The sequence below is a fragment of the Micromonospora sp. NPDC048930 genome (assembly GCF_043197935.1).
GTDB lineage: Bacteria > Actinomycetota > Actinomycetes > Mycobacteriales > Micromonosporaceae > Micromonospora.
In genome coordinates this window covers 322595-424364 of sequence record NZ_JBICUB010000004.1, presented here as the reverse complement: position 1 = coordinate 424364, position 101770 = coordinate 322595, and the positions used below count along the sequence as shown (strand labels likewise).

102 protein-coding genes (1 of these 102 only partly in view) are annotated in these 101770 nt (G+C 74.2%); 40 read left to right on the top strand and 62 right to left on the bottom strand.

The window, feature by feature from the left end:
- Positions 1-196 precede the first annotated feature (196 nt).
- Positions 197-1111: a DNA-3-methyladenine glycosylase family protein gene (locus tag ACGFI9_RS14100; protein ID WP_393178364.1), complete on the top strand. Its 915-nt coding sequence runs from the start codon at positions 197-199 to the stop codon at positions 1109-1111.
- Here ACGFI9_RS14100 and ACGFI9_RS14095 read toward each other — a convergent pair.
- The gene (locus tag ACGFI9_RS14095) at positions 1105-1605 is read right to left on the bottom strand and encodes a DUF1990 family protein (protein WP_393178363.1); all 501 of its coding nucleotides are present in this window, start codon (positions 1603-1605) and stop codon (positions 1105-1107) included. The genes ACGFI9_RS14100 and ACGFI9_RS14095 overlap by 7 nt on opposite strands.
- 90 nt (positions 1606-1695) lie before the next feature.
- Between ACGFI9_RS14095 and ACGFI9_RS14090 the strand changes: the two genes are divergently transcribed.
- Positions 1696-2190, top strand: a complete 495-nt coding sequence (locus ACGFI9_RS14090) for a GNAT family N-acetyltransferase (protein WP_393178362.1) — start codon at positions 1696-1698, stop codon at positions 2188-2190.
- Positions 2191-2561: 371 nt separating this feature from the next.
- On the opposite strand, the gene ACGFI9_RS14085 is transcribed toward ACGFI9_RS14090, so the two are convergent.
- On the bottom strand, positions 2562-2774 hold the full coding sequence (locus tag ACGFI9_RS14085) for a hypothetical protein (RefSeq protein WP_393178361.1): 213 nt from the start codon (positions 2772-2774) through the stop codon (positions 2562-2564).
- Between the two features lie 136 nt (positions 2775-2910).
- On the opposite strand from ACGFI9_RS14085, the gene ACGFI9_RS14080 reads away from it, so the two are divergent.
- Positions 2911-4023, top strand: coding sequence for an ATP-dependent DNA ligase (locus ACGFI9_RS14080; protein WP_393178360.1), 1113 nt, complete (start codon positions 2911-2913; stop codon positions 4021-4023).
- A gap of 97 nt (positions 4024-4120) precedes the next feature.
- The gene (locus tag ACGFI9_RS14075; RefSeq protein ID WP_393178476.1) at positions 4121-5647 is read left to right on the top strand and encodes an alpha/beta hydrolase; all 1527 of its coding nucleotides are present in this window, start codon (positions 4121-4123) and stop codon (positions 5645-5647) included.
- Positions 5648-5662: 15 nt separating this feature from the next.
- On the opposite strand, the gene ACGFI9_RS14070 is transcribed toward ACGFI9_RS14075, so the two are convergent.
- Positions 5663-6922, bottom strand: coding sequence for a YncE family protein (locus ACGFI9_RS14070; RefSeq protein ID WP_393178359.1), 1260 nt, complete (start codon positions 6920-6922; stop codon positions 5663-5665).
- A gap of 171 nt (positions 6923-7093) precedes the next feature.
- On the opposite strand from ACGFI9_RS14070, the gene ACGFI9_RS14065 reads away from it, so the two are divergent.
- Positions 7094-8248 (top strand): helix-turn-helix domain-containing protein, encoded by a 1155-nt coding sequence (locus ACGFI9_RS14065; RefSeq protein ID WP_393178358.1) that lies wholly within the window; start codon positions 7094-7096, stop codon positions 8246-8248.
- A gap of 14 nt (positions 8249-8262) precedes the next feature.
- Here ACGFI9_RS14065 and ACGFI9_RS14060 read toward each other — a convergent pair whose 3' ends face one another.
- Positions 8263-8772: a potassium channel family protein gene (locus ACGFI9_RS14060; RefSeq protein ID WP_393178357.1), complete on the bottom strand. Its 510-nt coding sequence runs from the start codon at positions 8770-8772 to the stop codon at positions 8263-8265.
- Positions 8773-8844: 72 nt separating this feature from the next.
- Here ACGFI9_RS14060 and ACGFI9_RS14055 point away from each other — a divergent pair, with 72 nt between their 5' ends.
- Both ACGFI9_RS14055 and ACGFI9_RS14050 read left to right on the top strand, forming a co-directional pair.
- On the top strand, positions 8845-9297 hold the full coding sequence (locus ACGFI9_RS14055) for a GNAT family N-acetyltransferase (RefSeq protein ID WP_393178356.1): 453 nt from the start codon (positions 8845-8847) through the stop codon (positions 9295-9297).
- A gap of 99 nt (positions 9298-9396) precedes the next feature.
- Positions 9397-9927, top strand: coding sequence for a hypothetical protein (locus tag ACGFI9_RS14050; RefSeq protein WP_393178355.1), 531 nt, complete (start codon positions 9397-9399; stop codon positions 9925-9927).
- Here ACGFI9_RS14050 and ACGFI9_RS14045 read toward each other — a convergent pair.
- From ACGFI9_RS14045 to ligD, 5 genes are all read right to left on the bottom strand, one after another.
- Entirely contained in the window at positions 9917-10636 is a 720-nt protein-coding gene (locus ACGFI9_RS14045; RefSeq protein WP_393178354.1) for an ABC transporter ATP-binding protein, read from the bottom strand. The two genes, ACGFI9_RS14050 and ACGFI9_RS14045, sit on opposite strands and share 11 nt — an antisense overlap.
- Entirely contained in the window at positions 10633-11676 is a 1044-nt protein-coding gene (locus tag ACGFI9_RS14040) for an ABC transporter ATP-binding protein (protein ID WP_393178353.1), read from the bottom strand. The genes ACGFI9_RS14045 and ACGFI9_RS14040 overlap by 4 nt, the downstream gene beginning before the upstream one ends.
- Position 11677: 1 nt before the next feature.
- Complete coding sequence (locus ACGFI9_RS14035; RefSeq protein ID WP_393178352.1) at positions 11678-14407, bottom strand: FtsX-like permease family protein; 2730 nt, start codon at positions 14405-14407, stop codon at positions 11678-11680.
- Between the two features lie 76 nt (positions 14408-14483).
- Complete coding sequence (locus ACGFI9_RS14030) at positions 14484-17669, bottom strand: FtsX-like permease family protein (RefSeq protein ID WP_393178351.1); 3186 nt, start codon at positions 17667-17669, stop codon at positions 14484-14486.
- Between the two features lie 112 nt (positions 17670-17781).
- Entirely contained in the window at positions 17782-18810 is a 1029-nt protein-coding gene (gene ligD / locus ACGFI9_RS14025; protein ID WP_393178350.1) for a non-homologous end-joining DNA ligase, read from the bottom strand.
- 47 nt (positions 18811-18857) lie between these two features.
- On the opposite strand from ligD, the gene msrB reads away from it, so the two are divergent.
- Positions 18858-19268, top strand: a complete 411-nt coding sequence (gene msrB / locus ACGFI9_RS14020) for a peptide-methionine (R)-S-oxide reductase MsrB (RefSeq protein WP_393178349.1) — start codon at positions 18858-18860, stop codon at positions 19266-19268.
- Between the two features lie 40 nt (positions 19269-19308).
- Here msrB and ACGFI9_RS14015 read toward each other — a convergent pair whose 3' ends face one another.
- Complete coding sequence (locus ACGFI9_RS14015) at positions 19309-19584, bottom strand: isoamylase early set domain-containing protein (protein WP_393178348.1); 276 nt, start codon at positions 19582-19584, stop codon at positions 19309-19311.
- 156 nt (positions 19585-19740) lie between these two features.
- Here ACGFI9_RS14015 and ACGFI9_RS14010 point away from each other — a divergent pair, with 156 nt between their 5' ends.
- From ACGFI9_RS14010 to ACGFI9_RS13990, 5 genes are all read left to right on the top strand, one after another.
- Positions 19741-20001: a Prokaryotic metallothionein gene (locus tag ACGFI9_RS14010; RefSeq protein ID WP_393178347.1), complete on the top strand. Its 261-nt coding sequence runs from the start codon at positions 19741-19743 to the stop codon at positions 19999-20001.
- Positions 20002-20380: 379 nt separating this feature from the next.
- Positions 20381-20968 (top strand): redoxin domain-containing protein, encoded by a 588-nt coding sequence (locus ACGFI9_RS14005; protein ID WP_393178346.1) that lies wholly within the window; start codon positions 20381-20383, stop codon positions 20966-20968.
- A 1-nt stretch (position 20969) separates the two neighbouring features.
- Complete coding sequence (locus tag ACGFI9_RS14000) at positions 20970-21905, top strand: cytochrome c biogenesis CcdA family protein (protein WP_393178345.1); 936 nt, start codon at positions 20970-20972, stop codon at positions 21903-21905.
- Positions 21906-21914: 9 nt separating this feature from the next.
- Positions 21915-22367: a GNAT family N-acetyltransferase gene (locus ACGFI9_RS13995; protein ID WP_393178344.1), complete on the top strand. Its 453-nt coding sequence runs from the start codon at positions 21915-21917 to the stop codon at positions 22365-22367.
- A 58-nt stretch (positions 22368-22425) separates the two neighbouring features.
- Positions 22426-24723, top strand: coding sequence for a peptidoglycan recognition protein (locus tag ACGFI9_RS13990; RefSeq protein ID WP_393178343.1), 2298 nt, complete (start codon positions 22426-22428; stop codon positions 24721-24723).
- A gap of 63 nt (positions 24724-24786) precedes the next feature.
- On the opposite strand, the gene hemQ is transcribed toward ACGFI9_RS13990, so the two are convergent.
- Genes hemQ through hemE form a run of 3 tightly spaced genes read right to left on the bottom strand, consistent with a single transcriptional unit; the run spans position 24787 to position 28047 of the window.
- On the bottom strand, positions 24787-25488 hold the full coding sequence (gene hemQ / locus ACGFI9_RS13985; protein ID WP_393178342.1) for a hydrogen peroxide-dependent heme synthase: 702 nt from the start codon (positions 25486-25488) through the stop codon (positions 24787-24789).
- Positions 25485-26945 carry a protoporphyrinogen oxidase gene (gene hemG, locus ACGFI9_RS13980; protein WP_393178341.1) on the bottom strand — a complete coding sequence of 487 codons (1461 nt, stop codon included), beginning with the start codon at positions 26943-26945 and terminating at the stop codon, positions 25485-25487. Before hemG ends, hemQ begins: the two co-directional genes overlap by 4 nt.
- A 10-nt stretch (positions 26946-26955) precedes the next feature.
- Complete coding sequence (hemE, locus tag ACGFI9_RS13975) at positions 26956-28047, bottom strand: uroporphyrinogen decarboxylase (protein ID WP_393178340.1); 1092 nt, start codon at positions 28045-28047, stop codon at positions 26956-26958.
- Positions 28048-28209: 162 nt separating this feature from the next.
- On the opposite strand from hemE, the gene ACGFI9_RS13970 reads away from it, so the two are divergent.
- Positions 28210-28782, top strand: a complete 573-nt coding sequence (locus ACGFI9_RS13970) for a DUF3000 domain-containing protein (protein ID WP_393178339.1) — start codon at positions 28210-28212, stop codon at positions 28780-28782.
- A gap of 382 nt (positions 28783-29164) precedes the next feature.
- On the opposite strand, the gene ACGFI9_RS13965 is transcribed toward ACGFI9_RS13970, so the two are convergent.
- Positions 29165-29917, bottom strand: coding sequence for a hypothetical protein (locus ACGFI9_RS13965; RefSeq protein ID WP_393178338.1), 753 nt, complete (start codon positions 29915-29917; stop codon positions 29165-29167).
- Positions 29918-30046: 129 nt separating this feature from the next.
- Positions 30047-31903, bottom strand: a complete 1857-nt coding sequence (locus ACGFI9_RS13960; protein ID WP_393178337.1) for a trypsin-like peptidase domain-containing protein — start codon at positions 31901-31903, stop codon at positions 30047-30049.
- A 229-nt stretch (positions 31904-32132) separates the two neighbouring features.
- On the opposite strand from ACGFI9_RS13960, the gene ACGFI9_RS13955 reads away from it, so the two are divergent.
- The 4 genes from ACGFI9_RS13955 to ACGFI9_RS13940 all read left to right on the top strand — a co-directional run bounded on the left by ACGFI9_RS13955 (position 32133) and on the right by ACGFI9_RS13940 (position 38021).
- A complete protein-coding gene (locus ACGFI9_RS13955) occupies positions 32133-33455 on the top strand; it encodes an HRDC domain-containing protein (protein WP_393178336.1) in 1323 nt (440 codons plus the stop codon).
- A 223-nt stretch (positions 33456-33678) separates the two neighbouring features.
- On the top strand, positions 33679-34875 hold the full coding sequence (locus ACGFI9_RS13950) for a thiolase family protein (RefSeq protein ID WP_393178335.1): 1197 nt from the start codon (positions 33679-33681) through the stop codon (positions 34873-34875).
- Positions 34872-36938 carry a 3-hydroxyacyl-CoA dehydrogenase NAD-binding domain-containing protein gene (locus tag ACGFI9_RS13945; protein ID WP_393178334.1) on the top strand — a complete coding sequence of 689 codons (2067 nt, stop codon included), beginning with the start codon at positions 34872-34874 and terminating at the stop codon, positions 36936-36938. The genes ACGFI9_RS13950 and ACGFI9_RS13945 overlap by 4 nt, the downstream gene beginning before the upstream one ends.
- A gap of 285 nt (positions 36939-37223) precedes the next feature.
- Positions 37224-38021 carry a hypothetical protein gene (locus tag ACGFI9_RS13940; RefSeq protein WP_393178333.1) on the top strand — a complete coding sequence of 266 codons (798 nt, stop codon included), beginning with the start codon at positions 37224-37226 and terminating at the stop codon, positions 38019-38021.
- A 62-nt stretch (positions 38022-38083) separates the two neighbouring features.
- Here ACGFI9_RS13940 and ACGFI9_RS13935 read toward each other — a convergent pair whose 3' ends face one another.
- From ACGFI9_RS13935 to ACGFI9_RS13925, 3 genes are all read right to left on the bottom strand, one after another.
- Positions 38084-38470 carry a VOC family protein gene (locus ACGFI9_RS13935; protein ID WP_393178332.1) on the bottom strand — a complete coding sequence of 129 codons (387 nt, stop codon included), beginning with the start codon at positions 38468-38470 and terminating at the stop codon, positions 38084-38086.
- Positions 38471-38640: 170 nt separating this feature from the next.
- On the bottom strand, positions 38641-39843 hold the full coding sequence (locus tag ACGFI9_RS13930) for a sensor histidine kinase (RefSeq protein ID WP_393178331.1): 1203 nt from the start codon (positions 39841-39843) through the stop codon (positions 38641-38643).
- Positions 39840-40508: a response regulator transcription factor gene (locus ACGFI9_RS13925; RefSeq protein ID WP_393178330.1), complete on the bottom strand. Its 669-nt coding sequence runs from the start codon at positions 40506-40508 to the stop codon at positions 39840-39842. Before ACGFI9_RS13925 ends, ACGFI9_RS13930 begins: the two co-directional genes overlap by 4 nt.
- A gap of 162 nt (positions 40509-40670) precedes the next feature.
- On the opposite strand from ACGFI9_RS13925, the gene ACGFI9_RS13920 reads away from it, so the two are divergent.
- Entirely contained in the window at positions 40671-41927 is a 1257-nt protein-coding gene (locus tag ACGFI9_RS13920; RefSeq protein WP_393178329.1) for a C39 family peptidase, read from the top strand.
- 1 nt (position 41928) lies between these two features.
- Here ACGFI9_RS13920 and ACGFI9_RS13915 read toward each other — a convergent pair whose 3' ends face one another.
- Together ACGFI9_RS13915 and ACGFI9_RS13910 are read right to left on the bottom strand one after the other, a co-directional pair.
- Positions 41929-43215, bottom strand: coding sequence for a PQQ-binding-like beta-propeller repeat protein (locus tag ACGFI9_RS13915; protein ID WP_393178328.1), 1287 nt, complete (start codon positions 43213-43215; stop codon positions 41929-41931).
- A complete protein-coding gene (locus ACGFI9_RS13910) occupies positions 43212-44486 on the bottom strand; it encodes a PQQ-binding-like beta-propeller repeat protein (protein WP_393178327.1) in 1275 nt (424 codons plus the stop codon). Before ACGFI9_RS13910 ends, ACGFI9_RS13915 begins: the two co-directional genes overlap by 4 nt.
- 120 nt (positions 44487-44606) lie before the next feature.
- Here ACGFI9_RS13910 and ACGFI9_RS13905 point away from each other — a divergent pair, with 120 nt between their 5' ends.
- Positions 44607-46445 carry a hypothetical protein gene (locus tag ACGFI9_RS13905; RefSeq protein ID WP_393178475.1) on the top strand — a complete coding sequence of 613 codons (1839 nt, stop codon included), beginning with the start codon at positions 44607-44609 and terminating at the stop codon, positions 46443-46445.
- A 53-nt stretch (positions 46446-46498) separates the two neighbouring features.
- Here ACGFI9_RS13905 and ACGFI9_RS13900 read toward each other — a convergent pair whose 3' ends face one another.
- Together ACGFI9_RS13900 and ACGFI9_RS13895 are read right to left on the bottom strand one after the other, a co-directional pair.
- Positions 46499-48313 (bottom strand): hypothetical protein, encoded by a 1815-nt coding sequence (locus tag ACGFI9_RS13900; RefSeq protein ID WP_393178326.1) that lies wholly within the window; start codon positions 48311-48313, stop codon positions 46499-46501.
- Positions 48271-50256, bottom strand: a complete 1986-nt coding sequence (locus ACGFI9_RS13895; RefSeq protein ID WP_393178325.1) for a hypothetical protein — start codon at positions 50254-50256, stop codon at positions 48271-48273. Before ACGFI9_RS13895 ends, ACGFI9_RS13900 begins: the two co-directional genes overlap by 43 nt.
- Positions 50257-50418: 162 nt before the next feature.
- On the opposite strand from ACGFI9_RS13895, the gene ACGFI9_RS13890 reads away from it, so the two are divergent.
- Positions 50419-51612 carry a hypothetical protein gene (locus tag ACGFI9_RS13890; RefSeq protein ID WP_393178324.1) on the top strand — a complete coding sequence of 398 codons (1194 nt, stop codon included), beginning with the start codon at positions 50419-50421 and terminating at the stop codon, positions 51610-51612.
- Between the two features lie 168 nt (positions 51613-51780).
- On the opposite strand, the gene ACGFI9_RS13885 is transcribed toward ACGFI9_RS13890, so the two are convergent.
- The gene (locus ACGFI9_RS13885) at positions 51781-52350 is read right to left on the bottom strand and encodes a hypothetical protein (protein ID WP_393178323.1); all 570 of its coding nucleotides are present in this window, start codon (positions 52348-52350) and stop codon (positions 51781-51783) included.
- Between the two features lie 56 nt (positions 52351-52406).
- Positions 52407-52571, bottom strand: a complete 165-nt coding sequence (locus ACGFI9_RS13880; RefSeq protein ID WP_393178322.1) for a hypothetical protein — start codon at positions 52569-52571, stop codon at positions 52407-52409.
- A gap of 289 nt (positions 52572-52860) precedes the next feature.
- Here ACGFI9_RS13880 and ACGFI9_RS13875 point away from each other — a divergent pair, with 289 nt between their 5' ends.
- Entirely contained in the window at positions 52861-53073 is a 213-nt protein-coding gene (locus ACGFI9_RS13875) for a helix-turn-helix transcriptional regulator (protein WP_393178321.1), read from the top strand.
- Positions 53074-53144: 71 nt separating this feature from the next.
- On the opposite strand, the gene dxs is transcribed toward ACGFI9_RS13875, so the two are convergent.
- From dxs to ACGFI9_RS13855, 4 genes are all read right to left on the bottom strand, one after another.
- Positions 53145-55091 carry a 1-deoxy-D-xylulose-5-phosphate synthase gene (gene dxs, locus ACGFI9_RS13870; protein ID WP_393178320.1) on the bottom strand — a complete coding sequence of 649 codons (1947 nt, stop codon included), beginning with the start codon at positions 55089-55091 and terminating at the stop codon, positions 53145-53147.
- Between the two features lie 70 nt (positions 55092-55161).
- Positions 55162-56355, bottom strand: coding sequence for an anhydro-N-acetylmuramic acid kinase (locus ACGFI9_RS13865; RefSeq protein WP_393178319.1), 1194 nt, complete (start codon positions 56353-56355; stop codon positions 55162-55164).
- Positions 56356-56368: 13 nt separating this feature from the next.
- Positions 56369-57613: a class I SAM-dependent RNA methyltransferase gene (locus tag ACGFI9_RS13860; protein WP_393178318.1), complete on the bottom strand. Its 1245-nt coding sequence runs from the start codon at positions 57611-57613 to the stop codon at positions 56369-56371.
- The gene (locus ACGFI9_RS13855) at positions 57610-59679 is read right to left on the bottom strand and encodes an APC family permease (RefSeq protein WP_393178317.1); all 2070 of its coding nucleotides are present in this window, start codon (positions 59677-59679) and stop codon (positions 57610-57612) included. Before ACGFI9_RS13855 ends, ACGFI9_RS13860 begins: the two co-directional genes overlap by 4 nt.
- Before the next feature lie 152 nt (positions 59680-59831).
- Between ACGFI9_RS13855 and ACGFI9_RS13850 the strand changes: the two genes are divergently transcribed.
- Positions 59832-60497, top strand: a complete 666-nt coding sequence (locus ACGFI9_RS13850; protein WP_393178316.1) for a potassium channel family protein — start codon at positions 59832-59834, stop codon at positions 60495-60497.
- Between the two features lie 3 nt (positions 60498-60500).
- Positions 60501-61190, top strand: coding sequence for a potassium channel family protein (locus ACGFI9_RS13845; RefSeq protein WP_393178315.1), 690 nt, complete (start codon positions 60501-60503; stop codon positions 61188-61190).
- A 48-nt stretch (positions 61191-61238) separates the two neighbouring features.
- On the opposite strand, the gene ACGFI9_RS13840 is transcribed toward ACGFI9_RS13845, so the two are convergent.
- The 4 genes from ACGFI9_RS13840 to dut all read right to left on the bottom strand — a co-directional run bounded on the left by ACGFI9_RS13840 (position 61239) and on the right by dut (position 63682).
- Entirely contained in the window at positions 61239-61919 is a 681-nt protein-coding gene (locus ACGFI9_RS13840) for a DUF3159 domain-containing protein (RefSeq protein ID WP_393178314.1), read from the bottom strand.
- A complete protein-coding gene (locus ACGFI9_RS13835; RefSeq protein ID WP_393178313.1) occupies positions 61916-62296 on the bottom strand; it encodes an OB-fold nucleic acid binding domain-containing protein in 381 nt (126 codons plus the stop codon). Before ACGFI9_RS13835 ends, ACGFI9_RS13840 begins: the two co-directional genes overlap by 4 nt.
- A gap of 206 nt (positions 62297-62502) precedes the next feature.
- On the bottom strand, positions 62503-63159 hold the full coding sequence (locus tag ACGFI9_RS13830; RefSeq protein WP_393178312.1) for a DUF3710 domain-containing protein: 657 nt from the start codon (positions 63157-63159) through the stop codon (positions 62503-62505).
- Positions 63160-63184: 25 nt separating this feature from the next.
- Entirely contained in the window at positions 63185-63682 is a 498-nt protein-coding gene (gene dut / locus ACGFI9_RS13825; protein ID WP_393178311.1) for a dUTP diphosphatase, read from the bottom strand.
- A gap of 92 nt (positions 63683-63774) precedes the next feature.
- On the opposite strand from dut, the gene ACGFI9_RS13820 reads away from it, so the two are divergent.
- Positions 63775-64269, top strand: coding sequence for a DUF3093 domain-containing protein (locus tag ACGFI9_RS13820; RefSeq protein ID WP_393178474.1), 495 nt, complete (start codon positions 63775-63777; stop codon positions 64267-64269).
- Between the two features lie 520 nt (positions 64270-64789).
- Here ACGFI9_RS13820 and ACGFI9_RS13815 read toward each other — a convergent pair.
- Both ACGFI9_RS13815 and ACGFI9_RS13810 read right to left on the bottom strand, forming a co-directional pair.
- Positions 64790-65656: a hypothetical protein gene (locus ACGFI9_RS13815; RefSeq protein WP_393178310.1), complete on the bottom strand. Its 867-nt coding sequence runs from the start codon at positions 65654-65656 to the stop codon at positions 64790-64792.
- A 205-nt stretch (positions 65657-65861) separates the two neighbouring features.
- Positions 65862-66158, bottom strand: coding sequence for a DUF4193 domain-containing protein (locus tag ACGFI9_RS13810; RefSeq protein ID WP_046565779.1), 297 nt, complete (start codon positions 66156-66158; stop codon positions 65862-65864).
- 424 nt (positions 66159-66582) lie between these two features.
- On the opposite strand from ACGFI9_RS13810, the gene ACGFI9_RS13805 reads away from it, so the two are divergent.
- Positions 66583-67098, top strand: coding sequence for a LytR C-terminal domain-containing protein (locus tag ACGFI9_RS13805; protein ID WP_393178473.1), 516 nt, complete (start codon positions 66583-66585; stop codon positions 67096-67098).
- Positions 67099-67200: 102 nt separating this feature from the next.
- Here ACGFI9_RS13805 and ACGFI9_RS13800 read toward each other — a convergent pair whose 3' ends face one another.
- On the bottom strand, positions 67201-68013 hold the full coding sequence (locus ACGFI9_RS13800) for an inositol monophosphatase family protein (protein WP_393178309.1): 813 nt from the start codon (positions 68011-68013) through the stop codon (positions 67201-67203).
- 287 nt (positions 68014-68300) lie between these two features.
- On the opposite strand from ACGFI9_RS13800, the gene ACGFI9_RS13795 reads away from it, so the two are divergent.
- Positions 68301-69914: an RNA polymerase sigma factor gene (locus tag ACGFI9_RS13795; protein WP_393178308.1), complete on the top strand. Its 1614-nt coding sequence runs from the start codon at positions 68301-68303 to the stop codon at positions 69912-69914.
- 247 nt (positions 69915-70161) lie between these two features.
- The gene (locus tag ACGFI9_RS13790; RefSeq protein ID WP_073835435.1) at positions 70162-70395 is read left to right on the top strand and encodes a hypothetical protein; all 234 of its coding nucleotides are present in this window, start codon (positions 70162-70164) and stop codon (positions 70393-70395) included.
- 156 nt (positions 70396-70551) lie between these two features.
- On the opposite strand, the gene ACGFI9_RS13785 is transcribed toward ACGFI9_RS13790, so the two are convergent.
- The 3 genes from ACGFI9_RS13785 to ACGFI9_RS13775 form a co-directional block, all read right to left on the bottom strand.
- Positions 70552-72285, bottom strand: coding sequence for a DEAD/DEAH box helicase (locus ACGFI9_RS13785; protein WP_393178307.1), 1734 nt, complete (start codon positions 72283-72285; stop codon positions 70552-70554).
- Between the two features lie 297 nt (positions 72286-72582).
- Positions 72583-73233 carry a trimeric intracellular cation channel family protein gene (locus tag ACGFI9_RS13780; RefSeq protein WP_393178306.1) on the bottom strand — a complete coding sequence of 217 codons (651 nt, stop codon included), beginning with the start codon at positions 73231-73233 and terminating at the stop codon, positions 72583-72585.
- A 40-nt stretch (positions 73234-73273) separates the two neighbouring features.
- On the bottom strand, positions 73274-73492 hold the full coding sequence (locus tag ACGFI9_RS13775; protein ID WP_393178305.1) for a DUF3039 domain-containing protein: 219 nt from the start codon (positions 73490-73492) through the stop codon (positions 73274-73276).
- Positions 73493-73580: 88 nt separating this feature from the next.
- Here ACGFI9_RS13775 and ACGFI9_RS13770 point away from each other — a divergent pair, with 88 nt between their 5' ends.
- The gene (locus tag ACGFI9_RS13770) at positions 73581-74516 is read left to right on the top strand and encodes a pseudouridine-5'-phosphate glycosidase (RefSeq protein ID WP_393178304.1); all 936 of its coding nucleotides are present in this window, start codon (positions 73581-73583) and stop codon (positions 74514-74516) included.
- Between the two features lie 76 nt (positions 74517-74592).
- The gene (locus tag ACGFI9_RS13765; RefSeq protein WP_393178303.1) at positions 74593-75483 is read left to right on the top strand and encodes a carbohydrate kinase family protein; all 891 of its coding nucleotides are present in this window, start codon (positions 74593-74595) and stop codon (positions 75481-75483) included.
- Positions 75484-75555: 72 nt separating this feature from the next.
- On the opposite strand, the gene ACGFI9_RS13760 is transcribed toward ACGFI9_RS13765, so the two are convergent.
- Positions 75556-75915, bottom strand: coding sequence for a DUF3099 domain-containing protein (locus tag ACGFI9_RS13760; RefSeq protein ID WP_393178302.1), 360 nt, complete (start codon positions 75913-75915; stop codon positions 75556-75558).
- A 106-nt stretch (positions 75916-76021) separates the two neighbouring features.
- On the opposite strand from ACGFI9_RS13760, the gene ACGFI9_RS13755 reads away from it, so the two are divergent.
- Positions 76022-76333: a hypothetical protein gene (locus ACGFI9_RS13755; protein WP_231934773.1), complete on the top strand. Its 312-nt coding sequence runs from the start codon at positions 76022-76024 to the stop codon at positions 76331-76333.
- Positions 76323-76634: a hypothetical protein gene (locus tag ACGFI9_RS13750; RefSeq protein WP_393178301.1), complete on the top strand. Its 312-nt coding sequence runs from the start codon at positions 76323-76325 to the stop codon at positions 76632-76634. Before ACGFI9_RS13755 ends, ACGFI9_RS13750 begins: the two co-directional genes overlap by 11 nt.
- A gap of 10 nt (positions 76635-76644) precedes the next feature.
- Here ACGFI9_RS13750 and ACGFI9_RS13745 read toward each other — a convergent pair whose 3' ends face one another.
- The 3 genes from ACGFI9_RS13745 to ACGFI9_RS13735 form a co-directional block, all read right to left on the bottom strand.
- A complete protein-coding gene (locus tag ACGFI9_RS13745) occupies positions 76645-77844 on the bottom strand; it encodes a low temperature requirement protein A (RefSeq protein ID WP_393178300.1) in 1200 nt (399 codons plus the stop codon).
- Positions 77845-77902: 58 nt separating this feature from the next.
- Positions 77903-78478: an HhH-GPD-type base excision DNA repair protein gene (locus tag ACGFI9_RS13740; RefSeq protein ID WP_393178299.1), complete on the bottom strand. Its 576-nt coding sequence runs from the start codon at positions 78476-78478 to the stop codon at positions 77903-77905.
- A gap of 110 nt (positions 78479-78588) precedes the next feature.
- Positions 78589-79809 (bottom strand): S8 family serine peptidase, encoded by a 1221-nt coding sequence (locus tag ACGFI9_RS13735; RefSeq protein ID WP_393178298.1) that lies wholly within the window; start codon positions 79807-79809, stop codon positions 78589-78591.
- A 184-nt stretch (positions 79810-79993) separates the two neighbouring features.
- On the opposite strand from ACGFI9_RS13735, the gene ACGFI9_RS13730 reads away from it, so the two are divergent.
- Together ACGFI9_RS13730 and dtd are read left to right on the top strand one after the other, a co-directional pair.
- Entirely contained in the window at positions 79994-81478 is a 1485-nt protein-coding gene (locus tag ACGFI9_RS13730) for a methyltransferase (protein WP_393178297.1), read from the top strand.
- Positions 81478-81900, top strand: coding sequence for a D-aminoacyl-tRNA deacylase (dtd, locus tag ACGFI9_RS13725; RefSeq protein WP_393178296.1), 423 nt, complete (start codon positions 81478-81480; stop codon positions 81898-81900). Before ACGFI9_RS13730 ends, dtd begins: the two co-directional genes overlap by 1 nt.
- 82 nt (positions 81901-81982) lie before the next feature.
- Here dtd and ACGFI9_RS13720 read toward each other — a convergent pair whose 3' ends face one another.
- A complete protein-coding gene (locus ACGFI9_RS13720; RefSeq protein WP_393178295.1) occupies positions 81983-82771 on the bottom strand; it encodes a sporulation protein in 789 nt (262 codons plus the stop codon).
- Between the two features lie 226 nt (positions 82772-82997).
- On the opposite strand from ACGFI9_RS13720, the gene sigB reads away from it, so the two are divergent.
- A complete protein-coding gene (gene sigB / locus ACGFI9_RS13715; RefSeq protein ID WP_393178294.1) occupies positions 82998-84014 on the top strand; it encodes an RNA polymerase sigma factor SigB in 1017 nt (338 codons plus the stop codon).
- A 70-nt stretch (positions 84015-84084) separates the two neighbouring features.
- Here sigB and ACGFI9_RS13710 read toward each other — a convergent pair whose 3' ends face one another.
- Genes ACGFI9_RS13710 through ACGFI9_RS13700 form a run of 3 tightly spaced genes read right to left on the bottom strand, consistent with a single transcriptional unit; the run spans position 84085 to position 88756 of the window.
- Complete coding sequence (locus ACGFI9_RS13710) at positions 84085-86640, bottom strand: GNAT family N-acetyltransferase (RefSeq protein WP_393178293.1); 2556 nt, start codon at positions 86638-86640, stop codon at positions 84085-84087.
- A 25-nt stretch (positions 86641-86665) separates the two neighbouring features.
- On the bottom strand, positions 86666-87847 hold the full coding sequence (locus tag ACGFI9_RS13705) for an acetoin utilization protein AcuC (RefSeq protein WP_393178292.1): 1182 nt from the start codon (positions 87845-87847) through the stop codon (positions 86666-86668).
- Between the two features lie 48 nt (positions 87848-87895).
- A complete protein-coding gene (locus ACGFI9_RS13700) occupies positions 87896-88756 on the bottom strand; it encodes a sulfurtransferase (protein WP_393178291.1) in 861 nt (286 codons plus the stop codon).
- Between the two features lie 94 nt (positions 88757-88850).
- Here ACGFI9_RS13700 and ACGFI9_RS13695 point away from each other — a divergent pair, with 94 nt between their 5' ends.
- Complete coding sequence (locus ACGFI9_RS13695; RefSeq protein WP_393178290.1) at positions 88851-89537, top strand: metal-dependent transcriptional regulator; 687 nt, start codon at positions 88851-88853, stop codon at positions 89535-89537.
- Between the two features lie 9 nt (positions 89538-89546).
- Here the strand turns inward: ACGFI9_RS13695 and ACGFI9_RS13690 are convergent, their stop codons facing one another.
- The 3 genes from ACGFI9_RS13690 to ACGFI9_RS13680 form a co-directional block, all read right to left on the bottom strand.
- Complete coding sequence (locus ACGFI9_RS13690) at positions 89547-90095, bottom strand: hypothetical protein (protein ID WP_393178289.1); 549 nt, start codon at positions 90093-90095, stop codon at positions 89547-89549.
- A gap of 197 nt (positions 90096-90292) precedes the next feature.
- Positions 90293-90535 carry a DUF5522 domain-containing protein gene (locus tag ACGFI9_RS13685; protein ID WP_393178288.1) on the bottom strand — a complete coding sequence of 81 codons (243 nt, stop codon included), beginning with the start codon at positions 90533-90535 and terminating at the stop codon, positions 90293-90295.
- A gap of 28 nt (positions 90536-90563) precedes the next feature.
- A complete protein-coding gene (locus tag ACGFI9_RS13680) occupies positions 90564-91541 on the bottom strand; it encodes an asparaginase (protein ID WP_393178287.1) in 978 nt (325 codons plus the stop codon).
- Between the two features lie 331 nt (positions 91542-91872).
- Between ACGFI9_RS13680 and ACGFI9_RS13675 the strand changes: the two genes are divergently transcribed.
- Both ACGFI9_RS13675 and ACGFI9_RS13670 read left to right on the top strand, forming a co-directional pair.
- The gene (locus ACGFI9_RS13675) at positions 91873-92214 is read left to right on the top strand and encodes a YciI family protein (RefSeq protein WP_393178286.1); all 342 of its coding nucleotides are present in this window, start codon (positions 91873-91875) and stop codon (positions 92212-92214) included.
- Between the two features lie 65 nt (positions 92215-92279).
- On the top strand, positions 92280-93461 hold the full coding sequence (locus tag ACGFI9_RS13670; RefSeq protein ID WP_393178472.1) for an RNA polymerase sigma factor: 1182 nt from the start codon (positions 92280-92282) through the stop codon (positions 93459-93461).
- Between the two features lie 45 nt (positions 93462-93506).
- Here the strand turns inward: ACGFI9_RS13670 and ACGFI9_RS13665 are convergent, their stop codons facing one another.
- Genes ACGFI9_RS13665 through ACGFI9_RS13635 form a run of 7 tightly spaced genes read right to left on the bottom strand, consistent with a single transcriptional unit; the run spans position 93507 to position 96585 of the window.
- The gene (locus ACGFI9_RS13665) at positions 93507-94145 is read right to left on the bottom strand and encodes a hypothetical protein (protein ID WP_393178285.1); all 639 of its coding nucleotides are present in this window, start codon (positions 94143-94145) and stop codon (positions 93507-93509) included.
- Positions 94142-95086, bottom strand: a complete 945-nt coding sequence (locus ACGFI9_RS13660; RefSeq protein ID WP_393178284.1) for a DUF2332 domain-containing protein — start codon at positions 95084-95086, stop codon at positions 94142-94144. Before ACGFI9_RS13660 ends, ACGFI9_RS13665 begins: the two co-directional genes overlap by 4 nt.
- A complete protein-coding gene (locus ACGFI9_RS13655; RefSeq protein ID WP_393178283.1) occupies positions 95083-95826 on the bottom strand; it encodes a hypothetical protein in 744 nt (247 codons plus the stop codon). Before ACGFI9_RS13655 ends, ACGFI9_RS13660 begins: the two co-directional genes overlap by 4 nt.
- A gap of 9 nt (positions 95827-95835) precedes the next feature.
- Positions 95836-96009 (bottom strand): hypothetical protein, encoded by a 174-nt coding sequence (locus ACGFI9_RS13650; protein WP_393178282.1) that lies wholly within the window; start codon positions 96007-96009, stop codon positions 95836-95838.
- Positions 96006-96224 (bottom strand): hypothetical protein, encoded by a 219-nt coding sequence (locus tag ACGFI9_RS13645; protein ID WP_393178281.1) that lies wholly within the window; start codon positions 96222-96224, stop codon positions 96006-96008. Before ACGFI9_RS13645 ends, ACGFI9_RS13650 begins: the two co-directional genes overlap by 4 nt.
- Positions 96221-96400 carry a hypothetical protein gene (locus ACGFI9_RS13640; RefSeq protein ID WP_393178280.1) on the bottom strand — a complete coding sequence of 60 codons (180 nt, stop codon included), beginning with the start codon at positions 96398-96400 and terminating at the stop codon, positions 96221-96223. The genes ACGFI9_RS13645 and ACGFI9_RS13640 overlap by 4 nt, the downstream gene beginning before the upstream one ends.
- Positions 96397-96585 (bottom strand): hypothetical protein, encoded by a 189-nt coding sequence (locus ACGFI9_RS13635; protein WP_393178279.1) that lies wholly within the window; start codon positions 96583-96585, stop codon positions 96397-96399. The genes ACGFI9_RS13640 and ACGFI9_RS13635 overlap by 4 nt, the downstream gene beginning before the upstream one ends.
- Before the next feature lie 123 nt (positions 96586-96708).
- On the opposite strand from ACGFI9_RS13635, the gene ACGFI9_RS13630 reads away from it, so the two are divergent.
- Both ACGFI9_RS13630 and ACGFI9_RS13625 read left to right on the top strand, forming a co-directional pair.
- Positions 96709-97560 carry a DUF5753 domain-containing protein gene (locus tag ACGFI9_RS13630; RefSeq protein WP_393178278.1) on the top strand — a complete coding sequence of 284 codons (852 nt, stop codon included), beginning with the start codon at positions 96709-96711 and terminating at the stop codon, positions 97558-97560.
- Positions 97561-97577: 17 nt separating this feature from the next.
- Complete coding sequence (locus ACGFI9_RS13625) at positions 97578-97778, top strand: DUF397 domain-containing protein (protein WP_393178471.1); 201 nt, start codon at positions 97578-97580, stop codon at positions 97776-97778.
- Positions 97779-98078: 300 nt separating this feature from the next.
- Here ACGFI9_RS13625 and ACGFI9_RS13620 read toward each other — a convergent pair whose 3' ends face one another.
- The 6 genes from ACGFI9_RS13620 to ACGFI9_RS13595 form a co-directional block, all read right to left on the bottom strand.
- Positions 98079-99737 carry a ThiF family adenylyltransferase gene (locus tag ACGFI9_RS13620; RefSeq protein ID WP_393178277.1) on the bottom strand — a complete coding sequence of 553 codons (1659 nt, stop codon included), beginning with the start codon at positions 99735-99737 and terminating at the stop codon, positions 98079-98081.
- On the bottom strand, positions 99734-100222 hold the full coding sequence (locus ACGFI9_RS13615; protein ID WP_393178276.1) for a hypothetical protein: 489 nt from the start codon (positions 100220-100222) through the stop codon (positions 99734-99736). Before ACGFI9_RS13615 ends, ACGFI9_RS13620 begins: the two co-directional genes overlap by 4 nt.
- Positions 100219-100977 carry a putative metal-binding protein gene (locus tag ACGFI9_RS13610; protein WP_393178275.1) on the bottom strand — a complete coding sequence of 253 codons (759 nt, stop codon included), beginning with the start codon at positions 100975-100977 and terminating at the stop codon, positions 100219-100221. Before ACGFI9_RS13610 ends, ACGFI9_RS13615 begins: the two co-directional genes overlap by 4 nt.
- A 4-nt stretch (positions 100978-100981) precedes the next feature.
- A complete protein-coding gene (locus tag ACGFI9_RS13605) occupies positions 100982-101245 on the bottom strand; it encodes a DUF2604 domain-containing protein (RefSeq protein WP_393178274.1) in 264 nt (87 codons plus the stop codon).
- A 124-nt stretch (positions 101246-101369) separates the two neighbouring features.
- Positions 101370-101591 (bottom strand): hypothetical protein, encoded by a 222-nt coding sequence (locus ACGFI9_RS13600; RefSeq protein WP_393178272.1) that lies wholly within the window; start codon positions 101589-101591, stop codon positions 101370-101372.
- Positions 101592-101720: 129 nt separating this feature from the next.
- Positions 101721-101770, bottom strand: the end of a protein-coding gene (locus tag ACGFI9_RS13595) for a sigma-70 family RNA polymerase sigma factor (RefSeq protein ID WP_393178270.1). It continues 619 nt past the right edge of the window; only the last 50 of its 669 coding nucleotides appear in the window; the start codon falls outside the window, past its right edge; the stop codon is at positions 101721-101723.

Sequence of the window (101770 nt, the reverse complement as noted above, 5' to 3'; positions counted from 1 at the left end):
GGGGGTGGGGGCGGCGGGGTGGGGGGGCGGCCCGCCCCGGCGTCTCCGGCGGGGGGGGGCCGCCCCGGCGGCCGGGGGGGGGGGGGCGGGGGCCCCCCCCCCCCGGCCGCCCCCCGCGATTCTCTGCCCGACCGGCCCCGCAGCGGCACGGCCATGCCGATGCCGGGTCGAGGGGCCGTCGTGGCAGAGTGGCGGGGTGACCTCCCCCGCCGCCCGCCGGACGCTGCGCCCGCCGGCCGGCTACCGGCTGGCCGCGTCGGTCCGCGGGCTCACCTTCAGCCCGTACGATCCGTGCGCCCGGGTCGCCGCCGGCACCTTCTGGTGGGCCACCCGCACCCCGGCCGGACCGGCCACGCTCGCGCTGCGGCCCGAGGCGGGCGAGCTGGTCGCCGAGGGGTACGGCCCCGGCGCGGACTGGGCGGTCGACCGGGCCGACGCGGTGGCCGGGCTGCGCGACGACCTCACCGGCTTCGCCGAGCTGGCGGCGGCGCACCCCCTGGTCGCCCGGCTGGCCCGGGAGCACCACGGGCTGCGGATGCCGGCCACCGGGCTGGTCTTCCCCCGGGTGCTGCGGGCCGTCTTCGAGCAGAAGGTGACCGGCAAGGAGGCGTACCGGGCGTACGCGGCGACGGTCCGGCACTTCCGGGAGCCGGCACCCGGGCCGCTGCAACCGCTGCTGCTGCCGCCGGAGGCGGCGGCCGTGGCGGCAACCCCGTACTGGGTCTTCCACCCGTTCGGCGTGGAGCAGCGCCGGGCCGACACGCTGCGCCGCGCGGCCGCCGTCGCGGACCGGCTGGAACGCTGCGCCGACGCCGCGGAGGCCACCCGCCGGCTCACCGCGATCCCCGGCATCGGGCCGTGGACCGCCGCCGAGGTGGTCCGGATCGCGTACGGGGACCCGGACGCGGTCAGCGTCGGCGACTACCACATCCCCAACACGGTGGCCTGGGCGCTCGCCGGGGAGCCGCGCGGCGACGACGCCCGGATGCTGGCGCTGCTGGAGCCGTTCCGCGGCCACCGGGGCCGGGTCTGCCTGCTGCTGGAGGCCGCCGGGATCCAGGCGCCCCGGTACGGGCCCCGGGCGAGCATCCGCTCCTTCGCCGCCTACTGACCGGCACAGAGCCGGCGCAGGGTCCGTCCCAGCCACCAGGCGTACGCGTGCTGCACGGCCCGGGCGGCCGGCGCGACCGCGCGGATCCACCGGCGGGCCGGGCGGCTGAAGGCGGTGACCTCGAACACGACGGCGTCCCCCTCGCGGAGCACCAGGAACGCCTCCTCGCCGATCTCCGGGTGCCCGGGCAGCGTGCCGTAGCCGAAGCCGGCGCGGTCCGGCTCCGCCACCGTCCAGACCACCTCGGTGGGCCCCCAGATCCGCAGCGGACCGACCCCGAGACCCGGGGTGACCCGCACGCCCGCCTCGGCGCGCGGCGCGTCGGTACGCATCACCACCCCCGCCGCCCGGTGCAGCCGCCAGCCGAGCACCGCGTCCGCCGCGACGGTGAAGCAGCCGTCCGGCAGCCGGACCCGGTGGCGCAGGTGGTCGTAGCCGGCCGGCAGGCGTCCGTCGCGGGTCGCCCCCACCTCGGGGTACGTCAACTCGGGCACGGGCCGCCTCCTCGCGCGGGATCCCGCCAGCGTACGGCGGGCGGGTGGGCCGCGCGGCCTGGGCCCGGCGGGCTGTGGTGGGCTTTCCGGGTGACCGATCAGGTGACCATCGCCCCCGCCGGTGTCGCGGACGCCGGCGAGATCCTCACCGTGCAGCGCGCCGCGTACCTGGTGGAGGCGCAACGCTACGCCGACCCGTTCCTGCCACCGCTGACCGAGACCCTGGACGAGATCCGGGCCGCCCTCGCCGGCCCGACGACCGTGCTGGCCGCCCGGCTCGGGTCGCGGCTGATCGGCTCGGTGCGTGCCTGGATCGCGGACGACACCGCGCACGTCGGGCGGCTCTCCGTCGCCCCCGACCAGCAGGGCCGGGGCGTCGGCGGGCGGCTGCTCACCGCGATCGAGGCGGCCTGCGCCGGTCGGGTGGCCCGGTTCGCGCTGTTCACCGGGGCGGACAGCGCGGAGAACCTGCGGCTGTACGCCCGCCGCGGCTACCGGGTGGTGGCGCACCGGCCGGACGAGAACGGGAACCCCCTCGCGGTGCTGGAGAAGACGCTCGACCCACCGGCCGGACCGACCGTCTGACCGCCTGGGGGTCCGGCCTCCCGGCGGTCTGGCACCCGCTGCCGGCGTTCATCGCGCGGTCGGCGGCCCGTCCACCACGCCGGCGGCCGGCGGCTCGGCACATCTCCGGAGAGCGATATGTCTCTGAGGCATATTTATGCCGCAGAGACACATCGCTCTGAAGTGGAGTCTTGCGGATGGGCGTCACGCAGGGTGAGGAAGGCCCAAGGGGAGCTTGGCTACCCCTGCCCGACCAGCCAGGCGAGCGGGTCGGGATCCAGCCGGCGGGCGGCGGTCAGCGAGGGGTCTGATCCGCTCTCCGCCGGTCGGGCGCGATCCGGAGTCAGCCGCCGGGCGCGTCCCGGGTTCAGCCGGCCGGGCACGGTCCCGGGTCAGGCGGCCTGGTGGAGGTCGGCCAGGCCGACCGGGGCGTACCGGCGGAGCAGCTCCTCCAGCTCCGCTACCGAGGCGACCTCGCCGATGACGTTGGCGCCGCCGCCGAGCTCGGCGCGGTACCGGTGCACCAGCCGGTAGCGGTACCGCCCTCGGATCAGCTCGACGCTGACCCGCCAGCGTCCGCAACACTCGCAGATCCACTCCGGCACGCCGCGAACGGTAGCGCTGACCTGCGGTTTCACCATCCGGGCGGGCGGGACGAACGGGTCGGGGCGGGGACACGCCACCCGGCACCGCCGGTGATCTGCCTCACGACTGTCGGTGGCGTCTGATTGACTGGTCGCCGTGGACCTGCCGATCAATCCGCCGGTCGAGCCGATGCTGGCCAAGAGCGTGCCCCAACTGCCCACCACGCCCGGCATGACGTACGAGCCGAAGTGGGACGGCTTCCGCTGCATCATCTTCCGCGACGGCGACGAGGTCGAGCTCGCCAGCCGCGGCGGCAAGACGATGACCCGCTACTTCCCGGAGGTGGTCGAGCAGGCGCTCCGCCAGCTGCCGCCGCGATGCGCGGTCGACGGCGAGCTGATCGTGATCCGCCGCGACGGCCCGGGTGGCCAGCCCCGGCTCGACTTCGAGCTGCTCGCCCAGCGGATCCACCCGGCCGCCTCGCGGGTGAAGCTGCTCGCCGAGACCACCCCGGCCGACTTCGTCGCCTTCGACCTGCTCGCCCTCGACGACGAGCTGCTCACCGACCGGCCCTACCCGGAGCGCCGGGCCGCGCTGGAGAAGGCGCTGGCCAAGGTCCGCCCGCCGGTGCACGTCACCCAGGTCACCACCGACCCGGAGACCGCCCGGCGCTGGTTCGAGGTCTTCGAGGGCGCCGGGCTGGACGGCCTCATCGTCAAGCCGGCCGACCTGCCGTACGAGCCGGGCAAGCGGCTGATGTTCAAGGTCAAGCACGCCCGCACCGCCGACGCGGTGGTGGCCGGCTTCCGCTGGCACAAGTCCGGCCCGGTGGTCGGCTCGCTCCTGCTCGGCCTCTACGACGACGCCGGGGTGCTGCACCACATCGGGGTCAGCTCCTCGTTCACCGCGGCCCGGCGCAAGGAGCTGCTGGACGAGTTGGCGCCGTACCGGGACATCGCCGGCGACCACCCCTGGGTGCACGGCGACCACGAACGCGGGCAGCGCATCCCCGGTGGGGTGAGCCGGTGGACCGGCACGAAGAACCTCGAGTGGGAGCCGCTGCGCCCCGAACTGGTGGTCGAGGTCGGCTACGACGCGATGGAGGGCGACCGGCTGCGGCACACCGCCCAGTTCGTCCGCTGGCGCCCCGACCGTGATCCGCGCTCCTGCACGTACGACCAGCTGGAGCGCCCGATCCGCTACGACGTGGACCAGGTGCTGCGCGGGGACCCGGCGGCGACCGTCGGCGGCGGAGCCGGCCGGGCGTAGCCTGGCCGTCGACACGATCATGGAAGGCTCCCAGGTGACCCGCTTCTCCGACCGGATCCGTCGGGCCCGGCCCGCCCTGGCCGGGTTCGCCGCGGCGATGGTGCTCACCGCCGGCTGCACCCTGCCGGTGATCGCCCCGCGGACCGAGGGCCAGGGCGAGGCCGCTCCCCCGGGCACCGCGCCGACCTGGCGCGCCTGCCCGGAGGTCCCCGACGAGCTGGTCGGCCGCGGCGCGCAGGGCATGCGTTACGAATGCGCCCGGATCGCCGTACCCCGGAACTGGGGCAACGGCGCGGCGACCGGCGCGACCGCCGGGCCCGGCACCGGGGAGACCTTCGAGATCGCGCTGATCCGGATCCGGTCGGAGACGCAGCACGACCGGATCGGCTCGCTCCTGGTCAACCCCGGCGGTCCCGGCGCCTCCGGCGTGGACACCGCGGTCTACCTCTCGTTCGGCTCCGGGTTCGGCGGGCTGCCGGCCGCGGTGACCGACCGCTTCGACATCGTCGGCTTCGACCCGCGGGGGGTGGCCCGGTCCAGCCCGGTGAAGTGCATCTCCGACGCCGACCTGGACGCCAGCTTCGGCTACGACCCGGATCCGCGGAGCCAGGCGTCGTTCGACGGCTTCGCCGACCTGAACAAGCAGGTCGGGCAGCGGTGCGGCGACAAGTACGGCGACCAGCTCCCGCTCTACGGCACCGAGCAGGCGGCCCGGGACATGGACGCGGTACGCGCGGCGGTCGGCGACGACAAGCTGACCTACCTCGGCTACTCGTACGGCACCCTGCTCGGCGCGGTGTACGCCCAGCTCTACCCGAACCAGGTCCGGGCGCTGGTGCTCGACGGCGCGGTGGACCCGCGGCAGAAGCTGATCGCCGGGTCGGAGAGCCAGGCGAAGGGCTTCGAGCGGGCGTTCGACAACTTCGCCCGCTGGTGCGGGGCGAACGCCGGCCGCTGCCCGATCGCGCCGGACGCCCGGGGCGCGGTCACCTCCGCCATCGACAAGGCGAGGGTCTCCCCCGTCCGGGGCAGGGACGGCCGGGAGGCCACCGCGGGGTGGGTGTTCTACGCGGTCATCTCCTCCCTCTACACGGAGGCGGGCTGGCAGGAGCTGGCCCGGGCGATCGACTCGTTGCAGGGCGGCGACCCGACCGGGGTGTTCAAGCTCGCCGACGCCTACGCGGGCCGCGAGGAGGACGGGCACTACTCGAACCTGTTCGACGCCAACATGGCGGTGAACTGCGCGGACGAGACGGAGAAGCCGTCGATCGCGCAGATCCGCCAGCTCCAGTCGCAGTGGCGCGACAAGTACCCGCTGTTCGGTCCGGCCCTCGCGGTCGGGATGCTCGGTTGCGTGCAGTGGCCCGGCGGTCGGGACCCGTACCCCACCGGCAAGGCGGCCGGCGCGCCGCCGATCCTGGTGGTCGGCACCACCGGCGACCCGGCGACGCCGTACGAGCAGACCGGCGCGCTCGCCTCGATGCTGGGCGTCGGCCGGGTGCTGACCTGGGAGGGCGAGGGGCACACCGCCTATCCGCAGACCACCTGCGTCACGGCCGCCGTCGACGCGTACCTGATCTCGCTCACCGTCCCCCGGGAGGGGCTGCGCTGCCCCGCCCGGTGACGGTGTGCGGGCCGCTCAGCCGGCCGGCGGCGGCGTCCAGTCGGCCGGCAGGTGCCCGATGCGGACCCGCTGGGGGTGGTCGCCGACCGGGACGCTGACCACCTTCTGCCCGGTGGCGAAGTTGATCGCGGTGACCCGGTCGGCGCCGGCCTCGGAGATCACGCAGTCCCGGCCGTCCCCGCTGACGGTGGCCCAGTACGGCTTGCTGGCCGGCACCAGGGTGCCCTCCCGCAGGGTCGCCCGGTCGACGACGGTGGCGTAGTCGTCCATGGTGCCGGCGACGCAGAGCCGGCTGCCGTCGGGGCTGACCGACAGGCCGTGGTGACGCGAGTCGTTCACCCAGGTGGTGCGGTCCTCGCTGGTGGCGGGGTTCTTCGGCAGGGTGGTGACCCGGGTGATCCGGTCGGCGGCCACGTCGTACTCGGCCAGCCCGTTGAAGAAGGAGACCTGGAAGTAGAGGGTGCGCCCGTCCGGGGTGAACACGGCCGGGCGGACGGCGTCGGAGAGGTCCCGGCGGCCGGCCGCGTCCAGCCGGGGCCGCATGTCGATCACCTTGACGACCTGGAAGGTGCTGGTGTCGGCGACGGTGATCCGCCGGTCTCCCTTGGTCCAGTCGAGCCAGGGGGCGTCGAGGTCGGTGTTCACCTCGCCGATGGACATGTTCCACAGGTACCGGCCGCCGTCGGTGAAGATGTTCTCGTGCGGCTTGTCCCCGGTGGGGAAGGAGCCGAGCTGCTGGCCGGTGCGGATGTCCAGCACGTGCACGGTGTTCGAGGTCGAGGCGGAGACGGCGACCCGGGTGCCGTCCGGTGACACGGCCATGTGGTCGGAGCGGTAGCCGGACACCGGGAAGCGCCAGCGGATCCGGCCGGTGGCCAGGTCGAGGGAGACGACGTCGGCGAAGCTGGGCCGGGACACCACCAGGGCGGTGCCGTCCGGCGTGGTGTACATGTCGTCGACGAGCTGGTCGTGGCCCTCGCCGGGGCCTTGGCGGATGCCGAGGAAGAAGGCGAGCCGGACCGGGTTGAGGTAGATCTCGTGGAGCCGCTCGTCCCGGTCCGGGACGACGTTGATCCGGCCCAGCCGGGCGTAGTCGCCGTGCGAGCGGATCACGTCGGCGGTGCCCGCCCAGTTGTTGCCGACGAACATCACCTCCTGCAGGGCGGCGGCGTCGGCGAAGGCCCGGGGCTCGGCCGCCACCGGGGCCGCCGGGACGGTGACGGCGAGGGCGGCGAGCACGGCGAGGGTACGGCGCGGGCGGGACGGGTGCGGCATGAACGCCTCCTGGGGAGCGGTCGTGGGATTGACATTCCTCTGTGGGGAAGCCGGTGTTACCTTGCGGTAACAATCAGCAGAGCAACCGGCCGGGCACCCCGGATAGGGGCCGGGCGCCAACGCCCCCGGCTCCGGTTGTGCCGCGGCGACAACGGGAGGCGGCGGGAGGCGATGGCCCGGACCGGAGGCGCCACCTCCTTCGGAGCGCTGCTGCGCGACCTGGTGTCCGACCCGGTGGCCGTCGAGGAGGTGGTCCGCGCCGCCCGCGCGCACTCGCCCGAGGTGGGCCGGCTCCCGCCGGCGGAGGTCCGCCGGCAGGTGACCCTCCTGCTCGGCTGCGGCCTGGGCGCGCTGGAACGCCGGGAGGACCCGGGCGAGCGGGAGTTCGCCGAGGCCCGCCGGCTGGGCGCCGACCGGGCGGCGCAGGGGATCTCCGTCGCCGGGCTGCTGCGTGGCGTGCAGGCCGGCCGGGACCGGGCGGTGGAGCTGGTGGTCCGGCACGGGCGGGCCGCCGGGATACCGGACGACGTGCTGCTGGAGGGCCTCGTCACGATCGGCCGGTACGCCGCCGCGGTGGAGCGTGCCGTGGTCGACGGCCACCGGGCCGCCGAGCGGGAGCTGACCGCCGCCGAAGGGCCGGACCGCGCGCGGCTGCTGCGGCGCCTGCTGCTCGGGGTGCCGGCGGGCGAGCCGGCGGCGGAGCTGACCCGGTTCGGGTTACGCCCGGACGGGCGCTACCACTGCCTGGTCGCGGAGCGCCCCGACCCGGTCCGGGCGCACGCCGTGGCGCGCCGGTTCGCCCGCTGCGGGGGCGTGCTCGGCCCGGTCGAGGACCGGCTCGCCGGCCTGCTCCCCCGGCTGCCGGCGGACGCCTCGCCCCCGCCGGACGTGCTGGTGGTGGTCGCGCCCGCGCAGCCGCTGGACCGGGCGCCGGCGATGTACGCGCTCTGCGTGGCCGCGCTGCGGACCGCGGCCCACCGCCGGCTCCGCGGCCTGCACCTGCTCACCGACCTGGCCGGGGAGACCGCGCTGGACGCCCAGCCGGCCCTGGCCGCGCTGCTCCGGGGCGCCCTGCTGGGCGGCCTCGACCCGGCCGAGGAGTTCCACCGCGAGCTGGCCTGCACCGCGCTGGCCTACCTGGACCACGGGCAGCGGCTGGACCAGGCCGCCGCCGCCCTGCACGTGCACCCGAACACCGTGCGGTACCGGCTGCGCCGGCTCCGGGAGCTCACCGGTGGGCCCCCGGTGGAGGACGGGGCACGGTGGACGGTGCGGCAGACCCTGCACTGGTGGTGGGCCCTGCGCACCTGGCTGGACCACCGCTGAGCCGAGCGGCGGCCTCACGGCCGACGGCGCCTCCTCGATCGCGCCGACCGCTGCCAGAGCGGGGCGTCGCTGCCCGGCGCGTTGAGCGGTTGGCGGGGCTCCGGCTCGGGCACCTCGATGCCCTGCCGGGCCGCCATCTCCTCCAGCAGCGCCCGCAGCCGGCGTACGTCGGCCTTCAGCTCCTCCTGCTCGTCGTGTTCGAAGGCGTCGTCGTCGACGATGAGCCGGCTGGCGAAGTGCGCGGTGATCAGCGGGATCACCAGCAGCACCATGGTGGAGATGAGCAGCGCGGCGAGGAACCGCCCCTCGAAGGTGGTCGGCGAGATGTCGCCGTAGCCGACGGTGGAGGCGGTCACCACCGCCCACCAGACCGAGTCGGCGGCACTCTTGTGCTCGGCGTGGCTGTAGAGGATGCCCGCCACCACGATCATCAGCAGGTACGACCCGATGAGGGTCCGCGGCGAGTTGGCGAACCACACGAGACCCCGGTAGATCCAGCGGAACGGCAGCAGCAGGACGTCCATGGCGACATGCTGCCCGGTACGGGCAACCCCGCCGCCGGACATCGCCGGTCACCGCTGTGTCAGGCTGCCGGCATGACCGACGTGATCTTCCGGGAGGCGGTCCGGGCGGACCTGCCGGCCGTCATCGCCCTGCTCGCCGACGACGTGCTGGGGAAGGCCCGCGACTTCACCGAGGTGGACGAGGCGTACGAGCGCGCGTTCGCCGACATCACCGCCGACCCGCGCAATCACCTGGTGGTCGCGGACCTCGGGGGTGAGCTGGTCGGCTGCATGCAGATCACGTACATCCCCGGGTTGGGCCGGCACGGCGCCGAGCGGTCGCTGATCGAGTCGGTGCGGGTCCGCTCGGACCTGCGCGGGCGGGGGCTGGGCCGGGAGATGATGACCTGGGCGATCGACCGGGCCCGGGAGCGGGGCTGCGCGCTGGTGCAGCTCACCACCGACAAGTCCCGCACCGACGCGCACCGCTTCTACCGCAACCTCGGCTTCGTGGCCAGCCACGAGGGGATGAAGCTGACGCTCTGACGCCGCGCTCCCCCGCTCCGGGGAGCCGGTTCCCCGCCGGGCGGGACGGCCGGGGCCGGCCACCGGGCCAGGCTGGACGGGCAGTCGAGGAGGAACGCCATGCCCGTCACCGCCGTACCGTCCGGCCCGCTCGTCCACCGGCCCGCCCCCGCCTGGGCGGTCCGCGTCGCCCACCTGATCCCGCTGGTCGTGCTCCCCTCCGGCCTGTGGCGGATCGCCCTGGTCGCCGGGGTGCCGATCGGCGCGGCGGCGCACGGCGCTCCCGTCCGCCCCGGCTTCGGGGAGAGCGCCTACATCGTCTCGCTGAGCCTGGTGTCGGAGGCGCTGGCGCTGCTCTCCCTGGGCCTGGTCCGCCCCTGGGGTGAGGTCTTCCCGCGGTGGCTGCCGCTGCTGCGCGGCCGGCGGGTGCCGCCGCCGTTCGCGGTCACCGTCGCCACCGCCGGCGCCGTCGCGGTCACCCTGATCTGGGGGTACGCCGCCTGGGGCGTCGTCGTCCGCGGCAACGACCTCGGCTTCACCCCGTCCGGCTTCGCCCTCCTGGTGGCCTGCTACCTCCCCCTCCTCCTCTGGGGTCCCCTCCTGTTCGCCCTGGTCCTCTCCTACCGCCACCGCCACCGGGTCAGTCGTTGACCAGGCGGCCGTCGCGCAGGGTGAGGGTACGGTCGGCCATCTCGATCAGGGCCGGGTCGTGGGTGGCCACCAGGGCGGTCATGCCCTTCGCGTGCACCACGGCACGCAGCAGGTCCATGATGGAGCGGCCGGTTTCCGAGTCGAGCTGGCCGGTCGGCTCGTCGGCGATGAGCAGGGCCGGCTCGTTGGCCAGCGCCCGGGCGACGGCCACCCGCTGCTGCTGCCCGCCGGAGAGCTCGTACGGGCGTTGCGCGGCGTGCCCGCCCAGCCCGACCAGCTCCAGCAGCACGGCGACCCGCTGCTCCCGCTCCGCCGCCGGCACCTTGGCCAGCCGCAGCGGCACCCCGACGTTCTCCGCCGCCGACAGGATCGGCACCAGGCCGAAGGTCTGGAAGACGAACCCGACGGTCCCCCGGCGCAGCGCCAGCAGCTCCCGCTCGCTCGCCGCGGTCACGTCGTGCCCGGCCACCCGGACCCGGCCGGTGTCCGGCCGGTCCAGTCCGCCGACGAGGTTCAGCAGGGTGGTCTTGCCGGCGCCGGAGCGGCCCCGGACGGCGACCAGCTCACCCCGGCCGGCGGAGAAGGAGACGTCCCGGACCGCGTGCACCGCGTGCTCGCCCTTGCCGAAGGTGCGGCTCACCCCCTCCACCCGGACCACCTCGTCGATGGTGACGGCCCGGGCCGGGGCCAGGATCGACTGCTCGCTCATCGCTCGTTCTCCTCGGTGTGCGCCCGGTCACCGGGCCGCACCTCGACGTGGTCGGGTTCCAGGTTGAGCCGGACCCGGTCGCGCAGCGACAGGGCGTCCACGAAGGACGCCGGCAGCTGCATCCGGCCGGTCCGGTCGAGCACCGCGTACTCCTCGGAGACCAGCTCCGTGCTGCCGTCGGCGCCGACCCGCGCGGTCCGGCGTACCTCGGAGGAGGTCCGGCCGTCGCGGATGGCGACGGTCCGGCGGACCTGGCTCGCCACCGCGTGGTCGTGGGTGACCACCACGATGGTGACGCCCAGCTCGGCGTTGATGGTCCGCAGCGCGGCGAAGACCTCGGCCCCGGTCGCCTCGTCCAGCTCGCCGGTCGGCTCGTCGGCGAAGAGCACCTCCGGGTCGTTGGCCACCGCCACTGCCACCGCGCAACGCTGCTGCTCGCCGCCGCTCATCTGGCCGGGGCGGCGGTCCGCGCAGTAGCCGACGCCGACCAGGTCGAGCAGTTCCCGGGCGCGGGCCCGGCGGGCCCGGCGGGACCGCCCGCCGGCGAGCTTCATGGGCAGCTCCACGTTCTCCAGCGCGGTCAGGTACGGCAGCAGGTTCCGGCCGGTCTGCTGCCAGACGAAGCCGACCACCTGGCGCCGGTACGCCAGCCGCCGCTTGTTCGACAACGCCAGCAGGTCGTAGTCGGCGACCCGGGCGATGCCGGCGGTCGGGGTGTCCAGGCCGGAGAGGATGTTGAGCAGGGTCGACTTGCCGGAGCCGGAGGCGCCCACGATCGCCAGCAGCTCGCCCCGGTCGATGACCAGGTCGAGGCCCTGGAGCGCGACCACCTCCACCCCCTCGGTCTTGAAGATGCGGACCAGGCCGTCGCAGACGATGTGCCCGCGCAACCGGTCGCGGCCGCCGGCCCGTTCGGCCGCGCGCTGCGCGGCGCGCTGCTGCAGGTCGGCCAGGTCCGGCACGGCGGACGCTGGCTGTCCGGGGTCGCGGCGCGGCGTCAGACGGGCCGAGCCCGGATGGCCATAGGCGGTCCCTGTCATCTCAGCTCTCCTCTCCGAGCCGGAGCACCTCGCCGAGGCGCATCCGGCGGTTGTTCAGGGCCTCGACGGCGACCGCGAAGCCGAGGGCCAGCACGGCGAGGCCCAGCACGCCGGCCACCAGACCGGGTTCGAAACGCACCGGCACCGCCACCCCGCCGGTGAACGCGGGCAGGCCGAGCACCGGGGTGAGGAGCAGCGGCAGCAGCGCGCCGACCACCGCACCGGTGAGCACCGAGACGAGCACCAGCGGGGTCAGCTCGACCAGCAGCAGCCCCCGCCACTGCCGGCGGGACAGCCCCATGGTGCGCAGCCGGGACAGCACCTGCCCCCGGCCGCGCGCCCCGGCGAGGACCGCGAACGCGAGCGCCAGCAGGCCCAGCAGCCCGCCGCCGACCGCGCCGATGGTGAAGCCGAACACCAGCAGCCCGTTCACCCCGCTGCCGCCCAGGTCGGCGCGGACCGCCGACCGGGTGAGCACCTCCGGCTGCCGGGGCCGTTCCCCGCCGGTGACCGTGCCGGCGCGCTGGTAGCGCTGCTGCCCCTCGTCGGCGGCCCGGGCCACCGCCGCCGGGTCCACCCGCTCCCCGGCCAGCAGGAAGCCGGTGGGGGCGAGCGGGTGCGGGGCGTCCGCCGGGAGCGCCGGCCAGGGCGCCACCAGGAAGCGCTCCACCCCCTGGTCGACCAGCGGGAACGCGTCCACCGTGGCGGCCGTCCGCACCGGCAGGCGGTTGCCCTGCACGTCCACCCAGGCCGGGCGGCGGCCGTCCCGGTCGGCCAGCCCCGCCTCGGCGAACTCCTCGGCGAGCGCCGGGGAGACCAGCACCGGCAGCGGCGTGCTGCCGGCTCCGGTGGCGGGCGCCGGGTCGGGGACGGTCACCTGGACGCCCGCGCGGCGGGCCACCTCGGCGAAGCGCGCGCCGTCGACCAGCAGGACGCGGGTGCCGCCGACCCCGCCGAACCGGCCGGCCTGGTCGGCGTACGGCCGCTGGTCGGCCTCGGCCAGCAGCGGGGTGACCGCCCGTACGCCGGGCAGGGCGGCCAGCGCCTCGGTGGTGTCCGGCGCGAACCGCTCCCCGCGGACCAGGACGTCGCCGGGGACGGCGCGGGCCGCGGCCCGGTCCCGCCCGGCCTCGATGCCGGCGGCCACCACCCCGCAGAACGCGGCGGTGGCGATGGCCAGCACCACCACGACGAGCGGGCCGGTGGCGGCGGCCCGGCCGGCGCGGGCGGTGCCGAGGAACGCGACGCTGCCCCGGGCCCGGGCGGCGGCCCGGCTGAGCAGCCGCAGCGGCCACGGATACGCGCGCAGCGCCAGCAGGGCCGCGGCGACCGCCAGCAGCACCGGCACCGACACCAACAGCGGATCCACCGAACCGTCGAGGGTGAGTCCCCGCCGGCGCAGCAGGAACGCCCCGAGCGCGGCCACCCCCAGCACGGTCGCCTCGACGGTGAGCCGGATCGTGGTGGAGCGGGCGCCGACCAGGTCGGCACGCCCGTCGCCGCCCCGGGCGGCGGTGAGCGCGGTGACCGGCGGGACCAGCGTGGCCAGCACCCCGGCGAGCAGCACCCAGCGCAGCTCGGTGCCGGCCCCGGGGAGCCGCCCGCCGAGCAGCCAGCCGGCGCCCGCGGCGAGCGGCAGCACCAGCGCCGACTCGGCGAGACCGCGCCGCAGCACCGCCCCGGTCGAGCCGCCCCGGGCCCGGAGCAGTTGGTACTCGGCGCGTCGCCGGCGGGCGGCGAGCCGGGCGGCGAGCAGGGTCAGCCCGGCGAGGGTGGCGAGCAGCCCGGCGGCGATGACGGCGAGCAACGTACGGGCCGAGGCGAGCGACTCGGCGAACCGCCGCAGCGGAATGTCGACGCCCTGGGTGAGGGTGAGCCCGGCCGGGCGGGTCCGCTCCAGCGCGGCGATCCCGTCGATCATCGCGCCGAGCTGTCCGGGGTTGAGCCGGTCCGGGGCCACCCGGTAGCGCCAGGCGAAGGTGATCGGCCAGCCGGCGGTGGCCGCCGCGTCGAAGCCGGCGTCGGCGGTGTACCCGACGGCCAGGTACGGATCGCCGTCGCCCTCGGGCGGGGTGAGCCGCAGCATCGTCGGCAGGGCGTCCCAGATCCCGTCGCCCGGATCGGTGGGCCGGAACACCCCGACCAGCTCGACCGTCCGGGTCCGCATCGGTTGGTTGTCCCGGTCCAGGATGGCCAGGCGGAACCGGTCCCCGGCGCGCACCTTGAGCGGGCCGGCCACCGTCTCGGCGAGCGCCACCTCGATCGCGCCCTCCCCGGTGACTCCCGCCTCGGGCCAGCGCCCCTCGACCAGCGTGGCCGCCGGGCGGAGCCCGGACACCGTCCGCAGGCTGAGGTCGATCAGTCCCTTGTCGGAGGTCAGCGTCGGGCCGGTCAGGCGGGCGAACGCGGTCTGCGCCTGGTACCAGCGCTCCCCGACGGCCTGCCGCACGGCCGCCGGCATCCGCGCCTCGACGGTGGCCAGCTCATCGGACCGCCCGGCGGCGATCCGGGAGGCGGTACGCGGCACGATCGTCGGCTCGGTGGTGTACGTGAGGTCGCGGCGGGCCACCGGCTGGCCGGCCACGTACTCGCGCAGCCCCTGCCCGGTGAGCCGGTCGGCGACCCGGGGCACCGCCGTGATCAGCAACGCGGTGACCAGCGTCAGCACGGCGAGCAGCAGGAAGTGCCCTCCGTACGCCCGGACCCGCCGGACCGCCGCGAACAGGCTCATGCCGCCACCTCGCTTCGCTCGGTGCCGGCCTGAGCAACCACGGCGCTGCGCCGATGAGTCGCTCGCTGACGCTCGCTCATCGCTCTCCCCCGATCCGGAGCTGGGCGGCGGCCACCCGCTGGCGGAGGCCGGTGGTGATGACGGCGGCGAAGGCCAGGGCGGCCAGCAGCAGCCCGCCGGCGGTCAGCCCGATCGGCGTCCACGCCATGGTGAAGAGGGCCTCGGGCACCGGCCGGCCGGCGGCCGGGGTGAGGATCACCAGCGGCACCATGGTGGCCGCCACGCCGGCGCCGACCAGCAACCCGACCCCGACCCCGATGCCGGCCAGGAACGCCTGCTCGGCGAGGAGGGCCCGGGCCAGCAGCCGGGTGTTCGCGCCCAGCGTGTGCAGCACGGCGAACTCGGTCAGCCGGTGCCGGGCGGTGGCCCACACGTCGACGGCCAGGCCGACCAGGGCGAGCAGCACCGCGCCGAGGGCGGCGGCGAGCAGGCCGGTGCGGGCGCCCCGCCAGTAGGGGTCCCGGTCGGCCGCCGCCGCCACCTGGCGGCGGTCCAGCAGGGTGGTGCCGGGCAGGTCGGCGAGCGCGGACGCCGCGGCGGCGTGGCCGGCGGTGTCGGTACGCAGCCACCACTCGGCCGTCGGGCGGACGTTGCCCTGCTGGCGGATCAGCAGGTTGGTGGCGCTCGGCAGGTCCAGCAGCACCCCGTCGCCGGTGGTGCCGGGCACCGCCTCGACCTGGCCGACCACCTTCACCGGCAGGGTGACGCCGGACAGGGCGAGCGAGACCGTGTCGCCGGTGCGCACGTTCAGCGCGGCGGCGACCCCGGGTGTGACCAGGGCCGGTACGGGTGGATCGTCCCCGACCGGGGCCACGGCGAAGCGGGCGATCGGCTGGCGGGCGAATTCGAGCAGGCCGTCCGGCAGTTTGATGTCGTGGGTGCCGTCCACGGTCGTCCCGGTGACCGCGGCCAGCCCGTGTGGCCCCTGCTGGGTGTCGCTGAGCCGCCAGCTCCCGTTGAGCGGCAGGGGCAGCGGGCCACCGGCGGCGTCGGTCAGCCGGAGCCCCTCGATCCGCAGGCGGTAGCTGACCCCGACAGCCGACCCACCGTCGGCCTCGAACCCGGCCAGCCGCAGCGGGGCGCCACCGGTGCCGGGCAGCGGCACCGAGAAGGGCACCGGCCGGCCGTCGCCCTCGCCCACCGCCAGCGGCAGCCGCCAGGCGCCGCCGTCGTCGGTGGTGAGCAGCGCGGACACCGCCACCTGCGGCGGGGCGAACGCCGACCGGACCGGGGTGCGCACGGTGCCGGAGAGGGTCGTCGCGCCGTCGGGCAGGACGACCCCGGCGGGGTCGGGCCGACCCGTGACCAGCCGGTCGAGCAGCGCGTCGGTCGAGGCCCCGCCGGCCGCGTCGGCGAGCCGGAGCACCCCGGTCGCGGCGGCCGCGTCGAGGCTCACCACGGTGGCCGGCCGGTCGTCGCGGCCGAGCCGAACGTCGTCCCGCCAGGCCGGCAGCGCGCGGTCCAGCCCGGGTACGGCGGCCAGCCGGGAGAACCGGTCGACGGGGGCGACGCCGTTCCGCTCGACCAGTCGCAGGTCGGCGCCGACCGTGTGCCGGGCCTGGTCCCGCTGCGACCGTTCCCAGGAGGCCACCAGGGACCAGGCGAGGGTGCTGCCACCGACGGCGAGGGCGAGCAGCAGCACCGGCCCGGCGTGCGGCCGGCGGCCGGCCTGCCACATGCCGAACATGGTGGCCGTCCACGGGCGCCGGTCGACGAACCGTTCCGCGAGCCGGGTCGCCGGGGGAAGCAGCCGCAGCGCGACGACCGCGCCGGCCAGCACGCCGAGGGTGGGCGCGGCGGCGAGCAGCGGATCGATGCCGAGGCTCCCGCCGGCCCCGGCCAGCGGCGAGGAGTACTGCCGCAGCTGGGTCCAGGCGAGCACGGCCAGCGCGACGAGTGCCAGGTCGACGCTGGCCCGCTGCACGGCGGCGCTGCGGGTCGGGCGGGACCGGGCGGCCATGTCGGCGACGTAGGTGCCGGCCCGGCGCAACGACGGCACCACCATGGCGAGCAGGCAGCCGACCGCGGCGGCGACCGCGACCGTCCAGACCCGGCCGAGACCGCCGCCGGTCAGGCCCAGGTCCGCGCCGAGCCGGTGTACGGCCTGGCCGGTCAACGGCGGGGCGAGCAGCACGGCCGGGGCCACCACCAGGGTGGCCTCCCGGACGGCGAGGCCGGCGAGCTGTCCCCGGGCGGCACCCCGGGCGCGCAGCAGCGCCGTCTGCGCCCGCCGGTCCTCGTTGAGCAGCGCGGCGACCAGCACCAGCGCGTACCCGCCGAGGACCACGATCAGCAGCAGCGGGGTGAGCAGCGCGGACCGGCCGACCAGGTCGGCCCGCCCGAGCCGGTCGGCGAGCCGGTCCAGGTGGCTGACGGCCTGGGCCGAGGAGCCGAGCCCGGTGGCGTCGGGGATCTCCTCGGTGACGGTGGTGAGCGCCGAGGTGATCCCGGCGAGCCGGCTCGGCGCGACCCCGGCCAGGTCGGGGGCGACCAGCCAGGCGGCCGACGTGGAGCCGGGGAAGGTCGGCGCGAAGTCGGCCGGGTCGAGCACGAACGGCCCGTACGAGGTGACGGTCCCGGCGCCCGGGCCGTCGCCGACGCCCGGGGCGAGCCGCCAGTACGGCGCGCCGGGGTCGCGAGGCCGCCAGGTGCCGGCGAGCACCACCGCACCGGCCTTCTCGGTGCTGCGGTCGAAGAGCGGCACCCGGTCCCCGAGACGCAGCCCGAGCTGCGCGGCGACCTTCTCGGGGAGGGTGACCTGCAGCGGCGAGGCCCCGGGGGTCGGCCAGGACCCGGCGGTGAGCTGCGCGTACGTGGGCAGGTCGGCCAGGGTGGCGAGGGTGGCGAACATCGGGTCGTCGTCGACCCGGGCCGCCCCCAGGTCCCCGGTCAGCTCCCGTCCGGTGCCGTAGCGGGCGGCGGCGACGGAGACCGGCACGCCGCCCAGGCCGTCGGCGAACTGGGCCCGGACCGCCCGGTCCCGGTCGGCGTACGCGGCGGCGTCCCGGCCGCCCGAGCCGCTGACCAGCAGGCTCCGCTCCTCGGCCGGAGCGGCGTCGAGCACCGCCCGCGCCCCGGCGTCGACGGCCCGACGGTTGTAGTCGGAGAGCCCGGTGACCAACGCGACCGCGACCAGTGCCGCGACCGCGGCGGCGAGCAGCAGACCGCGCGCCTCGACGGCCCGCCTCCACACCAGCTTCATCCGACGTCCTCCCCTGCCCCGGGTGGGGCGATGTCCAGGGAGACCGTCCGGGGGGCGGGAAAGGTTCGCGCCCGTTACATGATCGTTACCGATCCCGGTCGGCGTCGCACGGTCAGGGGCGGGGGCGGTCGCGGTCCTTGGAGGGCTGCACCCGCTTCGGCTCGCCGGGCATCTTGGGATATTCCGGCGGGTACGGCAGGTCGCCCTGCCCGGCGGCGGCGTCCCGCTCGGCCCACTCCAGCAGCGGGGTGATGTCCCACGGGGCGTCGTCGATGCCGGCGTGCGGGTCGCCCCGCTCGGCGAACCGGGCCGGCACGCTGCCCAGGTGGAAGTCGTCCGGGTCCACCTCGGTCAGCTCGTCCCAGTCGACCGGGGTGGAGACGGTGGCCCGCGCGTTGGCCCGCAGCGAGTACGCGCAGGCGATGGTCCGGTCCCGGGCCATCTGGTTGAAGTCGACGAAGACCCGGCTGCCGCGCTCCTCCTTCCACCAGGCGGTGGTGACCAACTCGGGGCGGCGGCGTTCCAGCTCCCGGGCCAGCGCGATGGTGGCCCGGCGCACCTCGACGAACGTCCAGCGCGGGTGGATGCGCAGGTAGACGTGGACGCCCCGGCCGCCGGAGGTCTTCGGCCAGCCGGTCGCGCCCAGCTCGTCGAGGACGGCGCGCAGCTCGCCCGCGGCGGTGACCGCGTCGGCGAAGTCGGTGCCGGGCTGCGGGTCGAGGTCGATCCGCAGCTCGTCGGGGCGGTCGACGTCGGCGGCGCGCACCGGCCACGGGTGGAACACCACCGTGCCCATCTGCGCCGCCCAGGCCACGTGGGCCAGGTCGGCCGGGCAGAGCTCCGCGGCCTTCCGGCCGCTGGGAAAGGCGATCTCCGCGGTCCGGATCCACGGGGGTACGCCTCGGGCCGGCACCCGCTTCTGGAAGAACATCTCCCCTTCGATGCCCTCGGGGAAGCGTTGCAGGGTGGTGGGCCGGTCCCGCAGGGCCCGCATGATGCCCTCGCCCACGGACAGGTAGTAGTGGAAGACGTCCGCCTTGGTGAAGCCGCGCTGCGGGAAGATCACCCGGTCCGGGCTGCTGAGCCGTACGGTGTGCCCGGCGACCTCGATCTCCTCGGCCGCGGCCTTGCTGCCAGCCATTGGGCGACCATATGCGATGCCACCGACGCTCGGCGTACCGTTGACGGGTGAGTCTTTCCGACAACGAACTGCCCCGTACCGAGGAAGAGTGGCGGGTCCGGCTGAGCCCCGAGGAGTTCCGGGTGCTCCGCGAGGCCGGCACCGAGCGGCCGTGGACCGGCGAGTACGTCGACACCAAGACCCCGGGCGTCTACCACTGCCGGGCCTGCGGGGCGGAGCTGTTCCGCAGCGAGGACAAGTTCGACTCGCACTGCGGCTGGCCGAGCTTCGACGACGCCATCCCGGGCGCGGTGAAGGAGATCCCGGACAACACCCTCGGGATGCGGCGTATCGAGATCCGCTGCGCCCGGTGCGACAGCCACCTGGGGCACGTCTTCGAGGGCGAGGGCTTCACCCCGAAGGACACCCGGCACTGCGTGAACTCGATCTCGATCCGGCTGGAGCCGGCACAGGGCTGACGACGCGTGCGGCGCCACCGGCGACGGTGGCGCCGGGCGGTCAGAGCAGCAGTCTGCTGCCCTGCTCGTCGACCGCGTCGGCGCTGTCGTCGTCCAGCCACACCCCACCGGAGGCCAGGTAGCGGAACCGGTACTCGCCCGGGGCCAGCCGGACGGTCACCGTCCGGGTGCCGTCCCGGCGGGTCACCAGCTCGTGCCGGCCGGGCTCCCAGTCGTTGAAGCAGCCGACCACGCTCACGACGCCGGGCGGGGTGTCCCGGGGCAGGCAGAAGGTGACCCGGGTCTGGTTGCCGAAGAGCTTGCTGCGCTTGATCACGGGGTCCTCCGGGGTTCGAGGGCGGTCACCGGGCCTAACGCGCGACACGCCGGGGGCGACTCGCCGTCGAGCCGGATCAGGTTCGCCCGTTTCGGTTGCCCTCGTGTGTCGGTTGCTCGACGCTGGGGTGACGTGTCCATATCGGGGGGATTTGTAATGGCTACCTGCGAGGTATGCGGTAACGACTACTGGGGAGCGTTCGAGGTCCGCACGGCCAGCGGCGCGACGCACACCTTCGACTGCTTCGAATGCGCCATCCACCGGATGGCACCGATCTGCGAGCACTGCCAGACCAAGATCGTCGGCCACGGCGTCGAGGTCAGCGGCCGCTTCTTCTGCTGCGCGCACTGCGCCCGCGCCGTCGAGGGCGCCCAGGGCGCCGAGGTCCGCGACGCGGTCGGCGCCCGCCCGTCCTGAGGCCGCCGCGGCTCTGGCCTGATGCGGCGAGGCCCCGGCTCCGGCCTGGGATGCGGCCTGGGATGCGGCCAGCCCACCGCGGCTCCGGCCACGCCCTGCTGACCGACCTGGCGGAGGCGGCGCTCCACCCGCAGCGCCGCGCGCGTCCCGCGCCAACCTCCGGCGTGTCGCCGTCGGGACGGCACAAGGGTGGAGAGCGGTATGACTCTGAGACATAACTATGTCGCACAGTCATACCGCTCTTCAGGGGACGGCCCCCGGGAACGGAATCACCCGCCGTAGCGAAGGTGGCACCGGCTGGGGCGCGCATTGATCCAGCGAGCCAGCGGTAAGTGAGCGGTAAGGGTCGTAGCGCGCCGGGCCTGGTTAGCATCCGGCCATGCCCGCCATCAGATCAACGCTGCTGCCGCTGACCCTGACCGCCGTCCTCGCCCTCGCCGGCTGCGCCGGGACCGACCGGCCGACCGACGAGGCCGCCCCCGCCACCTCGGCTCCGGCGGCCACCACGCCTGCCGGGACGGCCGCGGCCACGCCGACCCGGACACCCCGCGCCGGCGCCCCGGTCCCGGACACCTTGGACTTCACCGCCCGCACCATCGACGGCGGGTCGTTCCGCGGCGACAGCCTCGCCGGCAAGCCGGCCGTGCTGTGGTTCTGGGCGGCCTGGTGCACCCGGTGCCGGGGCGTCGCCGACGACGTGGCCGCGCTGCGGCGGGAGCAGGCGGACCGGGTGAACCTGGTCGGCGTGGCCGGGCTGGGCAGCGGCGCGGACGCCATGCGGCGCTTCGCCACGGACACCGGCATTGCGGCCTTCCCCAACCTGGCCGACGACGAGGGCGCGGTGTGGCGCCGGTTCGGGGTCACCAGCCAGGAGTGGTACGTGCTGCTCGACTCCACCGGGAAGGTGGTGCACTCCGGGGCGCTGTCCCAGGCGGAACTGCGCCGCCGGGTCGCCGAGCTGGCCTGACATGGCCGACGCCCCCTACGGTCTCGCCCTCGCCGCCGGCCTGCTCGCCGCGGTGAACCCGTGCGGGTTCGCGCTGCTGCCCGCGTACCTGTCGGTGCTGGTGCTGGGCGAGGGCCCTACGGCCGCCCGCGGTCCGCTCGCGCCGGTCGGCCGCGCGCTGGCCCTGACCGCCGCGATGACCGCTGGTTTCGTCGCGGTCTTCGGCACGTTCGGCCTGCTCGCCGGGCCGCTCGCGGACGCCGTCGCGAGCCGCCTGCCGTGGGTGTCGGTGCTGATCGGCGCGACGCTGATGGTGGCCGGCGGGTGGCTGCTCGCCGGCCGGCAGCTGCCGACCCTCGGCCCCCGCCCGGCGGCCGGTCCGGCGGTCCGGGCCCGGTTCGGCTCGATGGTGCTCTTCGGCGCGGCGTACGCGGTCGCCTCGCTCGGCTGCACGATCGGCCCGTTCCTGGCCGTGGTGGTGGCCGGCTTCCGGGCCGGCAGCCCGACCGCCGGGGTGGGTCTCTTCGTGGCGTACGCCCTCGGCATGGGGCTGGCGGTCGGGGCGGCGGCCCTCGCGGTGGCGCTGGCCCGGGACTCGCTGGTCCGGCGCACCCGGCGGGCCGCGCCGCTGCTCGGCCGGCTGGCCGGCCTGCTGCTCGTGCTCACCGGCGGCTACGTGGCCTGGTACGGCTGGTACGAGGTCCGGCTGTTCGCCGGCGGCGACGCCGGTGACCCGGTGATCGCCGCGGCCGGCCGGGTGCAGGGCGCGGTGAGCGAGTGGCTGGCGGGGCTGGGGCCGTGGGCGGTTGCCGGCGTGGTCGTCGCGCTGGTCGGGGCGGCTGCCGCCGGCACCCTGGCCCGCCGCCGGATGACCGCGGCCGGAACGGACGCCGAGGCCGGCCCGGCCGGGGCCACCGCCGGCCGGGCCACCCCGGGCGGTCGGGTGGACGCCACCTAACCTTGCGGGATGCCTGTCGAGTCGCACGTCGCCACCTTCGCCGAACTGGGCGCCCGCACCTTCCACGACCTGCTCCGGCTGCGCATCGACGTGTTCGTCGTCGAGCAGAGCTGCCCGTACCCCGAGCTGGACGGCCGGGACGTGGAGGCCGGCACCCGGCACCTGTGGCTGACCCGGGACGGCGCGGTGGTGGCGTACCTGCGGATCCTGGCCGACCCGGACGGGGTGGCCCGGATCGGCCGGGTGGTGGTCGCGCCGGCCGCCCGCGGCGCGGGCCTGGCCGGCCGGTTGATGGCCGAGGCCCTGGCCCTGGTCGGCGACCGGCCGTGCGTGCTGGAGGCGCAGACCCACCTGGTCGACTTCTACGCCGGCCACGGCTTCACGGTCAGCGGCCCCGGCTACGTCGAGGACGGCATCCCGCACACCCCGATGCGCCGGGCCGGGACGGCGGCCGCCGGGTAACGCCCCGTAGGATCTTCGCGCTCAGCTCTCAGTGGGACACAGCGGAGGGAACGAGAGCGTGAAAGTTACGGGGATCCGGTGGACCGGCCGGCGGGCCGGCATCCTGGCCGCCTCGGTGGCCACGGCCGTGGCCGGCACCGTCGGCCTGGTCGCGATCGGTCACGGCGGGGACGGCGCGGAGTGGAGCGCCGGGGACGGGCCGGTCAACACCGCCCTGCACACGATGGACTTCCCAGCCACGGGCGGTCGCGAGGCCACCATCCCGCGCCGGGACACCGACCGGTTCGCCATGATCGGGGTGACCTGGACCGACCCGAAGGCCGACTTCCGGGGCACGATCTCCGTTCGCACCCGGGCGATCGGCGGGGGCTGGTCCGACTGGCAGCCGCTGGAGTTGGACAGCCACCGGCCGGAGTCGGCCGCCGACGCGGCCGGGGCCCGCGGGGGCAGCGACCCGCTCTGGGTCGGCCCCTCGAACGGTGTCGAGGTACGTGCCGCGGCCGCCGGCGGAGGCACCAGCAGTCGGCTTCCCGCCGGGCTGCGGCTGGAACTGGTCGATCCGGGCCAGTCGAAGCGCCGCACGGCGGGGGCGGCCGGTCGCGCGCCGGCGCGGCTGGAGCCGGTCGCCCAGTTGGCGGCGCTGGAGCCGACCCCCACCGACCCGGCCCCGACCGACACCACCCCGGCCCCCGCGCCGACCGACACCACCACGGCCCCCGCGCCGGCGGAGACCACCACCGCCCCGACGGAGACCACCGCCCCGGCACCCACCGAGACCACCGCGCCGGCCGAGACGACCGCACCCGCCCCGACCACGACCGCGCCGGCGCCGGCCACCAGCTCTCCCACCGCCGCACCGAACCCGGTCCCCACCCCGAAGGTGGTGACCCGCGCCCAGTGGCTGGCCGACGAGTCGATCGTGACGGACCCGCCGACGTACGGGACGACGGTGAAGGCGTTCTTCGTCCACCACACGGCCGGCACCAACAGCTACAGCTGCGCCGACTCGGCGGCGATCGTCCGGGGCATCGAGGTCTACCACGTCAAGAGCAACGGCTGGAGCGACATCGGCTACAACTTCCTCGTCGACAAGTGCGGGGTGGTCTTCGAGGGCCGCAAGGGTGGCATCGACAAGCCGGTGACCGGCGCGCACACGTACGGCTTCAACACCAACACCGCGGCCATCGCCGTGCTCGGCACCTACACCACCTCCGGCGTGCCCGCGGTGGTGCAGGACGCCATCGCGCACGTCGCGGCGTACAAGCTGGGCCAGTACGGCAACGACCCGTCCGGCACCGTCACCCTGGTCTCCGGCGTGGAGGGCAAGTTCCACCTCGGCCAGTCGGTGACGTTCAACCGCGTCTCCGGGCACCGGGACGCCGTCGCCACGGAGTGCCCGGGCACCGCGCTCTACGGCCAGCTCGGCGCCATCCGCCTCAAGGCGGCGACGATCACCGGGCTGACGCTCACCGGAGTCACCGGCGGCAAGTCCGACGCCACCTGGTACACCAAGGGCGCGTCCACCGTGTCCTGGTCGGTGGGCACGCCGAGTGCGCTGGTCGCGAAGTTCGAGGTCCTGCTGGACGGGGCCGTCGTCGCCACCGCGGCGGGCACCGCCCGGTCGGCCGCGGTGACCGTCCCGGCCGGGGCGCACACCCTGCAGATCCGGGCCGCGCACCGGCTCGGGCGCACCGCGACCACCGCCGCCCAGACGGTGGTCGGCGACCCGACCGCGCCGACGTTCCCCGGCAAGCCCGAGCTCGGCCTGCGTACCGGGACGGTCAACAGCACCTCGGTGCCGGTCACGCTCTCCTGGCGGGCTGCCGACAACGCGGCGCTGCGGGCCACGTACCTGACCGCGCCGAACGCGATCACCTACGGGCCGACCGTCACCAGCGCGTCGGTGCTGGCGAAGCCGGGCGTCGCGACGACCTGGTCGATGAAGGCGGTCGACTGGGCCGGCAACGCGGCCACCGCGTCGAACAGCCGTACCACGCTGCTCTTCCCCGACTCCTCGGCCACCCGCACCGGCACCTGGTCGACCACGTACAACAGCGCCCACCTCGGCGGCAAGGCGCTCACCACGACCGCCAAGGGCGCCACCATGAAGCTGTCCTTCACCGGCCGGTCGGTGTCGTTCATCGCCACCCGGACGTCGACCTCCGGGCAGGTGTACGTCTACCTGGACGGCGTGAAGGTGGCCACGGTGGACTTGAAGGCGAGCAGCACCGCGTACCGACAGGCGGTCTGGACGAAGAGCTGGAGCACCAGCGGGACGCACACGGTCAAGATCGTGGTGGTCGGCACCAGCGGCCGGCCCCGGGTCACCACCGACGGGTTCGGCTACATCAGGTGATCTCGCCGCACGGCGACGGGCCCCGGAGCAAGCTCCGGGGCCCGTTCCGCGTGCGCGGGAGGTTCAGACCAGGCAGGTGACGATGTCGGCGATCGGGCGGCGGCGCCCGGTGTAGAAGGGGATCTCCTCGCGGACGTGCCGGCGGGCCCGGGCGGCGCGCAGGTCGCGCATCAGGTCGACGATCCGGTGCAGCTCGTCGGCCTCGAAGGCGAGCATCCACTCGTAGTCGCCGAGGGCGAACGAGGCCACCGTGTTGGCCCGCACGTCCGGGTAGCCGCGGGCCATCCGGCCGTGCTCGGCCAGCATCTCGCGCCGCTCGGCATCCGGCAGCAGGTACCACTCGTACGACCGGACGAACGGGTAGACGCAGAGGTAGGCCCGGGCCTCCTCGCCGGCCAGGAACGCCGGGATGTGGCTCTTGTTGAACTCGGCCGGCCGGTGCAGCGCCATCTGGGACCAGACCGGGGTGAGCGCCCGACCCAGCGTGGTCCGGCGGAACCGCAGGTACGCGTCCTGCAGCGCGTCGCTCGAGGAGGAGTGCCACCAGATCATCAGGTCGGCGTCGGCGCGCAGGCCGGCCACGTCGTACGTGCCCCGGATGGTGACGTCCTTGCCGGCCAGCTCCTCGAAGAGCGACTCGACCTCGTCGACGACGTTCTCGCGCAGCGACGGGAGGGGGCTGGTGGCCCGGTACACCGACCACATCGTGTACCGGATGGTCTCGTTGAGCTCCCGCAGCCGCGCCGCGTTGGTCTGCTCGGTCATGCTGCCGATCCTCCCAGTGCTGTGATGATCTCTTCGGCCGCCGTCTCGCCGGAGCGGACGCAGACCGGGATGCCGACGCCGTCGTAACCGGCCCCGGCCAGGGCCAGCGTCGGGTGGGCCGCACGCAGGGCCGCCCGCACCGCCGCCACCCGGCCCAGGTGGCCGGGGGTGTACTGCGGCAGGGCCCCGCCCCACCGCTGCACGTGCCGGGCGACCGGGGTGGGCAGCGGGTTGCCCAGCACCTTCGACAGCTCCCGGTGCACGGTGGCGACCAGGTCGTCGTCGGTGAGCTGGAGGGACGTCTCGTCGCCGTACCGGCCGACCGAGGCGCGGACCAGGGCCAGCCCGTCGGGGCGGCGCAGGTGCCCCCACTTGGTGGTGAAGAAGGTGGACGCCTTGATCAGCAGCCCCTCGGTGGCCGGCACCAGGAAGCCGGAGAGCTCCGGCAGCTCCGGCGCGGGCAGGGCCATGGTGATCAGCGCCACGCTGGCGTAGTCCAGGCCGCCGACGGTGCCGGCCACCTCGGGCGCGGGACCGGCGAGCAGCCGGGCGGCCGGGCGGGCCGGCACGGCGAGCAGCACCGCGTCGACGTCCACGTTCGACAACTCCAGCTCGGCGCGTCTGCCGCCGCGCCGCGACCTGGAGCCGTCGTCGGGCTCGCGGGTCGGGCCGACGGTGAGCCGCCACCCGGCCGGGGTGCGGCGCAGCTCGCGGACCGCGGCGTCCCGGCGGATGGTCGCGCCGCTCTCCCGCGCCGCCGCCGCCACCAGGGTGCTCAGCCCGCCGGCCAGGGTGCCGAAGACCGGCGCGCCGGCGGTGCGGGGCGCAGCGGCCTGCGCGGCGCGGACCGCGTCGACCAGGGTGTGCGCCGTCCGGGCCGCCCGGGCCAGGGCCGGCATGGTGGTGACCAGGGAGAGGTCGTCGGCGCGGCCGGCGTAGACGCCACCGAGCATCGGGTCGACCAGCCGGTCCACCACCTGGTCGCCGAGGCGGTCGCGGACCAGCGCGCCGACCGCCACGTCCTCGTCCGGCGCGAGCAGCGGGCGCCCGGCGTCGCGGTCGGCGTCCGCCGCCGGCCGGGCCACCGTCGCCACCTTGTCCAGATCCCCGGGTACGCCGACCAGCGTGCCGCCCGGGACCGGGCGCAGCCCGCCGTCGACCACCAGGGCGGCCTGCCCGACGGTCGGGTGCACGATCGCCTCGGCCAGGCCGAGCCGGCGGACCAGGGCCACCGCGGCCGAATCCTGGCCGGCCGGGTCACGCATCAGGAACGACTCGGCGCCGAACTCGACCGGACCGCCGGCCAGCTCACCGGTGTGCAGCTTGCCGCCGAGGCGACCGGACTGCTCGTACACGGTGATCTCGGTGCCGGCGGGGGCGCGGTCCCGCAACCGGACGGCGGCGGCCAGCCCGGTGATCCCCCCACCGACGATCGCCACCCGCCACGGACGCCCCACGGTCCCTCCTCTACTCGACCGGCCGCGCGCTGAGCTCGTGCACCAGCGCGACCACCCGGGTCAGCACGTCGGGGTCGGTCTCCGGCAGCACGCCGTGACCGAGGTTGAACACGTGACCGGGGGCGGCCCGCCCCTGGTCGAGGATCCGGCGCACCTCGGCCTCCACCACCGGCCAGGGGGCGAGCAGCACGCACGGGTCGAGGTTGCCCTGCACCGCCTTGTCCGGGCCGATCCGGCGGGTCGCCACGTCCAGCGGCGTACGCCAGTCCACGCCGACCACGTCGGCGCCGGCCTCGCCCATCGCGCCGAGCAGCTCGGCGGTGCCCACCCCGAAGTGGATCCGGGGCACGCCGGCGTCGGCCAGGCCGGCGAGCACGTACGTCGAGTGCGGCAGCACGTAGCGGCGGTAGTCGGCCTCGGAGAGCGCTCCGGCCCACGAGTCGAAGAGCTGCACCGCGGAGACCCCGGCGTCGACCTGGACCCGCAGGAACGCGAGCGTCACCTCGGCCAGCCGGGCGCACAGGGCGTGCCAGAGGTCGGGGTCGCCGTACATGAGTGCCTTGGTCTTCGCGTGGGTCCGCGACGGCCCGCCCTCGACCAGGTAGCTGGCCAGGGTGAACGGGGCGCCGGCGAAGCCGATCAGCGGGGTGTCGCCGAGCTCGGTGACCAGCAGCCGGACCGCCTCGTCCACGTAGGACACGTCGTCCCGGCCGATCGGGCGGATCCGGTCGACGTCGGCGGCGGTACGTACCGGCTCGGCCACCACCGGCCCGGTGCCGGGGACGATGTCCAGGTCGACGCCGGCGGCGGCCACCGGGACCACGATGTCGCTGAACAGGATCGCGGCGTCCACCCCGTGCCGGCGGACCGGCTGGAGGGTGATCTCGGCGACCAGTTCGGGGCGGCGGCACGACTCCAGCATCGGCACGTTGGCCCGGATCTCCCGGTACTCCGGCAGCGACCGGCCGGCCTGGCGCATGAACCAGACGGGGGTGTGCGGGCCCGGCTCGCGCCGGCAGGCGCGGACGAAGGGCGAGTCGGCCGGCCCGCCGTGGCGGGATTCTCCGTCTCGGGCGGCGGTGCCCGTGGTGTCGGTGGTCATCGCGGCAATCGTGCCACGCGCCCGAGCGCCCCTCGCGGTCAGCGTCACCTTTTGTGACCGGCCACCCTCCGGCCCGCGGCGGGGTCGCCGGGCGCATGATCGTGACCGCCCGCTCGGCGCGCCGTCACGCCGTGCGGGCGAGCGGCGGCATAGGCTGCCGGCATGGCCCCCCCGATCGCGCTCCCGGAAACCTTCGCTCGCGCGGTCGCGGGGTTGCGCTCGGTGACACCCCGGCCGGAGATCCTGCTGGAGGAGGTCGGCGCGCCGCAACGGCTGGCCCCGTACGCGTTCGCGCTCTCCGCCGCGGTCCTGCGGGACGAGGACGAGGTGGCCACCGGGCGGCTGATCCTGCTGCACGACCCGGCCGGCCACGAGGCGTGGCAGGGCACCCTCCGGCTGGTCACCTACGTGACCGCCGAGCTGGAGGTGGACCTGGCCAGCGACCCGCTGCTGCCCGGCGTGGGCTGGGCCTGGCTGACCGACGCCCTGGACGCGCAGGAGGCCCGGTACCGGGCCATCGGCGGGACCGTCACCCAGACCCTCTCCACCCGGTTCGGCGAGCTGGCCGGGCCACCCGCCGCCGGGGACATCGAGATCCGCGCCTCGTGGACGCCGCTCGCTGTCGACCTGGTCCCGCACCTGCTCGGCTGGTGCACCCTGCTGGCCTCGACGGCCGGGCTGCCGCCGCCCGGCGTGACCGCCCTGCCCACCCGCCGCCCCGCCGGCGCCGCCTGACCCCGGGCCGCCCGTCGCCCGTCGCTCGTCGCTCGGAGATCTTGGACGGAAATGGCCCCCTATGGGGGCCGGTTCCTACCAAGATCTATTGGACGTCCTGCTGTTCGGAGAAGCTTCCCGGGTGGTGGGAGAAGGGGAAGCGAGGCGGCCTGCCGGATCCCGGGACGGCCCCGGCCAGCGCCGGCTGCGTCCCGGATCCGACCTTGGCAGCGCCCGCCCCCATCTCGGCCCCGACCCTGGCAGCGCCCGGCTACATCCCGGGCCCGGCCCTGGCAGGGCCCGTCGCGTCCCGGGCTGCCCGCGTGACGGCCGGCCGGGCTGTCCGGGCGGAACGCGGACGGGCCGCCCCGGATGACCGGGGCGGCCCGTGCCGGGCGGCTACTCAGAGGTAGTTGTCGGCCTCGTCGCAGACCTTGTCCATGCCCTTGCTGGCCGCGTCGAAGCCGGCCTTGTCGCCCCGGGACGCCGCCCGCAGTGCGGTGGTCAGCTTGTCCAGGCAGCTGGCGATGACCTTCTTCTGCCGGGCCTGCTCGTCCCGGTCGTTCTTGGTGCCGGTCAGGTCCTGCTCGGTGTCGGCCAGCTTGTCGCGGACCGACTGGAGGTCGGCCTTCAGCTTGTCGATCTCCTGCTGATTGGCCGCGATGGTGCCGTCCCGCTGGCTGACCTGCTTCTCGGCCTTCTCCAGCTTCCCGTTCGTGGTGACGTAGAGGCCGGTCATCACGCCGCCGAGGATGAAGAGCAGCCCGGCGACGACGGCGAGGATCAGGGCGGTCCGCCCCTTGCCGGCGCCCGCGCTCGGGGCCGGGTACGGCGGGGCCGAGCCGGGCGGGGCGGACATCGGCTGGGGGCCGAAGCCGGGGCCCGAGACCGGCGGGGCGGACATCGGCGGGGCCGACATCGGCTGCGGGTACCCGGGCGCGGAGACCGGGGCGGCGCCCGGCGCGTACTGGCCGGGGACCGGCGGGGCGGGCTGCGGCGGCGCGGCCTGCGGCATGGTGGGCTGGGGCAGGGTCGGCTCCGGCTGGGCGGGCCCGTACTGGGGTGCCGGCTGGCCGGTCCCGTACGGGCTGCCGTACACGGTGCCGCCCGGCGGCTGGGGCGGGTAGCCGCCCGCGCCGGTCGGTGGCTGGGACATGTCTCTTCCTCCAGGTGTGCTGGTCCCCCCGTGGGGTGGCCCCGAGGGGCCGCGTCGGTGGATCCGGCGTGGTCGGGGCCACGCGTCGACGTACGCGTTGCGGTCAAGGGCGACCGGCGGCGGAGCCGGTCAGCAGAGCGAGAAGGTGTCGCAGGCGGTCTTGATGGGCACCGCGAGGCCGATGCCCTCGGCGTCCCGGGCCTTGGCGGTGGCGATGCCGACGACCTCCTTGGCGCCGTTGATCACCGGACCGCCCGAGTTGCCGGGGTTGATCGGCGCGTCGAACTGGATGACCGGGCCGGAGTCGCCGTCGTCCTTGCGGAAGGCGCTCACCACCCCCGTGGTCACCGTGTCCTGCAGGCCCAGCGGGGCGCCGACCACGACGATCTGCTGCCCGGACTTGACCGGCGTGGCGGCCGCGACCAGTGCCTTGAACCGGGCGCTGGTGCTCAACTGGGCGATGTCCTTGTCCTTGTCGACCCGGACGATGGTGGCCTCGAAGCGCTGGTCCGAGCGCTCCAGGAAGACCTTCCGGCCGCCACCGGCGAAGACCGACTCGACCACGTGGAAGTTGGTCAGCAGCGTGGTGCCGCCGCCGGCCGGCGGCTTGCCGACCGCGAAGGCGGTACCGGTGAAGTCGCCGGCGCGGACCCGGAACACGCTGGGCAGCACGGCGCTGGCCACGGCCTCCGGGTTGAACGCCGCCCCGGCCTGCTTCTCCAGGGCCCCCGTCCGCTGCTCCAGGCCGTCGAACCGGGTGCCGGCCGCCCCCTGCACGTCGGCCAGCCGCCGGTCGGTGGCGGCGAGCCGGTCGTCCAGCCGGTGGATCTGGTACGCCTGCACGCCGGCGACCACCGCCAGCACCCCGGCGAGGGCCAGCGCCACCACCGGCAACCGGCGCCGCCGGGCGGCCGGGTCGGCCGGGTACGCCGGACCGGACGCGGGCTGCCCCGGCAGGGCGGTGCCGCCGCCCGGCTGGCCGGGGTAGGCGGCCGCCGCGAGCGACTGCCCGGAGTGAACGGGCGCGGAGACCGGCTGCCCCGGATAGGCCGGACCCGAGGTGGGCTGCCCCGGATAGCCCGGACCGGTGGTCGGCTGCGCCGGGAAGCCCGGACCCGAGGTGGGCTGCGCCGGGTAGGCCGGCGCGGAGGTCGGCTGCCCGAAGGTCGCCGGCGACGCGGTCGGTTGCCCCGAAACCGGGGCGGCCCCGGCCGGCTGCCCGCTCGCCGGGGCGAAACCCGTCGCGTGGCCGGGGGCCAGGGAGGCACCGGTCGGCTGCCCGCTCATCGGGGCGAAACCCGTCGGCTGGCCGGGGGCCGGGGCGAGCTCGGGGGCGGCCGCCGGCGGCCAGCCGGCCTGGGCCCGCGGGGCGGCCGGTGCGCCGGCCGCCGCCTCCCACTGCCCGCTGTTCGGCGCGGGGGACCAGGTGCCCCGGGGCGCCGGCACGACCGGCTGGCCCAGGGCACCGGGCAGCGCGGCACCGGGCGGCTCCGGGGCCGGCGCAGCACCGACGTCGGGCGACGACGCCGGGTCGCGATGCGGCGGGAAGCCCGCCGAGCCGGGCTTGTCGGACGTGCCGAAGCCGCCATGCGGCGCGGGCGGCGTGCCCAAGCCGCCATCCGACACGGACGGCGTGCCGAAGCCCGCAGCCGGCGCGGGCGGCGTGCCGAGGCCGCCATCCGGCACGGACGGGGTGGTGAAGCCGCTATCCGGCAGGGACGGCGTACCGAAGCCGGCGGGCGGTGGTGCGGCGAAGCCGCCGGGCGGGGGCGGAACGCTGGCGGCGGCCGGGGCGGGAAGGCCGCCACCGGGCGGCGCCGGGAAGCCGGCCGGTCCGGGCACCGGGGCGTGGCCGGCCGGTCGGACCATGCGCGGCGGCAGCGGCCCCGGCCGGCCGCTCACCGGAGGCTCGGCGAGCCCCTGGTCGGCCGTCTCGTCCGCGCCCTGCCCCGGCACTCCGTCGCCGGCTCCGTAACCAGCCGTCATGGTCGCTGTCCTCCCCCGTGCACACCCGCCGCGACGCCCGCTGCCGGGGTGTTCGAGACCCGGCGCGGCCCGAAGGACCGTACCGGCGCGAACGGGGTTTGTCTTCCCCGTTGTCCGACCCTGCCACATCGAGGCAAGCCGAACCCGCCACGACACGTGCCGGCCATCCCGCCGACACGCGCCCGACCGGCTGCGCACACCGGATCTCCCGGCGCACTAGGGTTGTCAGGTGACCGACGAACCACCCCTGCGCCGTCGGGCCGCCGAAAGCCGTACGGGAGAGGCCTCACCGCACCCGTCGCCGGCCGCTCCGGAGCCGGCGGACGCGGGGAGCGAACCGACCGTCGGCGGGCCCGTCCCGCTGACCGCCCCGCGCGAGGGCACTCCCGCACCGGTGGCCGCGCCGGCCGAGCTCGACGAGGTCGTGGCCCGTTTCGCGGCGGGCAGCGGCCCGGTGGCCCTGGACGCCGAGCGCGCCTCGGGATACCGCTACAGCCAGCGCGCGTACCTGGTGCAGCTGCGCCGGGCTGGCGCGGGCACCGTGCTGATCGACCCGCTGCCGCTGCCCGACCTCTCCGCCCTGGACGCGGCGATCGCCGAGGCGGAGTGGGTGCTGCACGCCGCCAGCCAGGACCTCGCCTGCCTGGCCGAGCTGGGGCTGCGCCCCCGCCGGCTCTTCGACACCGAGCTGGCCGCGCGGCTGGCCGGCTTCGAGCGGGTCGGCCTGGCCGCGCTGACCGAGCAGCTCCTCGGCTACACCCTCGAGAAGCACCACTCGGCGGCGGACTGGTCCAGCCGGCCGCTGCCGGAGTCCTGGCTGACCTACGCGGCGCTGGACGTGGAGATGCTGGTGGACCTGCGGGACGCCCTCGACGAGGAGCTACGCCGGCAGGGCAAGTCGGAGTGGGCGGCGGAGGAGTTCGCCGCGCTGGTCCGCACCGGCGCCCGGCCGCCCCGGGTCCGTGCCGAGCCGTGGCGGCGTACCTCCGGCATCCACCGGGTGCGGGGCGCGCGGGCCCAGGCCCGGGTGCGCTCGCTCTGGTACGCCCGGGACCAGATCGCCGCGCGGCGGGACGCCGCCCCCGGGCGGGTGCTGCCGGACTCGGCCATCGTGGCCGCCGCCGAGCTGGACCCCAAGGACGAGAAGACGCTGCTGACCCTGCCCGGGTTCGGCGGTCGCTCGGTGCGCCGGCTGGCCCGTACCTGGCTGGCGGCGCTGGAGGACGCCCGCCAGCTCCCGGACGACGCGCTGCCGGTGACCCCGGTCGTCGAGGGGCCGCCCCCGCCGCACCGGTGGGCGGAGCGGGACCCGGTGGCGGCGGGCCGGCTGGCCCGCTGCCGGGAGGTGGTGGTCGGCAGGGCCGGCGCGCACAACCTCCCACCGGAGAACCTCATCGCGCCGGATTCGATCCGCCGCCTGGCCTGGCAGCCGCCGGAGGAGATCACCGACGAGACCGTGGCGGAGACCCTCCGCGGCTTCGGTGCCCGGGAGTGGCAGCTCGGCCTCCTCCTCCCCGCCCTCACCGAGGCCCTGCTGGCTCCCAAGCCCTGACGCCCGAACATGACGTTGGCGGCGGTGTCCGAGATCGACACCGCCGCCAACCTCGTCGACGACGGGCGCGCGGAGTGTGGGGTGGGCCACACGGGGGATGGTGACGCCGTTGGTTACTGGCGAGTAGCATCCGGGGGAAATGCCAGTGCCGGCCGACCTCATCCGGTCCGTGGCGCCGCCGGGCGGCGCGGAGACCGAATCATGGTCGAAGAGGAGGCTCCAAGTGCCCCGTGAAGTTCGGGATGTCGTCTTCGTCGACGGCGTCCGCACCCCGTTCGGCAAGGCGGGTGGCATGTACGCCAACACCCGCGCCGACGACCTGGTGATCCGCTGCATCCGCGAGCTGATGCGGCGCAACCCGCAGCTGCCGCCGGAGCGGGTCGAGGAGGTCGCGATCGCGGCCACCACCCAGATCGGCGACCAGGGCCTGACCATCGGCCGCACCGCCGCCCTGCTGGCCGGCCTGCCCAAGACGGTGCCCGGCTTCGCCATCGACCGGATGTGCGCCGGCGCGATGACCGCGGTCACCACCGTCGCCAGCGGCATCGCCATGGGCGCGTACGACGTGGCCATCGCCGGCGGCGTCGAGCACATGGGCCGCCACCCGATGGGCGAGGGCGTCGACCCCAACCCGCGGATCATCGCGGAGAAGCTGGTCGACCCGTCCGCCCTGGTGATGGGGGCCACCGCGGAGAACCTGCACGACCGGGTCCCGCACATCACCAAGGAGCGCACCGACGCGTTCGCGCTCGCCTCCCAGCAGAAGACCGCCAAGGCGTACGCCAACGGCAAGCTCCAGGGCGACCTGGTGCCGGTCGCGATCCGCGACGAGGAGAACGGCTGGGGCCTGGCCACCGTGGACGAGGCGCCCCGGGACACCTCGCTGGAGAAGCTCGCCAGCCTGAAGACCCCGTTCCGCCCGCACGGCAAGGTCACCGCGGGCAACGCGGCCGGCCTGAACGACGGCGCCACCGCGGCCCTGCTGGTCGCCGAGGAGACCGCCCGCGAGCTGGGCCTGCCGGTCGGCATGCGGCTGGTGTCGTACGGCTTCGTCGGCGTCGAGCCCGAGGTGATGGGTGTCGGCCCGATCCCGTCGACCGAGAAGGCGCTGCGCATCGCCGGCCTGACCATCGACGACATCGGCCTGTTCGAGCTGAACGAGGCGTTCGCCGTGCAGGTGCTCGCCTTCCTCGACCACTTCGGCATCGCCGACGACGACCCGCGGGTCAACCCGTGGGGCGGTGCGATCGCCATCGGTCACCCGCTCGCCTCCTCCGGCGTACGGCTGATGACCCAGCTGGCCCGGCAGTTCGCCGAGCACCCCGAGGTCCGCTACGGCCTCACCGCCATGTGCATCGGCATCGGCATGGGCGGCACCGTCATCTGGGAGAACCCGCACTGGGAGGGTGGCAACAAGTGAGCGCGCTCGCCGCACCGAACGAGGTCGTCACCAAGGCGCTGCTGCGCCAGGTGAACGTACCGGGGCTGGACCGTCCCGCCGCCCTGATCACCCTGGACAACGGCTTCGACCACACCAAGCCGAACACCTTCGGCCCGGGCGGCCTGACCAGCCTGGACGAGGCGATCACCGCGGCCCTCGCGGCGAACCCGGCGTTCATCGCGGTCACCGGCAAGCCGTACATCTTCTGCGTGGGCGCCGACATCACCGGCCTGCCGCTGCTGGCCGACCGCGCGCAGGCGCTGGAGATCGGCCGGCTCGGCCACCGGGTCTTCGCCCGGCTCAAGGACAGCGAGATCCCGACCTTCGCCTTCGTCAACGGCGCGGCGATGGGCGGCGGCCTGGAGCTGGCCCTGCACTGCCACTACCGGACCCTCTCGGCGGGCGCGGCGGCCCTCGCGCTGCCCGAGGTCTCGCTCGGCCTGGTCCCCGGCTGGGGCGGCACCCAGCTGCTGCCGAACCTGATCGGCATCCCGGCCGCGACCCAGGTGATCCTGCAGAACCCGCTGATGCAGAACAAGATGCTCAAGCCGAAGCAGGCGGCCGAGATGGGCATCGCCGACGTGCTGCTGGAGCCGGCCGACTTCCTGGAGCGGTCCCTGGAGTGGGCGGCCGGCGTGGTCCGGGGCGAGGTCACCGTGACCCGGCCCGAGGTCGACAAGGACATGTGGGCGGGCGTGCTCTACTTCGCCCGGCAGACCCTCGACCAGCGGCTGCACGGCGCGGTCCCGGCCGCGTACAAGGCGCTGGACCTGCTGGAGACCGCGAAGGACGCCGACTTCGCCACCGGCACCGCCGCCGAGGACGAGGCCCTGGCCGACCTGGTCTTCTCCGAGGAGCTGCGCAGCGGCCTGTACGCCTTCGACCTGGTGCAGCGGCGGGCCAAGCGGCCGGCCGGCGCGCCGGACAAGGGCCTGGCCCGGCCGGTCACCAAGGTGGGCATCGTCGGCGCCGGCCTGATGGCCAGCCAGCTCGCCCTGCTCTTCGCCCGCCGCCTCCAGGTGCCGGTCGTCATGACCGACCTGGACCAGGCCCGGGTGGACAAGGGCGTCGGCTACGTGCACAGCCAGATCGAGAAGTCGGTCAGCAAGGGCCGGATGGACAAGGGCACCGCCGCCAAGCTGTACGGCCTGGTCAGCGGCTCGGTGGACAAGTCCGTCTTCGCCGACGCCGACTTCGTCATCGAGGCGGTCTTCGAGGACCTGAACGTCAAGAAGCAGGTCTGGGCCGAGCTGGAGAAGATCGTCAAGCCGGAGGCGGTGCTGGCCACCAACACCTCCAGCCTGTCGGTGACCGAGATGGCCGCGGACCTGGAGCACCCGGAGCGAGTGGTCGGCTTCCACTTCTTCAACCCGGTCGCGATGATGCCGCTGCTGGAGATCGTCCGGGGCGAGCGGACCGACGACGCCACCCTCGCGACGGCGTTCGCGGTCGGCAAGCAGTTGAAGAAGTCCTCGGTGCTGGTCAAGGACGCCCCGGCGTTCGTGGTCAACCGGCTGCTGACCCGCTTCCTCGGCACCGTCTTCGCCGCCGTCGACCAGGGCACCCCGCTGGACGTGGCGAACAGCGCGCTGGACCCGCTGGGTCTGCCGATGCGCCCGCTCGCCCTGCTCCAGCTGGTCGGACCGGCCGTGGCGTACCACGTGGGCGGCACCCTGCACGCCGCCTTCCCGGACCGGTTCGGCGTCAGCGAGAACCTCAAGCGGATCGCCGACTCCGGCCAGCCGATCGTGGTCGACGACCAGGTCAACGAGGAGGTCGCCAAGCTCCTCGTGGTCGGCGACCAGCCGCTCACCGGCGAGCAGGTACGCCAGAACGCGCTGGACGCGCTGGCGCAGGAGGTCCGGCTGATGCTCGACGAGGGCGTCGTCGCCGAGGCGCAGGACATCGACCTGTGCATGATCCTCGGCGCGGGCTGGCCGTTCCACCTGGGCGGCGTCACGCCGTACCTGGACCGGACCGGCGCCGCCGAGCGGGTCACCGGCCGGCGGTTCCTGCCGCGCGGCGTGGCCAGCCTGCGCTGACCACCGCCTGATCCACCGCCGCTCCCCCGCGATCGCGGTGGCCGACCGTCCCGCCCGGACGGTTCGGCCACCGCGATCGTCTCATTCGTCCCGAACCGCCCGGCCCGCCCCGGACGGCACCGCAAGGCCATCGCCCGGCCACCCGCCGGGCAGGTTCGCGCCGCCGGACCGTCTCCTGGTCACGAGCCGGTTCCGGTTTCGTCACTCCAGCCCCAGGCGTGCAGCGCGGTGTCGGCCCGGCTGGCTACCATCACGCGTCGACTTCTCACAGGAGCTGCCACAGACATGTCCCAGCCGCCGTACAACCCTCAGCCCGGTTCCTACCCCCCGCCCCCGCAGCAGCCCGGTGGCTTCCCGCCGCCGCAGCAGCCCCAGTACGGCGGTGGGTACCCGCCGCAGCAGCCCCAGTACGGCGGCGGCTACCCGCCGCAGCAGCCCGGCCAGCCGTTCGGCGCGGAGGCCGGCCAGCCCGGCTACGGCCAGCCCGCCGAGCCGCCGAAGAAGAAGTCCAGCGTCGGCAAGATCCTGCTGATCGTCCTGGCCGTCGTGGTGCTGCTCTGCGTGGGTGGTGGCACCGCCGTCTACTTCGCCACCAAGGACACGGTGAAGGACGTCGTCGACGCCACCAAGACCCGAGTGGAGGCCCCGGCCACCCTGGGCGGCAAGCCGAAGGTGGACGACCCGAAGCTCGCGGGCGCCGCCGAGCAGATGAAGACGCAGATCAAGAGCGACGTGCCGGACGCCACCAGCACCGTCGGCGCCTTCTACGGCGACCCGGCCAAGGGCGACCTGCTCATGATCGCCGGCGCGTCCGGCCTGATCGCCGACCCGAAGAAGGAGCTGGCGGACGCCACCAAGGGCCTCTCCGCCGACATGGGGGTGGCCAACTTCAAGCCGGTCGAGCCCGGCCCGCTGGGCGGCGAGGCCGAGTGCGGCGACGGCGAGACCGAGGGCGTGAAGGTCGGTGTCTGCGTCTGGGCCGACCGGGGCAGCCTCGGCATGATCCTCATCTACGACAAGCCGGCGGCCGAGCTGGAGAAGCAGTTCGTCACCATGCGGGGCCAGATCGAGAAGCGGGTCTGACCCTTTCGCGAGCCCGGAGACCGGCCCCCGCCGTGCGGCGGGGGCCGGTCTCCTTATCAGGGTCAGGCCGAGGCGGCGCGTTCCGCCTGGCTGCGGCAGACGCAGAACTCGTTCCCCTCGGGGTCGGCCAGCACCACCCAGCCGGTGCCGTCCGGCCGCCGCCGATCGGCGACCAGGGTCGCCCCGAGGCCGCGCAGCCGCTCGACCTCGGCGTCCCGGCTGCCCTCCGCCGGGTGCAGGTCGAGGTGGAACGCGCCCTTGCCGTGCCGCTCCCCCACCCGCACGAAGAGCAGGTCGGGGCCGTGGCCGTCGGGGGCGGCCAGGACCGCCTCCGGGTCGCCGGGGTGGTCGTCGTCGTTCAGCTTGCGGTCGAGCGCCGCCGCCCACCAGCTGGCCAGGACGTACGGGTCGTCGCTCTCGACGGTGACGCAGTGGATCTGTGCACTCACGGTGCTTCCTCCTGATCGGAGTGCGCCCCGCGTGGCGTGGGTGACGTCAGCGGAGGACGGTGCGGGGCGCGGGACGGTTCACGGTGGACATCGACCACACCCCCTTCCGCGGCTCGGGCTGACCCGTTGATCATGTCAGCCGGCCGGCACCGGAGGCAAGGCCCGCGCCCTCAGGTGGCGGCCGGGGTGTCCGCGGACGGCAGCGTCACGGTCACCTCCAGACCGCCGCCCGGCTGCGCCACCGCCTTCACCGTGCCGCCGTGCGCGTCGCAGACCGCGCGGACGATGGAGAGCCCGAGGCCGGAGCCCCGGGCGCCGGTCCGCTCCTGGCCGCCCCGGCGGAACGGCTCGAACAGGCCCGGCACGTCGGCCTGGGCGACCTCGAAGCCGGTGTTCCCGACCACCAGCCAGGAGCGCTGTCCGTCGGTGCCGGTCCGGACCCAGAGCCGGCCCTGGAAGTGGTTGTAGCGGACCGCGTTCTCGACCAGGTTGCCGGCGAGCCGGTCGAGCAGGCCCGGGTCGCCGACCACCGGCGCCGGGCGCAGCGCCGTGTGCACCCGCAGGCCGATCCGTTCCACCTCGCGGGCCATCGCCGACAGCGCGTTGGCGGTGCCCACGGCGAGGTCGCACTCGGCCCGGCGGGCCAGCCGGCGGCCGGTCTGCGCCTCGCTGCGGGCCAGCACCAGCAGCGCGTCGACCAGTCCGTTGGCCCGCTCGGAGGCGTCCCGGACCACGGTGGCCATCCGGCGGTACTCGGCCATGTCGGCCTCGTCGTCACTGAGCGTCACGTCGATCTCGGTCCGCATCACGGCGAGCGGGGTACGCAGCTCGTGCGAGGCGTTGGCGACGAAGCGCTTCTGCGCCTCGAACGCGGCGGCGATCCGGTCCAGCATCGCGTCGAAGGTCTCGGCCAGCTCGGCGACCTCGTCGTCCGCGCCGGACCAGCGGATCCGCTGGTCCAGGGTGGCCTCGCCGAGCCGCCGGGCGGTGGCGGTGACCTGGTGCAGCGGGCGCAGCGCCCGGCCGGCCACCACGTACGCGCCGGCGACCCCGACCAGGCTGATCGCCAGCAGCGCCACCAGGCCCTTGACCAGCAGCTCCCGCGAGGCGGCGTCGACCAGCTGCCGCTGCCACTGCCCGGCGTCCAGGGTGCGGCCGTCGGCGAGCACCACCGTGGTGCCGGGCAGCAGCTCGTCGGTGGGGCGCAGCGCGTCCCGGACCAGCAGCCAGGCCAGCAGCACCAGGATCGCCCCGGCACCGACCAGCAGCACCCCGTTGAGCAGGGTGAGCCGCAGCCGCAGGGTGGGGCGTGGCCGCAGGGCCGGGCGCGGCAGGGGCCGGCGGTCGGCCGCCGGCGTGGACGCCGCCGTCATGCCGACACCTCGGCCATCCGGTAGCCGGCGCCGACCACCGTCTCGATCAGTGGCGGGTCGCCCAGCTTCTTGCGCAGCGTCATGACGGTGACCCGGACGATCGTCGTGAACGGGTCGGTGTTCGCGTCCCAGACCCGCTCCAGCAGCTCCTCGCTGGAGACCACCGCGCCGCGCGCCTTGAGCAGTTCCGCGAGCACGCCGAACTCCTTGTTGGTCAGGTCGACCGGCGTCCCGCCCCGGGTGACCACCCGGCGGGCCGGGTCGAGTACCAGGTCGGCGACCTCGAACACCGGCGGGGCGGCCGGGGTGGCCCGCCGGCCGAGCGCCTGGACCCGGGCCACCAGCTCGTCGAAGGCGAACGGCTTGAGCAGGTAGTCGTCGGCGCCGAGCTGCAACCCCTCGACCCGGTCGGCGACCGTGCCGCTGGCGGTGAGCATCAGCACCCGGGTCAACGCCCCGGAGGCGGCCAGGTCGGCGCAGATCTGGTCGCCGTGCACGCCGGGCAGGTCCCGGTCGAGGACCACCACGTCGTACCGGGTGACGAAGGCCGCCTCGTGCCCGGAGTCGCCGTCGTAGGCCACGTCCACGGCCATGCCGCGCTTGCGCAGCCCACGCGCGATCGCGTCGGCGAGGTTCCGCTCGTCCTCGACCACCAGTACCCGCATCCCCGGCCTCCCACCTCGTGACCTCCCGACAACCTAGTGCGGGCCGCCAACCCGGCGTCCCGCGCCGTCGTTGCAAAAATCCTTCAGGTACGCCATGCTTCCCGGCATCCGTTGACCACCGCCCGGCCACCCGGCCCGGGCACCGAACGGACGGAGCCCGCCATGCCCGCAGTCGACCCCGGGCGGGACATCGCGTACCGGCGCTTCCGGTTCCCGGCGGACCTGGAGCTGGGCACGGCCGACGGGGTGACCGTCGGGGCGGACGGCCTCGTGATCGGCGCACCCGCCGGCCGGGTCGAGCACACCGACCCGCACTCGGGCGGCACCGCCGAATACGAGCTGGCGACCTGGACCTCCCCGGCGGTGGAGCTGGGCTTCCCGGTCGACGAGGTGGTGCCGTCCTGGACCGGGGACACCCCGGCGGGCTGCTGGCTGCGCGTCGAACTGCGCGGCCGGGACGAGGGCAAGCCGTCCACGGAGTGGTTCGACCTGGGGCACTGGGCCGCCGACGACGGGACCATCCACCGCAGCTCGGTGCCGGGACAGACCCGGGACGAGGCGTGGGCGAAGGTGGACACCTTGGGCCTGCTGCGCGCGGCGGCCACCGGCTGGCAGGTCCGGGTCACCCTGTACCGGCGGGCCGGCCTGGCGGCGACCCCGGTGCTGTGCACGGTCGGCGCGGTGGCCTCCGGGGCGGTCGAGAAGCGGACCGACGCCCGGGCTGCCGCGACCGACGCCCGGGCTGCCGCGACCGACGCGCCGCCGGTCGGGACCGACGCGCCGGTCGGCGCGGCGGCCGGCGACGCGGCCGCGCGGGTACTGGACGTGCCCCGGTACTCGCAGCGGCTGCACGCCGGCGGGGAGACCCGCTGGGGCGGCGGCGGGGACTCCTGGTGCAGCCCCACCTGCGTCTCGATGGTGCTGGACTTCTGGGGCGCGGGCCCGGCCCCCGACCGGTACGCCTGGGTGAACCCGCCGGGCCACCGGCCGGTGGTCGTGCACGCCGCCCGGCACTGTTACGACCACGCGTACGCGGGGGCCGGGAACTGGCCGTTCAACACCGCGTACGCGGGCTGGCACGGGGTGGACGCCTTCGTCACCCGGCTGCGTCACCTCGCCGAGGCGGAACGGTTCGTCGCCGCCGGCATCCCACTGATCCTGTCGGCGGCCTTCCGGCGCGGGCAGGTGCCGGGGCTGGACTACGACACCAAGGGGCACCTGATGGTGCTGGTCGGCTTCACCGCCGGCGGCGACCCGGTGCTCAACGACCCGTACGCGCCGGACGACGAGGCGGTCCGCCGGACCGTGCCCCGGGGGCCGTTCGAGGCGGCCTGGCAGGACGGCAGCGGCGGGGTGGCGTACGTGGTCCGGCCGGAGTCGGTGCCGCTGCCCCCGCCGCCCGCGCAGGCCAACTGGTGACTCACGGGACCACCGGCCAGACCACCAGCCCGCCGGACGGCCGCAGGCAGACCAGCGCACTGCCGGCGTCGGCGCACTCGTCCCAGGAGCCCGGCAGCACCGCCCGGATCCGGGCCTGGCCGGCGAGGACGTCCAGCTCCCCGACGAGCGTCCGGTCGCCGGGCAGCCGGCGGAACCCGAGCTGCCGGGGCGCCGACCGGTCGCGGCCGGCCAGCCGCCACCGGCCGAGCCGGGCCGCCGTGCGGCCGGTGCCCGGGTCGAGGACCGCCAGCTCGACCTCCAGTCCGACCGCCGGGGCGGCGGCGAGCAGCCGGTCACCGATCGGGATCGCCCCGAGCCAGTGCTCGTCGGCCCAGAGCTGACGGCCGGTGGCCGGGTCGTACGCGCGGATCCCGGGTAGCTGGCCCTGCAGGCAGACCACGCCCGCGCAGTCGGCGAACCAGGCCGCCACCCGGGCCGGCACCGGGACGCTCCAGCGGCGGTCCAACCGGTCCAGGCCGTACGCGGTGACGCTGCCGGGCGACCCGTCGACCAGCAGCAGGTCGGCCACCACCTGGGTGAACCGGTACGACACCCGGTCGCCGGCCGGCGGCACCCGGCCGGTCCGCCGCAACGCGCCCGAGCCGGCGTCGTGCACCGCCACCCGCCCGTCGGCGCTGACCAGCACGACCTCCGACACCCCCCGGTCGCCCTCCCGGTACGCCACCCCGTTGCCGGGCATCGGCAGTGACCAGCGGACCCGACCCGACCCCGGGTCCACCGACCGGATCGTGCCGGTGCCGTCGGCCCGCGGCGTCTCGAAGAGGATCCCGCCCGGCTGGGTCGGCACCGGGTAGCCGGATTCCCGCCAGCGCACCACCCCGGACGCCGGGTCGAGCACGGTGGTGATCGTGTCGCCGGCCCCGGCGGGGCTGCTGGTGACCAGCAGCAGGCCGGCCATCGTGCTCAGGCCCAGCACGTGGTCGCCGGTCGGGAGCACGAACCGCCACTGCGGCTGCCCGTCGGGCAGCCGGTGCCCGGTGACGACCCGACCCCACCCGCCCACCGTGCCCGGCCCGTCGGCCACCACGAGCCGGCCGGCGACGATCAGGAAGGTGGCGCCCTGCGGCGCGGACACCGGGGTGCCCGGCGGTCGCCCGGCGGCCGGCGCGGCCCCGGCCAGGGTGAGCAGCGCGACGAGGCAGAGCCCCACCACCCGGGCCACGGGCGCCGGGGGCCGCCGGGGTGCCCGGGGCGGCTCGGCCTCCTCGCCGTGCGGCATCTCCCCCAGCTCGATCACCCGGCTCATCCGATCCGCCACACCCCGAACGCGCCGTCCCCCCGGCGGCAGACCAGCACCGCGCCGCCGACCCGGCAGTCCCCGGTCGCCCCGGTGAGGGCGTCGCGGATCCGGGCACCGCCGAGCGCCGGGTCCAGCTCGGCCACCCGCAGCCGGCCGTCGTCGCCCGCGCGGACGCCGATCACCCGGCCGTCCACCTCGTCCTGCGGGACCAGGTTCCAGCCGCCGAGGTCGGCGACCACCCGGCCGGTGGCCTCCTCCAGCACGGTCAGCCGGGTCCCGGCGGCGGTCTCCGCCGCGACCAGGAGCCGGCCGTCGGTCGCGGCCAGGGCCGCCGCCCACCGGTCGTCGGACCACCGGATCCGGCCGGTGGCCGGGTCGAGGGCCCACATCCCGCCGGTCTGCCGGCTCGCGCAGATCAGCTGGCCGCAGGAGGCCGCGTAGCCGACCAGCGGGATCGAGATCGTCCAGCGCTGGTCCAGGGTGGCCAGGTCGTACGCGGTGACGGTGCCGGCGGCGTCCCGGGCCACCAGCAGCAGACCGGCGGCGAGGAGGATCCGCGGCCGGGCGGGCAGCTCGCCGGGGCGCAGGTCACGGGCGGCCACCCGGGCGCCGGTGCCGGGGTCGTACACCTCGACCGCGCCGGAGGCGGGCACGAAGACCATCCGGTCGACCCCGGCCGGCCCGAAACTGAACAGCAGGTCGTCGGGGGGTCTCGGGACCGACCACAGAGTCCGGCCGGTGGTCACCTCGACCGTTCGGGTCGGTTCCCCGCCACGTCCCTCCACAGGCTGCAGCACCACGGCGTCGCCGGCCGGGTAGGCCACGCCGGCCTCCCGCCAGCCGATCCGCCCGGTGCCGGCGGCGACGCCCAGGGTCTCCCACCCGGTGTCGTTGGCGGTCCGGCCGACGACCAGGACCATGCCACCCTGCTCCCAGACCGCGACGGCCACCCCGTCGGTGGGCAGCAGGGTCCGCCAGAGCAGCTGCGGCGGGCCGGGGTCCACCCCGTACGCGACGAGTTGCCGGCCGACGCCCCGCGCCGGGTCACGCGACTGCACCACGTACAGCCGGCCGCCGGCCACGAACGCCGCGGCGGCCGGACCGCCTGGCACGGTGGCCGGCGCACGCGCGACCGCGGGCACCCCGCCGGCCAGCGTGAGCAACGCCACCGCCAACGCGGCGAGGAACCGGTACGGGCGGCCGCCGGCCGGCCGCCGCCGGGTCGGCGGATCGGGTGTGACGTGGTCGCGGAGCTCACCGAGATCGATGATGGTCACGGCCACCCCTCTCCGCGCCGCCGCCCCGGCGGACCCGCTGCCGCGCCACCGGCCGGCCGGGTCGACGCCGCGCCGCCTGTACGATGGCCCGTCGTGGCTGTGCCGGTGGTAGATCCCTCGCTGAACCCCTCGCCCGTCGCGGTCGAGCCCGCCGTGGCGGATCCGCCGCGCCGGCCCGGACGCCGACCGGCCCGTGCCGACGTGCTGGCGCTCGCAGCCTATGTGGTGCTGGGCGTTCTCGTCTGCCTCAACTACTGGGGCGACGTGCAGCACCGGGTCTCCTCGCACCTGCCGACCGACCACAGCTGGTTCGAGTGGCTCTTCGCGCACGGCGCCTACTCGGTCCGCCACCTGGAGAACCCGCTCTTCACCGCCCGCCAGAACGCCCCGTACGGCGTGAACATGATGGCGAACACCTCGATGCTCGGGGTGACCCTGCCGCTGGCGCCGCTCACCCTGCTGCTGGGCCCGCAGGTGATGTACGCGCTCTACCTGGGCGCGGCGCTGTCGGCCACGGCGGCCACCTCGTACTGGATGCTCTCCCGCCACCTGGTGCGGTCCCGCGGTGCGGCCTTCGTCGGCGGCGCGTTCCTCGGCTTCGCTCCCGGCATCGTGCACCACGCCAACGGACAGCCGAACTTCGTCTCCAACTTCCTGCTCCCGCTGATCGTGGTCCGGGTGCTGCGGCTGGGCGAGCCGGGCCGCCGGCTGCGCAACGGGATCGCGCTGGGCCTGCTGGTGGCGTACCAGATCTTCATCAACGAGGAGATGCTGCTGCTCACCGCGCTGGCCTGCCTGGTCGTCGTGCTGGCGTACGTGGTGCAGCGGCCGCGCGCGGCGTGGCGGCAAGCGGGCACGTTCCTCGCCGCCATGGGCGTGGGCGGCGGCGTGGCCCTGCTGCTGACCGCCTACCCGATCTGGTACCAGTTCAACGGCCCGCAGTCCTACCGTGGTCTGCAGGGCGGGATCTTCCACAGCTGGGGCGAGGACCTGATGGCCTTCGTCACCTTCGCCCGGGACACCGTCGCGGGCGACGAGGCGGTGGAGAAGACCATCGGGCTGACCGAGCAGAACAGCTGGTTCGGCTGGCCGCTGGTGCTGGTCGCGCTGGTCGCCCTGGTGCTGCTGGTCCGCCGCTCGCTGCCGGCCCGGATCGTCGCGGTGCTGGTGGTGGTCTTCACCGTCGCCGCGATCGGCCCGACGGTGCGCTTCGACGGGCTGGAGACCACGGTGGCCGGCCCCTGGGCGTACGTGCCGGACAACCTGCCGCTGGTCGAGATGATGATGCCGACCCGGCTGACCCTGGTGGTGGCCGGCGCGGTCGGCGTGCTGCTGGCGCTGGCCTGGAACGCCCTCGCCGTGGGCGGTCGCCCGCCGGTCCCGGCCCCGCGCGCCGCCGTCGAGGCCGCGCCGCCGCCCGCCGCCCGGCCGCGTCGCCGCTGGCTGCGCGGCATCGGGTACGCGGCGATCGTGGCCGCCCTGCTGCCGCTCCTGCCCCGGCCGCTGCCGGCCCAGCAGATCGACCCGCCACCGCGCTTCATCACCGCCGGCACCTGGCGGCCGTACGTGCCGGAGGGCCGGACCCTGGTGCCGGTGCCGATCCCGAGCAACGTGCACGGCCTGCCCACGCTGCGCTGGAGCGCGCTGACCGGGCTGGCGTTCCCCATCCCGGCCGGCTACTTCATCGGCCCGAACGAGAACGGCGAGGGCGTCTTCGGCGCGCCGAACCGGCCGACCAGCACGCTGATCTACTCCACCATGGACGCCGGCACGGTCCCGGCGATCACCGAGGAGAACCGCCGCCAGGCGCTGGAGGACCTGCGCTTCTGGAAGGCGTCGGTGGTGGTGCTCGGCGCCAACCCGAGCGAGGGGGTCCTGCGCCAGCTGATGACCGCGCTGCTGGGCCCCCCGCAGCGGGTCGACGACGTCTGGCTCTGGGACGTCCGCGACCGGGTGTAAGGAAGGGCCCCTTCTTAACGCCTCGGGTATAGCAGAGGCCCCCTCCTAACAACTCAACCGAGGAGGGGGCGGACGTCCCAGATGTGTGCGCCGGCCACGTCCCGGCCGGGGCCGACCAGCGCGTCCACGGTGGCGCGCACCGGGTCGCCGGGGGACGAGTCGGCCTGCACCAGCACCGCCGCCCGCCAGTACCGCAGGTCTTCGACCGCCTGACGGCGTTCCGCCGCGCCGATCGCCGGCACCTGCCCGGTCTCGGCCGCCCGCCGCAGCAGCACCGAGGTGGGGCGGTCCGGGGCGCCCCAGCGCGCGGTCGGGTCGTCCGCGCCGCGGGGGCCGATGAAGAAGCCGCCCGGCGCGGTGAAGGCCAGCCCGGTGCGCGCCGACCAGAGGGTGGCCGGGCTCACCGCGGCCCCGGTCACCGGGGGCACCGGCACCAGCGTCCGCCCCGGCGGGACGTACGCCCGCCAGTCGCCGTCGGCGACGAAGGCCGGCACCGGCACCGCCGGCACGGTCCGGATCGGCGTCGGGGCCAGCGGCAGCAGCGCGGCGACGACCGCGCCGGCCCACGGCGCCCAGGTCCGGGCGGACCGCAGGCGGACCCGGTCCAGGGCGAGGGCCAGCAGCACCCCGAGCACCGGTACGCAGACCAGCGCGAACCGGGCCGGCACCACCAGGTCCAGCAGCGGCACCCCGGCGACCAGCCGGTACGGTCCGGGCAGCCCGGTGTCGTGCCGGTTCACCACGATCGTGGTGCCGAGTGAGAGCAGGGCGAAGAGCAGCCCGCAGACCGCCAGGGCCCGGACCAGGGGGCGCCGCCACAGCCGGACCACCACGAGCACGGCGAGCAGCGGCAGGAACGGCCCGAAGTAGGAGTTCTGCTCGGTCGGGTTCGGCGACAGCAGCCCCGCGCGGTAACCGTCCCCGGCGACGCTCTGCCGGGCGGCGGCGGTGAACGAGGCCGCGTCGAGCCGGTAACCCCGGGCGTAGAAGGGCATCCCGGAGTAGTGACCCGGGCCGTGGAACTGGAACCACAGCGGGTACGCGAGCAGCACTCCGGCGACCAGCGCCCCGATGCCCAGCCGGCGCGCCACCACGGGCGCCAGCCGGCGCGCGGCGGCCCGGTCGGCCAGCGCGTACGTCCCGGCGAACACCCCGGCGGCGAGGGCGAGGAAGACCAGCACCTCCTCGCCGAGGAAGACCTGGTACGCGACGGCCAGCCCGAGCAGCACGCCGTCCCGGCGTACCCGGTCGGTGCGCGGCCGGAACACCAGGGCGAGGATCACCGGCACCAGGAACTGGGCGGCCATGTGCAGGTGCGCCCCGGCCTGCGACACCATGCCGGGGGCGAAACCGCAGAACAGCCCGCCGACCGCCGCGGCGGGCCGGGACCGGACCAGGCGGCGGGCCAGCAGCGCGTACCAGGCGGTGGCGGTGCCGGCGAGGCAGGCCACGACGGCGACGAGGAAGGCCACCTGCGGGCCGCCGAGCAGGGTGACCGGGGTGAGCGGCACCCCCAGCCCGAGCACCGAGGTGTTGGCCATCAGGTTCACCCCGTCCGGGGCGTTCAGGGCGGTGCTGTGCAGCGGGTTCTCCGCGCCGGTCACGGCCCGCGCCGCGCGGGCCAGCATCCACTCGAAGAGGATCTGGTCGCCGGCCTGGTGGAACAGCCGCCCTGGACGGCCCCACTGGCCGGCGGTGAGCAGCACGGCCAGGGCGAGGTAGCCCGCGACGACGAGCGCGTCGACCGGGCGGGGCCACCGCCGGCGGTTCCGCCGCGCCGGGACGTCGTCGGCCGCCGGCACCTCGCCGGGCGGGACGGTCGGGGTCAGGCCGACTGGCTGGTCAGTGTCCGGACGTCCCACAACCACACGTCCAGCTCCTGTCGCGCCGGGCCGAGCAGCTGCTCGACGGTACGGCGCAGCGGCTCGGCGTTCGGCTCGTTCAGCGGCAGCACGACGATGGCGGCCCGCCAGTGGCGCAGCTCGTCGAGGAAGCGGCGGCGCTGCCGGTCGTCCAGCTTCGGCGTACGCCCGGTGGCGGCGACCTCCTCCAGCAGGTCGCCGATCCCGCTGGGCCGCCCGCCGAACCGGCCCGGATCGCCGGTCACCCCGTTGCGCGGGGCGAGGAAGTAGCCACCGGGGATCTTGAAGGCCAGGTCGGTGCTGGCCGCCCAGCGCATCGGGTCGGTGTTGCCCATGCTCGGCACCGGCACCGAGACCAGGGTCTGGTCCGGCCCGACGTACTGCCGCCACCGGTCGGCGGTGATGAACGCCGGCACCGGGGGACGGCTGGTGACCCGCAGCGGCATCGGCGCGATCGGCAGCAGGGCGAGCACCAGGCCGGCGACGGTCAGGATCCGTACGGTCCGGCGGTCGGGCACGCGCAGCGCCGCGGCCCGCTCGACGGCAAACGCCAGCAGCACCCCGATGACCACGCCGGTGATCATGCCGAACCGGGTGGGCACCACCGCGTCCAGCAGCGGCAGGTGGACCAGCAGCTCCCACGGTCCGGTGAACAGGTCCCGGTCCCACCAGGACACCCGCTCGCCGAGGGAGAGCACCGCGAAGAACGCCCCGGTCACGGCGAGCGCCCGGACCAGCACCTCCCGGCGCAGCCAGACCACGATGCCGACGGTCAGCAGCGACAGGCTCCAGCCGAAGAAGGCGTTCTCCTCGGAGTAGTTCGGGGCCAGGTTGACGTTGGCCCGCTCGTTGCCGCCCAGCGTGGTCGAGCCGGGCGCGAAGAACGCCGCGATGTCGTTGCCGTAGTCCCGGACGGTGTCGCTGAGCCCGTGGTACGCCATCGGCCCGGCGAACTGGACGTAGAGCGGGTACGCCAGCAGCGCCCCGGCGAGCACCGCGCAGACGGCCATCCCGATGCCCAGCGGGCGCCAGGCGGTGGCCCACAGCGCGCGCCGCTGGGCGACCACGGCGAGCAGGAAGACGCCGCAGGCCAGCGCGGTGAAGAGCAGGATCTCCTCGTTGATGAACGCCTGCACGGTGACCAGCAGGGCGAGCAGCGCGCCGTCGCGGACCGGTCGGGTGGTGCGGGTCAGCACCAGCACCCGCCAGACGATGAACGGCAGCAGGAACTGGGAGATGATGTTGGGGTGCCAGTTGGCGTGCGAGAGCATCGCCGGCGAGAACCCGCAGAACCAGGCGCCGACGGCGGCGGCCAGCCGGAGCCGGACCACGTGCCGGGAGAGCACCCGGTACCAGGCGGCGGCCGTGCCGGCCAGGCCGAGGGTGACCAGCGTGACGAAGGACACCGCCGGTCCGAACAGGAGGGTGACCGGCACCATCGGGATGCCGAGGGCCAGGATGGCGGTGTTCGCCATCAGGTTGACCCCGTCCGGGTAGTTGAACTGGTCGGTGTAGAACGGGAACTCGCCGTGCAGCACGACGCGTACCGAGTGGGCGAGGAAGAACTGCACCTGCGCCGGGTCGCTGCTGTAGAGGGCGGCCACCCGGCCGGCGGGGTCGGCCCAGATCCCGCTGGTCACCCAGAGCGCGGCGAGCAGGAAGACCCCGTGCACCGCGAGGTCGATCCGGCGCAGGGTCCAGCGCCGGCGCCGCCGGGCGGCCGGTCGGGCCTCGTCGGCGGCCGGCTTGGTGGCGGCGGGTTTCGTGGCCCCGGGTTTCGTGGCCCCGGGCTTCGTGGCGGCGGGCTCCGGCGCGGTGGCGGGCGGGCCGGCCGGTTCCGGGACGGCGGGGGGCTCGGGGGCGGTCGGGGCGACGGTGGTGACGGAGGCGGAGCCCGTCGGGGCGTCGGCGTCCGGCGGCGAGTCGCCACGGGGCTCGGCAGGCGTCACAGTCGGCGGAGTCTACCGGAGCCGGAAAATGGCCGCGAAAAGCACACCGCCGTCCTCTGTGGTCGCTTCCGGATGGGTGAGGCGGTTGCGGGCGCGCCGGGGGCCGTCTCGTACCATGTGGCTTCGCAAAAATCGACCGGCGACCGGATCGGGGGTGTACCGGTGGCTTCAGCCCGCCGACTCGGCACGACGGCCACCGTACTGCTGACCCTGCTGCTGGGCGCGACCGGCTGCGGGCCCGTCGCGGGACGGCAGCCGGCGGACCTGCGGGCCGGCTACGACAGCCTGGACGGTCCGCTCACCGTCTGGCCGGCCCGCGGCAGTCTGGCCGAGGATCCCGCCACCACCGCCGGGATCACCGCGGCCGTCCGGGACTGGCGCTCGCCGATCGACGACCGGGTGCACCTGCCGTCGTCCGGCATCCTCTTCGCCGGCGCGGTCGCCGGCACGCCGCTGGCCCTGGTCGCCGCCGACGTGCCCGGTGAGAGCGCCTCCTGGCTGCTGCAACTCGGCGGGGACGGCGACCGCTGGCGGGTCGACCACGCCACCGAGTACACCGACCCCGGCTACCTGGTCTACTCCGACGTGCTGCCGGTGCGGACGGCGGAGGGCCGCCGCTACCTCACCTCGGCGCGGGTGGTGCGGCTGCTCGGCCCGGACGACCGCACGCTGGCCACCACCGACGGCCTCACCGAGCCGGTCGCCGTACCCGCCTGCCAGGCGGTGGAGCTGACCGCGACGCTGCGCGCCACCCGGTCGCTGCCGCGCGGCCGGGCCGCGGACCGGGTCCTCGACCTGGGTACGGCCACCGCCGAGCCCCGCTACCCGCTGGTCCGCGACGAGACCGGCTCCGGCCGGCGCGCCCTGACCGGGCTGGACACCTGCCTCCTCGCCGACGCCCGGGGGCCGTTCGGCAGCGTGCCGCGCCGGATCGGCGACCGGAACGCGCCGCGCTCGGCGCCGGAGTCCTGGCCGATGGCGAAGATCGCCGTCCGGTCGCTCGGCGAGGTGGCGCTGGGTGGCGGCGAGCCGGGCGACCTGGAGCAGCTGACCTGGGAGAGCGCCACCGGCACGATGACCGCGGTGGTCTACCGCCCGGCTGACGGCGGGACCCCGGTGGTCTCCCCCGCCGACCGGTCCACCACCCTCCAGGCGTACTACCTGCCGGTGCCGGGGCAGCCCGTCGCCGTACTGAGCTGGCGGACCAACCGGGATGCCTCGTTCGCCGCGCCGCCCGGGACGCAGCGGCTGGTGGAGCGGCCGGGCCTCGTGGTGGTGCCGCAGCCGGACCGCAAGCAGACGTTCAGCCTGGCGGGCACGGAGAAGACCTGGTACCGCTCCGTGGGCGGTCGCTGATCGTCGTGTCGCCGGTGGATGTCCGCGATCTTGGACGAAAGTGGCCCCTGTAGGGGCCTTTTCCTACCAAGATCTTCGCAGGCGATGGCTGGCATAGGATCGAGCGGCCGTGCGACATGCAGGGCCGCACGATCGCTGTTGGGTCGGTGGCGAGCCCATGAAAGTGACTTACCGCAGGCCGTGGTTTGCAACCACGTACCACGCGACGGCGAAAAACGCCACGAAGGCCGTTGTCACCACCGCGATATTTCCCAGCCGCAGGCGCTTCGTCGTCTCGCCGGATGACGGCTGCTGAGGAATATCGTCGAGATAGCTCTCCAGGACCCTGAGATTCCATAGCAGCCGTCGCCTGCTGTGGGCGGCGGTCAGCCCGGGTAGGACCGCCTGGACGGTTATCGGCCGATACCCGTGCACCAGCATGCGCACGGCCACGTCTTCCAGCGCGTCGAAGCCTTCGAAAAGATGCCGAGGCACCTCGTACAGGACGAAGGGGTTGGCCACCCGGATGGAGTCGGGCAGCACCGTGAACGTGGCGGCCGGTCCGGCAAAGTAGGCGGTGCACAGTCCACCGACGGAAAACACCAGCGACAGAGCAAGACCGTGTCCCGGCTGCGGATGCCCCATCCTGTCCACGACCATCGCGACAACGAAGACCGGAGCAACCAGAGCGCCGATGACGAACGGCAGTAGATCTGAGCGACGGTAGGTCCCGCTCTCCAAACTTCGGTTGGTGGTCATGACTCCCTCATGCTGTGCCGTCGGTCAGTTCGTCGGACGCTCCCGCCTCGAGGCCGCTACTCCTGCTTGTGAAATCGGCCGTCCTTCGATGGGTTGGCGGGCAGCCGCCGGACCCAGCCGAGGAAGCGTCCATACATGGTGAACGGGTCCGGCGGCTTCGGGTAGAGCCGAGTAAGGTCGTCGGTCGCTTCACAGAGCAAACCAACGAGGTCGATCGCCATAGTCCGGCGGTCACCGTTGTACTCCCACAACAGGCCGATCCGGGCCTCTTCACAGGGCCATGGGTGAGCACATGCAGTGCAGATCCAGAGCGGTTTCAGTGGTGCGTGTCGCTGCACCTCGGCCTCCCGGCGTGGATCGGTTCCTGCGACAGCTCAAAGGAGCCCTGCCTCCACCGGCGGAAGGCGCCGCCTGACCACTCCACACCAACTCCCGACCCCCTGTCAATATAGGCAGGCCAAATAAGGCGCGCCTATATGGGTAGGTACGGGTGTGCCTACCTTCATTCGTATGGGTGAGGTGCCGGGTCCGCTCGTCGGACCAGCCGAGATCATGGACATGCTCCGGGTCAGCCGGTCCAGGTTCCGGCAGATCGTGATGCACCCGAACTTCCCCCGGCCGTTCCAGACCCTGCAGGCCGGCTCGGTATGGCTGCGCTCCGACGTAGAGCGGTACATCGCCGAGTACCGCCGCCCCCGGCACGCGGTGGACGACGAGGAGTAGGGCGACGGCAGGGCCTCCCATGCGAAACGGGCGGCCCGCCGCAAAGCAGGGCCGCCCGTTTGGCGTATCCGTCAGTTCTTGGCGGTGGCCTCGTCGGCGGCGGGGTCGACGGGCTGGGCGTCCAGCCCCGAGATCCAGCCGGTCACGTCGCGGGCCACGTCCTGGGCGGTGAGGCCCAGGTCGGCCAGGATCTGGGCGCGGGTCCCGTGCGGGTGCCAGTCGGCCGGCACACCCAGGTCCTTCAGCGGCACCCGGACGTCGGCGTCCCGCATGGCCTGGCCGAGCGCGTCGCCGACGCCGCCGACCCGGACGCCGTCCTCGACGGTGACCACGAGCCGGTGACCGGCGGCCAGCTCGACCAGCTCGGCCGGGACCGGGCGGACCCAGCGCGGGTCGACCACGGTGACGCCGTAGCCCTGCTCGGCGACCCGGGCGGCGACCTCCATGCCGAGGCCGGCGAACGAGCCGACCGCGACCAGCAGCACGTCGGTACGCGCCGACTCGGCCAGCACGTCGACGGCGCCGACCCGGCGTACGGCCGGCAGGTCGGCGGCGACGGTACCGGTCGGGAAACGGAGGATGGTCGGGCCGTCGTCGACGGCCACCGCGTCGCGCAGCTCCTCGCGGAGGCTGGCCGAGTCGCGGGGCGCGGCGATCCGCAGGCCGGGCACCACGCCGAAGACCGACATGTCCCAGATGCCGTAGTGGCTCGGGCCGTCCGGGCCGGTGATGCCGGCCCGGTCCAGCACGAAGGTGACCGGCAGCTTGTGCATCGCCACGTCCAGCAGGACCTGGTCGAAGGCGCGGTTGAGGAAGGTGGCGTAGACGGCGACCACCGGGTGCAGGCCGCCCATCGCGAGGCCGGCCGCCGAGGTGGCGGCGTGCTGCTCGGCGATGCCCACGTCGTACACCCGCTCGGGGTACTTGCGGGCCAGGGTGGCGATGCCGGTCGGCTCGGCCATCGCGGCGGTGATGCCGACCACGTCGGGGCGCTCGTCGGCGATCTTGACCAGCTCGTCGGCGAAGACGTGGGTCCACTTCACCGACGGTGCGGCGACCAGCTGGCCGGTCTCGACGTCGAACGCGCCGCCGGGGCCGTGCAGGCAGTCCGCCTCGTCCTCCTCGGCCGGGCGGTAGCCGTAGCCCTTGCGGGTGACCGCGTGGACGATCACCGGGCCGTTGAAGTTCTTCGCGGCGCGCAGCGCCGACTCGACCGCGGCGACGTCGTGGCCGTCGACCGGGCCGACGTACTTGATGCCGAGGTCCTCGAACATCGCCTGCGGGGCGACCGCGTCCTTGATGCCCTTCTTGACCGCGTGCAGCACCTCGTACATCGGCTTGCCGACGAAGGGGGTGTTGCCGAGCGCGTCCTTGACGGTGTCGAGCACCTTCTCGTAGCCCGGGTTGAGTCGCAGGGACGAGAGGTGGTCGGCGAGGCCGCCGATGGTCGGCGAGTAGGACCGGCCGTTGTCGTTGACCACGATGACCAGCGGGTTGCCGGCGGTGGCGATGTTGTTCAGCGCCTCCCAGCACATGCCGCCGGTGAGCGCGCCGTCGCCGACCACGGCCACCACGGCCCGCTTCTCGCCGCGCAGCGCGTAGGCCTTGGCCAGCCCGTCGGCGTAGGACAGGGCGGTGGAAGCGTGCGAGTTCTCGATCAGGTCGTGCTCGCTCTCCGCCTGGTTGGGATAGCCGGAGAGGCCACCGCGCTGGCGGAGCTTGTCGAAGCCCTCCTGCCGGCCGGTGATGATCTTGTGTACGTAGGCCTGGTGGCCGGTGTCGAACAGGAGCCGGTCGCGCGGCGAGTCGAAGACCCGGTGCATGGCCAGGGTCAGCTCCACCACACCGAGGTTGGGCCCGATGTGCCCGCCGGTGCGGGAGACCTTGGCGATCAGGAAGTCACGGATCTCGGCGGCGAGGATGTCCAGCTGCTCGGCGGTCATCCGCTTGACGTCCTGCGGACCGCGGACGGTGCCCAGCAGCCGACCGTGGTTGGCCGTGCCCTCTTCAACACTCATGACGGAAGAGTCTATCGGCCACCCGACAGCCCGCAGCCCGGCCGTGGATCTTCCCAGGTCGGAGCCGATTTCAGGCGTCGATCACCAGCCGGCGGGGCGGGGTCGGCGGGGCCGCCGCCCGGGCCGGGCCGGCCGGGGTCCAGGACCCCAGTACGGCCGCCCGGGTGGCGCCGGTCACCGAGGGGATCGCCCCCGGCAGCCCGTGCCAGGAGAGCCAGCCCAGCAGGGCGAACGCGTACGCCTCCTTGGCCTGCGCCGGCACCCCCAGCTCGTCGGTGGTGCGCAGCCGCCAGCGCCCCTCCCCCAGCGCGGCCAGCCGGGCCCGGAGGGTGGGATTGCGCACCCCGCCCCCGGCGGCGACCACCTCGGTCACTCCGTGCCGGTGGCAGGCGTCGGCGACCGTCCGGGCGGTCAGCTCGGTGAGCGTGGCGAGCACGTCGTCGGCGGCCAGCGGCTCGCCCAGGGCGGCCAACTTCCCGTCCAGGTAGCCGGCGTGGAACAGTTCCTTGCCGGTGGACTTGGGCGGCGGCGCGGCGTAGTAGGACTCGGCGAGCAGCAGCGCCAGCAGCCCCGGGTGCACCCGCCCGGACGCCGCGCGGGCCCCGTCGAGGTCGCAGGGCCGGTCGAGGAACCGCCGGGCGGCGGCGTCCAGCAGAGCGTTCGCCGGCCCGACGTCGTAGCCGAGGACGGGCGCGCCGGGGGCGACCACGGTGAGGTTGGCGATGCCGCCCAGATTGAGCGCGGCGCGCGGCCCAGTGCCGGCCGAGCCCCGCACGCCGGGCGAGGCGGTGGCCGGGTCGAGCAGCAGCGCGTCGAAGGCCGGCACCAGCGGGGCGCCCTGCCCGCCGGCGGCCACGTCCGCCGAGCGCAGGTCGTGCAGCACCGGTACGCCCACCCGGGCGGCCACCCGGGCCGGCGCGCCGAGCTGGAGGGTGCCCCGGGCTCGGCCCGCCTCGACCCAGTGGAAGACCGTCTGCCCGGGCGAGACCACCGCGTCGGCCGCGCCGCCGGCCAGCTCGACGCCGACCGCCGCCGCCTCGGCGAAGACCTCGCCGAGCCGGTTGTCCAGCCGGCAGACCGCCGCGATGGTGGTGGCCGCCGGGGGCAGCAGCGCGCCGATCTCCGCGCGCAGCCCGTCGTCGTAGTCCAGGCTGCGGTGCCCGAGCGGGCGCAGCCGCAGCGTCTCCCCGTCCCGGGTGAACCCGGCCGCCACCACGTCCACCCCGTCGTACGAGGTCCCCGACATCAGCCCGACGATCTTCACCGGGCCAGGCTAATCACTCGCCGGGCGGCAGGAACAGGCCGACCAGCTCGACGTGCTGGGTCATCGGGAACAGGTCGAAGCCGCGCAGCGCGGCCAGCCGCCAGCCGAGCCCGGTGAAGGTGCGCACGTCCCGGGCGAACGCGGCCGGGTCACAGGCCACGTACGCCACCGCGCGCGGGCCGGCGGCGGCGATGGCGCGGACCACCGGCGCGCCCGCGCCGGAGCGGGGCGGGTCGAGCACCACCAGGTCGACGGGGCCGGTGACCCGGCGGCGGGCCAGCGCGGTCTCCACCCGGGCCGCGACCACCTCCACCCGGGGCAGGTCGGCCAGGTTGGCCCGGGCCGCAGTGACCCCCTGCTCGGCCGACTCGACCAGGGTGACCCGGGCGTCGCCGACCCGGCCGGCGAGCGCCGCGGCGAACAGGCCCGCGCCGCCGTACAGGTCCCAGGCGGTCTCGCCGGGACGCGGGTCGAGCAGGTCGAGGACCGCGCCGACCAGGGTGTCCGCCGCCGCCGGGTGCACCTGCCAGAAGCCGGACGCGGGCAGCGTCCAGTCCCGGCCGGCGGCCACCTCGCGGACCTGCTCCGGCCCGCTCACCGGGGTGGGGACCCCGTCGGCGTACGCGACGACGCTGACGTCCCCGCCGGTGGAGGCGACCGTCTCGACCGCGTCGGCGTCCGGCCAGCGGGCCCCGGCGGGGGTGAGCACCGGCAGCTCCTGGATGGTCGGGTGGGCGATCAGGCAGCGGTCGACCGGCACCACCTCGTGCGAGCGGTGCTTGAGCAGCCCGGCCCGCCCGGCGCCGTCGACCGCGTAGCGGACCCGGGAGCGCCAGCCCAGCGACCCGCCGGGCAGCGGCTCGACCCGGACGCCGAGCGTGTCGACCTGGGCGTCGGTGAGACCGCCGAGCCGGGTGAGCTGCTCGCGCACCACGGCCAGCTTCCAGTCCAGCTGCGCCGCCGGGGCGACGTGCTGGAGATCGCAGCCACCGCAGCGGCCCGGCTTCGCGTACGGGCAGGGCGGCTCGACCCGGTCCGGGGAGGCGCTGAGGATCTCCACCGCGTCGGCCCGGGCGAAGCCCCGGTGCAGCTCGGTCACCTCGGCGATCACCCGCTCGCCGGGCAGCGCGTGCCGGACGAAGACCACCTGGCCGTCGACCCGGGCCACGCAGTGCCCGCCGGGGGCGACCGCGGCCACGGTCAGCTCGACCCGCTCGGCCTCCTCCAGCCCGGGCCGGGCGTCGGCGGACGCGGTCACGGGCGGTCCCCGGCGGCCTGACCGCTCTCCCCGGGCGGGGCGGAGACCACCGGCGGGACGGCCGGCGGCAGGGTGCTGCGCGGGGCCACCCGGGGCCCGCGCGCCGGCCCTCGGGTGAGCGTGGCGTCCAGCCGGTCCAGGTTCTTGGTGGCGGTCGAGGCGAGCTGCCACGGCACGCTGGTCACCATCACGCCCGGCTCGAAGAGCAGCCGCCCCTTGAGCCGCAGCGCGCTCTGGTTGTGCAGCAGGTTCTCCCACCAGCGGCCCACCACGTACTCCGGGATGAAGACGGTGACCACGTCGCGGGGCGACTCCCGGCGGACCGAGGCGACGAAGTTGAGGATCGGCCGGGTGATCTCCCGGTACGGGGAGTCGATCACGGTCAGCGGCACCGGCAGCTCGCGCCGCTCCCAGTCCGCCTGCAGGTCCCGGGTGTCCTTCTCGTCGACGTTCACGGTCACCGCGGTCAGCGTGTCCGGCCGGGTGGCCCGGGCGTACGCGATGGCCCGCAGGGTCGGCTGGTGCAGCTTGCTGACCAGCACGATGGCGTGGTTGCGGGCGGGCAGCACGGCCCGCTGCTCGGTCGGCTCCAGCTCGGCGGCGACCCGGTCGTAGTGCCGCCGGATGGCCAGCATGAGCAGGTAGATCACCGCCATCGCGGCGATCGCGATCCAGGCGCCGAGCAGGAACTTGGTGATCAGGACGATCACCAGCACCACGCCGGTCATCGCCATGCCGAAGGTGTTGATCGCCCGGGAGCGGATCATCCGCCGCCGCGCCTCCGGGTCCCGCTCGGTACGCAGGTGCCGGTTCCAGTGCCGGATCATGCCGGCCTGGGACAGGGTGAACGAGACGAACACCCCGACGATGTAGAGCTGGATCAGCCGGGTGACCTCGGCCTGGAAGCCGACGATCAGCACCACCGCGGCGACGGCGAGGAACACGATGCCGTTGGAGAAGGCCAGCCGGTCGCCCCGGGTGTGCAGCTGGCGGGGCAGGTAGCGGTCCTGGGCCAGGATCGAGCCGAGCACCGGGAAGCCGTTGAAGGCGGTGTTCGCGGCCAGGAACAGGATCAGCGCCGTCATGGCGGCCACCACGTAGAGCAGCACCGAGCCGTTGCCGAAGACCGTCTCGCCGAGCTGTGCGGTCACGGTCTTCTGCACGTACCCGTCCGGACCGGAGACGATCTGCGACGAGTCCTCGACGAACTGGAGGCGGGTCAGCCGGGACAGCCAGATGATGCCGACCAGCATGCTCACCGCGATGGTGCCGAGCAGCAGCAGGGTGGTCGCCGCGTTCTTCGACTTCGGGGTCTTGAACGCGGGCACGCCGTTGGAGATCGCCTCCACACCGGTGAGCGCGGCGCAGCCGGAGGAGAAGGTGCGCAGCAGCAGGAAGACCAGCGCAAAGCCGGTGACGCTGTGCTCGGCGTGGATCTCCAGCCCGGCACTCGGCGCCCGCAGGTCGTCGCCGAGGATGAAGATTCGGAACAGCCCGGTGAGCAGCATGCCGACGATGACGATCACGAAGCCGTAGGTGGGGATGGCGAACGCGGTGCCCGACTCGCGCAGGCCGCGCAGGTTCATCGCGGTGAGCAGCACCACCGCGCTGACCGCGATCAGCACCTTGTGGGTGGCCACGAAGGGGACCACCGAGCCGAGGTTCGCCACGCCCGAGGAGACGGAGACCGCGACGGTGAGCACGTAGTCGACCAGCAGGGCGCTGGCCACCGCGAGCCCGGCGCGCGGCCCGAGGTTGACCGTGGCCACCTCGTAGTCACCGCCGCCCGAGGGGTAGGCGTGCACGTTCTGCCGGTAGCTCGCCACCACCGTGAGCATCACCACGACGACGGCGAGCGCGATCCACGGCGAGAAGAAGAACGCCGACGCGCCCGCGATGGAGAGCGTCAGCAGGATCTCGTCCGGGGCGTACGCGACGCTGGACAGGGCGTCGGAGGCGAAGACCGGCAGCGCGATGCGCTTGGGCAGGAGGGTGTGCTGGAGGCGGTCGGACCGGAACGGTCGACCGAGGAGGAGTCGCTTCAGCAGCGAGGTGGGTCTGGCCACAACCGCCAAGAGTACGACGACCCCGCGCCGGACGGTGGGGGTGCCTGATCACCCCCCGCGCGCCCGCGCGGTACGGTCGGTCCCCCGCCGGCGGCGGGGACGTGGCAGGCTCGCAGACGACGGGCCGGGCGGCACTGGGAGGAGCGGACACCGTGCATGTCGTGATCATGGGCTGTGGCCGGGTCGGGTCGACCCTGGCGCACAGCCTGGAGTCCCGGGGGCACTCGGTGGCGGTGATCGACCAGGACGCGGACGCGTTCCGCCGTCTCGGGCCCGACTTCGCCGGGATCACCGTCACCGGAGCCGGTTTCGACGGCGAGGTGCTGCGCCAGGCCGGCATCGAGCGCGCCGACGCCTTCGCGGCGGTCTCCAGCGGCGACAACTCCAACATCATCTCGGCCCGGCTGGCGCGGGAGACCTTCGGCGTCTCCCGGGTGGCCGCCCGGATCTACGACCAGCGCCGGGCGCAGGTCTACGAGCGCCTTGGCATCCCCACCGTGGCCACCGTCCGGTGGACCGCCGACCGGATGCTGCGCCACCTGGTCCCCGAGGGGAACGTGGAGATCTTCCGGGACCCGACCAGCACCGTCTCGATCATCGAGGTGCCGGTGCACAAGGACTGGGTCGGCCAGCCGCTGCGGCAGCTGGAGGAGGCCGCGGGCGCTCGCGTCGCGTACCTCATCCGGTTCGGGATCGGCACGCTGCCCACCGCCTCCTCCGTGGTGCAGGAGGGCGACCAGGTCTTCATGCTGGTGACGGACGACATCATCGGGTCGGTCACCTCGGTGGCGGCGGCGCCGCCGGAAGGAGGGCACTGAGCGATGCGCATCGCCATCGCGGGCGCCGGCAACGTGGGCCGGTCGATCGCCCAGGAGCTGATCGACAACGGGCACCAGGTGATGCTGATCGAGCGGCAGCCCAAGATGCTGCGGCCCGACCGGGTGCCGGCCGCCGAGTGGGTGCTCGCCGACGCGTGCGAGCTGACCAGCCTGGAGGAGGCCAACGTCGCCGGCTGCGACGTGGTCGTGGCCGCCACCGGCGACGACAAGGTCAACCTGGTGGTGTCGCTGCTGGCCAAGACCGAGTTCGCGGTGCCCCGCGTGGTCGCCCGGGTCAACCGGGCGGAGAACGAGTGGCTCTTCACCGAGCAGTGGGGCGTCGACGTCGCGGTGAGCAAGCCGCGGGTGATGGCCGCCCTGGTCGAGGAGGCCGTCACGGTCGGCGATCTGGTCCGGCTGATGACCTTCCGGCAGGGCGAGGCGAATCTGGTCGAGATCACCCTGCCGCCCACCGCGCCGTACGTGGGCCAGCCCATCCACGCGGTGCCGATCCCGCGGGACGCCGCCCTGGTGGCGATCCTGCGCGGCAAGCGGGTGCTGGTGCCCAGCCCGGACGACCCGATCGAGGCCGGCGACGAGCTGATCTTCGTGTGCACGGCTGCGGTGGAGGACGAGGTCCGGGGCGTCATCCTCGGCCCGGACAGCGTCGGGCGCACCCGCGACCGGGCCTGACCGGCGTCGGTCCCGCCGGCCGGCCCTCAGGGGTACGGCCGGCGGGCCTCAGGCCCCCGGCAGCGGCGTGGTCGGCGCGGTCTCCCGGGTGACCCGGCGCACCGCCCAGACCGTGATCAGCAGCAGCAGCGCGTACGGCGGGTAGCCCAGGGCGAGCCGCGCCACGCCCAGCGCGGTGTCCTGGTGGGCCAGGTAGAGGCCGGCCTGCACGCCCACCTTGGCCAGCCACACCACGCCCCAGAGCACGGTGAGCTGGGTGAAGGTGCGCACCAGCCGCGGGTCGTCCCGCCACTCGGAGCGGCCCTTGGCCACCAGCACCGACCAGATCCAGCCGACCAGGGGCTGCCGGATCGCCGCCGAGAGCAGCAGGGCCAGCCCGTAGCCGATGCCGTAGAGGATGCCGGGCAGGTAGAAGTCCCGCTCGTCGCCGGTACGCCAGGCGATGGCCGCGCCGATGGCGACGCCGAACAGGCCGTTGACCGCATGCCGCACCGGCTTCCGCTGGGCCAGCCGCAGCCCGGCGATCAGCAGCGCCACGGCGACCGACGCGATCACCGCGGGGCGCAGCTCGCCCAGCACGTTGGCGACCACGAAGACCACCACGGGGATGCTCGACTCGACCAGGCCCCGCCAGCCGCCGAGCTGGTCGGCCATCTGCTCGGCGAGGCTGGGCAGCCGCTCGTCGTCCCCCGGCCCGGTCTCCGGCTCGGTGTGCTGTCCGGTCGTCACTTCGGCGACTCCAGCTCGTAGTACGGGTTGTAGATCACCTTGCGGTCGTCCCGTACGGCCACCCGGCCGCGGGCGGTCAGGTGCCGGCCCGGCTCGATCCCGGCGATGTGCCGCCGGCCCAGCCAGACCAGGGTGACCACGTCGTTGCCGTCGTAGAGGTCGGCCTCCAGGGTCGGCAGGTTCGTCCGGGGCGTGTAGACCACCGTGCGGAGCCGCCCGGCGACCGAGACCACCTGGCCACGGCAGCACTGGTTGGCCGGCATGCCGCCGGACTCGGCGCTCTCCCGGCGCAGCTCCTGCGCCTCGATCTCGGATTCGCTCGCGGTGAGTCGGTGCAGGAGCCGCCGGAACGACACCCGGCTCTCGTCGGTCGTCATGACCTCCGCGTCACCTTCCTGACCCGGGCCGGTCCGCGCCGGCGCTGGCTCGGCCCGGCAGGCGCCGGCACCGTCCCGCCAGCGTACGCCGAGACGGCCCGCCCGCGGAGTGGGGCGTCCGGGGCGTACCCCGCGGCGGTGGCGGACGCACGACGGGCCCGGTGCCGCCGACGGAAGCCGACGGGACCGGGCCCGCGTGGTACGCCTCAGGCCTCGCGCTGCTCCGGCGCGGAGGCCAACTGCTGCTCCGCCACCTCGCGCGGCAGCCGCAGCGGCAGCGGCTCACGGACCGGCTTGGCCTCCTGGCCCCGGTCGACGACCAGGCCGTCGAGGCAGAGCGCCAGCGGGCCGGCGGCGACCGGGTCGGTGGCCGCCTCGCCCTGGTAGACGCCGCGGACCATCCAGCGCGGCCCGTCGATGCCGACGAAGCGCAGGTCGGTCAGGCCGTCCGGGGTACGCACCCGGGCGCGCAGCTCGGTGCCGTACTCCCCCTCGATCTCCTGGGCGGCGGCGCCGTCGTTGAACAGCGACTGCCGGATCTCCTCGCGCACCTCGTCCCAGATGCCCTCGGAGCGGGGCGCGGCGAAGACGCCGAGCTGGAGCGCGTTCTGGCCGTGCACCAGCACGACCTGCTGGATCACGCCCTGCGGGTCGGCCTGCACCCGCACCTCGACGTCGGGCACCGCCGGGATCTGGAGGCTGCCCAGGTCGAGCCGGGGCGCGTCGGGCGCCTCGGAGACGTCGTACGGGCCGCGGGACGGCGCCTGCGGGGTCTCCTCGGCCTCCTGGGAGTCGAGGACCCCGGCGTCCCGCTCGTCACGCGCGTGCCGCGCGCCCTCGGCCCGCTTACGGGAGAAGATCACTGCGCCCACCCTCCGCTGTTCACACTCACCCTGCCATCTCTTCCGTCTGCCCGCCCGCCGGCGCCGGGACCAGCCCGGCGTGCCCGCCGGTGGACCCGTGCCCGCCGGTCCCGCGCCGGGACGCCGGCAGCTCGGCCACCGGCTGGAACTCGGCCCGCGCGACCCGCTGGACGACGAGCTGCGCGATCCGGTCGCCCCGGCTGATCTTCGCCGGTGTCTCCCGATCATGATTGATCAGGTTGACCAGGATCTCACCCCGGTAGCCGGCGTCGACCGTACCGGGCGCGTTGAGCACCGTCACGCCGAGCCTGGCCGCCAGCCCCGATCGGGGATGCACCAGGCCGACGTACCCCTCGGGCAACGCGATGGCCACGCCGGTCGGCACCAGGGCCCGCCCGCCGGGCGGCAGCTCCACGTCCGCGGCGGCCACCAGGTCCGCGCCGGCGTCGCCGGGATGGGCGTACGCCGGCAGCGGCAGCTCGGGGTCGAGCTGCCGCACGGGCACGGGTACGAGGTCTGTCACGGTCTTCCTCTTCCGTCCGGTCCTTGCGGGGGTGACCCTGCCATCCTGCCGGTTGGTGGGCCGGGCGTGCGCCGTACCCTCGGACTGTGAGCCTGTCGTCGTCCTCCTCCGCCCCGGCGTCCCGGGTGGCCCCCGCCCGGGAGTATTCGGAGCGGCTCACCCTGCCCTGGTGGGCCTGGCCGGCCGGGCTCGCCGTGGCCGGGCTGCTCGCCGCCGAGCTGTGGCTGGGCGCGACCGGCGTCCGCTCCTGGCTGCCCTTCGTGGTGCTGCTCCCGGCGGCCGTGGCGGCCCTGGCGTGGCTGGGCCGGATCCGGGTCGCGGTCCGCGACGGCGAGCTGCGGGTCGACGACGCCCACCTCCCGGTGCGGTACGTCGCCGACGTGGTCCCGCTCGACGCGGCCGGCCGGCGCGAGGTGCTCGGCGTCGGGTCCCACCCGCTCGCCTTCGTGGTGCAGCGCCCGTGGGTCGGTGGCGCGGTGCAGGTGGTGCTGGACGACCCGGCCGACCCCACCCCGTTCTGGGTGGTCAGCACCCGCCGTCCGGTGGAGCTGGCCGCCGCGATCCTCGCCGCCCGCGACACCGCCTGACCACCACCGCACACCGCCCTCCCCCGCCCTGCGCGCCCTGCCCCCGCCCTGCCCTGCCTGCGCCCTGCCCTGCCCGCGCCCTGCCCGATCCCGCCCGCTTGCACGAGCAAGTGCTGGCGTGGGTGTTCCCGACCGGCCCGCATGCCCCACGCCCGCCCGCACCGCCCACGTGTCTGCCCCATGCCCGCCCGCACCGCCCACTCAACACCAGCGGCAAGCGCTGGGGCTGGCCCAACGACAAGCAGGTTCCCGATCGCCTGCTGCGCGGCCCGCACGCCCGACACCCGCCTGCGCGCCTGCCCCGCCTGCGCGGCCCCGCGTAATCAATACGCACTGATTCACGGAAAGCGTGCGTATTCCGCCGGGCGAGGCCACTCTTTCCCTGAAACAGGCCCCTCAGAGTGGCGGCGGGGGCCGCCGGGGGCGACACAGTGCCCCGCGCGAGGCCACTATTTCCGTGAACAGGTACCTGGGAGTGGCGGCGCGGGCGCCCGGGGGGCGTCGGTCTGGGGCGGTGGGGTCAGGAGGGGAGGGCGGGGCGGGAGGTGCCGGGGAGGTCCCGGCTCCTGCGGCGCAGGTCCGCGCGGAGCTGGTCGGCCAGGGTCCGGGTGGCCCGGCGGTTGAGGTAGCCGGCGACAGCGGCACCGGTCAGGAACGGCCCCAGCGTGGTCAGGTTCCGGCCGAACCGGCGGAGCAGGCTGTCCCGCAGCTCCCGGCGCGCGGCGGTGCTCAGCACCGCGCTCACCCCGACCCCCGGCATCATCGGGTTGATCCCCCGCTGGGTGGCCCAGGACTGCACCAGCGCGACCGCCCGCTGGGTGCCACCGGTGGGCAGCGGAACCCGGTGGATCTCGTGCAGCTCGCCGATCAGCTTCAGCTCGATGGCGACCACCGCGACCGTCTCGGCGGCCAGCAGCACGGGCGCGGAGAGCAGCGTCGGGGTGACCGCCCACTCTACGGCGGCGACCCCGCCGCCGGCCGCCCCGACCCCGGCGGTGGCCCGGGCGGCGTTGCGGACGAGCCGCTCGGCCAGCTCGTCGTCGTCCAGGCCGGGGAAGTGCCGGCGGAGGGTGGCCAGGTCGCGGATCGGCACGTGCGGGGCGATCTCGGCGACGGTGTCCACCATCCAGCGGACAGCGGCCTTCGGCTTGAACAGGTCGGTGAGGCCGCGGGCGCGCGCCTGGCCGACCAGCCGGCCCAGGAGCTGTCGCCGCCGGGAGGGCGCGATGTCGTCGGCGGTCAGCGCGGCGACCGTCGCGCCGAGCTCGTCGGCGTCGCCGTCCGGCGGGGCCGGGGTGGACCGCTCGGCGTCACCGCTCCCGGTCGGTCCCGCGCCGCCGCTCCGGTCGGCGTCCGGTCCACCGGCCCGCTCGCTGCGCTCGTTCACGCCGCCCCCTCGCTTCGCTCCCTGGCGGCGCGAGGCGCCCCGGGCCGAGTGGTTCGCTCACTGCGCTCGCTCACGTCCGCCTCCCGTGCTCCGCGCGGCGTCGCGGCCGCCGGTACGAGTCAAGCAGCTTCCCGCCACCGGCGCATGGCGGCTCGAACAGCGGCGGCCCCGTTCGAGGAGGCCGCCGCCGGTGACACGCGTCGGGTCAGACGCACTCGCGGCAGATCAGCTCGCCGTTGCGCTCGACCGCCAGCTGGCTGCGGTGGTGGACCAGGAAGCAGCGGCCGCACCGGAACTCGTCCTGCTGCATCGGTAGCACCTTGACCGTGAGCTCCTCGTCGGCCAGGTCGGCGCCGGGCAGCTCGAAGCTCTCCGCCACCTCGGCCTCGTCGACGTCCACAGCGCCCGACTGTGAGTCGACCCGCCGTGCCTTGAGCTCTTCCAGGCTGTCCTCGCCGAGGTCGACCTCGTCGCGACGCGGGGCGTCGTAGTCGGTGGCCATCGGTTTCACTCTCCCATATCGATATGGTCGCTTCCGGTTGTAACGCCGGACGACGCTGTTTCGGTTCCACTGGCCGGCCACCAAATCTGTCGGTCACCCGACCCGACGGACCGGTGGGCCGAGTCCGCCAGAGGAACTCCCCCAGCGAGCGCGGAACCTTACCCCCCCTTTGGGCGAGGCATGTATACCGCCCTCGCGGCAGAGATGTACGCCCCTGCGCCCGAAGTTGTTCCCAATGTGACTCAGGCGACACGAAGATAGGGGTAGTACTACCCGTTCCCCGGGTGGCGCGCCGGCATGTCGGACTGTTTCCACGCCACGGCCGGACAACCGTTAACCTCAGCGGCGTACTCGACGGCCCGACCGCCGGCGGCCGCCGCCACCCAAACACTGTCCGGGGAGCGCCCAGATGAGTTTTGCGCGAGTGCGGGCACTCGTTGTCGTCGGCCTGTTGGCGGTCATCGCCCTGGTCTTCGTCGTCATCGCACTGGTGCGCGACACGCAGAGCAACGCGGGCACCGCCGAGGGCTGTCCCAAGGACTGGCCGCTGGCCGACGTGACCCTGCGCGAGCCCAAGGACGTCAAGATCAACGTTTACAACGGCACCGACGAGGTCGGCCTGGCCAGCAGCGTCGCGGACGACTTCCGCAACCGCAAGTTCCAGGTCAAGAAGGAGGGCAACGCCCCCAAGGCGGTGGACGAGGTCGCCGTGCTGCGATTCGGTCCGAAGGGCGTCGGCTCCGCGCATCTGCTGCGGGCCTATTTCCTCGACAACGCCGACCCGCAGTTCGACCCGAAGCGCAAGGACGACACGGTCGACGTGATCCTGGGTAACAGCTTCCAGCAGTTGGCCACGACCACCGAGGTCAACCAGTCCCTCGGCGACCTCGGTTCGCCGGAGGCCCCGCCCGGCACCTGCCCGGCCCCGGTCGGCAAGTAACCCGCCCGGTCGGCCATACGGTCGACCGAGATCCACACGAATTGCCGGAAAAGAGTGGCCGCGCCGACACGGAAGGCCACTCTTTTCGCGTATCAGCGGTGGTCAGGGGCCGCCGGAGGCGTCCAGGGCGGCGAGCCGGGTGTGCAGCGGCTCGAAGAGCGCCGGCGGGGCGGCGATCACCAGGTCCGGACCGGGCGGCCGCCCGGACAGCCCGGTCACCAGCAGCCCCGCCTCGCGGGCGACCAGCCCGCCCGCGGCGAGGTCCCAGGCGGCCAGGCCCTTCTCGTAGTAGGCGTCCACCCGCCCCTCGGCGGCGAGGCAGAGGTCCAGCGCCGCGGCGCCCATCCGGCGGATGTCCCGGACGTGCGGGATCAGCTCGGCGACCACCCGGGCCTGGTGCGCCCGGCGGCCGGCGTCGTAGCCGAACCCGGTGGCGACCAGCGCCTGCCCCAGGTCGGTCTCGGTGGAGCAGCGCAGCCGCTCCCCGTCCCGCCAGGCGCCCCCGCCCGCGGTGGCGGTCCACTCCTCGCCGGTGGCGACGTTGCGGACCACCCCGGCGACCACCTCGCCGTCGACCTCCGCCGCCAGGGAGACCGCGCAGTACGGCAGCCCGTAGAGGTAGTTGACCGTGCCGTCGATCGGGTCGACGATCCAGCGCACCCCGCCGTCGCCGGCCGGGCCGGCGCCGAACTCCTCGCCGAGCACCGCGTCGCCGGGGCGGCGGGTCCGCAGGGCGTCGAGCACCTGGCGCTCCACCGCCCGGTCCGCGGCGGTGACCACGTCGGTGACGGTGCTCTTGGTCGCGGCGACCGAGACCCCCTCGGCCCGCATCCGGTGCGCGGTGGCGGCCCCGTCCCGGGCCACCTCGACGGCGATCTCCAGCAGTTCCCGCGGCGTGGGCGCCGAGCGGATCATGTTCGTCCCCTTCCCGCACGACCGGGGCCGGCCGGGTCGCGCGTGGGTATCATCCTTACAAAGTCCACATCTGCGCCGAATCGGCGGTCCACACCGCCGGTACGCCGTGCGGCGCGGGATGATCGCCGTAGACGGCGTTACAATTCACCCTGCCCACGCGCCACGGACCGCCACCGACCGGCCGGCCCGGGACACGGGGGTCCCTCAACGACATCGCCCGGCACGGCGCTCGCTGCTGCGCCGGACGAACCCGGCCGTGCTCGCTCTTCGCCTCCGGAAGGTCATTCGTGACAGAACCCCGCCAGACCGGCGCCGACGTTCGCTCGCTCACCGACACCCTGATCGCCCACGCGCAGAGCGCCGGCGGCCAGCTCACGTCGGCCCAGCTCGCGCGCACCGTCGAGTCCGCTGAGGTGACCCCGGCCCAGGCCAAGAAGATCCTCCGTGCGCTCTCCGAGGCGGGGGTGACGGTGGTGGTGGACGGCTCCGCCAGCACCCGCCGTCGCGTGGCCGCCGCCCGGTCCGCCACGCCGGCCTCCCGGGCCACCACCGCCAAGACCACCAAGAAGGCCGCCGCGCCCGCCCCGAAGCAGGCGCCGGCCGCCGAGGAGGCCCCGGCCGCCCCCGCCCCGCGGAAGGCGACCGCGCGCAAGGCCGCCGGCACCACCGCCGAGGTGGCCGCCAAGGCCGCCGCCCCGGCGAAGGCCGCCAAGGCGACCCGGGCCACCAAGGCGACCGTGGCCGCGAAGACCGCCGCGGCGAAGCCGGCGAAGGCGGCCGCCAAGGGCGAGGGCCCCGAGGGCGAGATCGACCCGGAGGAGCTGGCCGCCGAGATCGAGGACGTGGTGGTCGACGAGCCGGCCGAGCTGACCCAGGCCGCCGAGGCCGACGCGGCCAGCTCCGCCAGCGACAACGACTTCGAGTGGGACGACGAGGAGTCCGAGGCGCTGAAGCAGGCGCGTCGTGACGCCGAGCTGACCGCCTCCGCCGACTCCGTCCGGGCGTACCTGAAGCAGATCGGCAAGGTGCCGCTGCTCAACGCCGAGCAGGAGGTCGAGCTCGCCAAGCGGATCGAGGCCGGCCTGTACGCCGCCGAGCGGCTGCGCGCCGCCGAGGAGGGCGAGGAGAAGCTCACCCGGGACATGCAGCGTGACCTGCTGTGGATCTCCCGGGACGGCGAGCGGGCCAAGAACCACCTCCTGGAGGCGAACCTCCGGCTGGTGGTCTCGCTGGCCAAGCGCTACACCGGCCGCGGCATGGCCTTCCTCGACCTGATCCAGGAGGGCAACCTCGGCCTGATCCGCGCCGTCGAGAAGTTCGACTACACCAAGGGCTACAAGTTCTCCACGTACGCCACCTGGTGGATCCGCCAGGCCATCACCCGCGCCATGGCCGACCAGGCCCGCACCATCCGCATCCCGGTGCACATGGTCGAGGTGATCAACAAGCTCGGCCGGATCCAGCGCGAGCTGCTCCAGGACCTGGGCCGCGAGCCCACCCCGGAGGAGCTGGCCAAGGAGATGGACATCACACCGGAGAAGGTGCTGGAGATCCAGCAGTACGCCCGGGAGCCCATCTCGCTCGACCAGACCATCGGCGACGAGGGCGACAGCCAGCTCGGCGACTTCATCGAGGACTCCGAGGCGGTCGTCGCGGTCGACGCGGTCTCGTTCTCGCTGCTGCAGGACCAGCTCCAGCAGGTCCTCCAGACGCTGTCCGAGCGCGAGGCGGGCGTGGTACGCCTGCGCTTCGGCCTCACCGACGGCCAGCCGCGCACCCTGGACGAGATCGGCCAGGTGTACGGCGTGACCCGGGAGCGCATCCGTCAGATCGAGTCGAAGACCATGTCCAAGTTGCGGCACCCCTCGCGTTCCCAGGTGCTCCGCGACTACCTGGACTGACCGCGCACGTCAACCAGTCGTGTCGGTTTGATCACCAGCCGTACAACACTCTTTGGTGATCGGTCGGTTGCCGGTTTGTGATCGTTGACGTGGCACCCTTGGTGCACGGCACACTGTCTTCCACGCCAGGTGTGACCTCGGTCCCCCGCGGGCACACAGGGAAGGCAGGGCCCGAGATGGGTGTTGCACGATAGGTGAGCAACGACCGAAGAGAGTGTTCATCGGTGACGACCAGAGGAGGAAGGCGATGACCCCGACCCTCACGCCGCCGCCCGAGACGGTGAGCCCCCCGGCCGCCGATGAACGGTGCGACCGCTGCAATGCTGCCGGCAAGCTCCGGATCACTCTGGCGGGTGGGAGCGAGCTGGTGTTCTGTGGGCACCACGCGAACAAGTACGCGGAGGATCTCGTGAAGATCACCGTGCGGTACGCGACGGACCCGGAGTTCAGCTGGCGTGGCGCCGATCTGATGGCGAACTGAACCGGAAACCATAACGACGGCATAGCCGACCGGAGGCACCCACACGGGTCGCCTCCGGTCGGCTTTTCTGCGTCCCGTCCGCCCGCCCGCCTTGCGCCGCCACACCCCGTTCCTGACGCAAACTCCTTGATCAACAAGAGAGAGGGGGCCGGGGCCTCACAGGGTTTGGACGGTGGCGATGCGCTCTTCGAGCTGCTCGATGGTGGCCTGGGCGCTGGGGGGTCCGCCGCAGAGGCGGCGCAGCTCGGCGTGGATCTTGCCGTGCGGCTGGCCGGTGCGGTGGTGCCGGGCGGCCACCAGAGCGTTCAGCTGCCGCCGGAGGGCCACCCGACGCTGGGCGGCACTCATCGGTGGGGCAACCGCCGCCGGGGCCGCAGCGGCCGGCTCAGCGGCCCGCTGGGCGGCCTTGCGCCGCTGCGCGGCGAGCTGCTCGGCCTGCCGCTTGGTCAGCAGCATCGACACCTGATCGGCGGTGAGCAGACCGGGGAGGCCGAGGTATTCCTCCTCCTCCGGGGTGCCGGCCTGGGCGGCGGTGCCGAAGGACGCGCCGTCGAAGATCACCTGGTCCAGCTCGGCGGTCGCGGAGAGCGCGGCGAACCGCTTCTCCAGCTCGCCGCTGGCCTGGTCGTCCCGCTGGGCGCGCTCCAGCAGGTCGTCGTCGAAGCCGTCCTGCTCCTTGGCCTTGCCGAGCACGTGGTCCCGCTCGGCCTCCATCTCGCTGGCCAGCCCGAGCAGGTGCGGCACGCTGGGCAGGAAGACCGAGGCGGTCTCGCCGGGGCGCCGGGCCCGGACGAACCGGCCGATCGCCTGGGCGAAGTAGAGCGGGGTGCTGGCGCTGGTCGCGTACACCCCGACCGCCAGCCGGGGGATGTCGACGCCCTCGGACACCATCCGGACCGCGACCAGCCAGCGCTGCTCGGACGCCGCGAACGTCGCGATCCGCGCCGAGGCGCCCTGGTCGTCGGAGAGCACCACGGCGGCCTTCTCGCCGGTCACCTGCTCGATCAGTTTCGCGTACGCGCGGGCGACCTGCTGGTCGCTGGCGATCACCAGCCCACCGGCGTCGGGCATGCCGTTGTTGCGCAGCACGGTCAGCCGGGCGTCGGCGGCCCGCAGCACCTGCGGCATCCAGTCGCCGGCCGGGTCCAGCGCGGTACGCCAGGCCTGCGCGATGAGGTCCTGGGTCATCGGCTCGCCGAGCCGCGCCGCCAACTCCTCCCCCGCGTTGGTGCGCCACCGGGTCTCCCCTGAGTACGCCAGGAAGAGCACCGGCCGGACCACGCCGTCGCGCAGCGCGTCGGAGTAGCCGTAGACGGAGTCGGCGCGGGAGCGCAGCAGCCCGTCCCCGCCCCGCTCGTAGCTGACGAACGGGATCGGGTTGTCGTCGGAGCGGAACGGCGTACCGGTGAGCATCAGCCGGCGCACCGCGGGCTCGAAGGCCGCCTTGACGCCGTCGCCCCAGGTCCGCGAGTCGCCGGCGTGGTGGATCTCGTCGAGGATGACCAGCGTCCGCCGGGTCATGGTGCGCCGCCGGTGCACCTGCGGCGCCATGCCGACCTGGGCGTACGTGACCACCGCGCCGTGGAAGTCGGCGGCGGAGTGCAGGTCGGCGTTGCGGAACGCGGCGTCGAGCTGGATGCCGACCCGGGCCGCCGACTGCGCCCACTGGGTCTTGAGGTGCTCGGTGGGAGCGACCACGGTGACCGCTTCGACGGTGCCGTCGTTCAGCAGCTCGGCGGCGATCCGGAGGGCGAAGGTGGTCTTGCCGGCGCCGGGCGTGGCGACCGCGGTGAAGTCCTCGGTACGGCGACGCAGGTACTCCACCATCGCCTTGCGTTGCCAGGCACGCAGGGGCGGGAACGTCTCGAGCGCCGGCAACCGCGGTGCCACGCGTAGCTCCTCTCCGACCGCCGACGGCGGGTCCCCGGCCGAGGGCCACGGGTGCCGCCGCCCATGAAAACGCCCTCGCGCATCCGGTGCCGCGAAGGCCGACTCAGCATAACCAGCGGGGCCACTTCTCCCCACTCGACGCCACGCTGGTCACATCCGGGCACCCCGGGCTGCCGGGCGGTCCACCTCGGGCGTCCCACGATCCACTCGCCCCGCGGCAGAGCGTGGTGTCGACGTGCCGGCGCAACCCCGACCTGCCGCAGGGCGCGTCGGCCAGCGCGGGCGTCGACCGAGCGGTCAGCCCTGCGGGCCCCGGGTGCCGGTGCGCGGTGGGCGCAGCGTGGCGACCGGGGCCGACCACCGACGGCGCAGCGACACCAGGCGCAGCACGAAGACGAAGGTGGCGGCGACGGTCAGCGGCAGCGCCTTCGCCTGCCCGTACGCGGAGAGCAGGGCCACCAGGATCGACCCGGCGAGCGCGGCGAGGGCGTAGATCTCCCGGCGCAGCACCACCGGGATCTCCCCGGTGAGCAGGTCCCGGCCCAGGCCGCCGCCGATCGCGGTGAGCATGCCGATCATGCAGGCGCCGACCGCCGGTACGTGCGCGTCGAGCGCCTTGAGCGTGCCGGTGACGGTGAACAGGCCGAGGCCGGCCGCGTCGAGCACCAGCACGGTGGTGCGCAGCCGGGCGAGCTGGGGGTGCAGCCAGAAGACGGCGGCGGCGGTGACCGCCGCGGCCGCCGCGTACCGCCAGTCGGCGAAGGCCAGCGGCGGGACCTCGTCGATGACCAGGTCCCGGAAGATGCCGCCGCCGAGGGCGGCGACGACGCCGACGAAGACCACCCCGAACAGGTCGAGCCGTTTCGCCACCGCGGCGGAGGCGCCGGAGGCGGCGAAGACCGCGACGCCGGTGAGGTCGGCGAAGAGCAGGGCGGTGGAGGTGGTCACCGCCGCAGGTTACGCGGGCGGCCGGGATGGCCGCCCGGGATCACTCGGCGTACGAGTCGTAGATCTCCTTGCACTTGGGGCAGACCGGCGAACCGGGCTTGGCCGCCTTGGTCACCGGGAAGGTCTCGCCACAGAGCGCCACGACGAATGTGCCCATGACGGCACTCTCCGCGATCTTCTCCTTGCGGACGTAGTGGAACATCTCCGGACCGGTGTCGGCGTCCTTCAACTGAGGACGCTCGAGAACTTCTGTACTCACGTGTACACCTCCAACGGTCCAGTTTTGCAGGTCGATCCGGGCCGGTCCACCTGGGCCCGGCCCGAAGGCGACCCGTACCGTAACGGAAGTGACCAACTTTCACATCAGTTTCGGCACCGAGGTGGCCGACGCCCTGCGCGACGGGCGTCCGGTCGTCGCCCTGGAGAGCACCATCGTCTCGCACGGCCTCCCCCGGCCGGACAATCTGCTGGTCGCGCGGCAGATCGAGCAGGCGGTCCGGGACGCGGGCGCGGTGCCGGCCACCATCGGCATGGTCGCCGGTGAGCTGATCGTGGGGCTGGACGACGCCCAGCTGACCCGGCTCGCCACGGTCGACGGGGTGAGCAAGCTCTCCGTACGCGATCTCGCGGTGGCGGCGGCGACCGGCGCGGACGGCGCCACCACGGTGGCGGCGACCAGCGCGGTGGCCGCGGCGGCCGGCATCGGCGTCTTCGCCACCGGCGGGCTGGGCGGGGTGCACCGGGAGGCGGCGCAGACCTTCGACGAGTCGGCCGACCTGATCACCCTGGCCCGGACCCCGATCGCGGTGGTCTGCGCCGGGGTGAAGTCGATCCTCGACGTCGGCGCCACCCTGGAGCGGCTGGAGACCCTCGGGGTGGGGGTGGTCGGCTACCGCACCCGCCGCTTCCCCGGCTTCTACCTCACCGACGCCGGTTTCGACCTGGACTGGTCGGTGGAGTCGCCGGAGCAGGTGGCGGACGTGCTGCTGGCCCGGGAGCGGCAGGGCGTGCACCACGGCGGCCTGATCGTGGCCAACCCGCTGCCGACCGACGAGCAGCTCGACCCGGCGCTGCACGACCGCACCCTCGCCGATGGGCTGGCGCTGCTCGCCGAGGACGGGATCACCGGGAAGGCGGTGACGCCGTTCCTGCTGGCCCACTTCCACTCGGCCACCCACGGCGCGAGCCTGGCGGTGAACGTCCGGATCATCCTGCGCAACGCCGACCTCGCGGCGCGGATCGCGGTCGCGGCGGCGGCCCGGCGCACCGACTCCCCGGCATGAGCGAGCGTCAGCGAGCGAATCGTCGGCACAGCGCCCCGTTGTCTCACGCCGGCGCCGAGCGGAGCGAGGTGGCGGCATGAGCAGCCTGGTCGTGGTCGGGGACGTGATCACCGACGTGGTCGCGGTCCTGTCCGGTCCGCTCGCCACCGGGTCGGACACCGCCGCCGGGATCCGGTTCAGCGGCGGCGGCCAGGCGGCCAACACGGCGGCCTGGCTCGCCGCCCAGGGCGCGGACGTCACCCTGGTCGCCGCGGTCGGAGACGACGAGACGGGCCGCGAGCGGGTCGCCGAGCTGGAACGGGTCGGCGTGACCTGTGCGGTGGAGTGGCACGAGGGCTACCCCACCGGCACCGTCATCGTGCTCGCCCACGCCGGCGAGCGCACCATGATCAGCCAGCGGGGGGCGAACCTGCGGTTGACCGCCGGGCAGGTCGACGCCGCCCTGGCGGCGGCGCCCGACGCCGGGCACCTGCACCTGTCCGCGTACACCCTGCTGGACGCCGGGTCGCGCGGCGCGGGACTGCGCGCGCTGGCCGTGGCCCGCGAGCGCGGGCTCACCACCAGCGTCGACGCGGCCTCCGCGGCGCCGCTGCGGCGGGTCGGCGCGACGGCCTTCCTGGGTTGGGTACGCGACGTCGACCTGTTGCTGGTCAACACGGACGAGGCGACGGTGCTGGCCGGCGGGCTGGACCCGGCGGCGCAGGCGCGGGCGCTGACCGCGGTGGCCCGCCGGGTGGTGGTCAAGCGGGGCGCGGCCGGCGCGGTCTGGGTGGACCGGAGCGGGACGGTCGAGACGGCCCCGGCGCGCGGGGTGCCGGTGGTGGACGTCACCGGGGCGGGCGACGCATTCGCCGCCGGCCTGCTCACCGCCTGGCTCGCCGGCGCGGATCCGCGGGCCGCGCTGTCCCGCGCGGGCGACCTGGGCGCGCTCGCGGTCTCCTCGGTGGGCGCCCGGCCGGCCCCCTGACCCGGCGGCACGGTCCGGGCCGGAAGACCCGGAGCCCCCTGACGGTTCGGGCCCTGCCGGGGCCCGGACCGGTCAGGGTTCGGCGTCGATGACCTTGTGCGGATGCTCCTCGGTGGGGAGCGCCATCGGCGGGGTGTCGTCACGCTGGCGGGACTGGAACTTGCCGGCCAGGCGGTGCTGCTCCTTCGGCGGGCGGTCGTTCGCCAGCAGCACCGCCAGCCAGGGGATGAGCACCATCCCGAGGATGCACAGCGGCAGCCAGAGCCAGAGCAGGGGAACCTTCGCACCGACCAGGATCGCGCCGACGACCAGGCACGCGACCCGGATGCCCATCATCAGCACGTAGCGCTTCTGCCGGCTGGTGAGCTGGTCGTCCTGGCTGCGCGACGCGTCGGTGATCAGGATCGGCTGGGGTGCCGGACGCTGCTTCACCACGGACCTCCTCGAGGGGATTACGCCCCATCCTGTCACCCCGGACGGTTGATCGGCGAAAATCGTGACAAGGCGGTGCGTGTTACGTACGTGGTACGCTCCGCCCGTGGGCAACCGGTTCAGCTTCACCGACGAGGCGCTGGCCAACCTGCGGGTCTACGACGTCACGCCCGGGGAAGTCTGGGAGGCCCTGCACAGCACGCGACGGGTCATCCGGCACCTCGGAGACGACGTCATGGTGGTCTACGCGACCGACCACCGGGGGCGGCGCCTCGCCGTGCTGCTGGCCGAGGCCGACGGCACCGACAACGACTGGGACATCCTCTCCGCCCGCGAACTGAGCGACGTCGAGGCCAAGCGCTACGACGAGGCCGTGCGGAGATCGCGCCGACGAGGAGGCGGTCACGATGCACCGTAACGAGGCGACCAAGCGGTTCCACGACGGCGGCGACGCGCTCGCCGACCTGATCGACGAGACGCAGCCGGCGGAACTGCCCACCCCCGACACCGACGTGCCGATGGTCAGCCGCTCGGTACGCCTGCCGCTGGAGACGTACGAACGGGTCCGGGCGGCCGCCGAGGCGCGCGGCATCGGGGTGACCACGCTGATGCGGCAGTGGATCGAGGCGGGCCTGGCGGACCTGGACGACTCGGCGACCGTCTCCCTGGCCGACGTGCGCCGGGCACTCGCCGCGCTGTCCCGACCCACCGCCGCCTGACCGTCCGGGGTCAGATCGGCGGGGCGGGCTGCTCCGGCGGACGGCCCCGGGCACGCAGGGCGTCGGTCACCGCGATCCCGGCCAGCACCGTGGAGGTCGCCGCGGCGACCCCCAGCGGGGGCAGGCGCACGACCAGCGGCACCATCGCCACCAGCACGACGAGGCCGATCAGCCGGGATCGGGACACCCGGCCGAACACCTCGTACTCGAACCGCGTGCGCCCCACCACGAACAGGGCCGGCCCGCCGATGATCACCCACAGCCAGGCGGGATCGGTGTGTCCGGTGGGGTGCCCGATGACCAGCTCGTAGCCGACGGCGGTGGCGACGATGCCGCCCACCATGGCCAGGTGGGTGTACGTCGCCGACTCGGCGAGCCGGCCGGGTTGCGCCGACCCCAGCACCGCCTCCGCCAGCACCGTGCCGGCCCGGTAGAAGTAGATGCGCCAGAGCAGCACGGTGCTCGCGAACGTGATGGCGAAGGCCACCCACTGGGCGCCGGTGAACCCGCTCCCGCTGAAGCCGAAGCCGCTGACCAGGATCATCTCGCCCAGCGCGATGATGATGAACTGCTGGTAGCGCTCCGCCAGGTGCTCCCCGGTGACCGTCCAGGAGGAGGTGGGCGCCCGGCCGCGTCCGGGCAGCGGCCAGCCCAGCCGGGCAGCGGTGTAGTCGATGACGACCGCCACGGTCCAGAGCACACCCCGGGCGTCGTCGTGGGTGATCGCCCCGGCGATCCACGGCACCGCCGACACCGCCGCCCACACCAGGATCCGGGCGGCGTTGTGCTGCTCCGGGTGGCGCCGCATCACCACGGTGAGGACGAGCGGACGGCCGACCTGGACGATGACATAGCCGAGGACGAAGGAGAGGCCGCGCACGTCGAACGCCTCCGGCAGCGACACCGCCATCACCATGCTGGCGAACATCGAGGCCGCCACGACGAGTTGCAGCGCCGGCGCTTCCGGGTTGTACCGGCTCGTCGTCCAGGTGGTCAACGACCAGACGGACCAGAGCGCGAGCAGGAGCAGCAGCGTCTGCCCCACCTCGGGCAGGAACGTCCGCCGCTCCACCGTGAAGTCGTTGATCAGCCGGGCCGACACCCGGGTGAGCGCGAAGACGAAGGCGACGTCGAAGAAGAGCTCCAGGAAGGTCGCCCGCGGCGAGGTCTCCCTGCCGCGGAGCAGCTCCTCTCCTCGTGGATCCGCCATCCCCCGCCCGCCGTCGTCACCTGATCACCTCACGGTACGGGGGCGGGCCGGGGTCGCGTCACGCCTTCGCGGCCTTCGCCTCCGCCTTCATCCGCTGCTTGTACTCGCGCACCCGGCGCAGCGACTCGGGGTCGGTCACGTCGGCCACCGACCGGTACGCGTCGGCGTCGCCGTAGCCGCCGGCGGCCTCCCGCCAGCCGTCCGGGGCGACCCCGAAGCGCTTGCCGAGCAGGGCCACGAAGATCTGTGCCTTCTGCCGGCCGAAGCCGGGCAGCTCGCCCACCCGGCGCAGCAGGTCGCGGCCGTCGGCGGCCTCGGACCAGAGCCGGGCCGGGTCGCCGTCGTACCGCTCGACGAGCACCTGGCACACCTCCTGCACCCGGGCCGCCATGGCCTTGGGGAAGCGGTGCAGGGCGGGTGGCTGGGCGAAGAGGGCGACCAGGGCCTCCGGGGCGTACCCGGCCAGCTCCCGGGCGTCCGGCTCGTGGCCGAGCCGCTGAGCCAGCACGTACGGGGAGGAGAACGCCTTCTCCATCGGCACCTGCTGGTCGAGCACCATGCCGAGGAGCAGCGCCAGCGGGCTGCGCGCGAGCAGCTCGTTGGCCGCCGGGTCGATGGGCAGGGAGAGCGTCATGCCTCCATCCTGCCCGGCCGGCCGCCACCGGCCGCGCCGACTCCCCGCAGGACGCGGCACGGCCCGGTGGACAGGGGTGGGGTCCACCGGGCCGCGGGCGGGGCCGGTCGTCAGTTGACGACGAAGAGCAGCCGGTTCGGCGAGCCGGAGCCGGGGCTGGTCACCTTGCCGGTGGTCGCGTTGGTGGTCAGGTAGCTGGCCACCTGCGCCGGGGAGTACGACGGGTTGGCGCCGAGCACGAGCGCCGCCGCGCCGGCCACGTGCGGGGTGGCCATCGAGGTGCCGCTGATCGTGTTGGTGGCGGTGTCGCTGGTCCGCCAGTCCGAGGTGATCGACGAGCCGGGCGCGAAGATGTCCAGGCACGAGCCGTAGTTGGAGTACGAGGCGCGGGCGTCGGTGCTGGTGGTGGCGCCGACGGTGATCGCCGAGGCGACCCGGGCCGGCGAGTAGCTGCAGGCGTTGGCGGTGGAGTTGCCGGCCGCGATGGCGTACGTGACGCCGGAGCTGATCGAGTTGGCCACCGCGTTGTCCAGGGTGCTGCTGGCGCCGCCGCCGAGGCTCATGTTGGCCACGGCCGGCTTGACCGCGTTCGAGGTGACCCAGTTGACGCCGCTCACCACGCCGGCGGTGGTGCCGCTGCCGGAGCAGTTGAGCACCTTCACCGCGACCAGGCGGACCCCCTTGGCCACGCCGTACCGGGCGCCGCCGACCGTGCCGGCGACGTGGGTGCCGTGCCCGTTGCAGTCGGTGTTGTTGGTGTCGACGGTGTTCGTGCCCCAGGTCGCCCGGCCACCGAAGTCGCTGTGCGTGATCCGGATGCCGGTGTCGATGATGTACGCCCGCACGTTGCTGGCCGTGTTCGGGTACGTGTAGGTGCCGTTGAGGGGCAGGCTGCGCTGGTCGATCCGGTCCAGACCCCAGGTCGCCCCGGTCTGCGTGCCCTGCGTGGTGACGACCCGGTCCTGCTCGACGTACGCGACGGCCGGGTCGGCGGCGAGCCGGCGGGCCTGGCCGACGCTCATCTTCGCGCTGTAGCCGGTGAGCGCGGCGCTCCAGACCGTGCCGACGGTGCCGCCGTAGCGCGCGGCGAGGCCGGCGGCGCGGTCCGGCACCGCGCTCCGGGCGGCGAGGCTGTTCGCGGCGCCGACCGCGTCGGTCTTCAGCACCACCAGGTAGCTGCCGCTGACGGCGTCGGGGGCGTTGGCGTAGCGGATGTCGCCGGTCGGCGCGGCGAGGGCGGGGGTGGAGGCGGCGGCCGCAAGGGCCGCGGCGGCGGCCGTGACGGCGAGCGCGCGCAGCGCGCGACGCCGGGGAACGGACACGTCGGGCATCGTCTGGCTCCCTACCGGGCGCGCCCGGGCTCGTGGCCGCCGGGGCACCCATCGACGGATGTTGGGGGAGATGCTAGCCAGACATCGAAGATCGTGAAAGAGATAGCGGCCGGTTGATGCCGCCCGCGGTATGGATGTCGCGGGTGCCGGGCGCACGCCGACGCGGGGAAGGCAGGATGGCGACGTGGATCGTCATGACATGCTGCTCTCCCCCGCCGGCGTGGACGCGCTGCGGACCGCGCTGGCCCGGGCGGACTTCACCTCGAACGGCATCGCCAACCGGCTCGGCCCGCAGGCCACCGGCGGGGTGGCCCGCAACGACTTCCGGGCCGCGCTGCGCGCCACCGAGGACCGCGACCCCCTGGCGACGCTGATCCGGGTCTTCATCTGCGACCAGACCGAGGCGGAGTCGGCGGTGGCCGCCGCGCTCGCGCCGCTGCCCGTGGAGGAGGCCCTCGCCGGCGGGATCGTCGAGCGGCACGGCGACGGCCTGCGCGCCGGCGTCGACCTGGAGCCGTACGGGGACGACTGGTGGGTCCTCGCCGACGTGCCGGCCAGCGCCCGGCCCGGCCGGCCGCTGCACGCCGAGCACGTGCTGGGCATCGGCGGGGCCACCCAGACGCTGATCGGCGCGACGGTCCGCCGCCCGGTGGAGACGGCGCTGGACCTGGGCACCGGCTCCGGCGTCCAGGCCCTGCACCTGTCCACCCACGCCCGCCGGGTGACCGCCACCGACGTCTCCGAGCGGGCGCTGCGCTTCGCCGCCACCACCGCCGCGCTCAACGGCCAGGACTGGGAGCTGCTGCGCGGGGACATGGTGGCCCCGGTGGCCGGACGCCGGTTCGACCTGGTGGTGAGCAACCCGCCCTTCGTGGTCGGCCCCGGTACCACCACCCACGTCTACCGGGACTCGGGCCGGGTCGGCGACGCGATCGGCGCCGAGCTGGCCGCCGCCGCGCCGCACCTGCTCACCGAGGGCGGGACCATGCAGTACCTGGCCAACTGGGTGCACGTCACCGGGGAGGACTGGGCCGAGCGGGTGACCGGCTGGTTCGCCGGCACCGGGCTGGACGCCTGGGTGGTCCAGCGTGAGGTGGCCGACCCCATGGCGTACGTCAACCTGTGGCTCACCGACGTCGGCGACACGGCGGACCCGCAGCGGATGGCCGACTGGCTGGACTGGTTCGACGCGCACAAGGTGGAGGCGATCGGCTTCGGCATCGTCTCGCTGCGCCGGGGTGGCCACGACGAGCCGATCGTCCGGGTCGAGGACCTGCGGCAGCGGGTGGAGCCGCCGATGGGCGACCGGGTCGCCGAGTGGTTCGACCGGCAGGACTGGCTGCGCGCCCGGGACACGGACGGGCTGCTGGCCGCGCGTTACCGCGCCGCCGAGGGGCTCCAGCTGCGGCAGGAGGCCACCATGGGCGACGAGGGCTGGGCCGTGGACCGGCAGGTCCTCGCCATGCCGCACGGGCTGCGCTGGTCGGAGGAGATCGACCCGCTGGTGCTGGCCCTGGTCGGCGGGGCGGACGGCCGGCTGCCGCTGCGCGACCAGCTCGCCCTGCTCGCCGCCGCGCACGACGTCACCCCGGACGAGCTGGCCGAGGCGGCCGGGCCGATCGTGGCGCACCTGGTCGAGCGGGGCCTCGTCGAGCCGGTGGCGGACTGATGCGGGCGGTGGTGCAGACGGTCAGCCGGGCCGGCGTGACCGTCGACGGCGAGGTGGTCGGCGAGATCGCCGACGGCCTGCTGGTGCTGCTCGGCGTGACGCACGCGGACACCGCGCAGGTGGCGGCGACCATGGCCCGGAAGATCCACGAGCTGCGCATCCTGGACGACGAGCGGAGCGCCGCCGACACCGGCGCGCCGATCCTGGTGGTCAGCCAGTTCACCCTCTACGGCGACGCCCGCAAGGGCCGGCGGCCGAGCTGGACTGCCGCGGCCCCCGCCGAGGTGGCCGAACCCCTGGTCACCGCGGTCGTCGAGGCGCTCAGGGAGCGCGGTGCCAAGGTCGAGACCGGCCGCTTCCGCGCCCACATGCTCGTCGAGTCCGTCAACGTCGGCCCCCGCACCATCGTCCTCGACCTCTGACCCCCTTTTTCCGATTGACCAAGGAGTTTGCGTCTCCTGGGGCCCGGAATCCGACGCAAACTCCTTGATCACGCCGAGACGGTCAGAAGAAGAGGCCGCGGCGGGAGAGGGACTGGCGGAGCCAGCCGTCCAGCTGGGCGGCCCAGTCGGTGCGGTCGGCGGTGGCGTGGTCCACCGTGAACCTGCCGAACGCGTCGTGGCCCTCGGTGAAGAGGCCGCCGCGCTTGTCCAGCTCCAGCACCACCTGCACCCGCTGCGGATCGGTCACGAAGGTGACCTCCAGCTGGTTCATCGCCCGGGCGTACTGCGGCGCCGGGTGGAACTCGATCTCCTGGTAGAAGGGCAGCGTCTGGTGCACGCCGTAGATGTGGCCGCGCTCGACGTCGGCCCGGGCGAACCGGAAGCCCAGCCGCAGGAGCGCCTCCAGCAGCCGCTCCTGGGCGGGCAGCGGATGCACCGCCACCGCGTCCAGGTCGCCCTTGTCGACCGCCCGGGCCACCTCCAGCTCGGTACGCAGCCCCATGGTCATGCCGTGCAGGTGCTGGCCGTACAGGTCGGTCAGCGGGGTCTCCCACGGCACGTCGAAGCGGAACGGCACGTCGAACCGCTGCCCCGGCTCCACCCGGAACGCGCCGGTCACCTGCCGGCGGCCGAACTCCTGGGTGGTGTCGTACTCCGAGTCGCCGCTCTCCACCTCGACCCGGGTGACCAGGCCGAGCGCCACGTACGAGACGTCCACCGGGTGGTCGCCGCCCAGCACCTGGATCCGGCCCTCCAGGTGGCCGCCCGGACGGCAGTTCGGGTTGGCCAGCACCGTCTCCACCGACGGTCCACCCACACCCATCGCCTGCATGAGCCGCTTGAAGACCACCGCGTCCTCCGATCGCCTGTGCTGCCGCGCCCCGGTGGCCGGCCGCTGGCACGGTAACCGGGTCGGGCAAGCGGCACCCGATTTTCCGCCGGGATTGCTGTCGGTTCCCCGATCGCCTCACTCCCGTTTCACGCCCCGACCGCCAAGCTGTTCATCACCGGCATCACCGCGCCGGCACGCGGCACGGACACCGGTACGCGGCACCGAAGGACACGGGGAGATAGAGATGGCCCAGCAGATGATCGAGCACCAGACCCGCCCGGCTGCCACCATCGACGCCGAGGCCGGCACCGATACCCTGACCGATCTGGACGCCACCGACGAGCGCGGCGTCTCCACCGACCTGGTCCGGGCGTACCTGAACGGCATCGGCCGTACCAAGCTGCTCACCGCGGCGCAGGAGGTCGAGCTCAGCAAGCGGATCGAGGCCGGCCTCTTCGCCGAGGAGAAGCTCTCCACCTGCACCCCGGTCTCGCCGGAGCTGCGCGCCGACCTGGAGCTGATCGTGGCCGAGGGCCGCGCCGCCAAGGACCACCTGCTGGAGGCGAACCTGCGGCTGGTGGTCAGCATCGCGAAGCGCTACACCGGCCGCGGCATGGCCTTCCTCGACCTGATCCAGGAGGGCAACCTCGGCCTGATCCGCGCCGTCGAGAAGTTCGACTACACCAAGGGCTACAAGTTCTCCACATACGCCACCTGGTGGATCCGCCAGGCCATCACCCGCGCCATGGCCGACCAGGCCCGCACCATCCGCATCCCGGTGCACATGGTCGAGCAGGTCAACCGGATGGTCCGGGTCCGCCGGGAGCTGTCGATCACGCTGGGCCGGGAGCCCACCGTCGCCGAGGTGGCCAAGGCGCTGGACATCCCCGAGTTCCAGGTGATCGAGCTGATCTCGTACGACCGGGAGCCGGTGAGCCTGGACCAGGCGGTCGGCGAGGACGGCGAGAGCGCGCTCGGTGACTTCGTCGCCGCGGTCGACCCGCGTCAGGAGCCGGGCGACGCCACCGCCAACGGCGAGCTGCGCAACGAGGTACGGATCGTGCTGGCCACCCTCTCCCAGCGGGAGCAGGCGGTGATCCGGCTGCGGTTCGGCCTGGACGACGGCCGGCAGCGCACCCTCGACGAGGTGGGCCGCGAGTTCGGTCTGTCCCGGGAGCGGATCCGGCAGATCGAGAAGGTCACCCTGCTGAAGCTGCGCGACCCGGAGCGGGCGAACCGCCTGGAGGCGTACGCCTGCTGACCCCGCACACCAGAAGGCCCCGGCGGCACCGCCGGGGCCTTCTGGTGCTTGAAGCGACAGGGGCCCTTCCTCACAGCCGGCGGGGGCCGGTGTCCGGGCGGGGCGCCTCCGCGCCGGTGCGCACCGTGGCGTGCAGCACCGAGATGCCGTCCGGGCGGGCCAGCACCGGGTTGAGGGTGAGCGAGCGGACCCGGGGCTGCTCGTCGGCGAGCCGACCGACCCGCAGCAGCAGGTCGACCAGGGCCGCCCGATCGACCGGCGCGGCGCCCCGGTGGCCGCGCAGCAGCGGCGCGGCCCGCGGCTCGTCGACCAGCTCGGCCGCGTCCCGGTCGGTCAGCGGCACCGCCCGCCAGGCCCGGTCGCCGAGCAGCTCGGTGGCGACGCCGCCCAGGCCGAAGCCGACCACCGGCCCGAACGCCGGGTCCTCCACCAGCTCGACCACGCAGGCCACGCCGGGCGGGACCATCGGCTGGACCAGGACGTCCGCGCCGAAGAGCGGGGCCATCTCGGCGTACGCGCGGCGCAGCGCCGCGGCGTCGGCCAGGTCGAGCCGGACCGCGCCGAGGTCGAGCCGGTGCCGCAGCCCCGGGGCGGCCGCCTTGAGGGCGACCGGCCAGCCGAGCCGCTCGGCGGCCGCCACCGCCGCGTCGGCCGAGGACGCCGGCGTCGACGCCACCACCTCGATCCCGTACGCCCCGAGCAGCCCCGCCGGATCGGCGCCGTCGGCCCGGAGCGCGGCCTGCCCGGCCAGCCGGTCCACCCGGTCCAGCTCGGGCAGCACCCCGGGCGGGCGGCGCAGCCAGTCGGCGTACGTGGTGACCCGGGCCAGCGCCCGGACCGCCTCCTCCACGCTCGGGTACGCCGGCACCCCGGCCGGCACCCGGCCGGCGAGGAAGGTCGCCACCACCGGCTTGCCGGTGCTCCGCGCATCGGGCAGCGCGGCGGCAAAGTCCGCCTCCGGGTCGGCGAGCTGGCCCGGCAGCGGCGGCGCGAAGAGGGCCACCACGGCGTCCACCCGCTCGTCGGCGGCGGAGGCGGCCAGTGCGGCGGCGTACTCGGCGGCGCCGGCCCGGGGGCCGACGTCGTGCGGGTAGCCGTCGGCGACGGTGAGGCCCTGGGCGGTGCAGGCGGTGGCGGCCAGCCCGGTCAGCGCCGACGAGTTGCCCACCACGGCCACCCGGCGGCCCGCCGGCAGCGGCTGGTGAGCCAGGAGCACGCCGACGTCGAGCAACTCGGAGACGGTGTCCACCCGGATCACCCCGGACTGGGCGAAGAGCGCGCTGACCGCGGCCGCGTCCAGGGCCGGGGCGTCGCCGACGCCGGGCGGGCGGGCCAGCGAGGCGAGCGCGACCACCGGCTTGCTCCGGCCGATCCGCCGGGCCAGCCGGGCGAACTTGCGCGGGTTGCCGAAGGTCTCCAGGTAGAGCGTGATGACGTCGGTGCCCGGGTCGTCCTGCCAGTACTGCAGGAGGTCGTTGCCGGAGACGTCGGCCCGGTTGCCGGCGGAGACGAAGCTGGACAGCCCGAGGCCGCGCCGGGACGCCTCGGCGAGCAGGGCCACCCCGAACGCGCCGGACTGGCTGAACACGCCGACCCGGCCGGGGGCGGGCAGCACCGGGGCGAGGGTGGCGTTGAGGCGTACCGCCTCGTCGGTGTTGGCGACGCCGAGACAGTTCGGCCCGACCACCCGCATGCCGGCCAGGTGGGCGGCCCGGACCAGGGCGCGCTGGACGGCCGCCCCCGCCGGCCCGGACTCGGCGAACCCGGCGGAGATCACCACCAGGCCGTGCGCGCCCGCCTTCGCCGCGTCGGCGACCACGTCCAGGGCCGCCTCCGGGGCGACCGCCACCACCGCCAGGTCGATCTCGATCCCCGCGTCGGCCGCCGACGGGTAGGCGGTCAGCCCCGCCACGGTCGCCGCGGTCGGGTGCACGGGGACGATCGTGCCGGTGAAGCCGCCGTCGCGCAGGTGCCCGAGCAGGGCCGCGCCGACGCCCTGCCCGGTGGTGCTGGCCCCGTACACGGCGATGCCGCGCGGGGCGAGCAGCCGGGCGATCGAGCGGGCCTCGGTGCGGTGCTCCCGGCCGCGCTGCACCTCCAGTGTCGCCTCGGTGGGGGCGATCGGGAAGCTCAGGTGCACCACCCCGTCGGCGAACTGGCGGGCGACCTGGTAGCCGAAGTCGGAGAAGACCCGCAGCATCGCCCCGTTGGCCGGGAGCACCTCGGCGACGAAGTGCACGATGCCGTACCGCCGGGCCGCGTCGGCCAGGTGCTCCAGCAGCACCGAGCCGATCCCCCGGCCCTGGTACGCGTCCTCCACCACGAAGGCCACCTCGGCCTCCGGCGATCCGGGGCCGAGCCGCTCGTACCGGCCGACCGCGACGATCCGTTCGCCGGCCAGCACCACGAACGCCTCCCGGTCGCGGTGGTCCACGTTGACGAAGCGCTGCAGGTCCCGCTGCGGGATGCGCGGGTACGGCGAGAAGTAGCGCAGGTAGCGGGTGCGCTCGGAGAAGCGCGAATGCATCGCCACGATGGCTGCGGCGTCGTCGGGACGGATCTGTCGCAGCTGGACGGTCGTACCGTCGCTGAGCAGCACGTCCACCGGTTGCTCGACGGTTGTCACCGGTCGGTCCTCCCCTACCGCCGGATCAGTCGCGCGGGTCGTGCGGGTCGAGCCCGTGCAGCGGGAAGACCGCCCGGCGGGTGGCGGCGATAGCCCGCCCCACCGCGTCCGGCTCGCCGTTGGGCTGCCACGGCTGGTACGACGGGTCGACGTCGTCGGTCATCCGCAGGGGGATCTCGTGGCCGGGCCGGCGCTTCGCGGCCAACTCCCGCCAGCCGGGCGGGGTCAGCGTGGCCGGGTCGAGGGGTTCCCCGGTGGCCACGGCGAGCAGGTGCGTCCAGGCCCGGGGCACCACCTCGACCAGCGCGTACCCGCCGCCGCCGAAGGCCACCCAGCGGCCGTCGCACAGTTCGTCGGCGAGCGCCCGCAGCGCCTGGTAGGTGGCGCGCTGGCCGTCGACGGAGAGGTGCAGGTCGGCCAGGGGGTCCCGCTTGTGGCCGTCCGCCCCGCACTGGGTCACCAGGATCTGCGGCCGGAACGCCCGCAGCACCGACGGCACGATCGCGTGGAAGGCGCGCTGCCAGCCGGCGTCGCCGACGCCCGGCGGGAGCGGCAGGTTGACCGCGCTGCCCTCGGCGCCCGGTCCGCCGGTCTCATCGGGGAACCCGGTGCCGGGGAAGAGCGCCAGCGGGGTCTCGTGCAGGCTGATCGTGAGCACCCGCGGGTCGTGGTAGAAGATCTCCTGCACGCCGTCGCCGTGGTGCACGTCGACGTCCACGTACGCGATCCGCTCCGCGCCCAGGTCGAGCAGGCGGGCGATGGCCACCGCCGGGTCGTTGTAGACGCAGAAGCCGGCGGCCCGGGCCGGCATGGCGTGGTGCAGCCCGCCGGCCACGCTGACCGCCCGCCGGGCCTCCCCGCGCCACACCGCCTCGGCGGCGGCCACGCTCGCCCCGGCGATCAGCGCGCTGGCCTCGTGCATGCCGTCGAAGACCGGATTGTCCGAGGTGCCCAGCCCGTAGCCGGCGAAGAGCGGATCCCGGGGCGCGGCCCGCACCGCGTCCAGGTAGCGCGGGTCGTGCACCCGGGTCAGCAGCTCGTCGTCGGCCGGCTCCGGCTTGACCAGCCGCACCCCGGGCCGGTCCAGCACCCCCAGCTCGCGGGCGAGCGCCATGGTCAGCTCGACCCGGACCGGGTCGAGGGGATGGTCACCCATGTCGTAGGCGAGCAGGGCCTCGTCCCACACCACCACCGTGTCGTCGGCCATGGGCTCATCGTCGCACGCGTGCCGGATCCGACCCGTCGCACGCCCTGCTCAGCGGGCGGGTGTCTCGCCTCCCGTGGCTACCGGCCGGTCCGGGTCGGCGACCCAGTTGCTCCACGAGCCGACGTACAGGGCAGCGTCCGGGCGGCCGGCGAGGTGCAGGGCCAGCACCGCCTGCGCGGCGGTCACTCCGGAGCCGCAGTACGCGCCGACCGGCGTGCCCTCGGCGACGCCGGCGGCGGCGAACCGCGCGCGCAGCGCCTCGGCGGCCGGGAAGCGGCCGTCGGTGACGTACTCCGGGGCGGGCAGGTTCACCGCGCCCGGCACGTGCCCGGCGACCGGGTCGATCGGCTCGGTCTCGCCCCGGTAGCGCGGGGCGGCCCGTACGTCGAGCAGCACCCCGGCGTCGGCGGCGGCCAGCCGGGCGGCCTCGGCGGCGTCGAGCACCGGCAGCGCACCCGGGGCGACGGTGACGTCCCCCGGCGCCGGGGTGGGCGGCTCGGTGGAGACGGGCAGGCCGGCGGCGACCCAGGCGGGGAAGCCGCCGTGCAGCACCCGGACCGCCCGGTGGCCGGCCCACCGCAGGGTCCACCAGGCGCGGGCGGCGGCCATGCCGTCCCCGCCGTCGTACACCACGACGGGGTGACCGGCACGGACCCCGGCGGTGCGCAGCGCGGCCTGGAGCGCGGCCGGGTCGGGCAGCGGGTGCCGGCCGGCGGCGCCGGGCCGCCCGCAGAGTTCCGTGTCCAGGTCGACGAAGACGGCGCCGGGCAGGTGGCCGGCGGCGTAGTCGTCCCGGCCGGGCGGCCCGACCAGCCGCCAGCGGACGTCGAGCAGGGTGGGCCGGTCGGCACGGTCGAGCTCGGCCGCGAGCCGGTCGGGCTCGACCAGCAGGTCATCGGTTCCGGACATGCGGTCCAGTCAACACCATCCGGGTACGACCCCGCGGTTCGCCGTCGGTCGATCGTCGGGGGTCCGGGGTAGCATCGATCACCGGGAGGCCGCCTTGAAGCACGATCTTGTTGACACTACGGAGATGTACCTGCGCACCATCCTCGAATTGGAAGAGGAGGGGGTGCCGCCGCTGCGCGCCCGGATCGCGGAGCGGCTCAAGCAGAGCGGTCCCACCGTCAGCCAGACCGTCGCCCGGATGGAGCGGGACGGCCTGCTCACCGTCGAGGGCGACCGGCACCTGTCGCTCACCCCGCTGGGCCGCACCACCGCCGTCGCCGTGATGCGCAAGCACCGGCTGGCCGAGCTGCTGCTGGTGAACGTGATCGGGATGCCCTACGAGGAGGCCCACGAGGAGGCGTGCCGCTGGGAGCACGTGATGAGCGACGCGGTGGAGAAGCGGGTCTACGACCTGCTCAACCGCCCGACCCGCTCGCCCTACGGCAACCCGATCCCGGGCCTGGAGGAGCTGGGCGAGCCCGGCGCGGCCGAGAGCGACTCGGCGGAGGGTGAGCGCAACCTGGCCTTCCCCGGCCTCACCGGCCCGGTCGTGGTCCGCCGGATCTGCGAGAGCGTGCAGACCGACGCGGACGTGCTGCGGCAGCTGCACGCGGCGGGTGTCGACCCGGGCGCCACGGTGACGGTGGCGCAGGAGCGCGACGGCGTGTCGATCGACCGCTCCGGCGACCGGATCCGGCTGCCCCGCGAGGTCGCCTCCCGGGTGTTCGTGGCGGCCCACTGACCCCGCCGGTCAGAGCTTGCGGGTGTCCAGGGCCTTCGCCAGGTCGACCAGCTTCGTGGCCAGCTTGTCCGCCTGCGCCGTGGCGGTGCCGGGCGGGCAGGTCCAGCGCAGGGTGGCCAGCCGCCCCTCGGTGGCCAGCCAGCCCACCTCGGCCGCCGGGCCGGCCTTGCCGCTCTTCGGCACCGTCCGCCGGTAGGCGATCTTCCCCAGCTTGGTGACCTTCTTCGCGCCCCGGGGCAGCACGTCCATGCTGAAGCCGGACGCGTCGATCGACGTGTCGGTGACGGTCAGGGCCAGCTCCGGCAGGAGGGACTGCTCGGCGCGGACCACGCAGGTGTGCGTGTCGCCCTTGTCCACCGCGGCGGCCACGTCGAACTTCCCGCCGGTGTGCTTGGCGATCACCCCGAAGTCGAGCAGCCGGCACGCCCCGCCCGAGGAGGCCGCGGCCGGCTCGACGGGTGCCGGCGCCGCCGCCGGCACCGCCACCGGCGGCCGCTCCGCCGCACAGCCGGCGGTCAACAGTACGGCCGATGCGAGGAGCCAGGTCCGGGCGCGCACGTGGGAACCTCCGCAGTCGTCGGCGGGGTGCCCGCCGGATGTCCGTCGGACACCGTACGGGCAACCCCGCCGCCGCGAAAGACCGGGACACGCCTCGCCACCCCGCCGCCACCTGATCGGCCCGGAATGCGGCAGGTCGGGGACTTCACCCGCCCGGATACGGCGGGTTGCCGCACCCCGCGCCGCTACCGCGCCGGTCAGTCGGTGACGTACGGGCAGTGCCGGCAGCCGCGCCCGCAGCAGGTGCCCCGGCGGGCCAGGAAGCCGGCGCTGAGCACGAAGAGCCCGGTGGCCGGGTCCAGGTAGCCGGCCTCCCCGGCGGCGAGCGCCGCCGCGTGGGCGGCCAGGATCCGCGCCCGGTCGGGGTGGTCGGGCGAGAGCCGGGACGGGTGCGGCTCGGTCAACGGCCGGTCCGCCAGGGGTCGTCGCTCTCCGCTCACCGGGCGAGTCTACGAACGCCGCCGCAGGTCAGCCGTGCCGGGCGAACGCCTCGCCCACCTCGGCCCGCCCCGCGCCACCGGCGAGCAGGAGCCGCAGCAGCACCTTCGCCTTGTACGGGTCGAGCAGCCCGCCCCAGATCAGGCCGCGTTGCCGCAGATCACGCTCGGAGCCGACCGCCCCGTACGTGTCCCGCAGCACCGAACCGGCCCCGGTCCGCGAGGTGAGCACCACCGGCATCCGTTCGGCGAGGGCGCCGAGCACCGGGGCGAACGCCGGCGGCACGTGCCCCACCCCGAAGCCGGCCACGACGAGCCCGTCCCGGTCGCCGGCGAGCCGGTCGAGCAGCGCCGGGTCGTCGTCGAGCGTGACGGTGTGCAGGGCCACCCGGGTGGCGGCCAGCCGGTCGGCGTCCACCGGCGGCAGCGGGGCGTGCCGGGGCGGCCGGGCGAGCAGGCGTACCTCGCCCTCGATCACGTGGCCGAGCGGTCCGGCGTTGGGCGAGGCGAAGGTGGCCGTACTGGTGCTGTGGGTCTTGCGGACGAACCGGGCGGCGTGGATCTCGTCGTTGAACGGGACCAGGACGCCGAGGTCGCGCGCGGCCGGCGCGGCCGCGACCCGGGCGGCGGCGAGCAGGTTCGCCGGGCCGTCCGGGCCGGCCAGGGTGGGGTTGCGCATCGCGCCGGTGACCACCAACGGCGCCGCGTGCGGCCAGACCAGGTCGGCCAGGTAGGCGGTCTCCTCCAGGGTGTCGGTGCCCTGGGTGACCACCACGCCGGTCGCCCCCTCGGCCACCGCCGCGCCCGCCGCGTCGACCAGGTCCAGGATCTGCCCGTACGCCAGGGCGGCGCTGGGCACCGCCTCGACGTCCCGGACGTCGAGCGGGATCCCGGCGAGCCCGGGTACGGCGGCGGTGAGGTCGGCGCCGGTGAGCCGGCTGACCACTCCCCCGGCGCCGGTCCCGGCCATGGCGATGGTGCCGCCGAGGGTGAACAGGGCGATGCGCACGCCGTTTCCTTCCGCCGGACCTTCAGTCGATCATGGACCCTACCGGGCGGCCGGCTGGTCCGGCCGGGTGGCCCTGCCGTCACGCACCGTGCAGGGAAAGCGGTGTCCGCGGGGCGCTCGCCAGCCAGCTCGGGCTGCGTGCGGCGCTGCTGGCCTGCGTCCTCGGCATGTGGAGTGCGGCGATCTTCGTGGTCTGTTCGCCGCTGCGCCGGATGCGCGATTTCCCGACGGCCTGACGGCAGGGAAAAATCTTCCCCGACCGCTGTCGAATCGGCTCCACCCCGTCCGTCGGTGAGGCAGAAGAGGGAAACGACAACCTGAGGAGATTCCGATGGCCCAGTACGCAGTCCTGATCTACTCGCCCGCGCCGGCCGACCCGATGGAGATCACGCCCGACTATCTGGCGCTGCTCGACCGCTACCCGGCCCAGGTCGAGGAGCTGGGCGGCAGGATCCTGACGGGGTTCGCGCTCCAGCCCAGCACCACCGCCACGGCGATCCGGGGCGACCTGGTCACCGACGGCCCGTTCATCGAGGCGAAGGAGGTCGTGGCCGGGTTCTTCATCCTGGAGGCGCCCGACCTGGACGTCGCGCTGAAGATCGCCAAGCTGAACCCGGCCACCATCGACGGCGGCGTCGAGGTCCGGCCGCTCTTCACGCCCCCGGCCGAGTGAGCGACGCCGGTACGGCCGCGGCCGAACGCGCCGTGGCGGACGCGCACCGTCGCGAGTGGGCCTTCGTGCTCGCCGCGACGGCGCGCGTCGCCGGTGACCTCGACGTGGCCGAGGAGTGCGTGCAGGACGCGTACCTGGCCGCGCTGGCGGCGTGGGCGCGCGACGGCGTACCCGACAAGCCGGGCGCGTGGCTGACCGCCACCGCCAAGCGCAAGGCCCTCGACGTGCTGCGCCGGGACAAGGTGTTCCGGTCGAAGATGCCGCTGCTGGTGGAGCCGGTGGAGGCCGAGGAGCCGGCGGAGCCCGGCGAGGAGAGCGTCCCCGACGACCGGCTGCGCCTGGTGTTCACCTGCTGCCACCCGGCGCTGGCCCGGGAGGCCCAGGTGGCGCTGACCCTGCGCCTGGTCTGCGGGGTGAGCACCGGGGACATCGCCCGGGCGTTCCTGGTCTCGGAGACCACGATGGCCGCCCGGGTCACCCGGGCCAAGAAGAAGATCGCAGCGGCGCGGATCCCGTACCGGGTGCCGGAGGCTGCCGAGCTGCCCGAGCGGCTGGACTCGGTGCTGACCGTGATCCACCTGCTCTTCACCACCGGGCACACGGCGCCGACCGGCACCGATCTGGTCCGCGCCGACCTGGTGGACCGGGCGGTGCACCTGACCCGGATGCTGCTGGCGCTGATGCCCGACGAGCCGGAGGTACGCGGGCTGCTCGCGCTGTTGCTGCTCACCGACGCCCGCCGCGCCACCCGCGCCGACGCCTCCGGGCGGCTGCTGGTGCTGCAGGAGCAGGACCGGTCACGCTGGGACCGGCCCGCGATCGAGGAGGGGAACCACCTGGTCCTCGGCGCGTTCCGGACCGGCCGGGTCGGCCGTTACGCCCTCCAGGCCGCCATCGCGTCGCTGCACGCCGTCGCGCCCGACTACGCCGCGACCGACTGGCCGCAGATCGTCCGCCTCTACGACGAGCTGCTGAAACGCTGGCCGTCCCCGGTGGTCGCGCTGAACCGGGCCGTGGCGGTGTCCATGGTCGACGGCCCGGCCGCCGCCCTGGCCGAGGTCGACGCCCTGGCGGCGGACCCCCACTTGGCCGGCTACCACTACCTCCCCGCCATCCGCGCCGACCTGCTGCGCCGGCTGGACCGCCACGAGGAGGCCGCCGACGCCTACCGCGCCGCGCTGGCCTTGGTCGACAACGACGCCGAACGCGCCTTCCTCACCACCCGCCTCACGGACGTCAGCGGTTGATCATGAAGTTGTTGCCCGCCGTACCGGCGTGTCGGGACAACAACTTCATGATCGACGAGCGGTTTCCTGTTCGGGACGCCAGTCGAGGGTGTCCACGAGCGCGGCGGCGATGGTCGACCGGTTGCCTGCGCCGACGCCGGCGAGGGCGTCGCGTAGGACCGCGTCGGCGTCGTCGGGCAGCGGCTGCGGACCCAGCATCGGCAGCATCAGGAGGAGGCGCTGGGCCCGGGTCAGCCGGTCGTCCGGCAATGCCGCCACCGCCAGCAGTTCCGCCCAGCTCAGGCCGGACGGGAAGCCGTGGCCCTCGACCGAGGCGACCCGCTCCGCCGGTTGACCCGGCCGCTGCTCAACGAAGTCGAGGCCCTCGTCCTCCTCGAAGTTGCGGAACACCACCCACAGCCGGACGTCCCCGTCGAGGCGCACCGCGACGGCCGGCCAGCGCTCCGGGTCGCTGAGCAGCGCGCACAGGGCGTCGTACTCCTCGGTGGGGACCGGGAAGGCACCCTCCGACTCCCGCTCCACGCCCAACGGACCGGACAGGTAGTACCACCAGAAGCCCGGGTGTCCCACCAGGCTGCCCGCGTCGTGGACGGGTGCGTCGTACTCGATCTCGAAGTCGGGCGGGCCCACGGTCGTGTAGCCGGGAATGGTGAACGCGGGTCCGATCATCAGCGACATGGTCATGCATTGAACCCGAACCAGGTGATCCCCTCGCCATGCCCTCGGGTCCAGGCCACCGGCGTGCCGTCGAGCGCGAGCACGTTGTGGAACGCCCCGCCCGGCGGCGCGGGCAGCGCGGCGTGGCGCAGCACGTCCGGGTCCTCGTTCGCGACCCAGTGCCCGGGCAGCGTGCGGACCAGCTCGACGAACGCGTCCCGTCGGGGCGCCGGCACCTGGTACAGCACCGAGGTGTGGAACACCACCAGGGTCGCGCCGGGCGGTGCCTGCGCGGCCAGCGCGGGCAGGTCGTCCACCAGGTCGCCGCGGACGAGCAGCGGAGGGTCGGCGGCGGCGACGCGTACGGCCGCTCGCAGCCGTTCGCGGCGGTGTACGTGTTCCGGCCAGATGAGGGCGTCCAGCCAGGCGACGTCGGCCGGGTCGGTGACGTCGAGCGGGTTGAGGTCCAGCCCGGCCCGCCACACCACCTCGGGCCGGCGATCGGGCGGCGCGGTGCCGGTGAGCGCGCAGTCGAGGACCGGGGTGCCGTCGCCGAGCAGGCGATCGCCGTAGCGGTAGGCGTACCGGTCGGGGTAGAGGCAGAGGCCGGCGGACGCGCCCACCTCCAGCAACGCGAGCGGCTGGGGCAGCGACGCCAGCACCGGCAGCAGTACGGCACACCGGCCGGCCTCGTTCGTCTGGGTCGCCCGGATGCGGATCTCCGCCTCGATCGCCGCCCAGTTCGCCACCGTGTAGTCATGGAAGGCGGTCGGGGCCTCGACCGGACCCCCGAGGAGCCGGACCACGGCGAAGAGCAGGTTCGGCTGCCGCCTGGCCGGCGGGAGCCCGTCGATCAGGGCGAGCAGCTCGCCGTCGCAGGACACCGCAAGCGACAAACGCTCGTACGCGGGCGACACGCCACGCGCCTCCCGGACGGCGAAGGTGGCGTAGCGCTCGGCAGTGGTCATCGTCCACCCGTCCTGGCTCCTGTGCCGAGCCGTCGCGCGTGGGCGACGGTCCGGCGGGCGTCACCCCACGCGATCAGGGCGGTCCGAATCCGGGGTGAGCGGACGGGTTCCCCGCGACGCCGGGCGCTCACCTGGTCGATCAGCCAGTCCGGGGCGTGGGCTGCCCGGATGGCGTCGGTCTTGGTGAGCAGTGCGCCGTTGCGAAGCGCGTATCGGCCCCGGGCCATCGAGGTGAGCCCGAGGTCCGCGAGGGCGGGGTCCAGCCACAGCCACGGGCGTCGCGCGGCCCAGGCCCAGTAGCCGGTGAGTTCGGCGCGGGCGGCCACGCGCACGTCGTCGTCGCTCATCGGCGGGAGGACGTCGCGGGGTTGGCGACCGAAGAGCGCGTACCCGTGCCGCACCAGCTCGGCCCGGGTGACGCCGGAGAGGATGCGCTGGACGAGCTGCCCGTGGGTCCAGGTCGGATGCGGCACCCGGAGGTCGGCGATGGTCGCGGTGTCCACGTAGACGCAACCGAGGTTGGCACCGGAGCCGACCCCGTCGTCGAGGCGACGGTGCAGGCCGGCGAGGGTGGCCTGCCGGGCGGCGTCGACCGGGCCGTCGGTCAGTGCGACCAGGTCGAGGTCGCTGACGCCCGGAATGTGGTCGTCGGTGGCCAACGACCCCGCGACCAGCAGATTGGTGACCCAGCCGAGCGCGCCGACGTCCCTGGCGAACTCGTCGACGACCGGCAGCGACATGACGCCAGTCTATGAACTCTGCCGCGGCTTCCGCCGACGGGAGATCTCCTCCAGGTGCTGGCGCTGGTGCTGCCGGACCATCTCGTCCCAGACTTCCTGGTCGTAGTCCGGGTCCGGCGGGATCCACTTGTGCGAGCCGTCGCTGTAATGGAACCGCTCGTCACCGCGCCGGATGATGCTCACCTGATCCACCCCAGGAACCGCCGGTGCAGCAGCCCTGCCGGCACCCAGGTCAGGTCCTCGGCCGCCCACACCAGGTAGGAACCCATGTAGAGGGCCAGCGAGACCGGCGCGCCCTCGAACGCCGCCCGCAGCTCCGCGCGCCGGGTCGCGCACGGCCACGGGCCACCGCAGCCACCACAGCTCCACAGTGGCAGGACCGGACCGTGCGTCGTCACGCCAGGCCGTCCAGGAAGCGCCGGGTGGTGGCGCGGGCATGCCACCGGGAGGCCCATTCCGCCTGATAACAGGGGTACGGAGCCAGCCGCGCCCACCACCACCGGCAGCCGGCGCAGAGGCCGTCGACGCCGGGCAGGTGCACGGACAGGATCTGCTGGGCCTGAAGCTCGGTCACGCCTGCTCCTCCCCCGGCCAGTGGCCGCGTCGGATCGGGATGCGGTGCCGGGCGCGGCAGGGCAGTTCCGCACCGCACCGGCAGGTCCGCCGCCACAGCCGCCATGACCACACCGGACGGTGCCGGCGAGCCAGCGTCAGCGCGACCGCAAGCAGGTAGTCGTCGTACGACACACGCTGCCGCATGCGGCCTCCCGGTTTTTAGATTCCTATTTTGGAAGCCCAATCAGGCTAGAAGTTGGACTCCTGTTTTGGAACCTCGCTGCGGCGTGTCGCGGCAATCGAGCGCGACCGGGCGATAATCAGCCGATGGTCAACCCGACGATCCAGCGTCGGCGACTCGGGCTCGCTCTCAAGCGTGCCCGCGAGAGCGCTGGCAAGACCCAGGACGAGGCCGCCGCCGTCATCGATGCCGCAGCAAGCAAGATCAGTCGTCTTGAGCTGGGACAGTCGGGAATCAAGCTGACCGACCTAAACCTGCTACTCGACCTGTACGGCGTTAGGGGCGAGGAGGCGGAACCCCTGCGCGAACTCGCCCGCGCCGGACGGCAACGCGGCCGGTGGAGCACGTACCGCAACGCGGTGCCCGACTGGTTCCGCCAGTACCTCGACCTGGAAGGCGATGCGTCCGAGATCCGCTGGTACCAGCCGGAGGTCATCCCCGGCATCCTCCAGATCGAGCCCTACATTCGCGCAATGAACGCCACCGCCCATCCCCGGCCCACTGCCGAGGACGTGGACCGACAGGTCACCGTCCGCCTGGAACGGCAAGCGATTCTGAGGCAGGACGGCGGACCGGACCTGAGCTTCATCCTCAGCGAATCGGCGCTGCGACGAAACATCGGAGACGCAGCGACGATGCGTAGCCAGCTGATGCACCTTGCCGAGGTCAGCAAGCAGCCGAACGTCACCCTCCAGGTCTTCCCGTTCGACGCCCAGACCTACGAGACGGCGTCCTTCAACTTCATCATCCTGCGGTTCGGCGATGACGCAGCGTCTGACGTCATCTACGTCGAGGCGTTCACCGACGCCGATTACCTTGACCGACCGGACGCGGTGCGGGCCTACACTCGGCTGTGGGACCGACTTCGGGCAGCCGCTCTCGGGCCGGTAGAGTCGCGCAAGCTCATCCTGCGGATGGCGGACGACATGAAGCGGTGACAGACCTGGGGGTGGTCATGGAGACCTCGGATCGCCTGGTCTGGCGCAAGTCCAGCCGCAGTGACAACAACGGCGGCGCGTGCGTCGAGGTAGCCGTCGTTGGCGCGGACATCTTGATTCGCGACAGCAAGAATCCGACTGGAGGAGTGCTTCGCTTCACCGCGGCTGCTTGGAACGTCTTTGTCCAAGAGATGCGCGCGCACCCCGGCCAGGGATAGTGCGATTTTCGGACCGAACGTGATGGCCCGCTTGTAAGTAGCACCCGCAGCGGAAACGACGGCGCCTGCGTCTAGGCCAGGCAAGTCGACCAGCAAGCTGAGGTTCGAGACAGTGCGGTGCGATTCTTCTCGTCAGTATTCAGTAGACGCCTGGACCGCCTTCCTCAATAGCTCGACGTTCGGCTGTTGATCAACTCACCGCAAGCCAGCCAGCTACGGGCGCCGTCGCCGCACGCACCGTTGCCGGCATCTGGCGGACGCTCCAGGAGACAGGCCAGCGTCATCTGCGAGCGGCATTCTTCAGGGTAGCGGGAACTGTGCCCACCGCCTTTGCCAAACTGCCTGGAAATCCGCGTCGCCACACACACAACCCGGTGTGCGTTGACGCGGTCTCTCCAAGGTCTGGGGCAGTGGGCGGAGCAGGTTGACGCGCCCTTCGACGAAGGGCGGGCGACGCTCCCGCAACGGCGGGTATGAGGCAACCAGAAGTTGAATGGCCAGCATCACTCCGGCGAGAGCGGACTGATGGGCCAGCGGTACCAGTGCCTCGTGGGCGTCTTCGGGCGGGCCGACGGTGATCAGTCCGCCGGCACATACACCGTCCCGGTACACCTCGGCGAGAGGGCGGCTAGCCCAAGACTCCAGCTCGTCAGGACTCAGCTTGCCTGCGGTGACGAGATCTGCGGCGAGGGGAATGTGGAACCAGCGCTGGAGGTCGGGCGGCGGCTCCAGACCGGGTGCCTGCGGCAATTGAACTACGCCGTTCGGCGGCATGGGGAGCGGCTGGCCGATGGGCGTACGGTGCGTTAGGTACAACAGCATTCGCAGCGGGTGCTGACCGAGCGCCTGGGCAATGAGCTCGTACTCACTGGGCCGAGGGCGGTCGGGCCAGTACAGGCAGGCGAGGCACGGCTCATTGCCGAACGTCTCGTGCCGGGACCAGCCAAGGTCCTCCGGCTGGGTCCACGCGTTATAGACGCGGCCGTGCAGCCCAGCGGCGACCCCAAGACGATCAACGGCGGAGTCGAGGGCGACGACCACGGTAGGCATCTGCGGTCCGGATCGGGGATCGGTGCCCCAGCGGGCATCGATCCCCTGCACGGTTAGTGCTGTTCCAGCGAAGTAGTCCGCTGCAATCGCGGTCTTGGCACGGTCAACGCTATCGTCGTCTGTGAGCACGTAGCGTTGCAGGTTCGAGAGGCTCACGTGCTGGTGGTCGACTACGGCGAGCGTTCCAACGGGAGCTTTCGCTCGTAGAGCCAGCAGGAATGCTTGACCGACGGCGCCAGCGCCGACAAGGGAAGTGCCGGTCAGGTCCGTGCCGGTTGGTAGATCAGGCAGGCCCGCCTCGTAGTCTCGCCAGGTAATGAGGTTGGTTTCGCTGGGTGCAGCCTGTGTACGCCCCCCCTCGCGCAGGTGTGCTCTGAAAACGTAGCGAAAGACCTCGGCTACGCCGAGACAGGCGCCTGCGAGTGCTGCCAAGACAAAGGGTTCCTGCTCGCCGGTGGGGGAACGATCGACCGCAACATTCCAGCCAGCCGTAGATACACGGATAATGGCTGGATCCTCGATGGCTTCGGGGGGCGACGTTTCCGGTTGCAGGACCAGAACGACGTCTGTGTCAGAGCCATGCTCGTCGGTTATCTTGACGTCGGCACGGGGATTGATCGAGCGCACGCGATCTTGCAGGGAGGTTGTGAGCTGCGGCGGTCCCGCCAAGCTGAGTCGTGGGTACAGCCGCGCCAGTAGGTTGCAAGCCAACTCGGCCTGCTGGCGGAGGGCATTACTGTCGGCGGCGTCTGCATGGACTACCACGCCGATACGTACTGCCTTTACCACCGCCCCAATCTCATTAAGATCGAGTTCGGCAAGTGGACCAATCGCATCCGCAACGCGCTTGAAGAACCGCGGCAGCGAGACGTGGTCACCGGCTGCCGCATGTGACGAGGTTTCTATCATCTGACGATCTCCACGTGTTCCGTCGGGCCGAGTGCCCGCCACCGCCCCACACCAGCTAGGCGGTACCACGCCCAGCCCGCCATGCCCGACCGACCGTCGCAGGCGAAGTCAGGAACGACGACAGACAACGCACCCAGCAGAGTCACCAGAGGGAAATGGTCGTCTGTGTGTGAGTGGTAAGCGTCGGTGGGGTGCGTATGGACCTGGCCTGCGAGGAGTTCCCCCCGCGAATACATCTTCCGGTTGACGGCGAACAGTGACGGTCCGTCGACGGTCACTAGAAGTCCGTTGGCGGTTCGATAAGCCGTCTGCTCGGGGACTAACAGGCTGCGATACTCCAGCGTTGTTTCGCGAACAACTCCACCCCAAACAACGAAGGCTTCCTGTCCGTCGCGCCCCGCAGAGGCCAGGACATCCAGCGTCTCATCGAGCAGCTGACTGGGGATGACGAAGTGTGTCAGTCCTGTCAGGGGCGAGGCACTCATTTGGCCCTACCCGGAACCGGTGGGCCGACCGCTCTGGGTGGCGACTCCGGCACAAGCTGGGCGGCCAGACGCAGACCATGTTCGGCTAGGCCAGGCTGACCCTCGCCGGATGCTGCGTTATCCATCTGCGCCGCGAGGGCCTGCAGTTGCTCTGGTTTGCCCTGCATCAACCGCACCTGTAGTTCACTGACCGGTGGCGTCCAGCGGGTGTGGACATCTATCCCGATCAACGTCCTGGCCATGGTTCGCCAGATCCGGTCACAGATGACGGCCAGGCGCCCTTCGCCACGGCCGCGGTGCAGCAGCCAGTCGTCACCCCCGTGCTGAGGGTGGTTGTGATATTCCCGTACGCCCGGTACGCACAGAAACGGCAGGCCAGTGTCCGGATGCTGGTCGATCAGCACATTGCGGTCCTGACCGTCAGAGGTCAGCACTGCCGCGATCCCCGGATGCTGTGGTTGGAGTGTCAGAGGATCTAGAAAGCGAACGCTTGGGGCCATGAGATCGTAATTGTCGAAGCGGACTTCGACGCAGGGCGCCACAACAGTGATCCGCGCCGTCGGATCGACCGGAACTGCCGCGAGGAACAGCAGCTCGATACAGAGATCGCTGACTTGGCGCAGCCGCCATCCGCGCCGTAGATAGAGCTCCTCGCAGGTCTTCCAGTCGTCGAGCTCTCGTTCGAGTTTACGGCGACTGACCTCCGGTGGCACGAGCAGCGGCCCGGCGGCCTGCGCTGCAACAGCGGTGACCATTCGGTCAGCCGCCGGCACCGGCGCGGGGCGACAGGAACAGGATCTGCCCATCGGAAAGACCCGACTCCTCTGCCCGCACGTCCAGAGCCAGCAGAATCCCAGCCTCGGTTCGCAGTTCCCAGTCCTCCGGGGGCTGCCCAGCGTTGCCCGAGAGGCGCAACGCCTCCCGGACCGCATGCCCCAGCGACTCGCGGTTGTTGATCCGCACCTGCTGCTCCACTCCGGAGACGACGATGCGCAGATCGAGATGATTGTCGGACTTGGCCACGATGTGCTCCTGGTAGGGGTGGGGCCGCTTCTCGGCTCCTCACCTACCTATAGGCACTTGGCCGTGCGGATTCCCCCGAGCCCTTCCAACAGGGCTAGAGCCTGTTGGCGACGGCCCCCGGTGCTCAGGCGCAGGCGATGGTGGTACTGGTCACGGCGTCGAACAGCCAGGGCCGATGCGCGGACTGGGCAGCGGGTCCGACAGCAACAGCAGGGCCTGGTTCAGCCGGCGCGAAGGCAATCAGGTGCGGCAACAGCTCGTCCTGGGGATCGAATTGGAGGTGCGGGCACGCGAGAAGATCCTCGAAGCTCACGTCGTCTGCACGGTGCTTCCGCTCGGCTGCCATCGGTGCCCCCTCGCTCGATCAAGACCTGCGTTTCATCTGTCAGCTGGAGTACCCGCCACCCTAATCGTAGGGCGAACTATGCCGAGAACTGGCATCGTCGTCAAGCCCGACAGACGGGGCGATTATGCCTCATCCTTTACTTCTATACTCTTTGTCCGCTTTGCGCACCTTCTTCAGCG

Bases quoted from the DNA above. Each gene is read 5' to 3' on its own strand.
- hemE (WP_393178340.1), bottom strand. From the start codon at position 28,047: ATGACCACCGACACCACGGGCACCGCCGCCCGAGACGGAGAATCCCGC.
- ACGFI9_RS13705 (WP_393178292.1), bottom strand. From the start codon at position 87,847: ATGGCCGACGACACGGTGGTGGTGTGGGACGAGGCCCTGCTCGCCTAC.
- ACGFI9_RS13995 (WP_393178344.1), top strand. From the start codon at position 21,915: ATGCCTGTCGAGTCGCACGTCGCCACCTTCGCCGAACTGGGCGCCCGC.
- ACGFI9_RS13700 (WP_393178291.1), bottom strand. From the start codon at position 88,756: ATGTCCGGAACCGATGACCTGCTGGTCGAGCCCGACCGGCTCGCGGCC.
- ACGFI9_RS13765 (WP_393178303.1), top strand. From the start codon at position 74,593: ATGAGCAGCCTGGTCGTGGTCGGGGACGTGATCACCGACGTGGTCGCG.
- ACGFI9_RS13875 (WP_393178321.1), top strand. From the start codon at position 52,861: ATGGGTGAGGTGCCGGGTCCGCTCGTCGGACCAGCCGAGATCATGGAC.
- ACGFI9_RS13835 (WP_393178313.1), bottom strand. From the start codon at position 62,296: ATGACGACCGACGAGAGCCGGGTGTCGTTCCGGCGGCTCCTGCACCGA.
- ACGFI9_RS13625 (WP_393178471.1), top strand. From the start codon at position 97,578: ATGGAGACCTCGGATCGCCTGGTCTGGCGCAAGTCCAGCCGCAGTGAC.
- ACGFI9_RS13970 (WP_393178339.1), top strand. From the start codon at position 28,210: ATGGCCCCCCCGATCGCGCTCCCGGAAACCTTCGCTCGCGCGGTCGCG.
- hemQ (WP_393178342.1), bottom strand. From the start codon at position 25,488: ATGACCGAGCAGACCAACGCGGCGCGGCTGCGGGAGCTCAACGAGACC.
- ACGFI9_RS14060 (WP_393178357.1), bottom strand. From the start codon at position 8,772: ATGGACGTCCTGCTGCTGCCGTTCCGCTGGATCTACCGGGGTCTCGTG.
- ACGFI9_RS14065 (WP_393178358.1), top strand. From the start codon at position 7,094: ATGGCCCGGACCGGAGGCGCCACCTCCTTCGGAGCGCTGCTGCGCGAC.
- ACGFI9_RS13610 (WP_393178275.1), bottom strand. From the start codon at position 100,977: ATGGTCACCGCTGTTGCAGCGCAGGCCGCCGGGCCGCTGCTCGTGCCA.
- ACGFI9_RS13885 (WP_393178323.1), bottom strand. From the start codon at position 52,350: ATGACCACCAACCGAAGTTTGGAGAGCGGGACCTACCGTCGCTCAGAT.
- ACGFI9_RS13675 (WP_393178286.1), top strand. From the start codon at position 91,873: ATGGCCCAGTACGCAGTCCTGATCTACTCGCCCGCGCCGGCCGACCCG.
- ACGFI9_RS14070 (WP_393178359.1), bottom strand. From the start codon at position 6,922: ATGCCGCACCCGTCCCGCCCGCGCCGTACCCTCGCCGTGCTCGCCGCC.
- ACGFI9_RS13800 (WP_393178309.1), bottom strand. From the start codon at position 68,013: ATGATCCGCTCGGCGCCCACGCCGCGGGAACTGCTGGAGATCGCCGTC.
- ACGFI9_RS13810 (WP_046565779.1), bottom strand. From the start codon at position 66,158: ATGGCCACCGACTACGACGCCCCGCGTCGCGACGAGGTCGACCTCGGC.
- ACGFI9_RS14055 (WP_393178356.1), top strand. From the start codon at position 8,845: ATGACCGACGTGATCTTCCGGGAGGCGGTCCGGGCGGACCTGCCGGCC.
- ACGFI9_RS14075 (WP_393178476.1), top strand. From the start codon at position 4,121: ATGGTGCTCACCGCCGGCTGCACCCTGCCGGTGATCGCCCCGCGGACC.
- ACGFI9_RS14000 (WP_393178345.1), top strand. From the start codon at position 20,970: ATGGCCGACGCCCCCTACGGTCTCGCCCTCGCCGCCGGCCTGCTCGCC.
- ACGFI9_RS14045 (WP_393178354.1), bottom strand. From the start codon at position 10,636: ATGAGCGAGCAGTCGATCCTGGCCCCGGCCCGGGCCGTCACCATCGAC.
- ACGFI9_RS13620 (WP_393178277.1), bottom strand. From the start codon at position 99,737: ATGATAGAAACCTCGTCACATGCGGCAGCCGGTGACCACGTCTCGCTG.
- ACGFI9_RS13635 (WP_393178279.1), bottom strand. From the start codon at position 96,585: ATGCGGCAGCGTGTGTCGTACGACGACTACCTGCTTGCGGTCGCGCTG.
- ACGFI9_RS14010 (WP_393178347.1), top strand. From the start codon at position 19,741: ATGGCTACCTGCGAGGTATGCGGTAACGACTACTGGGGAGCGTTCGAG.
- ACGFI9_RS13960 (WP_393178337.1), bottom strand. From the start codon at position 31,903: ATGACGGCTGGTTACGGAGCCGGCGACGGAGTGCCGGGGCAGGGCGCG.
- ACGFI9_RS13920 (WP_393178329.1), top strand. From the start codon at position 40,671: ATGCCCGCAGTCGACCCCGGGCGGGACATCGCGTACCGGCGCTTCCGG.
- ACGFI9_RS13630 (WP_393178278.1), top strand. From the start codon at position 96,709: ATGGTCAACCCGACGATCCAGCGTCGGCGACTCGGGCTCGCTCTCAAG.
- ACGFI9_RS13940 (WP_393178333.1), top strand. From the start codon at position 37,224: ATGTCCCAGCCGCCGTACAACCCTCAGCCCGGTTCCTACCCCCCGCCC.
- ACGFI9_RS13615 (WP_393178276.1), bottom strand. From the start codon at position 100,222: ATGAGTGCCTCGCCCCTGACAGGACTGACACACTTCGTCATCCCCAGT.
- ACGFI9_RS13740 (WP_393178299.1), bottom strand. From the start codon at position 78,478: ATGACGCTCTCCCTGCCCATCGACCCGGCGGCCAACGAGCTGCTCGCG.
- ACGFI9_RS13930 (WP_393178331.1), bottom strand. From the start codon at position 39,843: ATGACGGCGGCGTCCACGCCGGCGGCCGACCGCCGGCCCCTGCCGCGC.
- ACGFI9_RS13745 (WP_393178300.1), bottom strand. From the start codon at position 77,844: ATGGCGGATCCACGAGGAGAGGAGCTGCTCCGCGGCAGGGAGACCTCG.
- ACGFI9_RS14040 (WP_393178353.1), bottom strand. From the start codon at position 11,676: ATGACAGGGACCGCCTATGGCCATCCGGGCTCGGCCCGTCTGACGCCG.
- ACGFI9_RS13665 (WP_393178285.1), bottom strand. From the start codon at position 94,145: ATGACCATGTCGCTGATGATCGGACCCGCGTTCACCATTCCCGGCTAC.
- ACGFI9_RS14030 (WP_393178351.1), bottom strand. From the start codon at position 17,669: ATGAAGCTGGTGTGGAGGCGGGCCGTCGAGGCGCGCGGTCTGCTGCTC.
- ACGFI9_RS13600 (WP_393178272.1), bottom strand. From the start codon at position 101,591: ATGGCAGCCGAGCGGAAGCACCGTGCAGACGACGTGAGCTTCGAGGAT.
- ACGFI9_RS13915 (WP_393178328.1), bottom strand. From the start codon at position 43,215: ATGAGCCGGGTGATCGAGCTGGGGGAGATGCCGCACGGCGAGGAGGCC.
- ACGFI9_RS14005 (WP_393178346.1), top strand. From the start codon at position 20,381: ATGCCCGCCATCAGATCAACGCTGCTGCCGCTGACCCTGACCGCCGTC.
- dtd (WP_393178296.1), top strand. From the start codon at position 81,478: ATGCGGGCGGTGGTGCAGACGGTCAGCCGGGCCGGCGTGACCGTCGAC.
- ACGFI9_RS13845 (WP_393178315.1), top strand. From the start codon at position 60,501: ATGCGCATCGCCATCGCGGGCGCCGGCAACGTGGGCCGGTCGATCGCC.
- ACGFI9_RS13965 (WP_393178338.1), bottom strand. From the start codon at position 29,917: ATGTCCCAGCCACCGACCGGCGCGGGCGGCTACCCGCCCCAGCCGCCG.
- ACGFI9_RS13790 (WP_073835435.1), top strand. From the start codon at position 70,162: ATGACCCCGACCCTCACGCCGCCGCCCGAGACGGTGAGCCCCCCGGCC.
- ACGFI9_RS13880 (WP_393178322.1), bottom strand. From the start codon at position 52,571: ATGGCGATCGACCTCGTTGGTTTGCTCTGTGAAGCGACCGACGACCTT.
- ACGFI9_RS13925 (WP_393178330.1), bottom strand. From the start codon at position 40,508: ATGCGGGTACTGGTGGTCGAGGACGAGCGGAACCTCGCCGACGCGATC.
- ligD (WP_393178350.1), bottom strand. From the start codon at position 18,810: ATGGCTGGCAGCAAGGCCGCGGCCGAGGAGATCGAGGTCGCCGGGCAC.
- ACGFI9_RS13750 (WP_393178301.1), top strand. From the start codon at position 76,323: ATGCACCGTAACGAGGCGACCAAGCGGTTCCACGACGGCGGCGACGCG.
- ACGFI9_RS14035 (WP_393178352.1), bottom strand. From the start codon at position 14,407: ATGAGCCTGTTCGCGGCGGTCCGGCGGGTCCGGGCGTACGGAGGGCAC.
- sigB (WP_393178294.1), top strand. From the start codon at position 82,998: ATGGCCCAGCAGATGATCGAGCACCAGACCCGCCCGGCTGCCACCATC.
- ACGFI9_RS13660 (WP_393178284.1), bottom strand. From the start codon at position 95,086: ATGACCACTGCCGAGCGCTACGCCACCTTCGCCGTCCGGGAGGCGCGT.
- ACGFI9_RS13655 (WP_393178283.1), bottom strand. From the start codon at position 95,826: ATGTCGCTGCCGGTCGTCGACGAGTTCGCCAGGGACGTCGGCGCGCTC.
- ACGFI9_RS13735 (WP_393178298.1), bottom strand. From the start codon at position 79,809: ATGCCCGACGTGTCCGTTCCCCGGCGTCGCGCGCTGCGCGCGCTCGCC.
- dxs (WP_393178320.1), bottom strand. From the start codon at position 55,091: ATGAGTGTTGAAGAGGGCACGGCCAACCACGGTCGGCTGCTGGGCACC.
- ACGFI9_RS14050 (WP_393178355.1), top strand. From the start codon at position 9,397: ATGCCCGTCACCGCCGTACCGTCCGGCCCGCTCGTCCACCGGCCCGCC.